Origin of the sequence: Ciceribacter sp. L1K22 (assembly GCF_017599385.1) — a bacterium.
Taxonomy (GTDB): domain Bacteria; phylum Pseudomonadota; class Alphaproteobacteria; order Rhizobiales; family Rhizobiaceae; genus Allorhizobium.
In genome coordinates, this window is record NZ_JAGFPK010000001.1 from 1,081,101 (window position 1) to 1,190,199 (window position 109,099).

The window sequence follows — 109,099 nt, forward strand, 5'->3', positions numbered from 1 at the left end:
GGCAGGATATCGTAACCTTCGGCGAAGCCGACGAGTTCGATCGGTATGCCGACGCGATCCTGATCGGCCGACTCGCGGAGCGCGAAGACCGCGCTTTTGCCGGCCCGAAGAATCTTCATCAACTCCTCGTCGATCTCCACTTCGACGTAGCAGCCTTCGGAGAAGCACCGGGTGAAATAGGCGCGGCCGATATTGTTGCCGTCGACATAGAGCTCCATTCCGTCCTTCAGCAGCACGCCGAGAGGCGCCAGGATGCGCAGGATCCGTGCCTTGCGGTCGGCCGTCTTCAGCACCACGACCGATAGGCCGACCTCCGGACGATCCTCGGCGATGACGTTCTGCATCAGCGCGCACTGCTCCACGGTCGAGCCGGCGGGAGTATCGCAGATCACGGACCATGCACCATGGTTCGAGCGAATCGTCCCCGGCTGTGCTTGCTGGGCCGCGGCCGGCGCCAGGCCAAACGACGCGGCCAGGGCAATCGCGAGGCCGCGCCGTGCCAATCCGGTCAAAAACATGGGAACCTCTGGAAAACGAATCATCGGCCGTATTCTTGTCGCCGGGGCGGCGCGTTGAAAAGCCCCGAGCCCCCTTTTCCAGTCGATCACGGCATAATTGGGACGTCGCCGGGATCGAATTTGGTGATTGTGAGTTGCGGGAGAGGCAATTTGACGCACTTGGCTGGGCCGGATTTGACCGATTGCAAGTTTGGCGAAGATGGGCCGCCGGCGGTATATTGCGATTGGAGCCAAACTATGATTTGAAACGACGAACCTAGCATGGAATTCGCGTTTCCATTTGATATGGATCAAACGCACGTGGGGAGTGAATTAAAGTGACGAACAGGGCCCTTGCAGCGTTTACCACGCTGATCTGTCTGTTTTTTGCATCCGGCGCGAATGCCGACCAGCCATACCCGTGGCAGATGGGTCTTCAGCCCGCCGCGACCGCGATCATGGAGCAGATTCGCTGGTTCGAACAGTATACGCTCTGGTTCATCGTACCGATCACGATCTTCGTTCTGGTGCTTTTGATCGTGGTGGTGATGCGCTTCCGCGCTGCGGCCAACCCGGTCCCGTCGAAAACGAGCCACAATACGATGATCGAGATCGTCTGGACCGTTGGCCCGGTTCTCGTTCTTCTGTTTTTCGCGATCCCGTCTTTTAACCTGCTGACCGCGCAGCTGACGATCCCGAGCAATCCGGACATCACGGTCAAGGCGACCGCCACCCAGTGGCTCTGGAGCTATGAGTATGAAGGCGAAAATGCCGTTTCGTTCGACAGCTACCTGCTGAAGGACGAAGACCGCGCCGCGGCAGGCAAGGTTGATGTCGCAACCTATCCTCGGCTGCTGGCCGTCGACAATGAACTGGTTCTGCCGGTCGGCAAGACTGTTCGTCTTCTTGTGACCGCAGCGCCCACCGACGTCATCCATGCGTTCGCCATGCCGTCCTTCGGCGTGAAGATCGACGCGGTTCCGGGTCGTCTGAACGAAACCTGGTTCAAGGCTGAGCGCGAGGGTCTCTTCTACGGCCAGTGTTCGGAGCTTTGCGGCAAGGACCATGCGTTCATGCCGATCGCGATCCGTATCGTGTCCGAAGACCAGTACAACACCTGGCTCCAGGCTGCCGCCGGCAACCTCGGTGAGGCCAACAAGGCCCTGATGGCCGCCGTGGACGGCACCGATGCGTCGGTGCAGGTCGCAGACAACGTTTCGAACTGAGGGAGTGAGGACAATGGCCGGACCTGTTGCCCACGACGAACACGCGCACCATGCGCATGACGATCACCATGATCACAAGCCGGGTTTCTTCACCCGCTGGTTCTTTTCCACGAACCACAAGGATATCGGGACTCTCTACCTGATCTTCGCAATCACCGCCGGCATCATCGGCGCGCTCCTGTCGATCGCGATGCGTGCGGAACTGCAGGAACCGGGTATCCAGATATTCCACGGCCTGGCCGCCATGGTTTATGGCTTTGAGGGTGATGCTGCCATCGATGGCGGCAAGCACATGTACAACGTGTTCACTACGGCGCACGCGCTCGTCATGATCTTCTTCATGGTCATGCCGGCGCTGATCGGCGGTTTCGCCAACTGGATGATCCCGATCATGATCGGCGCGCCTGACATGGCTTTCCCGCGCCTGAACAACATCTCGTTCTGGCTCACCGTCCCGGCCTTCATCCTGCTGCTTCTGTCGATGTTCGTCGAAGGTCCGGCGGGCGCCTATGGTGTCGGTGGCGGCTGGACGCTTTATCCGCCCCTGGCGACCTCGGGTCAGCCGGGACCGGCGGTCGATCTCGCCATCTTCGCGCTTCACGTCGCGGGTGCCGCATCGATCCTCGGTGCGATCAACTTCATCACCACGATCCTCAACATGCGCGCTCCGGGCATGACCATCCACAAGATGCCGCTGTTCGCATGGGCCGTTCTGGTCACCGCGTTCCTGCTGCTTCTGTCGCTTCCCGTGCTTGCCGGTGGCATCACGATGCTGCTCACCGACCGTAACTTCGGCACGGCATTCTTCTCGCCTGAAGGCGGTGGTGACCCGATCCTGTTCCAGCACCTGTTCTGGTTCTTCGGTCACCCGGAAGTGTACATCCTGATCCTGCCCGGCTTCGGCATCGTCAGCCACATCATCGCGACCTTCTCGAAGAAGCCGGTGTTCGGCTACCTCGGCATGGCCTACGCCATGGTCGCGATCGGCGCCGTCGGCTTCGTCGTGTGGGCGCACCATATGTACACCGTCGGCCTGTCGCTCGCCGCGCAGCGCTACTTCCTCTTCGCGACGATGGTGATCGCGGTGCCGACCGGCATCAAGATCTTCTCGTGGATCGCGACGATGTGGGGCGGCTCGCTGACCTTCCGCACGCCGATGGTCTGGGCGATCGGCTTCATCTTCCTGTTTACCGTCGGTGGTGTCACGGGCGTTCAGCTCGCCAACGCCGGTCTCGACCGCTCGCTGCACGACACCTACTACGTTGTGGCCCACTTCCACTACGTTCTGTCGCTGGGCGCCGTCTTCGCCATCTTCGCTGGCTGGTACTACTGGTTCCCGAAGATGACCGGCTATATGTACAACGAGTTCCTCGGCAAGCTGCACTTCTGGGTCATGTTCATCGGCGTGAACATGGTCTTCTTCCCGCAGCACTTCCTGGGTCTCGCTGGCATGCCGCGCCGCTACATCGACTATCCGGATGCCTTCGCCGGCTGGAACTACGTGTCCTCGATCGGCTCCTATATCTCGGGCGTCGGCGTGCTGATCTTCCTCGCCTGCGTCTTTGAGGCCTTTGCCAAGAAGCGTGTCGCCGGCGACAATCCGTGGGGCGAAGGTGCGACCACGCTGGAATGGCAGCTGTCATCGCCGCCGCCGTTCCACCAGTGGGAACAGCTTCCCCGGATCAAGTAAGACCGAATAAGCCGCCGCCGCACTCTTTAAGAGATGCGGCGGCGTCCTCCGGAAAAGCGTATTGGAATTCTGAATGACGGTCATCGACGATTGCGAAGTGCTGGGCGGACAGGGCGATCTGCGCCTGTCGGAAGCCGGTGCGCGAGATTTCATCGAGCTTCTCAAGCCGAGGGTCATGTCGCTGGTCGTGTTTACCGCGTTCGCGGGCCTCGTTCTCGCGCCCGGCAGCCTCCATCCGGTTTTGGCGGCGATTGCGATCGTCTGCATCGCGGTTGGCGCAGGTGCGTCCGGCGCGCTCAACATGTGGTACGATGCCGATATCGATGCGGTGATGACCCGTACCGCGCGTCGCCCGATCCCCGCGGGTCGCATCGAGCCGCGTGAGGCGCTCGCATTCGGCTTGATCCTCTCGGGTTTTTCCGTCGCCATCCTCGGTCTGGCGGTCAACTGGATCTCGGCCGGACTGCTCGCCTTCACCATCTTTTTCTACGCCGTCGTCTACTCGATGTGGCTGAAGCGTTCCACGTCGCAGAATATCGTCATCGGCGGTGCGGCAGGCGCTTTCCCGCCAATGATCGGCTGGGCCTGCGTTACGGGCGGCGTGTCGATCGACAGCATCGTCCTGTTCCTCATCATCTTCTTCTGGACACCCGCGCATTTCTGGGCGCTCGCCCTGTTCAAGATGCGCGACTATGGCGCCGTCGGCGTTCCTATGCTGCCAAACGTCGCCGGTGAGGCTGCGACGAAGACGCAGATATTCATATACGCCGTCTTGACGGCCGCCCTCGCGGTGGTTCCTTCCTTTACCGGGCTTTCGAGCATCGGCTATGGTATTTTTGCTGCGGCGCTTGGTGTCGGTCTCGTGCTCTGTTCCATCGCCGTCTGGCGGATGCCGGACGGCGACGAGAAGATGATCCCGGCAAAGAAGCTGTTCGGCTTCTCGATCCTCTATCTCTTCGCAATCTTCTCCGGCCTTCTGGTCGATCACTACGTCGTGTCGCTCATCGCGATGCTCGGAGGTGCATGATGGAAACCGTTGAACTCAATGAACGTCAGAAGAAGTCCCGTCGCGGGCGCAACATCGCGCTCGGCATCGTGCTTGGGGCTCTGGTCGTAGCGTTCTATCTCATCACGCTGGTCAAGATCGGCAACATGGGACAGTGAGGCGAAAAATGACCGATGCTCCCGCGAATACAGCAAAGCAAAAACGCAGCAACACCACGGTGATGCTGTGCTGCGTGGCGTTTGTTGGCGGCATGGTCGGCATGAGCTATGCAGCGGTTCCGCTTTACCGGCTGTTCTGTCAGGTGACGGGCTATAATGGCACGACGCAGCGGGTCGAGCAGGCATCGGGCGTGATCCTCGACAAGACCATCAAGGTCACCTTTGATGCGAATGTATCCAACGGCCTGAACTGGGAGTTCAAGCCGGTCCAGCGGTCGATCGAGCCGCGGATCGGCGAGACGGTGGAAGTGATGTACACAGCCACCAACAAATCCAGCGAACCGGTGACGGGGCAGGCGATCTTCAACGTCACGCCGATGGAAGCCGCCGCCTACTTCAACAAGATTCAGTGCTTCTGTTTCACCGAGACGACGTTGCAGCCGGGTGAGACGATGGAGATGCCGGTCCTGTTCTTCGTGGATCCCGATATCGCATCGACTCCGGAAACCAGGAGCATAGGGACGATAACGCTGTCCTATACATTCTATCCGCATGAAACGGAGAAGCCGGTAGCTGCCTTGCCGGTGGACCAGGCCGGTGATACCGGAAAACTTTAAATGAGATGGGGCCCGGCTTGCCGGGTCTGGAGAGAGACACTTCGGGGATTGCTGACATGGCCGACGCGCATCAGAAAAATCACGACTACCACATTATCGACCCGAGCCCGTGGCCGCTGCTTGGCTCGCTTGGCGCCTTCCTTCTGACCTTCGGTGGCGTCGGCTACATGCGCTACCTTCATGGCGGGACATTCAAGCTGTTCGGCCTGGAAATGGCCAACCCGTGGGTGTTCTTCATCGGCCTTGCGCTGGTGCTCTACACCATGATCGGCTGGTGGACGGATACGGTGAAGGAAGCCCATGAAGGCGCCCATACCCGTGTCGTGTCGCTGCACCTGCGCTACGGCATGATCATGTTCATCGCGTCGGAAGTGATGTTCTTCGCGGCCTGGTTCTGGGCCTTCTTCGATGCGAGCATCTATGCCAACGAAGCCATCCAGGCGAGCCGCGTCGAGTTTACCGGCGGTCAGTGGCCGCCCGTCGGCATCGAGGTTCTCGATCCCTGGCATCTGCCCCTCTACAACACGGTCATCCTGCTTCTGTCCGGCACGACCGTGACCTGGGCGCACCATGCGCTGCTGCATAACGACCGCAAGGGCCTCGTCTATGGCCTCGTTCTGACGGTGCTCCTTGGTGTCCTGTTCTCGTTCGTTCAGATCTACGAGTACATGCACGCCCCGTTCGATTTCAAAAACTCGATCTACGGCGCCACCTTCTTCATGGCCACGGGCTTCCACGGCTTCCACGTGTTCGTCGGTACCGTCTGCCTTCTGGTTTGCCTCTTCCGGGCACTTGCCGGCCACTTTACGCCGACGCAGCACTTCGGTTTCGAAGCGTCGGCCTGGTACTGGCACTTCGTCGACGTGGTCTGGCTGTTCCTCTTCTTCTCCATTTACATCTGGGGTGGCTGGGGTGCTCCGCTCGCCCACTGAGGCACGGATAACGAAACAGAAAAGCGGCGCCTTCGGGCGCCGTTTCCATTTCCGTCGCTCTGACGGGATCGGAACATGGTGTCGCATTTGCGGTTTGGCCGGCGGAGCGTATAACCGTTACGGCAAACGCCAAGCGCTCCTCGGGGAGCCGGATACGGATAGAAGATATGCATGACGACAACGCACATTTCGCACCGGTAGACCCGGTCCGCGCCGGGCTCTCGGCGAGCTGCCCCCGCTGCGGCAACGGCAAGCTGTTCGACGGTCTCACGAAGTTGAAGCCGCGTTGCGCCAATTGCGGCCTCGACTATTCCTTCATCGATTCCGGCGACGGCCCGGCGATCTTCGTCATTCTGCTCGCTGACCTGCTTGTCGTCGGTCTGGCGGTCTGGACGGAACTTACTTTCCAGCCGCCGGTGTGGGTGCATTTCGTCGCGTTCGGACCGCTGGCGATCATCGTTTCGCTCTGGCTTCTACGGACCATCAAGGCATTGCTGGTGGCGATGCAGTACAAACACAACGCGAGCCAGGGAACGATCGATCGTGGATGATGCTGCCGAAGGGCAGGCGAGCCGGCGCCCGCGTTTGCGCCTCTGGCTGGCCGTTATCCTGCTCCCGCTCGCGATGGCGATCCTACTGTCGCTCGGCACGTGGCAGGTGCAGCGCCTGCACTGGAAGGAGAGGCTGGTTGCCGATATCGAGGCGCGGCGAACCGCGCCGCCGGTCGATGTCACCGAGGTAGAGCGTCTTGTCGCTGCGGGCGAGGATATCGATTACAGGGCGATGCGGGCATCCGGCCTTTTCCTGCATGATCGGGAGCGGCATTTTCTCGCCACATACAATGGCCAAGCCGGCTATTACGTCTATACGCCGCTGCAACTTGCTGATGGCCGCTACCTGTTCGTCAATCGCGGTTTCGTGCCGTATGACAACAAGCCTCCCGAAACCCGCGAGGCTGGCCTGGTTGGGGGTGAGCAAAGGATTGCCGGGCTGGCACGCAGCCGCCTCGCGGAAAAACCTGGTTTCCTTGTTCCTGATAACGACCCGGCAAAGAACATCTTCTACTGGAAGGATCTGGTGCAGATGGCCGTATCGGTCGGCCTCTCCAAGGAGAGCGTCCTGCCGTTTTTCCTGGATGCCGACGATACGCCGGTTCCGGGCGGCCTGCCGATCGGGGGCGTGACGCAGATCGACCTGCCCAACAATCATCTCCAATACGCGATCACCTGGTACGGGCTTGCCTTCGCGCTGGCACTCGTGGCTACGGTCTCTTTCCTTCGGCGCCGAAAACAAGACGTTTGATTTGAGAATAATGGGGGAATTTCATGGATATCGTTGCAGCCGTTCTGGTCGCACTTATAGCGCTTGAGCACGTCTACATTCTCGTTCTCGAGATGTTTCTCTGGACCAAGCCGGCCGGCTTGAAAGCGTTCGGCATGAAGCCGCTCCAGGCCGAGGCGACACGCACGCTTGCAGCCAACCAGGGTCTCTATAACGGCTTCCTCGCCGCGGGGCTCTTTTGGTCGCTCCTTCATCCGTCTCCGGATTTCGCATTTCAGCTCAAGCTGTTTTTTCTTGGATGTGTCGTGGTTGCGGGCCTATATGGAAGCGCGACGGCATCGAGGAAGATCCTCTACATCCAGGCTCTCCCAGCGTTTGTCGCCCTTCTTTCCGTGCTGCTGGCAGGCCTTTGATGAATGTGAACGTGACACGACCGAAACTGACGATCCGTCTCTGCGGCCCTCGCGGGTTTTGCGCCGGCGTCGACCGCGCAATCCAGATCGTCGTTCTCGCGCTCAAGGGATATGGGGCGCCTGTCTATGTCCGTCACGAAATCGTCCACAATCGCTATGTCGTCGAGGGGCTGGAGGCCAAGGGTGCGATCTTCGTCGAGGAACTCGACGAGATTCCCGAGGAGCATCGCAGCCAGCCGGTCGTGTTTTCCGCCCACGGCGTGCCGAAATCGGTGCCGGAAGATGCCAAGGCGCGGAATCTGTTTTATCTCGACGCCACCTGTCCGTTGGTCTCCAAGGTCCACAAGCAGGCCATGCGCCACCAGCGTCTTGGCCGCCATGTCGTCCTGATCGGCCATGCCGGGCATCCGGAGGTGATCGGCACCATGGGGCAGTTGCCGGAAGGTACCGTCTCGCTCGTCGAGACCGTTGAGGATGCGGATGTCTATGAGCCCGTCGATCCCGACAATCTCGGCTTTGTTACGCAAACGACGCTCTCCGTCGATGACACGGCAGGTGTCATAGCAAGGCTGCAGGAGCGGTTTCCGAACCTGCAGGCGCCGTCCGCCGACAGCATTTGCTACGCCACCACCAACCGCCAGGAGGCGGTGAAGCAGGCGGCGCCCGGCTGCGATCTGTTCCTGATCGTCGGTGCGCCCAACTCCTCCAACTCGAAGCGCCTCGTCGAGGTCGCCTTGCGGGCCGGCGCGAAGCAGTCGCTTCTCGTCCAGCGCGCCGCCGAGATAGATTGGGATGCGATTGGCACGGTTGCCACGCTCGGCCTTTCCGCCGGCGCCTCTGCGCCCGAGGTGATTGTCAACGAGATCATCGAAGCCTTCAAGGCGCGCTATGATTCCACAATCGAACTGGCCGAGTTCTCGATCGAGAACGAGCACTTCCTCGTGAACCGCGAACTGCGCGATCTGGAACTGACTCACGAAGACATGGCCTGGGTGAACGGGTGAGGTCTCGGGGGAGTGGTATCACAGATGCCTATCCGGATGCATTTTTACGTGCAGAACCCTGAGCACGAATATGTCTGATCGGCGCTTCCGATAATAGATGACATGGCTTTTGTGGCGGTGACGGCGGTAGATCGTTCCGGAACGATCATGATTAAACGGCGTTCCCATGTCCGGATTGGCCGCCAGCAGATCTAATGCGCGGCTGAATTCCATCATGTACTCATCCGTCTGATGATCGCCGAATGAGGCAAGGCTATGTTCTACGATTGAGGCGATATCCCTTTCGGCTGATACTGAAAATAAGTACCTAGCCGCCATGGTGTCCGGCTTTGACTTTCGCCACAATATCGTTCAATGAGAGTGAGCTCTCTCCGCTTTCCTCTCCTTCTTCCAGCGCATTCAAGAGCGATTCGTACTTTGCTTCTTCCTGCTCCAGCAATCGAAGACCGGCGCGCACCGCCTCGCTGGCGGATCCGTATCGGCCGCTGGCTGTCAGCTTCGAAATGAAGCTTGTAAAATGATCACCGAGATTGATGCTGGTAGTATTGCTCATGGCAGGTCAAACTCCAATCTCACCTCAGACTACTAGATTCTAGTAATTGTTCAATCGGTTTGGGTTCCGGCCCGTCCTGCCTTCATTTCTGTGACCCATGTCGCTCAGGGGCTGGCACGCGAGACGCCTCCGTTATATGCCTTCACCCCGACATCTGAACGTCTTGGACTTATATCGTGGCAGTTTACACCGACATCACCGAAACCGATCTCAAGGCCTTTCTGGCGGAGTATGATACTGGCGATCTCTTGTCCTACAAGGGCATCGCCGAAGGCGTCGAGAACTCGAATTTCCTGCTGCACACGACCAAGGGACCACTCATCCTGACGCTTTACGAAAAGCGTGTCGAAAAGAACGATCTTCCCTTCTTCCTCGGTCTGATGCACCATCTCGCCGATCGCGGCCTGAACTGCCCGCTGCCCTTGCCGCGCCATGACGGGCAGTTGCTGGGCGAGCTCTCCGGCCGTCCGGCGGCGCTGATCTCTTTCCTCGAAGGCATGTGGCTCAGAAAGCCGGAGGCAAGGCACTGCCGCGAGGTCGGCATTGCGCTGGCCAAAATGCATGTCGCCGGCGAGGGCTTCCCTCTGACACGTCCAAACGCCCTCTCGCTTGACGGCTGGAAAAGCTTGTGGGCTAAATCGAGGGATCGGGCCGACGAGGTTGAGCAGGGTCTGGAAGAAGAGATCGGCGCAGAGATCGCCTTCCTGGCAGCGAAATGGCCGCAGGATCTGCCGGCGGGGGTGATCCATGCCGATCTGTTCCCGGACAACGTCTTCTTCCTGGGCGACGATCTGTCTGGTCTCATCGACTTCTATTTCGCCTGCAACGACTTCCTCGTCTATGACCTGTCGATCTGCATCAATGCCTGGTGCTTCGAAAAGGATGGCGCCTACAACATCACCAAAGGCAAGGCGATGATCGAGGGTTACCAATCGGTCCGACCTTTGTCTGAGGCGGAAATCACGGCCCTTCCCACCCTGTCGCGCGGATCGGCGCTTCGGTTCTTCCTCACGCGCCTCTACGACTGGCTGACGACGCCGGCGGGTGCATTGGTCGTCAAGAAGGACCCGCTCGAGTATCTGCGGAAACTCCGCTTCCACCGCCAGATTGCCTCGAGCGCAGAGTACGGACTGACACAATGAAGCACGTGGATATCTTCACCGATGGAGCATGCTCGGGCAATCCCGGCCCTGGCGGCTGGGGTGCGGTGCTGCGTTATGGCGAGGTCGAAAAGGAACTCTCCGGCGGCGAGGCGCAGACCACCAACAACCGCATGGAGCTGCTCGCCACCATCACGGCGCTGAACGCCTTGAAGGACGCCTGCGAGGTCGATCTTTATACAGACAGCAAGTATGTAATGGACGGCATCTCCAAGTGGATCTTTGGCTGGAAGAAGAACGGCTGGAAAACCGCCGACAAGAAGCCGGTCAAGAACGGCGAACTATGGCAGGCTTTGGACGCCGCCAATCAGCGCCACAAGGTCAAGTGGCACTGGGTCAAGGGCCACGCCGGCCATCCGGAAAACGAGCGCGCCGACGAGCTTGCCCGCAAGGGCATGGAACCGTTCAAGAAACCCAATCTCGGCCGGGCTCTGCTCCAGGGCAAGTAGTGCTTGTCGTCATGCCGCCCATTTGGCGCCTTGCCATCCTGATCTTTCTCCCTATCCTGCCGCCAACAACAAGGCGAGGGAGACATCCATGATTCAGCATTGCGTATTCCTGCGGTTCAAAGCCGCCGTGTCCGACGCCGAGAAACAGTCGTTATACGATGGCATCGCGGCCTTGCGGGACGATATCCCCGGCATTGTCGACTTCCGCTACGGCACCAACGTCTCGCCCGAGGGATTGAGCAGCGGCTACGACGATGGGTTCATCGTGACATTTGAGGACGCAAAGGTCCGCGACTATTATCTGACGCATCCGAAACATCAGGCTGTCGGCGATCGCATCGTCAGCGCCACGGATGGCGGACTGTCGGGTATTCTGGTCTTCGACATGGAATTATAAAAAAGGCGGCGGATTTTCCGCCGCCGCAACTTTTTTGTCTCTGGCTTCTACTTCGCGAGCTGCTCAAGCATCGCGGCAGCGGCGGAAACGGTCGCCTGACCAGGGCTGTCCTCGATCGACAGCGACGTCACGACGCCATCGTCGACCAGCATGGAATAACGCTTGGAGCGGACGCCGAGCCCACCCGCGGACAGATCGATATCCAGGCCGATGGCCTTCGTGAACGTTCCGTTTCCGTCGGCGAGGAAATGGATCTTGCCCATACCGCCCGAGTGCTGAGACCACGCGCCCATGACATGAACGTCGTTGACGGACACGACCGCGATGTCGTCCACGCCGCGCGCCAGGATCGCGTCGCGGTTTTCGAGATAGCCAGGCAGGTGGTTGAGAGAGCAGGTCGGCGTGAAGGCGCCGGGTACGGCGAAGAGCACGACGCGCTTGCCCTTGAAGAGCTGTTCGGTCGTGACATCGACCGTACCGTCCGCTGTCTTCTCCTTGAATGTGGCTTCCGGCAGCCGATCGCCGATTGCAATGGTCATATGTGTCTCCCCAGGAATGAATGGCGCGGTGTTTGCGCCTGCCGGCGAATATAGAAAGGCCTCACTCGAAGGCAAGCGGGCTTTCCATCGAGCGGTCGCCGGCTACGGCAAGCACTCGCCATATCTTCCCTTCGGGATCGCCGTGCTCGGGGAGAGTTGTGATGGGAACGAAGAGCACCGCCGTGCCGTCGCTTCGGTCCTCGACCCGCGAGTCCATGGCGACGATGCCGGCACCGCCGGTCACATACAGCACCGGCGCTTGCTCTGAATTCGGCAGTGTCATTGCTATCAGAAGGCCGCTTCCGTCATCGGCGCGCCGCACGGCGTCGATGCCGAACTCATCCGAGGGAGCCTCCGGAAGCGTCTGGCGTGCCTGTGCGACCTCGATCGCGTCCATCGCTTCGGCGGCAACAGGCAGTTCGATCTGAAACTCCGCCTGAAACGGAATGCAGATATTCTGGCAGATACCGACAAACGCCTGTGCGGTCACCAGTTGACCGGCGGCGGCCTTGGGCGCTTCCAGCTGCAAGGGCAGGGATACGGCATGATCGTAACCCAGATCACGGACCGGCCCATTGTCGATACGCTTGGGAGCCGGAAAGCGCATCTCGGTCACCCGCACCCCGCTTTGCTCATCGAACGTGAGCTCCGGCGGTATCCCGCTGTCGCCCGGCTCCCGCCAATATGTCATCCAGCCGGGCTTCGGCTCGATCTGCAACATGCCGTCATAGCGCCCCGGCTCGTCGGTGGCGGTGATCACCAGCCGCATTCGCCCGCCTTCATTCTTGGCCCAGTCGCTGCTGGCAGCGATCGTAGCCGACGGCGCGACGATCAGTCCGATAAAGAGCGCCGCGATCAGCATGAAGGAATTTTGGAACGTGTTCATGGGCAAAGCATTTAGAGGAAGGGACCCCGCGCGGCCAATCACGGATTGTCGAATTGTTTCATTTTCGGTTGATTGATCCACGCGGATGCCTCATCCTCTTTTGAACGGCGGCTACGATGGATTTCTCGATCAACGAACAGCGCAAACAGGCTGGAGGTACGATGGCATTCTCCACGTTTAAGAGGGATCGCGAACGGGGCCTTCTGGATGGCCAGTTTTTGATCGCCATGCCTGGGATGACAGACAGCAATTTCGCCCGTGCGGTCGTTTATGTCTGCGCTCACTCTCCCGCCGGTGCCATGGGCTTTATCATCAATCACCCGCAATCGGTGACTTTTCCCGACGTTGTGTCGCATCTCAATCTTCTGCCGCGTGAAGACTTGATCATGCTTCCGAACGAAGCGCGCAGCTTTCCGGTGCAAACCGGCGGTCCGGTGGAATCCGGGCGCGGTTTCGTGCTGCATTCGGACGACTATCTGAGCGAATCCTCCATCCCCGTGTCTGACGATATTTCCCTGACGGCAACGCTCGACATCGTGCGTGCGATCTCCGACGGGCGCGGCCCGAACCGGGCGGTCATGCTGCTCGGCTATGCCGGCTGGGGTCCGGGGCAACTGGAGTTCGAGATTGCCAACAACGGCTGGCTCACATGCGCCGCAACCGAGGATTTGATCTTCGACCGGAGCCTCGATGGAAAATACGAACGCGCCCTTGCTCTTCTCGGCGTTCATCCCGCGATGCTGTCGACGGAGGCCGGCCACGCCTGAGAGGGGCCGAGCCGACCTCAGGCACGCTTCATGAGCGGGAAGCGTTCCTTCAGCAAACGAAGAATGGAGTCGGCGCCGACGGGCGCGCCGAACAGATAGCTCTGGCCGTAGGCACAGCCCATCTTCATCAACTCCTCGCCATCTTCCTCGCTCTCGATACCCTCCGCGATGACATCCATCTCCATGCCGGATGCCATGGCAATGATCGAGCGCAGCAAAACCGCCCGCTTGGGGCTGGGGTCGTTGACGAGCGCCTTGTCGAGCTTGATCGTGTCGAAGGAGAAACGCGTCAGATAGGAGAGGGATGAGAAGCCGGTGCCGAAATCATCCAGCGCAAGACTGATACCGGTGCTTTTCAGTTTGTCGAGAACGAGCCGCGCCTGCTCTGGATTTTCCATCACAACCGACTCGGTGAGCTCCAGCCTGATCCGCTTTGGGTCGCACTGGGTCTTTGCCAGCATCGCCCTCACATCATTGTAGAGGTCCGTGCTGATGAGCTGCGCGCTCGACAGGTTGACGGAGACGAAGATCGGCGCATCCCCTACCGCCTTCTCCCACTCCGAAAGGTCGGCGGTCGCTCGCTCCAGGGCAAACATTCCGAGCGGTTCGATAAGGTCCGACATCTCCGCGATCGGCACGAATTCCGTTGGAGGAATACTGCCGCGGCGAGGATGGTCCCAGCGCATCAGTGCCTCGAAACCGGCGATCTCGCCGTCGGAAAGCCTGACGATCGGCTGGTAGGCCATCGACAGCTCCCGACGCTCGATGGCACGACGCAGGTCGGTCTCGATCTGGAGACGGTCGGTGCCGGCGGTGCGGAAGGCCGGGCGGAAGGGCTCGACGCGGTTGCCCCCGGCGCGCTTAGCGCGGTACATGGCAAGTTCCGCGTCGTTCAACAGGCTCGACGCGCTCTCCTGTTGGTCGACCCAGGACACGAGGCCGATCGACGCCGTCAGCACGATCTCCCGATTGCCGAAATTGATCGGCACCATGATGGCCTTCGAGATCGCATCGGCGAAATCGGCCACCTTTGCGGGATCCCGCTCGGAAAGAAGGATCAGGCCGAATTGATCGCCAGTCAGCCGGGCGAGCGTGTCCTGTGGCTTCAGAAGACGCCGCAGGCGGCGCGTCAGCGCGATCAGGATGTTATCACCGGCGGCGATGCCAAGGCTGTCGTTCACCTGTTTATAGCGGTCGATATCGATCGCCATCACCGTCGGGCGCACCACATCGCCGCCGGGCGCCAGCGCCAGAGCTGATTGCAAGCGGTCGAGAAACACCTCGCGGTTCGGCAAGCCGGTGAGGTTGTCATGGATCGCGTCCGCCAGAAGACGGTCGATGGAATTCTTCTGCTCGGTCGTGTCGATGATCGTCCCGACGCAGCGGATCACTTCGCCGTTGGAGCCGATCACGGGCCGGGCGCGGATTTTCAGCCAGTGGAAGTGACCGTCCTCCGCGCGAATTCGGAATTCATGGCTCAGTCGTCCCTTGCGATGCTCGAGCAAGACATCGAGCGTGGCGCGAAACCGATCGCGATCGTCGGGGTGGAGCCTCGGCAGCCAATTGCGGGCCGGTCCGTGCATCGAGCCGGGAGCAAGACCGAGCGCGACCGAGACGTCCGGACTGGTTACAACGCGATCACGCGCGACGTCCCAGTCCCAGACGGTATCGCCTGACCCCGTAAGCGCCAGCGATTGCCGTTCCAGGTCCGAAAACAGCCCCTGCTGATAGGCGCCGCCCGCGAACGCGTGTTGCATCACCGTGAAGCCGATCAGCAGGACGATCAGGACAAGGCCGCCACCCAGCGCCGGCTGGATGATGTCGTTGTCGAGCTGGCCGGTCACGGCCAGCCAGCTGCCGAACAGCCAGACGAGGATCAGGGCCCATGTCGGAACCAGAAGGATGGCGCGGTCGTACCGGTTGAAGCCGAGATAGACGATCAGGATGATGCCGGCCGTTGCGGTGAGCGCGAATGAGAGACGCGCGATGCCGGAGGCGATCGACGGATCGTATATGGCCACGCCGAAGAGCAGACCGAGGCCGAGCACCCAGGCGAAGGTCGCGTAGCCCAGGTTCACGTGCCAGCGATTGAGGTTCAGATAGGTGAACAGGAAAATGACGAGGCTGGACGCCAGCGCCACTTCGGCGCCCGCTCGCCATATCCTCTGATCCGAGGCGGTGATCGTGATCAGTTTCTCGATGAAGCCGAAGTCGACGCAGATATAGGCGAGCACCGCCCACGCAAGCGCCGCCGCCGCCGGCAGCATCGATGTCCCCTTGACCACGAACAGGATCGTCAGGAACACCGCCAGAAGACCGGCGATGCCGAGCACGATGCCGCGATAGAGCGTGAAGGCGTTGACGGTGTCCTTGTAGACGTCCGGTTCCCAGAGATAGATCTGAGGCAGGTTGGGCGTGGCAAGCTCCGCCACGAAGGTGATCACTGAACCCGGGTTCAGCGTGATCCGGAAAACGTCGGCGTCGGGGCTCGACACACGGTCGAGCGCAAAGCCTTCGGACGGCGTGATGGCGATAATGCGCTGCGACCCGAGGTCCGGCCAGAACATCCGCGAGCCCGCGAGCCTGAAATGCGGTGCGACGATGACGCGCTCCAGCTGTTCTTCCGACACATTGGCGAGCGCAAAGACCGCCCAGTCGCCCTGATGCGTCGGCGAACTCGCGCGCACCTCGATGCGGCGTCTTATGCCGTCTGCGCCGGCGGCCGTGGACACCTGAAAAGCCTCGTCCTCATTGGTGTAGATTTCGGTGGTCGCGGTCAGGTCGAGCGCCGTGTCGTCGCGGGCGATCTTCACCGGTTCGGCGGCATGGGTCGTCGCTGGAACAAGGCCGCACAGCGCCGCCATGACGACGAGGAGCATCTGGACCAGTCGCCGGAGCGGCGCCGAAGGCGGTATGAATTGGACTGTCATCAGGTCTGCTTGTTCCCGTTCCCCTCGGCGTCCGCGAGCATGGCGTAGAGCGCGTGATCGCGCCACTGTCCGTTGATCTTCAGGTATTGCCGCAACAGGCCTTCCCGTTGGAAACCGGCACGTTCGAGCAGACGAATGCTCTTGTCGTTGTCCGGAATACAGGCTGCTTCGATCCGGTGCAACTCAAGCCCCTTGAAGATGTAGGGAATAGCGATCCGAAGTGCGGCAAACATATGACCTTGGCCGGAATGTCGTTCGCCCATCCAGTATCCGATCATGCAGGCCTGGGCCGCACCGCGCCGGATCAGTCCGATCGTCAATCCACCTAACAGTTCTTCGTTCGGCATGGCGAATATCAGCAGGGGCACAGCCAGCCCGGAATGAAACTCCTGCTCGCTGCGGATAACGCGGGTCCGGAAACTGCGGCGCGTCAGTTCGTCGGCTCGCCATGTCGGTTCCCATGGCTGAAGAAAGCGACGGCTGCCACTGCGAAGGCTGTGCCATTGGTCGAAATCGCCGATGCGGGGCAGCCGCAAAAGATACTTTCCGTCAGTCAGTTCCGGCGTATCCGGCTGGCGGGACAGAAACCGAAAGACCGAACGTGCCATACAAAACCCCACGCGCCCGGCATTCACGCCGGACGGCAAACCCCATCTGCCCCCGAGGCTGCCCTTAGCCGGCCGCCTTGATCTTCTTGCTGCCGCCGCCGGAGCCGAGAGCCCCCAATATCTCGTCCATCGGCGCAAGCTGTTCGAGCGGTCCAATGGCCGAAAGGGTAGGGACCGTATCGAAGAACAGGCGGCCTGAAAGATCCGTCAGCCGTTCGACAGTGATCCCTTCGAGCCGCTCCATCATCTCCTGGTTGGAGATCGGGCGCCCATAGAGCATCATCTGTCGCGCGATTTGCCCCGCACGCGCCGCCGGGCTTTCCTGGCCCATAAGCAACTGCGCACGAATCTGCGCCCGCGATCGATCGATCTCCTGCTGGTCAATGGATTCCGAGGCCTTGCGCAGTTCCTCGATGATCACAGGCATCAGTTCCGGCAGGTTTTCCCCTCCGGTGGCGGCATGGATGCCGAATACGCCCGTGTCTGAAAAACCCCAGTGGAAGGCATAGACCGAATAGCAAAGGCCACGCGTCTCGCGCACTTCCTGGAAGAGGCGCGACGACATTCCGCCACCGAGGATGTTGGCGAGGATCTGGGAGCAATAGAAATCGCGCATGTGATAGGCGCGACCTTCGAAACCGAGCAGCAGTTGCGCATCCATGAGATCGCGCGTTTCGCGGACCTCCCCACCCGTGTAGCGGGCCGGCGCGACGGTCGGAGCGACCTCCGGTTTCGTCTGCAAAGTGGCGTAACGTTCCTCGACTTGCCGAACGAACTTGTCGTGGTCGACGGCGCCCGCCGCCACGACGAACATCCTGTCTGTCGTATAATTGCGGGCGAGGTAGGCTCGGATCTGGTCGCTCGTAAAGCCGTTCACGGTTTCTGGCGTGCCGAGAATGGCGCGGCCGACCGTCTGGCCTGAAAAAGCGGTCTCGGAGAAACGGTCGAAGACCACGTCGTCCGGCGTGTCGTTCGCAGCGCCGATCTCCTGCAGAATGACGTGCTTCTCGCGCATCAACTCGTCTTCATCAAAGACGGAGTCCGTCAGGATGTCGGCGAGGATGTCGACGGCCAGCGGCACGTCGTCCTTAAGGACGCGCGCATAGTAAGCCGTCGTCTCCGTCGACGTGGCGGCATTGAGCTCGCCGCCGACATTCTCGATCTGCTCGGCAATCTCGCGAGCGGTACGGCTCTTGGTGCCCTTGAAGGCCATATGCTCGAGGAGGTGAGCGATGCCATGCTCCGCCTCCGTCTCGTCGCGGGCGCCGGATTTGATCCACGTTCCCAATGCCACGCTTTCGAGGTGCGGCATGGTTTCCGTTACGACCGTCAACCCGGACGGCAGCCGGGTGCACTCAACCTTCATGTTCCGTCTTTCTGCGTCTCTCACGATCGGACGCGGGCATGTTCACCGACAAAGGTTTCGACGGCTTTAAGCTCCGCATCCAGGACTGTGAAACGCTCCTCCCTGTCCATAAGATCCCCGAGCCACGTCGGAAGCGCCGGATCGATCCCGCTTGCGGTCTTAACCGCCTTGGGGAATTTGGCCGGGTGCGCCGTGGCCAGGATGACCATCGGAGTATTGGGCTTTTCGTGCTTCTTGGCAACATGCACGCCGCACGCCGTGTGCGGGTCGAGCAGATAACCGGTCTCCGACAGCGTCTCGCGGATGGTCTCGGCGACCTGCTTTTCCGTGGCGCGTCCCGCCCGGAAATCCTTCTTGATCGCCTTCAGGGCATGATCCTTGATCTCAAAACCACCGGACTGCTTGAGGCTCTCCATCGCCGCCCGGACCGCCGCTGGCTCGCGGTCATACGCCTCGAACAACAGGCGTTCGAAGTTGGAAGATATCTGGATGTCCATCGACGGTGAGGTGGTTGCCTTGACCCCCTTCATCTCGTAGCGCCCGGTCTTGAGCGTACGCGCCAGAATGTCGTTGTCGTTGGTCGCGATCACGAGCTTGTCGATCGGCAGGCCCATCTGCTTGGCGACGTAGCCTGCGAAGATATCGCCGAAGTTACCCGTCGGCACGGTGAAGGACACCTTCCGATCCGGGCTTCCAAGCGAGATGGCGGCGGTGAAGTAGTAGACCACCTGCGCCATGATGCGGGCCCAGTTGATCGAGTTTACGCCGGAAATCTTCATCGAGTCGCGGAACGCCACGTCGTTGAACATGGCCTTCACCAGGTTCTGGCAGTCATCGAAATTACCCTTCAGCGCAAGCGCATGCACGTTCTCCGCCTTGGAGGTCGTCATCTGCCGCTGCTGGACCGGCGATACCTTCTCGTGCGGAAAGAGAATGAAGACATCGGTGCGTTCCCGGCCCGCGAAGGCGTCAATCGCCGCGCCGCCCGTATCGCCGGAGGTCGCTCCGACGATGGTCGCCCGTTCGCCGCGCTCGGCAAGCACATGGTCCATCAGTCGCGCCAGCAACTGCATCGCCACATCCTTGAACGCGAGCGTCGTGCCGTGGAAAAGCTCCAGCACGAAAGTGTTCGCGCCGGTCTGGACCAGCGGCGCGATGGCCGGATGCCGGAAGGTGGCATAGGCCTCGTCGATCATCCGCCGGAAATCCGCTTTCTCGATCTCGCCGTCGGTGAAGGGGTAGAGAACCTCGAAGGCGATGTCTTGGTAGCTTTTCCCACGAAGCGCCCGGATGTCCTTCTTCTTCAGGTGTGGCCACTGCTTTGGAAGATAAAGGCCGCCGTCGCGCGCAAGCCCGGCGAGCAAGGCGTCGCAGAAACCGAGGCTCGGGGCTTCACCCCGGGTGGAGATGTATTCCATGGCGGTTATCCTTGGTCTTTGAGGGCGGTCTCGTTCGGTAGGGCCAAGCTTAACGTCGCAGTGCGCCGCCCGGTTGCCTTTTTGCGTCTGTGGCGACCGTCTGCCTTCGTTTCGGGCAAAGTCACCCGTCGCTTGTCGAGGGACGGGTTGCTGCGCTTGTGGCTGCGGTGTGCTGAAAATTCTGCCAAAACGCGGGGAACCCAATCGATTTTTGAATGCGCCGCTGATATAGACCATCGACAATGGTCATGAAAAGGCCTCTGTCGACGCGGATGTGAAGTATGCGCGGCAGTGTGGCGGAATGCGGAAGGTTGAGTAGTCGTGTTGGTCAAAGTGACGCGTGGACTGTTTGTCGTTTCCCTCGTGGCGGGCCTTTCCGCCTGCAACACGAGCAATCCAACAAGTGGCCTCGACGTTGCGGGAACTCAACAGCAACCCGCCGCAGCTCCTGTCGTACAGGGCGTGTGCCCCTCGATCGCGCTGCGTGATGGTACAGCCTCGTTCCGCACCTATGCCAAGGGCGGCAAGGATGATCCGTCGAAGGTCGTCTACCAGGCGTCACTCGCCGAAACCACGCGAGCCTGCACGCGCAATGACGCTGGCCAGCTCAGCATCAAGGTCATGGTGCAGGGCCGCCTCGTCGCGGGGCCGCAGGGCAAGGCCGGATCGCTGTCGATGCCGATCCGCGTCGCGGTCGTCGATAGCGGCAATGTTCTCTATTCCGAACTGACCAAGTTCGAGGCCTCGCTAACCGATCCGGCGACACCCGCCCAATTCGTCTTCACCAAGGACGTCACCGGTATATCCGGTGAGGTCAGTGGTCTCACGCAGGTCTTCGTCGGCTTCGACGAAGGCCCCTACAATACCAAGTAAGCAGTCGCCCGGCCGGTAACGGCCGGGTTCAGTTGAAATGAACGCGGTGCGGGGGCCTGCGTGAAAATTGCAATCATCCGGAATCCGGCTGCCGGCGGACGCGGCGGTCGGACCCTATTCACATCTTTCGTTCAAGCTTTTCGGACTCTTTATTCCGACGTCGACGTCTTTGAGACGGCAGTTGACGCAGGTCCGGCGCTGTTGGCTCGGCGGCTCGCCGACAAGGGCACGGACCTCGTGATAGCCGCTGGCGGCGACGGAACGGTCAACGGGGTCATCGAGGGGGTGCTGACGTCGTCGCGTCCCCAAACCCAGATTTCGGTTATGCCGCTCGGCAGCGGGTGTGACTATATCCGCAATTTCAAGACGGTTGACGGACCGCTCGCCCTGGCATCCGCGATCGCCGCGGCGCCTGTGCGGAAGGTCGATGCAGGGCGTCTGGTTCTCGACGACGGAACGGTCCGGCATTTCGCGAACGTCGCAAGCGCCGGCGTGTCCGCGATGGTCGCGCACTCCGTCAACGGCCCGGCAACACGTCGCTTCATGCCAAAAGCACTGAGATTCCCCTTCCATTCGGTGCGGGAGATCCTGCGATACCGTCCGCAATCTTTCCGGGTGACCGTGGATGGCGAGGCGATCCACGACGGGCCTGTCACTGCGGCAGCCATCGCCAACGGTGGCTGGTTTGGAGGCGGCATGCATCTGATGCCTGCAGCCGATCTGTCAGATGGCTGGCTCGACGTCGCGATACTGCGCGCCGGCTCACGTCTTGATGTGCTGGAGATTTTGAAGCGGCTCTATTCAGGAACGCACATCGATCATCCGCTGGTCCAGACTGCCCGCGGCAGGAGCATCCACATCAAGGCAATCGAAGGGAACCCGTTGCCGGTGGAGATCGACGGCGAGACGCAGACGTTCCGATCGATGCGAGCAGAGCTTTTGCCAGGTGCGCTGAATATCAGGCTCTAGCGGTCAGAGCGCACCTTCCCACTGGCCGAGTGCGGCGATCACCGCCGGCAGGTCCACCATGCGGGAGATGACGGTGTCGGCCCCTGCGTCAGTCAGGCGATCGGCATGGGAAGGGTAAGTGTGCGAGGCGCCGGTAAAGCCGATCACACGCATGCCTGCGGCCCGCGCGGCGTGCACGCCATGCACGGAGTCCTCAACCACGATGCACTTCTCCGGCTTGACGCCGAACTGGGCGGCACCGTGCAGGAAGATGTCGGGTTTCGGCTTGACGCGATCGGCGCCGAGGTCCTTGGCGGAATAGATATGCGGCGCGAACGCGTTATAGAGACCAACCTTGTTTAGCATCATCTCCAGCCGATGCGCGCTGGAATTCGAGCAGATGCAGCGCGGCCCCGGAATGCGCGAGAGCGCATAGACGACGCCCTCGATGATCTTCACGTCGCGAGCAAGCCGCTGGTCGAGAATGGTTTCCGACTTGTCGATCAGCGAGGCCGAGAGCGGGATGTCGATCTCGCGCTCGATGGTGAGCAGGATGTTCTTCCAGGTCATGCCGGCGAAGCGCTCGCCCATCTCTTCGACCGAAATCGGATAGCCGGCATCCGTCAGGAGTTTCGATTCCACCTTCGCCGCGATGATCTCGGAATCGACGAGCACGCCGTCGCAATCGAAGAGTGTCAGTTCGAAACCGCTCATGGGGGAGTGTCCTGTCGGAAGTCGCTGGAAAGGCCGCTCCACTACACCAAGGTGACGTAGAGGACAACCCGAAGGCCCGGTTGGCTGCTATTCCGGCAGCGGAAAGCTCAGGATAAACCGCCGCTCACCCTCGGGCGTGAACTCGATAATCCTGCTTTCCGGCAGGCGCCGCGCCTGTCCGGTTTCGATGAGATGGTCAAGCAGCGCCTTTCCGACTGTACCCGCGAGATGGACGCGACGCTCGCTCCAGTCCAGGCAGGCGCGGCAAAGGGGCCGTCGGGATGCTTTTAATGCGCCGACGTCGATGCCGAATGCGGCAAGGCGGCGTTCTCCGGTGTCCGTCAGGATGGGGTGATCCTCATCGCCTGCCACGGCGCCATCCGCTCTCAGACTGTCGAGCATCCGCACACCGTAGTCTCCGGCCAGGTGATCGTAGCAGATCCTGGCTTTTCTCAGCGCCGGTTCACGCGGGCCGGTGCGATGGCGCAAATGGCCTCGACTCGCCGCGAAGCCGATCAGGCTCTCGATCATCGCGCCCACCGTCTCGTCCGCGTAGGAAAAATAGCGATGCCGACCCTGGCTGCGCTGTCGGATCAGGCCGCCGGCCTCGAGCTTGGAGAGATGCGAACTCGCCGTCTGCGCTGTGATCCCGGCCGCCGTGGCGAGTTCCGTCGCCGTCAGCGCACGACCGCTCATCAGCGCCAGCAGCATGTTGGCGCGGGCGGGGTCGCCGATCAGCGAGGCGATGCGGGCTATGTCTGGTCCTTCTGCCATGCGTGAAGCCTAGTCGAAGAGGGCGTACGAAACAACGAAAGCATGCCATCGATGCTTCGATCCCGGTCGAAGCATTTGGGTCGATCCGCATGGCACAAACCGGCTCGCACAGACCCGACGAGGAGATATCCCATGATGACCTGTATTATCCGCTACGAAATCGATCCGTTCGCAAAGGACAAGTTCGCTAACTATGCCCGCAACTGGGGCGAGGCCATTCCGCGTTGCGGCGCCGATCTCGTCGGCTATTTCGGCCCGCACGAAGGCTCGGCCACGACCGCCTACGGCATCTATCATATCGAGAGCCTCACGGCCTACGAAGCCTATCGCGCGCGCCTCGCCGCCGATCCGCTGGGCCGCGCCAATTATGAATATGCCCGCCGCGAGAAGTTTATCATCCGCGAAGACCGGTTGTTTCTCAAATGCGTCTCCCAGCCGCACGCGGCGCTGGTGAAACCATGATCGCCGTCATCTTCGAGGTCGTTCCCGCCGACGGCATGCGAACATCCTATCTCGCCCGCGCGCAGATGCTCCGGCCTCTGTTGCAGGATGTCGACGGCTTCCTGTCGATCGAGCGTTTCGAGAGCCTTTCCGAGCCGGGAAAGATCCTCTCGCTGTCCTTCTGGCGGGACGAGGCGGCCGTAACGGCCTGGCGCAGGACGGAAGAGCACCGGCAGGCTCAGGAGTCGGGTCGCAGCGGCATCTTCGCCGATTACCGGCTCCGGGTCGCGCATGTCATGCGCGACTACGGCCTGGGTCCGCGCGATCAGGCGCCGAAAGACAGCCGCGAGCTTCATGGCTGATCAAGCAGTCGTGGACAGGCGCCGCCACGACCGCTCCGGATCGTTGCCCATTCTCGACAAGCGCCGCACTGGCCTCTAAGCATGGGCCATGCCAAGGGAACAGGACGATACCATCGCTGGCCGCATCAGCCGCGCACTCGCGGAGCGGATCATCCATGGCGAACTGGTCCCCGGCTCCCGCCTCGCGCAGGACCACGTCGCCGAGGAGTTCGGCGCGAGCCATGTGCCGGTCCGCGAGGCCTTTCGCCGCCTGGAAGCGCAGGGTCTCGTTGTCAGCCTGCCGCGTCGCGGCGTGCGCGTCGCCTCCTTCGACCTGAAACAGGTTCGCGAGGTCGCCGAAATGCGAGCCGCCCTCGAGGTCCTGGCGCTGCGCCATGCCGCCCCGCACCTGACGACCGGCGTTCTCGATGAGGCTGAGGCCGCCGCGACCGACGCCGACAACGCCCGCGATGTGCGGACCTGGGAGGAGGCGAACCGCCGCTTCCACCGCCTGATCGTGTCCACCTGCGGCATGCCGCGGCTGCTGGCGGTGATCGATGACCTCCATGCCGTCAGCGCCCGCTTCCTGTTCGTCGCCTGGCGTCAGGGCTGGGAGGCACGGACCGACAAGGACCACCGCGCCATTCTTGTCGCTCTGCGGCAGGGCAGGGTAGGGGATGCCTGTGCACTGCTCGAAAAGCACGTCCAGTGGATCGGACGGGCGCCGATGCCAGCGTCGGGACGCGCTGATGAAACCGGCTTTGCCATCGTCGGTTAAAAATTATCTATAAAAAATTCGCGCCTAAAACAGCTGGAAATCCGGCGATTCCAGATGATATTCCCATCTTGTTATGCCGTTGAAGGCGCGCGGCGGCCTTCCTTGTCGCCGGCTGCGCTTGCTCGCTCCTAGAATCATAGATAAAAATGATTCCGCTTCTAAGATTATCTATAAAATGGAGTTCGGCATGAGTTTCTCTTCCATCCGCCAGCATCGTTATGATCCGCTCGGGCTTTCGAACCGCTCACTGGCGGCCAAGACCGCGCTCGTTCTGTTCGGCACAGGCGTTCTCGCGCTCGCCTCGCAAATCTCTGTCCCGATGGTGCCGGTTCCCGTCACCATGCAGACTTTCGCCATCACCGTGATCGGCGTGCTCTATGGCTGGCGCCTGGGGGCGCTTACTGTTCTGGCCTGGTTGGGCGAGGCCATGCTTGGCCTGCCGGTGCTCGCCAATGGCAGCGGCGGTCTTGCGCCCTTCGCTGGCCCGACTGCCGGCTACCTCGCGGCGTTTCCGCTCGTTGCCGCGCTCACCGGCTGGCTCGCAGAAAAGGGGTGGGCGGCCGAGCGAGTGTTCCTGAGCTTCTCCGCCCATCTTGTGGCCAACGTCTTGTGCCTCGTCATCGGCGGCGCATGGCTCGCGTCGCTGATCGGTTTTGAAAAGGCGCTGATGCTCGGCGTCGCGCCGTTCCTGATCGGCGCCGTCCTGAAGTCCGCGCTCGCCGCTGCCCTGCTGATGGCGCTTGCTCGCCGGATTTCGACCCGTTGACCGTCAGGCTGAGGGCTCACCACCTGCTCTGCATGCTGACCTATGTCGGCAAGGGCTACTCGCCGCGTTTCGTGGAAAACTACGAGACAATCGCGCAGAGGCTCTCGGCGGGTGAGGAGATCGAGATCGTCGAGGGGCCGGACGATATCTGCCGGCCCCTTCTTGTCGATGCCGAGCCGCATTGCCTCGGAGAAAGCGTTGTCGCGCGTGACCTCGAGGCTGCGCGCACGATCTCCATGACACTCCGAATATCGGTTGCGACCGGCAGTCATATCCGGCTCGACGCTGATCTCCTGTCACGTCTGCAGAACGGATTTTCAGGCAATACCCTTCGCTCCGCCTGTCGCCACTGCGAATGGTCGGCACTGTGCGACGTCGTTGCGGCAAGCGACTTCGCGCTCGCAAAAATCCAGCCGGCCGGCGGGTGAGGGACTCCGTTTTCAGAAAAAAATCGTGACGATGTCGAAAAACGCGGATGACCGGCGTCCTTGGAGTATCGAAACTCCACTGTGAAAGGAAATGCCCGTGGTTTTCACCGTTACTCCCCTCTATGCCCTGCCGGTGGCAGCGATCTATTTGATCCTGTGGGTTAGGGTCTCCGCAATGCGCTCCGCTACACACGTGTCGTTTGGCGATGGTGGCAATATCGATCTGTTGCGACGCATCCGCCAGCACGGCAATTGCGCCGAATGGACGACGTTCGTCCTGATCCTGATGATACTCGCCGAGGGCATCGGATCGTCCTCCCTCTGGTTGCATATTTGCGGTACTTTGCTCTTGATCGGGCGGGCGGCCCATCCCTTCGGCATGCTGGCCGACAACGCCGGCGATCCGCTTCGGTATGTCGGCAACGGCACGAACATGCTGGCCGCGATCATCGCGATGGTGTGTATTGGTGCGGCAGTTCCCGCGATGCTCAACGGCTGACGAGAGAGGGTCGTATGATGAAGTACATGCTTCTGCTTTACGCCGCACCCGGTACGGATCCGGTTCCCGGCACGCCCGAATGCGATGACATGATGGCCGAGTTCTTCAGCCTTGATGAGAGGATGAAGGATCGTGCGACGGTGCTTGCCGGCGAAGGCCTTCTGCCGGCCACCACCGCCACGACGCTCAGGACACGCGATGGCAAGGTCGAGATGCTGGACGGACCATTTGCCGAGACCCGCGAGCATCTGGGAGGGTTTTACCTGATCGAGGCTGCGACGCTCGATGATGCCCTTGCCTTTGCCGCCGCTGTGCCGGTGGCGCGCTACGGTTCGGTCGAGGTCCGGCCAGTCGAGATATTTTCGTAGGGGAAGACAATGCAATACATGCTGTTGATCTACAACGACCCGGCCCGGCAGCCTTCCTATGGTACCGCGGCTTTTCAGGACATGATGGCGGGTTACTTTGCCACCAATGAGCGAATGAAAGCCGATGGTGTTCTGCGCGGCGGCGATGGTCTTCAGGGTGTGGAAACAGCCACATCCCTTCGCATCGCATCCGGGCGCGTGGAAACCATGGACGGCCCGTTTGCCGAGACCCGTGAGCATCTGGGCGGTTATTATCTGATCGAGGTGCCTGACCTCGACGCGGCCCTGACCTATGCGGCTCTCATCCCTTCGGCCCACTTCGGAACCATCGAGATACGACCGGTGATGAATTACAATCCGGCAGGGCCGCTATGAACGAAGCCGCCCCCGGTTCCACATCGCGTGCGGTTGCGGTATCGAGGGAACTCGACCGCGTCATGCGGGCGGACCGGGGGCGGCTGGTCGCCATATTGGCAAAAGGCCTGAAGGATTTGTCTCTCGCCGAAGACGCCCTTCAGGAGGCGGCACTGTCCGCGATGAAGCATTGGGGTCGCTCCGGCTTGCCGACGTCTCCGCAGGGTTGGCTTTTGCAGGCGGCCCGTCGAAAGGCCATCGATCGATTGCGTGGCGCGACGCGGGATGCGCGCAAGGCTGAGGCGCTGGCGCAGCTCTCGGCAGACGAGGCCGCACCCGAACCGCAAACCATTCCCGACGAGCGTCTTCGCCTGATCTTCGCGTGCTGCCATCCGGCGCTGGAGATGAAATCGCGCGTGGCGCTGACCCTGCGGACGGTCTGCGGCCTGACGACGGCTGAGATCGCCCGGGCGTTTCTGGACGCGGAACCGACGATGGGACAGCGCATCAGCCGAGCGAAGGCGAAGATCGCGGCGGCAGGAATTCCGTTCGAGATTCCGGATGCGGATGACTGGTCCGCGCGCCTCGATGCCGTGCTGACGAGCATCTACCTGATCTTTACCACCGGCTATACCGCCCCGGTGGCGGAGCGTCATGACCTTTGTGGCGAGGCGGAATATCTGATGCGGCTTGTCGACGGGCTGCGACCGGAGGACCCCGAAATAGAGGGTGCATTGGCAATGATGTTGCTGACAGCCGCCCGGCGCCCCGCGCGGACTGGTGCGGATGGTGCAACCTTGCCTCCGGCGGAACAGGACAGGAAGCTTTGGGATGCCGGCAAGATCGCCGAAGGCCGCGCAATCCTTGTCTCGGCGATGGAGAAACGTCGCCCTGGACCATTCCAGATCAAGGCGGCGATTGCCGATTGCCAGATGGCAGACGAGGGACCGGACTGGCCTCAGATCGCGGCTCTCTATGCCGCACTGTGGCGCTTCGAGCCGACGCCCATCGTCTCGTTGAACGCGGCAGTGGCGCTCGCCGAGGCAGGAGCACCGGCGCGCGCCCTGGAGATCGTCGAGGGCCTGGAGACGGATCTGGCGCACTACCAGCCGTGGCATGCGGCACGGGCGGCGTTGCTCGTCATGGCGGGTCGTGGAAACGAGGCGGCCGCTGCGTACCGGCAGGCGATCGATATGTCCGAGAACCAAGCCGAAGCATTGTTCCTGCAGGCAAGGCTTGCGAAACTGGAGGTGGCGGGCCATCTTTCGACAGGTCAGGGCGAGGCGTGACTGACAGATCGCGCGATGGCCAGGAAACGAGGAGGTGACCATGATAACGCTCGACAGGCTGCGCGAGATCGTGCTGTCCTTTCCGGACACCGAGGAGACGACCTCCTGGGATGCCGTTTCCTTCAAGGTCAACAAGAAGGCGATCCTGTTCTGGAATCCGACCCATGACTGCCCGGTCTTCAAGGTGCCGTACGAGGAGCGCGATCACCTGATCGAGATGGACCCGGAAACCTTCTTCACCACCGACCACCACCGCCCCCATCCTATGGTGCTCGCCCGGCCTCAGCAGGTCGACGAGGAATGGGTCCGTGTGACCGTGGAGCGGACGTGGAGAGCACAGGTGAAGAAGGCGACGCTCAAGGCTTGGGATGGTACGCGAAACGAGCGTGCCGGCGCTGGCGTTAAATAACCAGCTAGGTTGCGATTGGCGTCCTGGCGTTGATGGAGGATGCGAATGATTTCGACGCGGTCGGATGAACTGCGGAAATAGATCATGTGCGATCCAACCGCGTGTTTCAGATATCCGGTCCTAATGTCCGCCGGTCGGCCCCGGATGGTTCCAAAGCATAAACGCTCGCACCCATCGCGGATGTCGTCGATGTAGCGATCAGCGCGGTCAACGCCCCACGCGGCCGCGCTATAGTCCCAGATTTCGTTCAAATCCGCCTCGGCCGCCGGTGAAAGCGCCAGCGCCTTCATTTGCTTTGGAACTCGGCCCGTTTGCGTGCCTTGAAGGCATCAAAATCGAAGGGTTGTGGTTCTCCCGATTGCTCGCCTTCGACAAGCGCATCCTGTAGTGCCTTTACCTTAGCCTCGTGCTCTTGGAGCAGCCGCAGGCCAGCTCGCACCACATCTGTTGCGGACTCGTAGTGTCCGCCTTCCACCTGTTCGTTGACGAAGCTTGTGGAGTGATCGTCAAGCGTGACTGACGTGTTGCGTGTCATTGGCAAATCCAGCTTTCAACAATAGCCGAATTTAGTGCGCGTGACCGTCTCGGGCAACCGCCGTTTTATAGAGGCGCCTCAAGATGTCCGGGGCGTAACGCGTTTCGGCTCACGCACTTTTCCGCACACCCTTCAGCCTTTGGTAACCAACTTCGGTAACCATAAGGCCATTGAAGTACTGCGTCAGCGTAAAGTGAGTATCAGATGGCATCCGTGTTTCCGCTCGCCGATCTTCGCCGTTCCAGCGATCCGTTTTCCTTTGTCGACACAATCATCAAGGGCGACTGCGTCGCCGCGCTCGAAGCTCTGCCGGACAAATCCGTGGATGCCATCTTCGCTGACCCCCCGTACAATCTGCAGCTTGGCGGTGCGCTGCATCGTCCCGACCAGTCGGTCGTCGATGCCTGCGACGACGAATGGGACCAGTTCGCCTCGTTCGAAGCCTATGACGCCTTCACCCGCGCCTGGTTGCTCGCTTGCCGTCGCGTATTGAAGCCGACCGGCACGATCTGGGTGATCGGTTCCTATCACAACATCTTCCGCGTCGGCGCGACCTTGCAGGATCTCAATTTCTGGATCCTCAACGACATCGTCTGGCGCAAGACAAACCCGATGCCGAACTTCAAGGGCCGCCGCTTCCAGAACGCCCACGAGACGATGATCTGGGCTTCGCCCGATCCGAAGGCCAAGGGCTACACCTTCAACTACGATGCGATGAAGGCGGCCAACGACGACGTGCAGATGCGCTCCGACTGGCTGTTCCCGATCTGCTCGGGTGGCGAGCGGCTGAAGGGTGAGGACGGCAAGAAGGTTCATCCGACCCAGAAGCCGGAAGCGCTGCTTGCCCGCGTCATCATGGCTTCCACCAAGCCGGGCGATATCGTGCTTGACCCGTTCTTCGGTTCCGGCACCACGGGGGCCGTCGCCAAGCGTCTCGGCCGCCATTTCGTCGGCATCGAGCGCGAACAGGATTACATCGATGCGGCGTCTGCCCGTATCGCCGCCGTCGAGCCGCTGGGCAAGGCGGAACTCACCGTACTGACCGGCAAGAAGGCCGAGCCTCGCGTCGCCTTCAACACCCTGGTCGAAAGCGGTCTCGTCAAGCCCGGACAGGTGCTGACCGATGCGAAACGGCGTCATTCCGCCATCATTCGCGCCGACGGTACGCTCGCGGCCGGCGGAGAGGCCGGATCCATTCATCGTCTTGGAGCAAAGGTCCAGGGCCTTGATGCGTGCAACGGGTGGACCTTCTGGCATTTCGAGGATGGGCAGTCCCTGCGTCCCATCGACGATCTGCGGTCGATCATCCGCAATGGGCTGGCGAAGCTGGACTAACGGTCCACCCGGTTTCGCCAGCTCCATTCATCCTCCGGACGGTTTAGTGCCTTCAGTCCCGCCCGGAGAACATGGGCGCCCGGATCTTCATCGATCCGGGCGTCATCTTTTTGTCTTGTCACGTTCTGTCCGTTCCAGCCTGAGGCAAGTTCTTCTCCCTAAGAGGCTTGCGGGGGCAAAAACAACGGGACACGAAGCGGCCGATGAGCGTCAAGCTCCAACAGGCAAAGCGCCATTTCAGCGACGGACAGATGCAGCTCGCGCTCGCCGCGGGTCTCGAAGCCTTCGTCGCCGATCGCAAGAGCGCGGATGCGATGTTGCTTCTCGCGGCTGTGCAGGAGCGGCTCGGCGACCGTGCCGCCGCGGCCACCTTCTACGCTGGCGCAGTCGATTTCACCGAACGCCATCGCCGCGAGGCGGCCTTTCGCGCGGCAACGCATTTTCTTGCCGTTGATGATCCCGTGAGCGCCCGCGCAGCGCTTCTTAAGCTCGAGCGTTTTCTACCCGACGACCGCGAACTCAACCACTCGCTTTGCTCGCTCTATCGCGAGGCAGGCGACTATGCCCAGGCCTTGCCCTATGCACGAAGACTGGCGCGGACGGCCACATCCACCGGCAATTTCCTGAATGCCGGCATCGTCCTCTCCGGGCTCGATCTGTTCGAGGAAGCGCTCGGCCCACTGAGCGCCGCCTACGAGCAGGACCCGGACAGCCGGCTTGCGCTATCGGAACTCTTCTGGTGCGCCGCCAATCTTGGCATGCTCGATATCGTCCAGGAGTTACAGGAGAAGCTGGAGGCGGGTTATGCGGCCGAAGGCGAGGCGATCGACATCCGAGAGAACGCGTTCCGCGCCGTCGTCTGGTCCGGCGACGAGGACTACATTTTGCGTTCCTCGCGGCTAACCGCAAGTCATCTCCTGCCGCCTGTGACCGAAGAACGGCCGGCACCAAGGCTAACCCGCGAGAAGATCCGTATCGGATATGTTTCCGCCGATTTCTGCGACCATGCGACAATGGCACTGTTCGGCGGCGTCCTCGAACACCACGATCGGGGCAGGTTCGAAGTCTACGGCATCTGCCACACGCTGGCGCGCTTCCGCAGCGGGCCGATGCGCCAGCGTTTTCTGGATGCCGTCGATCGCTATGTCGACATCCTGGAGATCGACGACGAGGCCGCCGCGGCCCAAATCCGCGCGCTCGACCTCGACATTCTCGTCGATCTCAAGGGCTATACCCACGGCAACCGTCTTGGCATTTTCTGCCGTCGCCCGGCCCCGGTTCAGATCACCTATCTCGGCTTTCCCGGCCCGGTCTCCGGTGCCGGCATTGACTATGCAATTACCGACGCCATCGTGACGCCGCCCTCCAGCGATCCCTTCTACGATGAAAAGCTGCTGCGGATCGCGCCGAGCTACCAGTGCAACGACGCAACCCGGCCCGAAGTGGAGCGGCAAGGCCGCGCCGCCCACGGGCTGCCGGAAACAGGCGTCGTCTTCTGCTCCTTCAATCAGGTCCAGAAAATCCGCCCGGCGATGTTCGCGGCCTGGATGGACATCCTGAAGGCGGTCGAAGGCTCGGTGCTCTGGCTTGCCGATCTGCCGGAAACCGTACGCGAAAACCTGCGCCGCGCCGCCGTCGCTCATGGCGTGGATGGCGAGCGACTGATCTTTGCTCCCCGTCTTTCCATCCCCGATCATCTGGCGCGGCTGTGCGAGGCCGATATCGCCCTCGACACGACGCCCTATAACGGCCATACCACCACCTCCGACGCGCTGTGGTGCGGCGTCCCGGTGGTGACGGTCAGGGGAACGGCCTTTGCCGGCCGCGTCTCGGAAAGCCTTCTCGGCGCCGTCGGATTGCCCGATCTCGTCGCCAACGATATTCCAGAATTCGTCCGCCTGGCGGTCGAACTGGCGCAGGATGGGTCCCGCCAGACCCGCCTGCGCCAGCATCTCATCTCGGCGCGCAAGACAGCGCCGCTCTTCGATACGCTTGGGTTCACCCGCCGGCTGGAAGAGAAATACGAGGAGGTCTGCGGCTGACGCGGCGGACCACTTAACTCATCAGACGGTGACGCCGTAGCTTTCCAGATCAGCCTTCAGCTTCTCCGCCCCGGCGAAATGCACCGCCTGCCAGCCGGCTTTCTTCGCGCCTTCGACATTGGGCATCGAGTCGTCGATGAAGATCGTCCGCGCCGGCTCAAGACCGAAACTCTTCACGTGCGTTTCGTAGATCGCCACATCCGGCTTGATGAGGCCACCTTCGCCCGAAACCGTCACGCCGCGCGGCACCGTCAGGAACGGATACATCTCCTGTGCTTCCTTGAACGTGTCGGCGGCGAAGTTGGTCAGCATGGTGACATCGCGTCCGGCCTCGATCAGCGACAGCATGATCGCCACGCTACCCTCGTAGGCGTGCGGCACCATTTCCCGCCAGGTCTGCCGGAAGGCTCGGATGTGGTCGGCGCGGTCGGCATACTGGGCGATCAGCAGCGCTTCCGCGTCGGCCCATGTGCGGCCGCGGTCCTGCTCGATGTTCCAGTCGTGGGTGCAGACATTCTCGAAGAACCACTGGCGCTCGGCGGCATCCGGGATGATCCGGGAAAAGGGCAGGTTGGGATCGTAGTGGATCAGCACCTTGCCGATGTCGAAGACGATGTGGTCGATCTGCGCGGTCATGAATTATCCTCTGTTCTTTCGAAAGGCGTCGGGAATAGCCTGTTCGATTACCTTTTTCATGACGGTCGGCAGCGCCTGCGCATCAAGATTTGCGACGGGCTCCCACCATCCGTTATCGGCCGGCGCCTCGACACCGGTCGCATGGAAGACGGAAAGCTTGAGTTCGAAATGGGTGAAGACGTGGGTAACGACACCTTTCGGCTGCCAGTTGGAATCGAACGGCGCGTGGTCCTCCGTATCGCCGCCATCGAGACGCGCCGTCCACCCAGTCGTCGGCACTTCCGTCATCCCGCCGAGAAGGCCGGTCTCGATCCGTCGTCGCAACAGCACGCGGTTGTTGCTATCGACCGCAACGAAGGCGGCGCCGATCCTGACCGGCTTTTCCTTCTTGGCCGCCTTCACCGGGAAACGCTCCGGATCGTCGGTTGCGAATGCCAGACAGTCGTCGCGGAAGGGACAGAGGACGCAGCTCGGCCGCTTCGGTGTGCAGATGGTTGCGCCGAGGTCCATCATCGCCTGCGCGAAGTCGCCCGGCCGTTCGCTGGGAGTCATTGCCGTGACCCTGGCCTTCATCTCCGGCTTCGATCCGGGCAGCGGCGCGTCGATGGCATAAAGGCGGGAGATCACGCGCTCGACATTGCCGTCCATCACCGCCGCCGGGCGATCGAACGCGATGGCCGCTATGGCGGCGGATGTGTAATCGCCGATGCCGGGTAGGGCGCGCAGGCCGTCTTCGGTATCGGGAAATATGCCTCCGTGATCCGTCGCGACCGCTTCGGCGCATTTCTTGAGGTTGCGCGCCCGCGCGTAGTAACCGAGCCCTGCCCAGGCCGCCATCACGTCCTCGACCGGTGCCGCCGCGAGATCGTTGACGGTCGGCCACAATGCCAGGAACTTCGCGAAATAGGCCTTCACCGCCTGCACCGTGGTCTGCTGCAGCATCACCTCCGACAGCCAGACGTGGTACGGATCGGCCTTGATGCCGCGCCGCGCCATGGGAGGGCTGACCCGCCAGGGCAGGTCGCGATGGTGGCGATCGTACCAGGACAGAAGCGTCGCGGCGCGCCGGTTTTCGGGGGGAAGCTGGTTCATTCTGTTTCGCTGGCCGGAAATGCCGTATAAGTGGACAAATCACTCCGCCGGATCAAGGCGGCCCTGCGGTATTGAAGCGTTGTCCCCATGAACCAGCCGAAACGAGGCATCCGGCAGATCTCCGAGATCGCCAACGGCATCATCGACCCGGTGCTGGCGCGTCGTGCCGGCATCAACACCGCTCTCCTTGGTTCGTGGGACGAGATCGCCGGCGAGAGCTTCGCAGACTGCACACGGCCAGAAAAGATTTCCTGGCCACGCCGAGGTTCCGAGGACGGGGAAGGTGGTTATCGCCCGGGCGTCCTGACTGTGGCCTGCGAGGGCGCCAGGGCACTGTTTCTGACCCACTCGCAGGGAGAGCTGATCGCCAGGATCAACGGCTTCTTCGGTTATCCGGCGATCGCGCAGATCCGCATCGTCCAGAAACCGGTTCTGCCTGTCACACGGGCCAAACGGGTGAAGCCTCTCGACGGCGTCAAGGCGAAGCGGCTCGAGGGCATGCTTGACGGCATCGAGAACGAAAACCTCCGCAACGCCATTCGTCGCCTGGGGACTGGCGTTCTCGGCAAGAAACGCTGAACTCTTTCAGAGCTGGGGAATGTCGAGAATGCGCCGGCGCTCGCGGACATGCTCGTCGAGATGCGCTTCCAGCCGCTTGCGCAGCATGGTCTCGTCCTCGTCGAGTGCATAGGCGAGTGCATAGTTGCTGTAGGCGTTGAAGCTCACGCGCTCGACGAAATTCTGGTCGTCCGTCTTCACCTTGACCGAGAGGTAGGCGTTGCAGACGGCGCTTTCGGCTTTTTCGATCTGGGCCCGGTCATCAAGGCTGTAACGCGTGATGTATTCGCCGTTGCTGAGCGTTTCGCTGCAACCCTGGTTGAGTTCGACGCGGGAGCCGTCGCGCTTGAAGTACCAGATGTGGCTGATTTCCTCGCCCGGCTGCGGTGGGGTGGGTGCCACGGCATAGGAGGTGCTGCCCCACTTCCTGTTGATGCCGGCCATCAGGTCCGTGGCGCGCGGGCGTGCCAGTTTGTCAGGATACTCGAGCGTCCGCTCGATCTTGTAGAGGATGCGCGACCGGTTGTTCGGCGCGGAGCCGTAGAGCACATAGGTTTCGGTGTAGTCGCCCTTCTTGCGCGTCATGACGATCTTGCTGGCGAAGCTCTCGGTCTGGACGGAATAGGTCTTGTCGTAGTCGCTGTTGGACAGCACGAGCCGGTCTATGGTGCGCTCGACCTTCCAGCCCTCGCGCTCCTGCGTCATCAGGGCTTCTTCGCCTGACGCAAGGCGGGCGATGCCGAACTGGCCGAGGACAAGCGGATTGCTGTTTGCGCCCTGCGCAAAGGAAACGGGCGCCGGCTGGAGGCAGAGAAGGGACGACAGGAGCAGCAGTCTGGTGAGCTTCATCGAAACGGCTCTACGGGTCGGTCACGGTTCACAAGTTTGAACGAAAGGTAAGCGATAATGGTAAGCAAAGGGTTAGTGGTGCGCGCCTGTATCCATGCCGCCGCTCACGTAAAAGGCGGCATACGTCACAATTCTTTGATGCTTCCGCCCTCACCATGCCTTGTTTGAAGGCGATTGGCGCTGTAACGAATGGCAAAATTTCAACGTCCCAGTGCACGGATGTCACCATGACAAAGATCGACCTCACCCCGACCCGCCGCATTCTCCTCTCCGGTATCGCCCTTGGCGCTCTGTCGATGGCGCTCACCGCCTGCAGCGATGAAAAGTCCGAACCGGCAGCCCAGGCACCGGCGGAAACCTCGACACCCGCAACGACGACGGCGCAGGCTGAGACGCCTGCGGAGACGACAACCGCGCCGGCAGCCAATGTCGAGTTGCCCAAGGCGGACCGCGATGTCGACATGGCGGAAGTGATGAAGCCGGGCCCGCTGCCGGAACTCGCTTACGGCGATCCGAATGCGCCGGTGAAGGTGGTCGAATACATGTCGATGACCTGCCCGCACTGCGCGCATTTCCATGCGACGACCCTGGACCCGATCAAGCAGAAATACGTCGACAGCGGCAAGGTCTACTTTGTCGTTCGCGAATTCCCGTTCGATCCGGCGGCCACGGCAGCCTTCATGCTCGCCCGCTGCGCGCCGGAAGGTCAGCAACTGCCGTTCATCTCCATGTTCCTGAAGCAGCAGCGTGCCTGGGCGGCTCCGTCCGACGGAGACGTGCGCGGCGCGATGCTCCAGAACGCCAAACTGGCCGGTTTTACACAGGAGAGCTTCGAAGCGTGCTTGACGAACCAGCAGCTAGCCGCTGATGTGTCGGCAGTGCGTGACCGCGGCGCCAAGGAATTCGGTGTCCAGTCGACCCCGACCTTCCTGATCAACGGCAAGGCGTATTCTGGAGACATGTCGGTTGACACCATGTCGGCCCTTATCGACAGCTTCCTTTGATCGACGCGTCTTTGTGACGACGGGCGACGGGGAAACCCGTGCGCCCGTTTTTTCTTTGGTGATGACCGGGAGGGTGAGCCCATGAAGTTCACCAAGCTCCGCCTTCTCGGCTTCAAGACCTTCGTCGAGCCGTCCGAGTTCATCATCGAACGGGGCCTTACCGGCGTCGTGGGGCCGAACGGTTGCGGCAAGTCCAATCTCGTCGAGGCCCTGCGTTGGGTCATGGGCGAGAATTCCTACAAGAACATGCGCGCCTCCGGCATGGATGACGTCATTTTCTCCGGGTCTGGCAATCGTCCTGCGCGGAACTCCGCCGAGGTCGGTCTCTATCTCGACAATTCCGACCGCACCGCGCCCGCCGCCTTCAACGATCAGGACGAAATCCAGGTCACCCGCCGCATCGAGCGCGAGCAGGGGTCCGTGTATCGGATTAACGGCAAGGAAGCCCGCGCCAAGGACGTACAACTGCTGTTCGCCGATGCCTCCACCGGCGCCCGCTCGCCCTCGATGGTGGGGCAGGGGCGTATCGGCGAACTGATCCAGGCAAAACCGCAGGCAAGGCGCCAGTTGTTGGAAGAGGCGGCTGGCATTTCGGGCCTGCATTCCCGTCGCCACGAGGCCGAATTGCGCTTGCGCGCTGCCGAAACCAACCTCGAGCGGCTTGAAGACATCACCGTCCAGCTCGAAACCCAGATCGAGAGCCTCAAGCGCCAGGCCCGCCAGGCGAACCGCTTCAAGGCGCTGTCCGCCGATATTCGCGCCCGCGACGCCATGCTGCTCTACATTCGCTGGGTCCAGGCCAAAGAGGCGGAGGCCGAGGCCGACAGCGCCCTGAACCAGGCCACCTCTCTGGTGGCCGAGAAGGCACAGATCCAGATGGAAGCGGCGAAGGCGCAGGGGATCGCCAGCCTCAAGATGCCGGAATTGCGCGAAGCGGAAGCCGCCGCTGCCGCCGCCCTGCAGAGACTTCAGATCGCCCGTACGCAGCTCGACGAGGAAGCATCGCGCCTGTTGCGGCGGCGTGAGGAACTGACACGTCGCCTGGCCCAACTGGGTGAGGACATCCGCCGCGAGGAGCGACTGGTTGCCGACAACGCCGAAGTTCTGGAGCGCCTTTCGTCTGAAGAAGCCGAGTTGCAGGAGTTCCTGGCGGACTCCGACCGGCAGGCCGAGGAAACCCGGACTGCGTTCGAAGCCGCCGCCGCGGATCTCGCTGACGCGGAGCGGGTGTTCGCCGCATTGACGGCCGAGCGAGCCGAGGCCGCCGCCGGCCGCAACCAGCTTGAAAAGGCGATCCGCGACCTTGCCGAGCGCCGCCAGCGTCTGGACCGGCAGGCTGGCGAGGCGAAGGGGGAGATCGAGACGATCGCCGCCCGTATTGCGGAGCTTCCCGATCCGGGCGAAAAGCAGGAACTCGTCGAAGCCGCCGAAGCCCTGATCGAGGAATGCGAGACACGCGTGGCTGAAGCCGACGAGGCCGTTGCCAAGGCTCGTCGCGAGGAAGCGGAGGCCAGGCAGCCGGTGGAAGCCGCCCGCGGGCGCCTCAACGCGCTCGAAACGGAAGCCCGCACCATTGCGAAGATGCTCTCCAGTTCCGCCGCGGCTGGCGATTTTCCGCCGGTGGCCGATGAGCTGGACGTCGATCGTGGTTTCGAGACCGCCCTTGGTGCCGCGCTGGGCGACGATCTTGAATCTCCCACCGATCCGCGCGCCCCGGCGCATTGGCTTGGCAACGGGGAGGGTGCTTCCGACCCCCCCTTGCCCGAGGGTGCCGTGCCGCTGATCGGTCATGTCCGCGCTCCAGCCGCACTCTATAGAAGCCTCCGCCAGATCGGCGTCGTCGCCGAGAGCGAGGCGCGTCACCTGATGCACCGCCTGGCGCCTGGCCAGCGGCTGGTCACCCGCGAGGGGGCGGTCTATCGCTGGGACGGTCATATCAGGGGATCCGAAGCACCGAGCGCCGCCGCGCTGCGGCTGGCCCAGAAGAACCGGCTGGCTGAACTCGAAGAGGAAACGGAAGAAGCTCGAGAAATGCTGGCCGAAGCCATGGAGCGTCAGGGCGCCGCCCACGAGGCGATCGGGCTTGCCGAGGAATGGCTGACCGAGGCCCGCGAGCGCCAGCGGCTCGGCGTGCGCCAGCTTGCCGAGGCGCGCGAGGCTCTTGCCGCCGCCGAGCGGGCGTCCGGCGATCTGATCCGCCGCCGAGACGTCGTGGAGGAAGCGTTGAGCAGCCTGACCGCCCAGATCGAGGAAGTGGTCGAGCAGGAGGAGGAAGCCCGCATCGCCATGGAGGACGTGCCTGACCTCGCCGATATCGACGTCCGCCTGCGTGACCAGCAGACTGCTGTGGCGACCGGGCGTGCCGTGCTGGCCGAGGCACGCGCCGTCCACGAAGGCCTGAACCGCGAGAACGACCAGCGGCGCCGCCGTATCCTGACGATAGGCCAGGAGCGTGCTACCTGGCAGGAACGGGCCGCAAGCGCCGAGCAGCATATCGCCACGCTTCGTGATCGCGAGGAAGAAGCCCGAGAGGAAATGACCTCGCTCGATCTTGCTCCGGAAGAGTTCGACGACAAGCGCCGGGCGCTGCTGGATGAACTGCAGAAGGCCGAGAGCAATCGCAAGGCGGCCGCCGATCGCCTGGTCGAGGCCGAAACCCTGCAGCGCGCCGCCGACCAGAAGGCTGCGACAGCGCTGTCGGAACTGGCCGAAAGCCGTGAGCGTCGCGGTCGCGCCGAAGAGCGGCTGGTCTCCGCCCGCGAACGGCGTAAGGAAACCGAGCAACGTATTGGCGAAGCACTGAACGTCCAGCCGGCCGGCGCATTTCAATTGACGGGTCTTAAGGACCCGTCGGATATCCCGGACCTGCGGGAGGTTGAGCGTGAACTCGACCGGCTGAAGATGGAGCGCGAGCGGCTCGGTGCCGTCAACCTCCGCGCCGACGAGGAACAGAAGGAACTTTCCGAACGTCTGGCCGCGCTGATCAAGGAGCGTGACGACATCATCGACGCGATCCGCAAGCTGCGCGGAGCGATCCAGAGCCTGAACCGCGAGGGTCGCGAACGGCTGCTCGCCGCCTTCGACGTCGTCAATGTCCAGTTCCAGCGCCTTTTCACCCACCTCTTCAACGGCGGCACAGCGGAACTCCAATTGATCGAGAGCGAGGACCCGCTCGAGGCTGGACTCGAAATCCTAGCCCGACCGCCAGGCAAGAAGCCGCAGACCATGACGCTGCTGTCGGGCGGTGAGCAGGCGCTGACGGCGATGGCCCTGATCTTTGCTGTGTTCCTCACTAACCCCGCCCCGATCTGCGTGCTGGATGAGGTTGACGCGCCGCTCGATGACCACAATGTCGAGCGCTTCTGCAACCTGATGGACGAGATGGCGATGTCGACCGACACGCGCTTCCTGATCATCACTCACAACCCGATCACCATGGCACGCATGAACCGCCTGTTCGGTGTCACGATGGCGGAGCAGGGCGTTTCACAACTCGTGTCGGTCGACCTTCAGACCGCGGAGGCCATGCGGGAGCGGGAAGCGGTATAGGTCTCGCACCCGAACGAGGGTCAGGCGGCGATCATCAGGCGGTCGCGGCCGCCGCGTTTTGCAGCATAAAGCGCCTTGTCCACCCTGGCATACAGGGACTCCAGGGTGTCGTCGGGGAGGACAACGGCCAGTCCCGCCGAAGATGTATAGCCAAAGCCGAGATCACCGTTGAGAGGGCGCCGCCCCCGCACCGAGCCGAGAATGCGGTCGACGATATTCTGTGCCTGTTCGGGAGAGGTATCCGGCAGCACCAGCATGAACTCCTCGCCGCCGATGCGCCCGAAACCGTCCCGAAGGCGAATTCCGGCCTGCACGGTTCGGGCGAAGTCGATGAGTACCTCGTCTCCCGCCAGGTGTCCGAAGCGGTCGTTCACGCCTTTGAAAAAGTCGATGTCGAAGAGCGCAACGCATCCGCTGCGTGCCGGGCCGCCATGTCGCCCGTTGAGCAGATCTTCCAGCATGGACATCATGTATCGGCGGTTCGCCACGCCTGTCAGGTCGTCGGTCTGGGACGCGCGACGGGCGAAATCCCGGTGCTGCCGGAGTTCCCGTTCGTCGGTCCTCAGTTCGGTGATGTCGACGGCGATGGCAAGCATCCAGCCATCCGGCTGCACGGTTTCCGTCATCAGGAACCATCGTCCATCGAGAAGGTCGACCTCGAACGACCGTTGCGTCTGCTTGCCTCGTCGTGCGATCGCTGACGCAAGCCAGGCCTCGAAATCGTCCGTCCGGATGACGGCGCCGCGGATCAGGTGGTGATTTCGCCGCATGATATCGGCCCACAGCGGCGTTTCGCCCACCGCGACACAGTAGGCTTGCCGGTAGGCCGAATTTGAGTATGCCAGCCGGTCTTCCGGATCGAACACGGCGATCAATGCCGGACTGTTCTCCTGCAATTCCGTTAGCTGTGGAAAAATCGGGGTCATACGTGTCCGGTCTTAAGCCGACGACCTTCGGTTATCGGGTGCTTATATTCGAAAAGTTTGAAATGTTTGTAAGCATGACGATTAAACTTTGAACCAGTCGGCGACGTTTGCTGTCGCTGCCGCTTGGGGTAAGGTTGCGGCCATGAAACGCGCATCGCTCATCCTTGCGGCGCTTCTGTGCGCCACTCCGCAAACCGTCTTGTCAGGCGAATCCGGACGTTTCCTTCCCCGCGTCGTGGCCGAATCCGAGACGCATCGGGAGAGCCTGTCCGCGCTCGTGAAAGGGCGGCGGGATATTCCCATCTGGGTGCGATCCATGATCTCGCGCGATACCTATGTCGCATTGGCTTCAGAAGCCATCGAAGTGGATGGCAAACCCATGGAATTGTTCAGGGCATGTGAGCCGAGAAATTGCCCCGTAAGCGAAATCCGGGTGCTGTTCTCGCCCGATGGAAAGCGGGCGGTGATGATGAGCAGGGATGTCGACAGGGGCGTCACGCTGCTTGGCGACCCGTCGCCAGCCGAGCGTGTGCGTCTCGAGGAATGATGGCGCAACGCGGATTTCTGTCGCTCTCCCAACCAAATTAACCGCTCCGCCGCATTTATGATGCAATGCAGCATTTTCTTTGTTTCCCCACGTTTTCAATCTGTCACAATTCCTGTAAGGGCAGAACTGGCCGTTGTGGGTGGAGAAGAGGACAATGACCAAATGGGTCTACACGTTCGGGAACGGCGCGGCTGAGGGGCGCGCCGCCGATCGCGACCGTCTGGGAGGAAAGGGTGCCAATCTGGCGGAGATGGCGGCCCTCGGCTTGCCCGTGCCTCCGGGGTTCACGATCATAGCCGACGCCTGTTCGCACTTCTATGCGAACGGCCGCACGCTCTCCGACGACATTAAGACCGAAGTCCTCGAAGCGCTGAAGACCGTCGAGGCCGTCACCGGCCGTGGTTTCGGGGAGACCGGCAACCCGCTTCTGGTGTCCATTCGCTCCGGCGCGCGCGCCTCGATGCCGGGTATGATGGATACCGTCCTGAATCTCGGCCTGAACGACGTCACCGTCGCGGCGCTTGCCCATCAGGCGGGCGATGCGCGCTTTGCTTGGGACAGCTATCGCCGCTTCATCCAGATGTATGGCGATGTCGTCATGGGGCTGGATCACGAGGTCTTCGAGGACATCCTGGACCATGAGAAGGCGCGGCTCGGTCACGATCTCGACACTGAACTCTCCGCCATCGAATGGCAGCACATCACCGACCTCTACAAGCAGACCATCAAGGAAGAGCTCGGCGAAACCTTTCCGCAGGACCCCTTCGTCCAGCTCTGGGGTGCCATCGGCGCCGTCTTCTCGAGCTGGATGAACCCGCGCGCCACCACCTATCGCATGCTGCACAATATTCCCGGCGATTGGGGTACCGCCGTGACCGTCCAGGCCATGGTGTTCGGCAATCTCGGCTCCACGTCAGCTACAGGCGTTGCCTTCACGCGCAATCCGTCGACCGGGGAAAACGCGCTCTACGGCGAGTTCCTGATTAATGCGCAGGGCGAGGATGTCGTGGCGGGTATCCGCACGCCGCAGTCGATCACGGAGGAGGGGCGTCTTGCCGCCCTCTCGGACCGGCCTTCGCTGGAGAAGGTCATGCCGGAGGCTTTCGGCGAGTTCAGGGCGATCTGCACACGTCTGGAAGCCCATTACCGCGACATGCAGGATCTGGAGTTTACCATCGAGCGGGGCAAGCTCTGGATGCTCCAGGCGCGCTCAGGCAAGCGCACCACCAAGGCCGCGATGAAGATCGCCGTCGACATGGTCGGGGAGGGGTTGATCAGCGAGCAGGAAGCAGTCTCCCGCATAGACCCCGCCTCGCTCGACCAGCTTCTGCACCCGACGATCGACCCCCGCTTCGAGCGCAAGGTGATCGGCTCCGGCCTGCCTGCGTCCCCCGGGGCGGCGACGGGCGAGATCGTGTTCACGTCGGAAGAGGCTGTCATCGCCGAGGAGGAAGGCCGCAAGGTCATTCTCGTTCGTGTCGAGACCAGCCCCGAAGACATCCACGGCATGCATGCTGCCGAGGGCATCCTGACGACACGCGGCGGCATGACAAGCCACGCGGCGGTTGTCGCCCGCGGCATGGGCATCCCCTGCGTCGTCGGCGCCGGCAACATGCGTGTCGATACCCGCAACGAACTGCTGCTGGGCGTTGGCGTCACGTTCCGCAAGGGCGATGTGATCACTATCGACGGTTCGTCCGGACAGGTTCTGAAGGGTCATGTCCCGATGCTGCAGCCGGAACTGTCGGGCGATTTCGCGAAGCTCATGGAGTGGGCCGACAGCAGCAGGCGCATGACCGTGCGCACCAATGCGGATACTCCCGTGGACGCGCGCGCCGCCCGCTCGTTCGGGGCCGAGGGCATCGGCCTTTGCCGCACCGAACACATGTTCTTCGAGGGTGACCGCATTCACGTCATGCGCGAGATGATCCTCGCCGAGGACGAGGCGGGCCGCCGCGCCGCGCTCGACAAGCTGCTGCCGATGCAGCGCTCGGATTTCACCGAACTCTTCGTCATCATGCATGGCCTGCCCGTGACGATCCGTCTGCTCGACCCGCCCTTGCACGAGTTCCTGCCAAAGAGCGAGGAGGAGGTTGCCGAGGTGGCCGCCGCGATGGACATGGAGCCCGCCTTCATGCGCGAGCGGATCGACGCCCTGCATGAGTTCAATCCCATGCTCGGACACCGCGGTTGCCGCCTGGCGATCTCCTATCCGGAAATCGCCGAAATGCAGGCCCGTGCCATTTTCGAGGCCGCGGTGGCCGCAGCCCGCGAAACGGGTGCCGCCGTGGTGCCTGAGATCATGGTGCCTCTCGTCGGCCTTCGTTCGGAACTGGATTACGTCAAGGGCGTGATCGATCGCGTCGCCCGCGCCGTGATGGACGAGGCGAAGATGGAAATCTCCTACCTCGTCGGCACGATGATTGAACTGCCCCGTGCCGCCTTGCGCGCCCATGTGATCGCGGAAGCCGCCGAATTCTTCTCTTTCGGCACCAACGACCTGACGCAGACCACCTTCGGCATGTCGCGCGACGATGCCTCCGCCTTCATCCCGACCTACCAGAAGAAGGGCATCATCGAGCACGACCCCTTCATCTCGCTCGACTTCGACGGCGTCGGAGAACTGATCCGCATCGCCGCCGAGCGCGGCCGCAAGACGCGTCCCGACATGAAGCTCGGCATCTGCGGCGAGCACGGCGGCGACCCGGCGTCCATCCACTTTTGCGAGGATGTCGGACTGGACTACGTCTCCTGCTCCCCGTTCCGCGTGCCGATCGCGAGGCTTGCCGCAGCACACGCGGCGATCAAGGCGAAGGGATAGTATCCTTACGCATTCCGCTGTTTCCGGAATGTGCAGAAAAATTTCTCCCCTCATGTCACATTGACCATCCTCCGCTCGTCATGATCTCGTAACCAACAGAAGGAACGATCTCATGACTGCAAGACTTGATCCCTTTGCCGCCGCTCCCGCCCTGATGAAAAAGTGGATGGCGGTCTCCATCGATGTGGCAGGAAGCCTGGAGCCGAGCCTCGTCGAGCTGGTGAAAATCCGCTCCTCCCAGATCAATGCCTGTGCCAATTGTCTCAACATGCACACGGCGGAAGCCCGTGCCAAGGGCGAGACGGAGCAGCGCATCTACCTCCTGTCAGCCTGGCGCGAGGCGCCCTGCTATACCGATCGCGAACGTGCGGCACTCGCCTGGACGGAAGCGCTGTCCACGCTGTCCGAGGGGCATCCTGAGCCGGCGGTCCAAGAGGTCCTGCAGGCTGCCTTTACCGAGGAAGAACAGGTGAAGCTGACGCTGATGATCAATGTCATCAATGGCTGGAACAGGCTTGCCGTCGGCTTCGGCCTGTGGATCGAGACGCCGGCGACCCAGGCGGCCGGAGTTGCCGCCTGATGTTGCCCGCCGACCATACGGATGCGGCGGCGAGCTTCGATCCCCTGAGGCGCAAGATGATGCGGCTCGCCTATCGCATGCTGGGTTCGGTCTCGGATGCGGAAGACATGCTGCAGGAGGCCTTCATCCGCTGGATGAAGGCCGATCGCACAGAAATTCGCGAACCCGAAGCCTTTCTCCGCCGCGTCGTCACGCGACTTTGTCTCGACCAGCTGAAATCGGCACGGCACAAGCGCGAAACCTATGTCGGCCCCTGGCTGCCCGAACCGGTGGTGGAGGACGAAGACGAACCTGAAGACGTCAGCTTGCCGCTGATGCTCGCTCTCGAACGATTGTCGCCGCTGGAGCGGGCCGCCCTCCTGCTGCACGATGTTTTCGGCCTGCCTTTCGAGGAGATCGCAGCGACTTTGGAGCGCGATGTTGCCGCCTGTCGCCAGCTAGCGGCGCGAGCGCGTCGAAACGTTCGGGAAGCTCGGACCCGCTACGCGGTCGACCGCCAGCGGGGGCTCGAAATAGCGCAAGCCTTCTTCAAGGCCTCGCGCAGCGGCGATATGACGGCGCTGTCGGCCATGCTCGCCGCCGATGTCGGCCTGCATTCGGACGGAGGCGGCAAGCGCCCTGCGGCGATCGCACCGATCCTTGGCCATGCGGCGGTGATGAAGGTTCATACCTACCTCTCGGACAAGATCTGGCGGACGGGATCCGAACTGTTGCGGGTCGGTCTCGTCAACGGCCTGCCGGGCTTCGTCACCCGGGAGCCGGACGGCGAGTTGCAGACAACGGCTTTGCAGATCGAGGACGGCGCCATCACCGCGATCTATGTGATGCGCAATCCGGACAAACTCCGCCACCTGCATTGAACGAGTGGCTCAGCCGGGGATCGCCGGGATGTCCCGCATGAGATCGGGTTCGTCATGCAGGAAGGTGAGCTGGAGTGTTACCCGGCGTTCCCGGTCGTCCGAGCTTGCTGGCGCCTCGGGAGGATCGACGGCGATTCCACCGTCTATCAAGGAGCCGATCAAATCCTCTATCGCCGTGCCCGGTAGCGCAAGCCGAACCGTCGTCATTTTGTTGGAATACATGTGCACGTCCTCGATCCAGCCGCCGCACGCATTGATCGCGTCGAACACGAAGCTCGTCGCGTCATTGCGCTCCCGGCGCGTCGCCGCTGTCAGCATCAGGATGGAAGCCATGTGGGGTTGTCTTCTGTCAGGTCGTCTTCGGCGCAGGCTACGCCTCAAGGAAGGCGCCGACAACCGGTTATCGGGCCTTCATTTCGGCCGGTTGCATGCCGTGACAAATGCCGCCGACTGTGGGATAGCGGGGTGAAGTCAAACCGCGCTGGAGGGTGAGTCGATGCCGGTCCTCAGGCCATTCCCTGTCGCTCGCGTGCGGCAAGTTCTGTTCCACGTCGCCACCGTTACGACGATCCTCGTCGCCACCGCCGGGACCGCCGACGCCCATGTCCTGGGCGGCGCCATGGGTGGTTTCGGTTCGGGTTTCGAGCATCCGCTGCTGGGACCTGACCATCTGCTCGCGATGCTTGCCGTCGGCCTTTGGGGCGCCCAGCTTGGTGGCCGTTCCGTCTGGTCGCTGCCCGCCACTTTCCCGCTGATCATGTGTATCGGCGGCATTGTCGGCATGACGGAGCTCTTCCCGATACCATTCATGGAACTCGGTATCGGTCTCTCCGTGCTTGTGCTGGGTCTTGCAATTGCGGCCGCCTGGAAGGCGCCGGAGTTTGTTGCGCTGCTGCTGGTCTCCGTCTTCGCGATCTTCCACGGTTACGCTCACGGCCAGGAACTGCCGGGCGCCGCCGATCCCGCCGCCTACGCGGTCGGCTTCGTCGTCGCGACCGGCCTGATCCATGTCGCCGGTGTCGTCATCGGCATGGTGCTCGGTCGCATCCGCGAGGGCCGGGTGGTTCGCCTGCTGGGCGCGCTCATCGCGCTGTGCGGCGTCTACTTCGCCGTCAGCGCCGTCGTCTGAACCATGGCTGCGCGTGGAACGTCACAGACAGGCGAACATGGCGTCCCTGGCGAAAGCCGGGCGGAGCGGCGTCGGCGGTTGCGTGCGCTCGGATCGGCGGGACCGACATCGTTCGAACCTCCCTCGCGCTTGGATCGGTTCAGGGCCGTAGCGCGGACAGGTGGGTTCCGTTTCTCCGCTGCCTGGCTTGCCTTCGGCTTCCTGCTCGTTCTTCTCTCCCAGACGCTGCCGCACGACTACGGCTTCCTGGAGCTTGGCTGGCTCTTCACGCTCTCGGTCTATGACCTCGTTCTTGCCATGCTGGGCCTGTCGGTGGCGCTCGCCTTCGCCGAGACGGTAGCGGCCGCCGCCGCCATCCCTGTGATGTTCGTCCTCGTCCTTCTACCGATGATGATCTTCTTCGACGAGGTCTTTTTTCTCATCCGTGAGACGGTTCTTGGCTATAATCTCTTTCTCGTCGCACCGCTCGCCGTCATGGTTACCGGCCTTGCCCTCTGGCTGCCCGGCCGATGGAGAGACTTGGCGGCCGTTCTAGCAGCGGCAATCGTCGCCTTTTCGCTGTCGCTCTTTGTCGGACTGGATGATCTCGGCGTGGGGGTTGCCGATTTCGCATCGGGCACGCTGTTCTGCAGCCTCTGGCTGGTCACCGCGCCTGGTCTCGTGTTGCGGCAGTTCCGCGGCGGCTGGCTCACCATCCCGTCCCGCATCATCGGCAGTTGGCTCGTAGTGATCGCCATCGTCGTTGGTGTCTCGCTCTATGTTCCGCCGAAGCGTATTGCCCCGCCACCTCCGCAGCCTCCGGCCGACACCAGCATCCGCCTCGACGATGGAACGGTGATCGACGTTCCCGATCCCACCGACGAGGAGCAGTAGTCATGGACGTCGCCACGCTGCTCCCTGGACGGATCGGATCCTTCGGAAAGACTGACAGCCTCGCACCAGCGCACCGTGTCTTGGTGGTGACTGCATGAAGATCCGCTACGATCGCCCCGTATCCAGGTCCGCTTTCCTTGCCCGCCGGCTCGCCCTTTTCGCGCTGGCAATGATCCTTGTTGCCGGACTGGCGCATCGTTTCGGTCCGCTCTCCACGCCCGATTTCGTGGCACTTGCCCTCGTTGCGGCCGTTCCGGCGGCTGTGTCGGTCCCCCTCGCACTTATCGGTCTCGCGCGTTTGTGGTTCGTCGGCGCCTTGGGCGGCGTTGCCGCGACGCGTGCCCTTCTGTATGCGGCACTGCCGCTCGGCCTCGCGCTGTTTGGCACCTGGCGCTACATGGCGCTGCCGGAAATTTATGACGTAACGACGGATGTCATCGATCCCCCCGCCTTCATCGAAACGGCCGAGTTCGACCAGAAATGGCTTCCGCGTCCGGCGATCCGTCCCGAGGACCGGAGGGAACAGGCCCGCGCCTATCCGGCGCTCGCCTCCCGCAGATATGATGGTGCGCTCGATCGCGTCTACGAGGCCGTGGTTCGCGTGGCGGCGCAAAAAGGGTGGCGGATTGGTCCGACCCGCGGCACCGAATATGCCGTTCCCGAACTGTTGCCGGAGACAGAAGCAGGCGAAACCGAACTCGACGGCGCACCGGATGACGTCGTGCCGGAGGTCGGCCCTGTTCCCAAGCCACGTCCGCAGGAGCCACTCGTCTCTGTTCCCGCCACACCCGAAGGGACCGTCCTCATCCAGGCCGAGACCCGCAGCCTCGTTCTCGGTTTTCCCATGGATACGATGATCCGCCTGCGCGAAGAGGCCGAGACGACGCTCGTCGATCTCCGCGTCGAAAGCCGCTACGGCCCCCATGACCTCGGTTTCGGCGCGGAGACTGCGCAAGACTTCCTGCATGCCCTCGATGCGGAACTGCTTGGCATCGCCGGCGATTGAGGAATGTCAGGCAGGCATGTAGGTGCCGGTGAGCCGGGGCGGCCCCTCGGTGATAACAAGCCCCTTTTCAACCAGATCCTCGATATGGGCCAACACTGAAAGTGCCGCCGCGCCGTGCAGTCTCGGATCTGTGCTGGCGTAGATCACCTTGACCATATCAGGGATCAGCCGGTCTCCCGCCTTGATGCGCTCCAGCACGGCCCGCTCGCGCATGCGCCGGTGGGTCCTCAGCCCCCGCAGGAAGGATTGTGGCTCCCTGACCGGGCCGCCATGGCCCGGCAGGAATACCCGGTCGTCACGCGTAAGCAGCCGCTCGAGTGAGGCCATGTAGTCGCCCATCGCCCCATCCGGAGGAGCCACGATCGAGGTCGCCCATGCCATGACATGGTCGGCGGAAAACAGAATGCCACTGCCGTCGAGAGCGAAAGCGGCATGGTTGGCGGTATGTCCTGGCGTCAGGATCGCCGTCAGCGAAAACCCGTCGGCTTCGATCCTGTCACCATCGCCGACCGTTACGTCGGGCACGAAGTCGGTGTCCGAACTCTCCGCAAACGGATTGGTCTCGCCCTCGTGCAGCGGTCGCGCCGGCCGGTGCGGCCCTTCGGCCACGATCAGGGCGCCAGTCGCCGCCTTCAGGCGGTGCGACAGCGGCGAGTGATCGCGGTGGGTGTGGCTGACGAGGATATGACTGACGGGCCGATCGCCGATCGCTGCCATCAGAGCGGAAAAATGCGCGTCGTCCGCCGGTCCCGGATCGATCACCACGAGGCTATTCCTGCCGACAATGTAGGAATTGGTCCCGTGGAAGGTGAAGGGGCCGGGATTGTTCACGGTGATCCGCAAGACGTCCTCTGCGACAGGCACGGCCTGGCCATGGGCGGGCTGGAACTCCAGCTCGAACCGGGGTTGCTCGTCGCTCATTGGCTCGCTCACTTGTACTCGATCTCGATGAAGCTCATCGGCGCATCGCCGCCATTGATCACGTTGTGCTCGACGCCCGCCTCGCGGCGGTAGACCTCGCCGGCTCTGCTGGTGACACGCCGTTCGCCGCCGGCGTCCTCGATCAGGAAATGGCAGTCGGTCATCGGCACCACGACATAGCCGAGCCCGTGCACATGATGGCCGGTCGCAGCCCCCGGCTCGAAATCCCAGCGCGTCGCCCGAACCACCGCGTCATCGATCAGCAATGTGGGGATGGCGGGTGGACGGGCCGAGTAACCGGGCATGGCAGGCTCCTGCTGCGGGTGCGAAGGAAACGATTGTTATCGCCAAGCCGAAGCCGGCGCAAAGAAAAACAGCCCCGCCTCCGATGGAACGGAGACGGGGCTATCGTGCCGGGACGCAATCAGGCGGCGCGGCGCCGCTCGTGCTTGCCTTCCTCGATTTCCTCGACGATCTTGGAAACAAAGGCATCCAGATCGGCCGGCGACCGCGAGGTGACGATACCCTGGTCGGTCACCACTTCGGAATCCTGCCAGTTGGCACCGGCATTGACGAGGTCGGTGCGGATCGATTCATACGATGTCGCGTCACGACCCTTCAGAGCGCCGGCCTCGACCAGCAGCCAAGGACCGTGGCAGATGGCCGCCACAGGTTTGCCGCTGTCGACGAAATCCTTGACGAGCTTTACCGCGCTCTTTTCCTTGCGCAGCAGGTCCGGATTGATCTGGCCGCCGGGAATGACGAGGGCGTCATAGCTGTCAATGCGGGCATCGGAGACCGTCAGATCGACATCGATGGAATCGCCCCAGTCCTTCTGATCCCAGCTCTTGATCGGACGCTTTTCAAGCGAGGCGATCTCGACCTTGGCCCCTGCGGCCTTCAGCTTGTCATAGGGAACGCGAAGCTCCGAACGCTCGTAGCCGTCGGTGGCGAGAATAAGGACGCGGGCGGAATTGATGGAGGGCATGGTCTTCTCCTTTTTGTTTCGTTTCGGGGGACGACAGGAAAACCCGTGGCGGCATCGGATGTTCCGACACCTGCGACATTTGACCACCATGCGAGCGCTTCGTCCCGGCATCCCATCCGCCGTGAGACAACCCGTGAAAAAAGCGCGACGAAGTGATTGCCGCCATCGCCGAGCTTTGCTAATCAGGCGTCGATTTGCGGCGGGTGACACCGTTCCGCGATCTCTGTTGGGGCGTCGCCAAGCGGTAAGGCACCGGTTTTTGGTACCGGCATTCCCAGGTTCGAATCCTGGCGCCCCAGCCAACGCTTTCCTCCGAATTTCGCTGCTAACGCGGATTGGTCCGAGCGAAGAGACGGCACGGGCGGGCTGGCCCGGTTCTTGCTTCTTTTCGGGCATGAAAATAGCCCAGCTCCAACTTGCTTCAGACCATACCTGGCACCAGGTGTTCACGACGCTTGATCGTGAAGGCCAGGCGCTCAATATCCAAATTCGCCGCATGATCGTGCAGGCGGTCGAGACCGGACTTCTGCCGGTCAATGTGCGTTTGCCCTCTTCGCGCGAGCTTGCGCTTCGGCTCGGCGTCGGCCGCAATACGGTGACGGCGGCCTACCAGCAACTGATCGACGAGGGTGTGCTTGCCTCCCGCGAGCGGGCCGGCATCTTTGTTCGTGCCGTCGCGAAACCATCGGTCGCGGCGACTAAAGCCCGCCCGTCGTCGGACTGGTCGGCGCGCTATGCGATCCGGCCGTCGCGCCTGCCGCAGATCAGCAAGCCACGCGATTGGCGATCCTATCCCTATCCGTTTCTGTCCGGCCAGTACGATCCCGGCCTGTTTCCGACGAACAACTGGCGCGAGGCAGTGCGCGCTACATCCAGCGTCCAGGAAATCCAGGTCTGGGCCGCCGACATGATCGATGACGACGATCCCGACCTGATTGAGCAGTTGCGCATCCAGGTCCTGCCGCGCCGGGGCATATTCGCCCAGCCTGGGGAGGTGATCCTCACGCTCGGTTCCCAGCAGGCGTTGTCGATGCTGGTCCAGCTGTTCGTCGGGCGCGATACGCCGGTGGGGCTGGAGGATCCCGGTTATCCCGACCTGCGGAACATGGTGCGGCTTGCCACCCGCAGGCCGGTGTTTCTGCCTGCCGATCGAGACGGATTGCTGCCGGGCGATGAGTTCGCACGCTGCGAACTCGCCTTCGTCACCGCCGGCCATCAGTGCCCGACCACCGGCGTCATGCCGCTCGAGCGGCGTCTGGCGCTGGTCGAGGCCGCGGCGCGCAACGATGTGCTGCTGGTCGAAGATGATTACGACGCCGATCTCTCGGTCGAGGCCGACAGCGATATCCCGGCGCTGAAGAGCCTGGATACGGCGGACAGGGTCATCTATGTCGGCAGCTTCTCGAAGGTGCTGGCGCCCGGACTTCGTGTTGGCTATGTCGTCGCGCCGAAGCCGGTGGTCGACGAATTGCGGGTCCTGCGGCGACTGATGCTGCGCCATCCCCCGACAAACAACCAGCGTTCACTCGCGACATTCATCGGCCTTGGACACTATCGGCTTCACCTCGCCCGCGCCGGCGCGGCCATCCTGGAACGGGCAAGTCTTATCGCCCGCCTTCTGCCGGAAACGATGCCCTCCTGCCGATTTGAACGGGGCGAGGGGGCGACGAGCTTCTGGATCGAGGGACCACCCGGCTTCGACGCGCGCGCCATGGCCGAGCATGCACGAAAACAGGGCATCCTCGTCGAGGCTGGCGACATCTTCTTCTCGGATCCGACACGCGGCGCCCGGTTTTTCCGTATCGGCTTCAGCTCGATCGCCACGCACCGCATCGAGGCCGGTATCGTCAAACTTGGGTCGGTCGTTGAGGAACACTGCCGCCGAGCGCTGGCTTTCGCCGATCCCGTTTGAGGCCTGGAGGAAGGCGGGGTACCAGATCGCCTTTTCGATGGTGCCAGCACCGGAAAACACGCCGGTTCAAGCGCGCGCGTGATAAAACTCTTCCGCCCGGAATGTCCGGGTTCGGCGGCCGAAAGGCCAAACGGGAGAGGTCTAATGAACATAGCCGCGCAGCCCAACGACATACGCGATGTCATCGAGGCCGACCGTGCCCATGTCTGGCATCATCTCGTCCAGCACAAGCCCTTCGAAACCAACGATCCGCGCATCTTCGTCGAGGGCAGGGGCATGCGGCTCTGGGATGCTACCGGCAAGGAGTATCTTGACGCGCTCTCGGGCGGCGTCTGGACCGTCAACGTCGGATTCGGCCGCGTCAGCATCGCCGATGCGGTGCGTGACCAGCTTGTGAAGCTCAACTATTTCGCCAACTCCGCGGGTTCGATTGCCGGCGCGAAGTTCGCCGAGAAGCTCATCTCGAAGATGCCTGGCCTCACCCGCGTCTACTATTCGAATTCCGGCTCGGAGGCGAACGAGAAGGTCTTCAAGATGGTGCGCCAGATCGCGCATCGTCATCACGGTGGCCGCAAGGTGAAGATCCTCTACCGCGAGCGCGACTATCACGGCACCACGATCGGCACGCTTGCCGCCGCCGGCCAGCCGCAGCGGCGCGAGCAGTATGGCCCCATGCCACCCGGTTTCGTCGAGGTGCCGCATTGCCTGGAATACCGCAGCCAGTACGGCGCCATCGACAATTACGGCGAGCGCGCGGCCGAAGCGATCGAGGAGGTCATCCTGCGCGAAGGGCCGGATACGATCGGTCTGCTCTGCCTTGAGCCGGTCACGGCGGGTGGCGGCGTCATCGTGCCGCCGACCGGCTATTGGCAGAAGGTCCAGGAGATCTGCAAAAAATACGATATCCTGCTGCATATCGACGAGGTCGTCTGTGGCGTCGGCCGCACCGGAAAGTGGTTCGGCTACCAGAACTTCGGCATCGAGCCTGACTTCGTCACCATGGCCAAGGGGGTCGCCTCCGGCTACGCGGCGATCTCCTGCACGGTGACGACCGAGAAGATCTTCGAGATGTTCAAGGACGATGCGGACGATCCCATGTCCTATTTCCGCGATATCTCGACCTTCGGCGGCTGCGTCGCCGGCCCTGCTGCCGCGCTGGAAAACATGCGCATCATCGAGGACGAGGGACTGCTGGACAATACGCTCGCCATGGGCGAGCGCCTGCGCGCCAATCTGCGTGAGCTTATGGAAAAACACGCTGTCATCGGCGACGTTCGCGGCGCCGGCCTATTCTGCGGCGCCGAACTGGTGGCCGATCGTGGCACCAAGGAGCCGGCACCGGAAAAGCTGGTCCAGGCGGTCGTCGCCGATTGCGCCGCCCAGGGCGTCATCATCGGCGCCACCAACCGCTCGCTTCCCGGCTTGAACAATACGCTCTGCCTTGCGCCTGCGCTGATCGCCGGCGAGAACGACATCGATACGATCACGGATGCGATCGGCAAGGCGCTGACCAAGGTCTTCGGCTAAGGCCTGCTTCAGAAACTGGAGATGCGGCACGAGAGGCCGTCGCGGTTTGCCGCGGCGGCCTTTTCCGTTCAGGTCGTTTCGCGATGAATCTGGAACGGCGCCCAGGATTGGCTGACCGGCATGATCTCCAGGCTGTTGATATTCACGTGTGGCGGCAGCGACGCGACCCAGTGGATGGTCTCGGCAATATCCTCAGGCTGCAAGGGGTTGGCTCCGGCATAGAGCCGCTCATAGGCCGCCTTGTCGCCGCCGGTACGGACCAGCGTGAACTCGCTCTCCGAAAGCCCCGGCTCGATCGAGGTGACCCGCACCCCCTTGCCGGAAAGGTCGCTGCGCAGTCCGAGCGAAAACTGGCGGACGAAGGCCTTGGTGCCACTATAGACATTGCCGCCCGGATACGGCCAGTTCGAGGCGATCGAGGCGAGATTGACGACGAGCCCACGACGCGCGATGAGCGTGTCGAGAAGCAGCCGCGTGATGGTGACGAGCCCGGTGATATTGGTGTCGATCATCGTCTTCCAGTGGTCGAGATCGCAATCCTGTGCGGGACCGTTGCCAAGGGCCAGGCCGGCATTGTTCACCAGCACGTCGATATCCCTGAACCCGGCCGGCCGCGAGGCGAGGGCAGAGCGGGTCTCGGTTTCGTCGCGTATATCGAAGCACAGCGCCAGCGCTCGTTCCTGGCCGCCCAGTTCCTCGACCAGGGCATCCAGCCTGTCCTTGCGGCGGCCGGTCAGCACCACGGTCCAGCCCTCGCGCGCGAAGCGTTGCGCCACGGCCTTGCCGAAGCCCGAGGTGGCACCGGTAATCAGAGCGGTTCTGGACATGAAATAATCCTTTCGACGGGCAAGAGGCGTGGCGGTCAGGCCAGCGCGACGACGTAGACGGTCTGTGCGAGGCCGATCAGCGCGATGGCAACGAGGCCGATGGCGGCGACCCGTTCCCAGACATGTGGGGGCAGGCGGTGGGACAGGAAATAGCCGCACGCAAAACCGGCGAGCGTCATCGGACAGTAGATGATGAGCAACCGCAGCAGGTCGGCATCGATGGCGCCCATGGCCGCGCGGCTAGAAAGCGTGAAGATGTCGATCAGGCCGAAGAAAACCGCCAGCACGCCGCGGACGTTTTCACGGCGCGTTCCTCCGGCCAGAAGCCACGCGGCAACGAGCGGTCCGCCGACCGCGAAGGCGGAGAGCAAAAGCCCGGTCGCGAAGCCGATGGCGATGCCTAGCGAGCGATGTGCAAGCCACGCCGGAGGGTTGCGAACGAGCGCCACCGATGCGGCGACCACGATCGTTGCCGACACCAGGATGCGCGCCAGGTCACCTTCGAGATAAGGCACGATCAGGCTGCCGCAGAGCGCTCCCGCGAGGCCGGTCGTGACCAAGAGCCTTGTCACGCTCCAGTCGATAGGGCTTCGGCCCCGGTCGAGGACCGTGAAGCCGGTCAGCAGCAGATCGTTGATCAGGATGAACGGGACCATGCCGACAGGCGAGAAAAAGCCGGCGAAACCGAGCGCCGCGACGAGGGCATAGCCAAAGCCGGTGATGCCGCGAAATGCGGCGGCGACGATCGTGACGGCTCCGATGACGAGCGCATCCATGCGCAGGGTCTCCTGACTGCCGGGAAAGCCGTCCGTTATCGAGCAGCCTTGCATTTGATAGCTGTCGACCGACACACCAGACAGGTCCAGTTTCTTCCGATCATGGGGCCAGCGTGGCTCGATATGCCCCGTCGTGAAAACACCGACGCCTGATCTGTTTCACCCTTTTATTTCAAGGGAGTCTGAACGTTTCAGCCTTGTCGTGGATGCGCACATGAAGATGTTGAGGCTATTTGAAATGCAAATTGCCAAATAAAAAGACATTTTGATGATTAAAAAATATACAATATGAATAGAAATTGTATTTTCTCAAGTCTATTTGGGCGAGCCAGCCGTGATGTCGCAAATATATTATTGTCAGGAATTAGCGCCATGCTAGCCTGAGCACAAGAAATAAGCGGCAGCAGCCGCAAGGGGAATGAATGACGACTGGCAGTTTTCATCCGGTTTCCGGAGTTGATCTCCCGCGCTTTGCCGGCATCGCAACATTCATGCGATTGCCGCACGTTTCGCTGGACGACTCGCGCCTGCCGGAGGTGGAAATCGGCTTGATCGGCGTGCCATGGGATGGCGGCACCACAAACCGCCCAGGTCCCCGCCACGCGCCGCGCCAGCTGCGCGACAGTTCCACCATGATCCGCTTCCAGAACGCTACCACGAAGGTGCGCCCTTACGATCTGGCGCGCTGCGCAGATCTGGGCGATGTCGGCCCCAATCCGGCCGATGTCGCCGATTCCCTCACGCGCATCACGAGCTTTTACGAAAGGGTGAAGGCTGAAGGCATCCTGCCCTTGAGCGCGGGCGGCGACCACCTTTGCACCCTGCCGATCTTGCGGGCACTCGCCAAGGACCGGCCGCTCGGCATGGTGCATTTCGATAGCCACACGGATCTCTTCCATTCGTATTTTGGCGGCTTCAAATACACCCATGGTACCCCGTTCCGCCGCGCCGTCGAGGAAGGCCTGCTCGATCCGAAGCGCGTCTGTATGATCGGCATTCGCGGTTCCGCCTACGATTTCGAGGATCGCGATTTTGCCGATGCGGTCGGCATCCGTGTCATCCCGATCGAGGAATTTCATGCCCGGGGTGTGGACGACGTGATGGCCGAGGCCCGCGCTATCGCGGGCTCCGGCGAGACTTATGTCAGTTACGATATCGATTTCGTGGACCCGACGTTTGCGCCCGGCACCGGCACGCCCGAGATCGGCGGCCCGAACAGTTTTCAGGCGCTGCAGGTGGTTCGCGCTCTCCGTGGTCTGAACATTGTCGGCGCCGACCTCGTGGAGGTGTCTCCGCCAGTCGACCCCGGCGGCGGCACGGCCTTTCTCGGCGCCACCATCCTTTTCGAGCTTCTCTGCGTGCTTGCCGAGTGCAGGGCGCAGAAAACGGGCGGTATCGCCCGCAACGACAACAGCAAGACCGGAAAACCGGCGGCATGACTTCACGCAACCGATAAAACTGGGAGCATACCGATGACCATACTGAACAAGCCGCTGACACGGCGCACGATCCTGAAATCCACCGCGATCGGTGCCGGCGTTCTCGCCGCGCCCGGCATCATCTCTTCGAGCGCGCTGGCATCGTCCGGCGAACTCAACTTCACCGGCTGGGCCGGTTATCCCGGCATGACCGAAAAGGTTTTCCCGGCCTTCGAAAAGGCCACCGGCATCAAGGTGAACTTCACCGAACAGCCGGACCAGGACACGATGTTCGCCCAGGCGAAGATCTCGCTCGAGACCGGCACGTCCGACGTCATCGAGCCGACGCTCGACCGCGTATCCGCCTGGAACGCGAATGGCCTGTTGCAGGGATGGGATACCTCCAAGCTCGCAATGGACAATTATGCGCCCGGCCTCGCCGACGGGTCCGCCGACGAACTGGCGACGATCGACGGTCAGAAGCTGATCGTCCCCTCCGTCTGGGGAACCGAAGCGCTGGTCTACTCCAAGGAAGACTTCCCGACCGAATACGGCAAGGCCAGCCTCGGCGACCTGTTCAATCCGGACAATATGGTCACCGTCCGCGGCCATTCTGCGCTTGCGGCCATGGGCCGTTGGCTCGATGCCCAGGGCAAGCTGCCAAAGCCGTGGATCGATGGCTACAAGGACGAGGCCACCATGGTCGAGCTTTGGGACATCGCCCTTGCCGAGGCGATCAAGGTCAAGAGCAACATCGTCCAGTTCTGGAACGGCGAGAACGATGCCCAGGCGGCATTCCGCACCAACGGCGCCGTGCTCGGCCTTTGCTGGGACTCCACGGGCTTCAACATGGCCAAGGAAGGCTTCGGCTACCTTGCCCCGGCCGAAGGCGCCTTCGCCTGGAACCAGGGCCTCGTGCTGCTGAAGAGCGCCAAGAACGTCGAGCAGGCTCACGAATTCGCAAAGTGGGTATCGACCGCCGAAGGCTCGGCGCTCTGGGCGACCGCGTTCTCGGCCAACCCGGTCGGCAAGGGCGGTATCGACCTCATGGATCCGGCCGTGGCGGAATTCTACAAGTCGAGCTTCCCGGGAGATGCGGTCAGCAAGATGTACTGGTGGCCGAGCCAGGCCGCATGGTTCCTCGCCAAGCGCGGCGAATACGCCGACAAGTACAAGGCTGCCTGAGGACCTGAAGGAGCCGGAGCCGGTCGCGTGTGACGCGGCCGGCTCCCGACCTGCAATGACGGTCCGGTGACGGGCCATGAGGTGATGAGTTCCCGATCATGAGTGCCAGTATCGAACTTCGAAACGTATGCGCGGATTTCGGAAGCTTTCGCGCGGTCGATAATGTCTCGCTGTCGATCGAGCCCGGTGAATTCTTTTCCTTCCTCGGTCCATCAGGCTGCGGCAAGACGACGATCCTGCGCATGGTATCGGGTTTCATCCAGCCGACCGCCGGAACCATCGCCATCGGTGGGCGCGATATGCGCAACCAGCGCCCCAACCAGCGGCCGACAGCCCTGATCTTCCAGAACCTCGCGCTTTTTCCGCTGATGCCGGTCTGGGAAAACATCGCATTCGGGCTTGAGGCGAGGGGCGTTGACAAGAAGACCCGGCGCAAGCGCGCGGAGGAACTTCTTGCACTGGTCGATCTTCCCAATGCCGCGGACAAGGCTGTCAGCCAGTTGTCCGGCGGTCAGAAACAGCGCGTGGCGATCGCCCGAGCGCTCGCCGTCGAGCCCGCCGTGATGCTGCTCGACGAACCGCTCTCCGCTCTGGATCTCAAGCTGCGCCAGCACATGCGCGCGGAACTGAGGGCGATCCAGAAGCGCACCAACGTCACCTTCATCTATATCACCCACGACCAGGGCGAGGCGCTCGCCATGTCGGACCGCGTCGCGGTGATGTCGCACGGCAAGCTGCAGCAGGTGGCTGCTCCCCGCGAGATCTACAACAAGCCCGCAAACGGCTTCGTCGCGGCCTTCGTTGGCGAAAGCAATATTTTCCGAGGTTCGCTGGCCGGCGGCGCGGAGGAGTTCGGCGAGTTCAAGACCGAGTCCGGCGTCTTCAAGGCGCGTCTCGGTCGCGATGTCGACGCCACCGCCAAGCTCTATGTCCGCCCGGAAAACGTCAGGCTGGAGGCGAAGGCCGGTTCACAGAACACGGTCCCGGTCGAAGTCACCGATATCGCCTTTGAAGGCAATTTCATCTCCATCCAGACGATCGACGCCGCCGGCCGCACGATTGTCTCCGAAACCCGTAACGATGGTGCCGGGACGGTTCCCGACCGAGGCGCGAAACTGTTCGCGACCTTCGACCCCGACAAGGCCTTCATCCTCGCCGACGAGGTTGCGGCAAGCGTGGTGGCGGCATGAGGGACCTGATCGATCGATATGGTGCGACGCTCACTACGCTGATGTGCCTGCTGGTGGCGTTCTGGCTTCTCGTCCTGCTCATCCTGCCCAATCTCTACCTCTTTGAGAACTCCTTCCGGCCATATCTCCCGGTGCAGGAAATCGGCGGGCCAAAGGATGTCTACACGCTCAAAAACTATCTGACCTTCTTCCAAAGCCCGATCCACATCTCCGTCTTCTTCTGGACGGTCATCTACTCGTCGATAGTGACCGCCATTTGCTTCGCGATCGCCTATCCGCTGGCATACTACCTCTCCAAGAAGGCAACCCCATCGAGCCTGCCGACGATTTTCCTGCTGCTGACGATTCCGCTCTGGGTCAGCGAGATCATGCGCTCCTTCGCCTGGTTCATCATCCTGTCGCTGAAAGGCCCGCTCAACTACCTTCTGATCAGCATCGATCTCATCGAAAAGCCGATCCGCTGGATGACGGGCTTCCGCAGCGTCATCATCGGCCTCGTGTACACCTATGTGCTGTTCATGCTGTTCCCGATCTACAACGCGATCCAGTCCCTCGATACCAGCCAGATTGAGGCGGCGGACGACCTCGGCGCACCGGCCTGGCGCATTCACTGGCGGGTGATCCTGCCGCATGCCAAGCCCGGGATCGCTTCCGGCGCCGTCATGGTCTTCATGCTGGCCGCGGGATCGATCCTCGTCCCGACTCTGCTTGCCTCGACCAATTCGCGCTGGTTCACCGAGATTATCCAGCAGTGGATGTTCGACTCGCTGGACTGGAACACGGGCGCGGCCTACGCCTTCCTGCTCCTGATCCTGTGCACCGTCTTCGTCACGCTGGTGATGCGGCTTTTCCGCGTCAAGCTGTCCGATATCGCGAAGTGAGGGCGCCATGAACCAGAAATCCGACTGGCTGTTCCGGCTCTATCTCGCCATCTTCCTCGCCTACATGCTGCTGCCACTCGTCGTGATGGGCGGCGCCGCCTTCAACGACAGCCGCTTTCCCTCTGTTTATCCCTGGGCCGGCTTCACCCTGAACTGGTTCGTGGAACTCTGGAACGACACGCGCCTTCTGAACTCGTTCAAGAACACGGTTCTCGTGGCTCTCGCCGTTGTCGCGGTGTCGGTGCCGATCGGCACGGCTGCGGCGATCCTGATCAACAGTCTCGGTGGTGCCGTACGTTCCGCTCTCTACGGGCTGATGGTCGCGCCGATCCTGACGCCCGGCGCCGTCATCGGTATCTCCACCCTTCTTTTCTGGAATTCGCTTTCGGTTCCGCCCGGTCTCCACCTCGCGGTTCTCGGCCAGGTTTCCTATATCGCGGCCTTCGTCATGCTGCTGGTACTGGCGCGGCTGCAGAGCTTCGACCGATCGCTTGAGGAAGCGGCGCTCGATTTGGGCGCCAGCCATGCCATGGTGCTCCGCCGCGTGCTCCTGCCGCATCTCTATCCCGCACTGGGCGCCGGTGCCGTGATCGCCTTCTTCCAGTCTGTCGAAAACTTCAACGTCACGCTTTTCACACGTGGACCGTATGACACGATGACGGTCTACGTGTTCTCGAAGGTCCGCAGCGGCATCACGCCGACCATCAACGCCCTTGCCGTGGTGCTCATCGCCGTCACCCTCGCCGGCGCGCTGGCGATGGAGCTGCGTCGGCGGCATCTCCTGAAAAAGGCTCCAGCGCCCGTCGTGTGATCGGCGTGGGCCGTGCGCTTCGTCAGTCGCAGGTTCCGGGTATCTCCAGGCTATACGTCGTCTTGCCCGGACCATCCGGCAGAACCGGAACGAGATAGACCGTGAGGTCGCATTCCTGCGTCCGAACCAGCCACTCCTGTGCGCCGTCCTTTCTCGCTCCCGTGTTGGAGATCATGCCGATCGGTGCCTGGTGCAGGATGTTTGCCAACTGTGCGCTGCCAAGAATCGTGCCGATCTTTTCGACGCTGTCATAATACCCCGACACGGCGGCCGCCGCCGGGGTCGAGAAAACCAGCGCCACCAGGATTGCAATCAGTCCAGACTTCATTCTGCTCTCTCCCGCTGAAGTGTGAGCAAGATTTCCACCATCCTTTTAACCGCGCAAGACGAATGGCGTCCTGACGCATCGCGATGATGCGCGGCTTGACGCCAAAAAAGAAGGCCGCCCCTTGGAACGGCCTTCCCGACTTGCGTTACCGGCGCTTTAGGCGCCGCCGAGGAATTCCTCGCAATAGGTCTTGCCGTTCTGGCCCGGCTTGTCGACAACGATGCGGATGCTGCGGATCGTGTAGTCCGGGGCGACGGTCAACTGCACGGCGCAGCTCAGATATTCGGTGCGGGCAGAAGAAATCTTCTTGCCCTTCTTTCCGTCCGGCAGCGTTTCGTAAACGGCCGGTACCGCACGGGTCTTGTGACCGCCGCGCCATGCGTAGATCGTCGAGCCGCCGGCCTGGCTGTCGCTGTTCGGCGGGCCGAACTTGGCAAAGAAGGCTCCGGCCGACTGGCCGTTCCAGCGTGCTTCGACATCATTGCGGGCGGCACCGCCCGTGGTCGTGCATCCGGCAAGTGCCAGCATGAGGCTGGCGGTGGCTATTCCGCGAAAATTCATGTCCTTTTGTCCCTTGCGCTCTACGCCTGCGCCAGGCTCCGGTCCATCCGTTCTGCCGCCCCCGCAGGGCAGATCCGGCCGGGCCCCTTCCAGAGCCTGCGCATCTCCGGCTTAGCCTTATTCGGCAGCGGAAGAAATCGGCGTTTGCGGCTGGCCGATGAAATCTTTGCGATGATGCCGTGTTGCCACGCTTGCCGGGGGGAACCATCCAAAGCCGTCGCGAATTCGTCACGAAGGCTCCTCACAAAATGCAAATCTCCGCTTGTGCATCAAAAAAGGCTGGTCTATAGAAGCGCCGCTGGTCACGGAGTGTAGCGCAGTCTGGTAGCGCACCACGTTCGGGACGTGGGGGTCGAGTGTTCGAATCACTCCACTCCGACCAGTCGAAAAGCCCGCAAATGCGGGCTTTTTTCTTGTCTGCGCAATCGCTGATGTGTAGCCTTTCAGCACTGCGGATGGAACTCACGCTCTCTCCATGGGTTTATCACCCGCAAACATCAAAGGAGAGACATCATGAACAGCGTCATCTATCTTGTCGGCCTCGTCGTCGTCGTGATCGCGGTCCTGTCGTTCTTCGGCCTTAGCTGATCGACTGATATTAGTTCCCGCGCCCGCTTGGGCGGGGTTATGCGACACCAATGGAAAAAGCCCGCTCCTGCGGGCTTTCCTCGTTTGTGGTCTGTCGATGTCGGCTCTGAAGCTCTTTACGATCCCTTCTTGCCATCCGCGGGCTTCTGCTTGCGTTTGGCGTTGGGGCTCGGTCCAGTGCGAGCGTCCGGCTCCTGACCGTAGTAGGTCCCACCGAGCTGTCCGCCGCCGCTGGTATTGAGCGCGGCCTTTATGTCCTTGCGGTAGTCTTTTCTGGTCATGTTGATCTCCTTTCACCCAGACTTAACCGCGCAGGCGTTCGTTCGTTCCCCTCGTTTGGATTAAGGCGATGATACTTCGGTGCTGCATCCCCCGGCCCAGCATGGCAGGATGTGCCTGCGAGGAACAATCTCCACGGGCGGGAATTACGGTTGATCGGCAGCACAACGTGCGCAGCCCTCAGCGAGGAGAACCAAAATGCAGTTCAAGCCACAGACTTTTCATGGCGAACCGCCCGTCGTCGAGATCGAAAATCCGACCCAGGAACTGGTGGAGCGCCGTGTTGCCGATCTCTTGGCAGTGTCCGACGGAATAGACGCATCCGATATCGAGGTAACAGAAACAGGAGGCGATATCGTCCTGTCGGGCAGCGTCAGCCGGGAGGGTGAGATAGAACGGGCGGTCGAGATCGTGCGATCCATCCCTGAGGTTGGCAACATCATCTTGCGACTCAGATTGCGCGACCCACTCGCCGGCGCCGGCTGATTAAGCCTTTTTATCCAGGCCGGAACAAAGTGGGGAATTCCCGGTTGGATCGGCGGCAATAGCGCCACGTTTCAGGGAGAGTAAAATGGCTGAAAAGACATTGGAAGATCTGTTTCAGGACACCCTTCGTGACATCTACTACGCCGAGCGCAAGATCGTGAAGACGCTGCCGAAGATGGCGCGTGCCGCTCAGGATCAAAAGCTCAAGGATGCGTTCACCAAGCACAAGGACGAGACCGAAGGCCAGATCGAACGCCTGCAGCAGGTCTTCGACATCATCGGCAAGCGCGCTCGCGCCAAGACATGTGCCGCGATAGAGGGTATTGTCGAGGAAGGCGAGGAGATCATGGAGGAATTCAAGGGCACCGCAGCCCTGGATGCCGGTCTCCTGGCGGTTGCGCAAGCGGTCGAACACTACGAGATCAGCCGCTATGGAACGCTTCGGGCGTGGGCAGTCGAACTCGGCATGAAGGATGCCGCCAAGCTTCTTGAGGAAACCCTCGATGAAGAGTCCAAGACCGACGAGACATTGAGCAAGCTCGCGACGTCCGCCGTCAATCTGGCAGCCCAGAAGAAGGCTGCCTGACACACTCGCAGTTAGTTTGATGAAAGGGGCGCGGCGAGGCCGGGCCCCTTTTTTGTCGAGTGGCCAACAGCGAAAAGAAAAAGGAGCCGGTTGCAGAGCGACCGGCTCCTTCCTCCTGGCCGATGCTCGGCCGCCGCATTAATCCTCAAGATGCCGTTCGTGGGGTGCTCTGAGCGCTCGTAGCCGTCCTGTCAGGTCCTGCCTGCGAATAACCACCTTTCGGCCGTCCTCCGTCTTCGCGGCAAACCGCCTGCCGGCGGACTCCGCCTCGTGAAAGCTGGCATAACGTGCATGCTGCCACCGTCCGTCGACCATACAGACCCAGCCACTGCTATCGGGAAGAATGTCGAAATACACCTCAACCATGGAACTCTCCTCGTCCAACCACCCACAACGCAGCGCCTACGGTTTGGTTCCATGGTGCGTGTTGATTTCAGGCGGCCCGGACTGAGAGAAGGTCGTCCACCACATTGTCGTAGTCGATCGGCTTCGAGCGAATGACCTCGCGCGGTATTCCGGCCTGTTCGATGATGGCCGGCGTCATCGCCGATACGACCCTGAAGGGAATGGCCGCTTCCGTCAGCCTCTTGACGATGCCGGCTACCGTGCCGTCCTGAACATTGAAATCCAGGATCGCTCCTCGAAAGGAGCGGGAGGCCAGAAGCGCCAGAGCTTCGCCACTCCGCGCCGTCATGACCACGTCGCAGCCTGCCGCAGTTACGCTTGCCGCCGCGTCGAGGGCCAACAACACATTGTCTTCAACAACGAGGATGGTATCGCAATGATGCAGGTCATCTGTGATCGTCATCCGCTTGGCTCCTTGATGTATCACTGCTGCCACAACTCCCGGCACGACCGTTTGTTCGCATTTATCTAAAATGCATGAAAACATGCTTTATCGAGAGTTAACGACCTTGCCGCGGAGCTTTCGCTGCAGCGCGGGAACCTATCGCGCCGCGCAGCATTATGGGCGCACCTTCCTCTGCTCGAAAGGCGGCCCCAATGGATACCCTGCGCACCTCCCGCGATGTCAGGCCGGGCGATTCCGCCCGTCTGGGCGCGATCTATGATGGCGATGGCGTCAACTTCGCGCTGTTCTCGGCCCATGCTGAAAGGGTCGAGCTCGTTCTGTTCGACGAGTCCGGGCGTATCGAGACTGACCGTATAGCCCTGCCTGAATATACGGACGAAGTCTGGCATGGCTACGTGCCGGGACTGAAGCCGGGAACGCTCTATGGCTACCGCGTCCATGGGCCGTATGATCCTGCGAATGGCCATCGCTTCAATGCAAACAAGTTGCTGATCGATCCTTACGCGCGTGAACTGGTGGGCGGCATTCGCTGGTCGCCGGAGGTCTTCGGATACAATCTCGACGCGGAAGACAAGGACATGTCCTTCGACGACCGGGACAGCGCTCCGTTCATGCCGAAATGCCGCGTTGTGGATCCGTCTGCCGCCGACTGGGGCAATGATCGCAGACCGATGGTTCCCTGGGCGGACACCATCGTCTACGAAACACACGTCAAGGGCTTTACCATTCTCAACCCCGACGTTCCGGAAGAGCTTCGGGGCACGTTCGAGGGCATGAGCCAGAAGGCGGCGGTCGACTATATCAAGGCTCTCGGCATTACCTCCGTCGAACTGATGCCGATCCACGAATTCCCCGACGACAGCCACCTGCTCGACAGGGGTCTGAAGAACTACTGGGGCTACAACACGCTTGGCTTCTTCGCTCCCGCCGGCCGTTACTACGGTCCGCGCGGGCTTCAGGGGTTCAGGGATCTCGTGCGGGCATTTCACGATGCCGGTATCGAGGTGATACTCGATGTCGTCTACAATCACACCGCGGAGGGTAACGAACTCGGTCCGACGCTGTCATTCAAGGGCATCGACAATTTCTCATATTACCGCACGCTGCCCGACAATCACCGCTACTACATCAACGATACCGGCACGGGGAACACCGTGAACACCTCGCATCCCCGCGTTCTGCAGATGGTCATGGACAGCCTGCGCTACTGGGCTGGCGAAATGCATGTTGACGGATTTCGCTTCGACCTCGGCACCATCCTGGGACGCGAACCGCAAGGCTTTGACCAGCGCGGCGGCTTCTTCGACGCGGTGACGCAGGATCCGTTGCTCTCGCGCGTCAAACTGATTGGCGAACCCTGGGACATCGGGCCGGGCGGCTATCAGGTCGGCGGCTTCCCGCCGGGCTGGGCCGAATGGAACGACAAATATCGCGACAGCACCCGCGAGTACTGGTTGAACGGCGACAACATCGCGCCGGACTTTGCGGCCCGCATTCTCGGGTCGGGCGATATCTACGACCAGCGGGGCCGCCGCCCATGGTCGAGTGTCAACTTCATCACCGCCCATGACGGCTTCACGTTGAACGATCTGGTCTCCTATGACGGCAAGCACAACGAGGCCAACGCAGAAGACAACAACGACGGTCACAACCACAACCGGAGCCACAATTACGGCGCCGAAGGTCCGACCGACGATGAGGGGATCAACGCCGTCAGGGACCGCCAGAAACGGAACTTCCTGGCGACTCTCTTCTTCTCGCATGGCACGCCGATGCTTCTGGCTGGCGACGAGTTCGGCCGCTCGCAGATGGGCAACAACAACAGCTACTGCCAGGACAGCGAGATTTCCTGGCTGCACTGGGAAAATCTCCCGCCAAGCAACGAAGCCCTGCGTGAATTCACGCGCCGTCTCATCGAACTGCGCAAGGCCCAGCCGCTGCTCCGACGCGGCAACTGGCGCGATGGCATGGTCATCGACTGGCACAACGCCGAGGGCGGCGAACAGAGGCCGGAGCACTGGCTCGACGGAAACACGCTCGTTCTGCACTTGAGGCGAGATGACCTCACGGAGGTCGAGGGAGCGTGGAGCGAGGTGCTGATCGCCTTCAATCCGGTGGACGCCGATATCGAGTTCTCCATGCCCGACCATTCCCTATGGCGCCTGGAGTTGACAACGGCAGATCCCGACAGGAGCGGGGAGGACGTCGAGGAAGGCGGCACCTTCGCCATGCCGGCTCGCAGCCTCGCGCTGTTTTCGGGCAGACGATGAGCGATCAGCTGTCGGAGAGCCGGGTCAGCACCTCGAAATCGTAAAGCTGCCCCCCGAGCGACAGCCGCCGCGCCGAGATCTGTACCGGTATCATCTCGCCGGACGCACCACGGATCTCGGCGATTTCGTCCGTGTAGCCACCATGTCTGTCGAGCAGCATGAGACGCCGCGTGCGCGCGTCGCTGCCGACGACCACGCCGGACGAAACCATCTCGCTATTCTGTATTTCGTCCCAGGTCTTGCCGACAAGGTCGAGGTAAGCCTGATTGACCCGCACGTAACGGGAATTCTTCTCGCCGGTGCTGGAAATTGAGAAGGCAACGGGAGAGAGATCGAAAAGTGCCTGGATGACGGGGTCAGACATCACTGGCGCTGCGGCAGGCCCCTTGTCTGGAAAGCCGAGGAGATCATCATCGATCGATGGCGTCATCTCGTAATCGGCGGGCAGAGAAAACTCATCCCGAATGACGGCGACGAGACGCCAGAGGTCCACTTCCAGGAACATCGGCTTGTGTCTGTCGTCAACCGACACCAGCGTCTCCGGAATACGCGAGGCCGCATCCTGAAGACGTTCCCGCTCGCGCATGTCGGTGGCCGATTTCAGAAGATCGGTGAATTTCGCGGCCGCGATCTGGCGGACGATCTGATAGGCGTCTTCCAGCCGGGCGGCGCGCTCCCTTTCGAGCTCGTCCGTTCCAGCCCCGCCCCGCAATATCGGAAGCGTTTCCAGAATAGTGCGGACTTCGGCTTCCTCCGGACAGTCTTCCACCGCCGGCCGGCCCTGCGGGGCGAAGCGGATAAGTGCGAGGATTGCCTCCAGACCGAAGCGACCGGCATCGACCGGCGTCGGCGTGCCATCCTGGCCACCGGCGTGTGCCGTCAGCCGCGTCGGTCCGCCGTTGTCGTCGAAATAGATGCTGATCTCTTGCACATCCTCCGCAAGGTCCAGCCAGGGGTGTTCGCGGCGGAAAGCGGCAAGCGCATTCTCGTCCAGTATCGCGACAGCGTACATGTGTCTCCTCCTCGGCAAGATGACGCCGCTTGCTTGCGCCGTCCGTCCGGGCACTTTGCCGGCCCGGATCGTTATGCCCGTCAGTATCGGCCGACGACCTGTGAATATCGCCCCCAAAGCGGCATGGGTCACTCGACCTTCCCGGCATGGCGCATATATAGAAAAATACTTAAGTGTCGATGGTCTTAAGGCTGCAGTACCAAATTTCGCCCGCGGGGCCGGTATTCGGTGGAGATACCGCTAAACCATAACAAGAGGGCGCCATTGTCACTTTTGATCGGAGTCATTCCAAGGCTAGACTACCAAAAATGTCGCCCCTTGAAAAGAAAATGGCGAAAAGAGACTATGGGTTTTGTTGTATTCTCGACTTTGACCTTTTGTTCCTGCGGGTTGATCGTGTCTGACGAGGTTTATGAGAAATGACGATCTCGAATATGGCCACCGCCCCGGAGGTGCTGCTTGCCTGACAAGCGAAAGAGCTCCCGCGTGACATTGGGCGACGTTGCCAAGGCAGCTGGTGTCAGCCCGATCACTGTATCGCGGGCTCTGCGCAATCCGGATATGGTATCCGCGGAACTGCGCGAGCGCGTGATGAGCTTCGTGGAGCAGATGGGCTATGTCCCGGATATCGCGGCCCAGTCTCTCGCAAGCCGCCGCAGCCAGCTGATCGCGGTTCTGGTGCCGGCGATGACGAACTACGTTTTCTCGGAGGTCATGAATGGCATTGAAGCGCGGGTCCGGCCGACGGATTTCCGTCTTCTCTATGCCAATTCCCATTTCGACCCCTGCGAGGAAGCCCGGCATCTGAAGCTGTTTCTCGGGCAAAGACCGATTGGCGTCATTATCGCCGGTGTCGACGGCCCTCAGGACAACAGCGCACTCCTGTCCCGCATGGGATGCCCGGTGGTCCAGATCCAGGAGATAAGGGAAACGGCGCTCGATATGGCGATCGGCTTCAGTCACTTCGACGCCGCCGCCGCCGCGACGCATCATCTGGTCGAGTGCGGATATCGACGTATTGCCCTGCTCGGCGGCAATCTCGGCGTCCGGGGGGAGCGGCGTCTCCTCGGCTATCGCAGCGAGCTCGAACGGCACGGTATCTTCGATCCCGCCCTCGTTCATGGCTCCGCGGTTTTCGAAGGCGTCGGTGCAGGCGCCGAGCTCTTTCGCGACCTTCTCGAACGCGTCCCGGATGTTGATGCGGTTCTCTGTCAGACCGACGATCTCGCGCTTGGCGTGCTTTTCGAGTGCCAGAGACAGGGACGGCGGGTTCCCGACGACATCGGGGTTTGCGGTTTCAATGATCTTGAGTTCGCGCAAGGCTGCGTGCCGCCGCTGACGACTGTGCAGGTGCCCCGTTACGACATGGGTTATCGCGCCGCGGACATGGTCATCGCAGCGCGGTCCGGTGCTCGTCCCGAGTCGCGCGTCGACGTCGGCTTCCAAATCATGGTGCGCGGTTCCACAAAGAAACGCCCGACCTGAGGCCGGGCGCAAGTTGGGGGAGGAGATTATGGCGCCGGGTTCTGCCAAACCCGCGCTGTTTCTGTTGCGGTCAGACAGTCTGGATCAGGCTGCCCTTCCGGGTTTAAAGTGGCTGACCGCGGTCACGCCGTGTCCGCCGAGGTTGAATTGGCTGATCATGCCGCGCAGCTTCTGCGTTTCATTGGCGAGGCTTGAGGCCGCCGCGCTGCTCTCTTCGACCATCGCCGCGTTCTGCTGGGTCGTCTGGTCCATGGTGTTGACGGCGCCGTTGACCTCGTGAAGGCCGGTTGACTGCTCGCGCGAGGCCGTCGAGATCGCGACGACCTGGTCGTTGATCTCGACGATGAACTGGCTGATCTTGCGCAGCGCGCCGCCCGTGTCGCTGACGAGCTTCACCCCGGACGCGACTTCCGTTGCCGAGTTCTGGATCAACTCCTTGATTTCCTTGGCCGCCTTGGCTGATCGTTGCGCAAGTTCGCGAACCTCCTGCGCCACGACTGCGAAGCCGCGTCCTGCCTCGCCGGCGCGGGCAGCTTCCACGCCCGCATTGAGTGCAAGCAGGTTGGTCTGGAAGGCAATTTCGTCGATTACCCCGATGATGTTGGAGATCTTTGACGACGAGTCCTCGATGCGGCTCATGGCGTCCACCGCCTGCGAGACCACTTCGCCGGATTGTTCGGCGTTGGCCTTGGCCGTGCCGGCCATTGCCTGGGCCTCCTGGGCACGTTTGGCGGAGGCGGTGACATTGGCGGTGATCTCGTCAAGCGCCGCCGCAGTCTCCTCCAGACTTGCCGCCTGGCTTTCCGTGCGGCGCGACAGGTCCCCGACGCCCTGGCCGATTTCGCGCGTGCCCTGGCTGATCACGTCGACACTGCTGGAGATTTCACGGAACGTGTCGCAGAGCTGGGACACCGAACGGTTCAGGTCGTGCCGCAGGAATTCGAATTCCGCCGAGAACGGCTCGGAAAGCTGGAATGCGAAATCGCCTGAGCAGAGCCGTTTAAGCGCATCGCCGAGGGATGACACCGTATTCACCCGGGCGGTGACATCGGTGGCGAATTTCACCACCTTTACCACCTTGCCATGCAGGTCGAGGATCGGATTGTAGGACGCCGAGATGATGACTTCTTTGCCGGATTTTGTGACCCGCTTGAATTCGGATGACTGGTAGCGGCCTTCACGGAGCGCCGTCCAGAACGCCTTGTAGTCCTCGGAATTCGCAAAGGTCCGGTCGACAAAGATACTGTGATGCTGGCCGATGAGCTCCGGCAGCGTATAGCCCATCAGCGAGGTGAAGTTGTCGTTGGCGCCCATGATGGTGCCGTCGACACTGAATTCGATGATCGCCTGTGAGCGGCTGATCGCGGCGATCTGCGCGGCGTAGTCGACGTTCAGCAGGCGTGCCTTTGCATCAGCCCATTCGACAACGAAGCCCACGGTTTTGGCCCCCTCCTTGAGAGGCGTCACCAGAAGGTCGAAGACGCGCGTTCCGACGGTGATGGTCGCGCTGTGCCGGCTCTTCAACGCCGCCAGCATGTTGCGCTGATGCGACGGGTTCTTGTGGAACACGTCGATATTGCTGCCGATCAGCGACGCGACGCTGAATTTCGGCAATTCCTTCTTCAGATCCGCTTCGGCCTCCTTGAGCAGCTCGATCACGGCCGGATTCATGTAGGTGATGTTCAGCTTGGCGTCGGCGATCATCACATTGGCCTGCAGCGAGTCGAGGGCGAGGCTCTTTGCGGCGGTCTTGGCATTCACGAGAGAAGCGAGTCCCATTCTGTCCACCTGGCTGGGCGATCACGCGTCGGAAGGCGGTCGCCTGGAGTAAATTAGCGTTACAAGAAATATCGACGGAAAATAAATAAATCGCTAAAATAGAATGTCTTTGTATATCTTTTGCGCGCGCCTTTGGATTTCTCCCGCATGAGGGGAAGCGGAAGATCGAGCATGCGGATGGCGGTGACAACTTAGGCCGTATGCGACCGTCTGGCGGGTGTGGAATGCAGCATGTCCACGCAGATGTCGAGATTCTCGAAGAATCGAACCGCCGGCATGGAGGGCATCTCGGCGAAGGCAGGTCCGCCAAGCCAGATAGCAGTGTTTTCCGGCAGCACGCCGCGCAGGTCGCGAAGCCGCATTTCCACCAGCCGCTTTTTCCCGGCAAGCCCACTGAGGCAGACGACATCCGCGTGGCGCTGCCGCGCGGCGGAGGCGATTTCGCTGACTGGGAGGTCGGGTCCGAGGTAAAGCGCGTCCCATCCCGCAAGACGCGCCATCAGCGCAACAACGAGAGCGCCCACTTCATGCTGTTCGCCCTCGAGCGTGGTGGCAATGAGGCATTGGGCGCCGTCAGGGGCTGGAGGGCACGAATCGAGCATGGTGCCGAGAACGCGTTTCACCGCGGATGTTGCGAGATGCTCGGCCGCCACCGTAACCGCACCGGTCGCCCAGAGCAGCCCGACTTCTTGAAGAAGTGGCATGGCTGTATGGCGAACAAACCCTTCGGCTCCCTCCTTGTCCGCCCGTTGTTGCAGGGCATCCCGGAGTTTCTCGCCATCAAGGGTCTGGATGTGTTCTAGGACCGATACGAGCGAGAGGCGGGCGCGATGGTTCTCCTCGATCCGTATCAGCTCCTCGATGGGCAGATTGATCAGAGTTCCGATCCTGTAGCCCGCATCGCTGCATGCTTTCAGCAACCGCAACTGTTCGGCTTGTTCGCGGGTATAGAAACGTCGTCCCGTCTCGCTTCGACCCGCCGGCGCAAAACCGTATCGCCGCTCCCACGCATGCAGCACAAGTTTCGTAATGCCGCTGATCCGGAGCACATCCGCGAGGGTCAGAAGAGCCTCACCTCTGCCGGCTTGAGCATCCGCCATGCTTGTCCTCTCTCGACTCAATGTCGCGATTTTAGCAATGCGGAATGAAAGGCGGGAGCAAATTTTGCGGATCGGCAAGAAATCGCCCTTGCGAGGCGATTTTCCGTGATTTTCGCCTGAAGGACTAGCCGTCGATATCGTCCAGCAACTGCCGCGCTGTGGTCGTCGTCACACGGCGCGTCTCGACTTCGTCGCGGCGGCTGGCGAGCAGTTCTGTTGCCAGCAGCTGTTCGGCGAGATCGGCCGGCAGCGAGAGAATGACCCGGCCCTCATGGGCATTGAGCCCGCCGAGGTCGGTGCGCTTGGCCGTGATCATGCCGCCGGCGACCGTGTTGTTGGTATCCGGATCGATCAGGATGAAGGCACCCGTACCGCGATTGAGCTCGTAGGGATCAAAGATCGCGGTCTCGTCAAAGGACAGATGCACCTTGCCGATGGCATTCATCTGCAGCATCTCGGCCGCCTGCCACTTGCCGGACTTCAGATCCAGTTGCTGCACCGGCTGCACCTGCACCCGCTGGCGACGCGAACCGGCCTTGAGCCAATAGCGCTTGCCGGGCACGATGCCGTCCGGCTGGAGAGCAACGATCTGGGCATCGAAGGCTAGCCCTGTCTGCGGCTGGGCATCGAGCGAGACGATCATATCGCCGCGTGCCACGTCCACTTGCCGGTCAAGAACCAGCGTGATCGCGTCGCCGGCAACGGCCGCGTTGCGCACCAGGTCGAAGGTGACGATCTGTTTGACGTTCGCCACCTGGCCGGAGGGCAGGATGGCGACGCTGTCGCCGGGCTTCACCGCACCGCCGGCCACCGTGCCCTGGTACCCGCGAAAACTCTCGCCGGGGCGCGAGACGCGCTGCACGGGCAGGCGGAAGCCGGTCGACTGGCCGGAGCGCAGCGTCGCGAGTTCCAGCGTCTCGACCAGCGTCGGACCTTCATACCACGGGATCACCGAGCCGGCGGAATAGACGACGTTTTCGCCCTTCAGCGCCGACATCGGGATTGCCGTCACCTGGCGCACGCCCAGCGTCAGCGCCAGCGCCTTGAACTCGGTGCTGATCTGGTCGAACACGGCCTTGTCGTAGGCGACGAGGTCGAACTTGTTCACCGCCAGAACGAACTGCTTGATACCCATCAGCGAAGCGATGGTGGCGTGGCGACGGGTCTGTTCCAGAAGGCCCGCGCGGGCGTCGACTAGCAGCACGGCGAGATCGGCGGTCGAAGCGCCGGTTGCCATGTTGCGGGTATACTGCTCGTGGCCGGGCGTATCGGCAACGATGAAGGAACGGCGGTCGGTCGCGAAGTAACGGTAGGCGACATCGATGGTTATGCCCTGTTCTCGCTCGGCCTGGAGACCGTCGAGCAGAAGCGCGAAGTCGGGTAGGCCGAGATCGTTCTGCTGGCCACTGTCACGGCGCAGGCTTGCCGCCTGGTCTTCCTTGACGGCCTTGGTATCCCAGAGCAGGCGGCCGATCAGCGTCGACTTTCCGTCATCGACGGAGCCGCAGGTAATGAGACGAAGCGGACGCGAGTCGCGGATAACAGGTGCGCTGTCGGCGTGCGGCGCCTCGAGGATTTCGGCTGCGAGGGCGGTGTTGGCTGGAGCGGTCATCTCAGAAATATCCTTCGCGCTTCTTCTTTTCCATCGATCCGGCCTGGTCGCGGTCGATGGCGCGGCCCTGGCGTTCGGAGACGGTGGCGATTTCGAGTTCGGCGATCACCTCGTCGAGGGTGGTCGCATTGGAGCGGATGCCGCCGGTCAGCGGCCAGCAGCCGAGCGTGCGGAAGCGCAGCATGCCTTCCTGGATCTGTTCACCAGGCAGGGCCTCGAAGCGCGGATCTTCGGCCCACATCAGCATGCCGTCGCGCTCCACATACTTCTGCTTCTTGGCGTAATAGAGCGGCGGCAGCTCGATGTTCTCGGCCTGGATGTAGCGCCAGATATCCACTTCGGTCCAGTTCGACAGCGGGAAGGCGCGCACGCTCTCGCCGCGACGGATCATGCCGTTATAGATGTTCCAGAGCTCCGGACGCTGGTTGCGTGGGTCCCATTTGTGGTCGGGCGTGCGGAAGGAATAGATGCGTTCCTTGGCCCGGCTCGCCTCCTCGTCGCGCCGCGCGCCGCCAAAGGCCGCGTCATACTTGCCGGCGTCGAGCGCCTGGCGCAGCGCCTCCGTCTTCATCACGTCGGTATGATAGGCCGAGCCATGGCTGAACGGGCCGATGCCCTCGGACTTGCCGCGCGGATTGGTGTGCACGATCAAGTCGAGATCGAACTTCTCCGCCGTCGCATCGCGAAACGCGATCATCTCCGGGAACTTCCAGCCGGTGTCGATGTGCAGCAGCGGGAAGGGCACGCGGCCGGGGAAGAAGGCCTTGCGCGCCAGATGCAGCAGCACCGACGAATCCTTGCCGATCGAATAAAGCATGACCGGCTTCTCGAACTCGGCCGCCACTTCGCGGAAGATATAGATGGCTTCGTTCTCGAGCGCCTTCAGATGCGGATCGAGCGGCGGCTTGGTCTGCGCGTCCCGCGAATGCGGATCGAATTCGGATGTGTGTACGTGCATGGTCTTCTTTTTCTTTCCCTGGGCTCTCGCCCTCTATCTTCGGTCGCCTTGCCCCTCATCCCCCTGCCGGGACCTTCTCCCCGCAGGCGGGGAGAAGGGGCAGAACGGTTACCGCGTTGCCCTTCTCCCCGTTCACGGGGAGAAGGTGGCGGTAGCCGGATGAGGGGCAGCTACCTAAGTGAAATCAATTCAAGCCGGCGTCGGTACCAGAGACGTCGCCGCCTCCGGCACGTGCAACCCGCATTCGCGCTTCTCGTCATTCTCCCACCACCAGCGACCCGCGCGTTCCGGCTCGCCCGGCTTGATCGCCCGCGTGCAGGGCTCACAGCCGATCGAGGGGTAGCCGCGCTTGTGCAGCGGATTGGTCGGCACGCTCTCCGCTTCGACGTAGGCGTTGATGTCGTCGATCGACCAGTCGGCCAGCGGGTTCACCTTGATCAGGTCGCGCTCGGCGTCATATTCGGCAAAGGGGGTGGCAGCGCGGTTGCCGGATTGCGAACGGCGCAAGCCCGTGATCCAGAAGCGGGCGCCGGAGAGCGCCTCCGCCAGCGGAACCAGCTTGCGCACATGACAGCAGGCATGGCGGGCCTCGACGCTTTCGTAAAAGCCGTTCAGGCCGTATTTCGCGGCATAGGCGTCGATGTCGTCCTGCTTGGGGTAAAACCGCTTGATGGCGATGCCAAAGCGCTCCTCCGTCTCGGCGATCAGGTCGACGGTTTCCTTGAATAGGCGCCCCGTCTCCAGCGTCGAGACATCGATCGGCAGACCGGCAAGGCCGATCGCGGCCGTGATCACCTGATCCTCTATGCCGAGCGAGGTTGTGAAGACGGCGCGGCCGTCAAGCGCGGCGATGATGCGCAGCCGCTCAGTAAGATCTAGGGTCGCAAGCTGTGCATCGAGCGAGCCAGCGATATCTGCGGGTGTTTCTGTCATCATCCTGTTCCTGGCAATTTCCGTGATTATCGGGGAAGATCATGACAACGAACAGAAAACCGCTTTCGCGCGAGCGCCGTCGTAGAGCAAATATCTCTATCGGCAGGGTGAAATACGGCATTTCCTGCCGGAGGCCGTCATTCGACGGTTTGAACCATATGCCGTTTTGCGCTAAGGGCTGCCGCAGCGTTGGCCGTGTCCGACGCTGCGTCGGTGGGCCGGAATGATCACGCAGAAAGCCAAATACGCATTGAGGGCCCTGACCTTTCTCGCCCGAGCCGAACCAGGCGACCCGATTCAGATTCCGGAGATCGCCGAGCAGCAGAAGATCCCGAAGAAGTTTCTGGAACAGATCATGCTGGATCTCAAGCGGGGCGGTCTGGTCGATAGCCGCCGCGGGAAGCAGGGCGGCTATTTCCTGCATCGACCTGCTGGCGAGATCACCTATGGCGAGGTGCTGCGCCTGATCGACGGCCCGGTGGCGCCGTTGCCCTGCCTGTCCTTGACCGCCTATCGGCGCTGCGAGGATTGTGAGGGCGAGAGCGACTGCGAGATCCGGCGGGTTTTCGCCCGTGTTGCCGATGAAACCCGTGCCGTGCTCCTCACCACCAGCCTCGCCGACGCCGCGAAGACGGAAGCGCCCGAACCGGTCTGAACCCATCTCTGTCGTTCAGTTTAGCTTTCGCCCATTCCGAAGAATCCGGTTTGAGCGCGAATTTATGCTCCCGTGCCTCCGACCGACAAAAAGTCATCCCGCCAAGTCCAGCCTCGGAAGGGTACGCTTTTGCTATTTTTCTGGCCGCGTTGACTAAGACGACTTGTTCGGTAGTCTTTAATCGTTAACGCCACAGAGGAGGCACGAGCATGAAGTGCATTGGGAAAAATCTTGCGGCGTTTTTGGTCGGCATGGGACTGTCGACCGGCCTGGTGGTCCAGGCTTATGGCGCCGAACTGCTGAACGTGTCCTACGATCCGACACGGGAATTGTACGCCGAGTACAACGAGGCCTTCGCCAGGCACTGGCAGGCAGAGACCGGGGAGACGATCACGATCAGCCAGTCGCACGGTGGCTCAGGCCGGCAGGCGAGGGCGGTGATCGAAGGACTGGAAGCAGACGTCGTGACACTTGCTCTGCAGAGCGATATCGACATCATCGCCGAGCGCTCAAAGCTGATCGCGCCGGACTGGCGCACACGCCTTCCGAACAATTCGGCGCCCTACACGTCCACCATCGTGTTTCTTGTCCGAAAGGGCAATCCGAAAGGCATCAAGGACTGGGGTGATCTGGTGAAGGGCGATGTCCAGATCGTGACACCCAACCCCAAGACCTCAGGAGGTGCGCGCTGGAACTACCTCGCGGCCTGGGCCTGGGCCAACAAGGAGTTCGGGGGCGACGAAGCCAAGATCAGGGAATACGTCGCTGAAATCTACCGCCGCGCGCCCGTGCTCGATACCGGCGCCCGGGGTTCGCTGACGACCTTCGCCCAGCGCGAGATCGGCGACGTTCTGATCTCCTGGGAAAACGAGGCCTATCTGGCCGGCAAGGAGTTTGGCGCCGACAATTTCGACATCGTCACGCCGTCCCTTTCGATTCTCGCTGAACCGCCCGTCGCGGTCGTCGACCACAACGTCGACAAGAAGGGCACCCGCAGGGAGGCCGAGGCCTATCTTCAGTATCTCTACTCGGCCGAGGGCCAGACACTGGTGGCGAAGCACTTCTACCGCCCCTCGCGTCCCGATCTCGTGCCCGACGCATCAAAGGTCGATCTGCCGACGCTCGATCTCGTCACCATCGACGATCCGCTTTTCGGAGGATGGGCGAAGGCGCAGCCCACCCACTTCGGCGATGGCGGTGTGTTCGACCAGATCTACCGGCCCTGACGGGCGGTTCCTCCCAGGGCAGTACGGCGGCACCGCAAGGAGCCGCCGTACTGCTGTGAACCTCGTTGATAGCCCGAATGTCTGGGGATGATCTGATCGCTCCATCACCCTGAGCTTCTCAATCGACCGGCTGACGCCAACGCTGCAAGGCCTCTTGTCCCGCCGCGCTCAGGCCGTAGACGCCCCGGTCCAGCCGCTCGAACCAGCCATAGACGTTGGAAAGCAGGATCTTGCCCGCCTCGGGAACCTGCGCCCGGACGTCCCGGACCTTGAGCGGTCCCGCAGCCAGCGCGGAGGCGCAGCCGAGCGCCTGCTGTCGATAGGCTGTCATCAGAGGTTGGCGCGTGCTGCCTCCGACGGCGGGGTCGCCTTTGCGGCGCTGGTGTTCGCGCATCAGCCGTGAGCGGCGTTTCGGATTGGTTCGTGGCATGGGCGTCACCGAGCCGACGATGACGTTGACCTCGCCGATATCGGTAACGCCCAGCATGCCGATCCCGAGCCGGCGGCAGAGATCGCGATAGCGCTTGTCGGTCTCGCGCCCCTTGCCCTTGGCCGAGACGCGCGCCGCGATCCACACTTCGTCAGCGACCGAGGCGCGGTCGACGGCCTGCAGGATGAGCTCGAGATTGAACTTGAGTTTGAGTTCGCAAACGACAACGACCGGCGGATCATCCTCGCTCAGCCCGACAATGTCGCAACCTCCGACTTCGCCTTTGACGGTATACCCCGCCTGTTCGAGGAAGCCTTTGACGGGTAGGTAGAGCGACGTTTCCATGGGCCGTGAGATTCGGTTTTAGATAGAACCGACACCTACAGTGCTTTGTCGGGGCGCGTCACCCGAAAAGCGCCCGTCAGGTTGCAGCCGCGTCCCTTCTCAGACCAGGAAGATGGAGATGATCGGAAACGCCGTCAGGATCGTGATACGAATGAGATCCGCTGAAACGAAGGGCACGATGGCCTTGTAGGTTTCCTTGATCGGCACGTCCCGCGCCATCGCCGAGATGATGAAGAGGTTGAGCCCCACAGGCGGCGTGATCATGCCGATCTCGGCCACCATCAGCACAAGGATGCCGAACCAGATCGCGAAGTGCTCCGGGCTCATCCCGAAATCCATGGCCGTCACGATCGGGAAGAAGATCGGGATCGTCAGCACGATCATGGAGAGCGAATCCATGATGCATCCGAAGACGATGTAGAGCACAAGAATGATGACAAGCACGGTCATCGGATCGAAGCCCTGCGCCGTCACCCATTCCGCGCCCACCTGCGGCAGCCGGGAAAAGGCGAGGAAGGAATTGAACACGGAGGCACCGAGAATGATGAAGAAGATCATGCCCGTCGAGATGGCCGTTTCCTTGAAGCAGGCAAGCAGCGATTTGGGATCGAGCCCGCCGTTGATCCAGGCGATGAAGCCGGTGCCGATCGCACCGATGGCCGCAGCCTGCGTCGGCGTGAACCAGCCGAGGTAAATGCCGCCGACCACGGCCAGGAAGATCGCCGCGACCGGCCACACGGCGAGCAACGCCGGTATGCGGTCCCGCCACGGCAGTCGCGGCGAATGGCCGGCGCTTTCCGGATACAGGCGGACATAGATCGCGATCACGATCAGATAGGAGATCGCCGCGATGATCCCGGGCACGAAGGCGGCGAGAAACAGCTTCGCGATGTTTTGCTCGGCAAGGATCGCGTAGATCACCAGCACCACCGACGGCGGGATCAGGATGCCGAGCGTGCCGCCGGCCGCCAGCGACGCGGTCGCCAGTCCGCCGGCATAGCCCTTGCGCTTCAGTTCCGGCAGGGCGACCTGCGCCATGGTCGCGGCGGTCGCGAGCGAGGAGCCGCAGATCGAGCCGAAACCGGCGCTGGCACCCACCGCCGCCATCGCGACACCGCCCTTGCGATGGCCGAGAACCGCCGCCGCCGCATTGAACAGCGCCTGGCTCATGCCGCCGCGCGCCGCAAACTGGCCCATCAGCAGGAAAAGCGGAATGATCGAGAGCGAATAGTTCGCATTGGTGTTCCAGGCGAGCGCCTTCATCTGCGCGAGGATCGGCGTCCAGCGATCGAGGACCAGGAAGGTGCCGACCATGCCCGTTCCGAGCATTGCGGCCCCGATCGGCACGCGCAGGAAAATAAGCAGAATGAGGACCGGAAACGACCAGAGCCCGATTTCGATATTGCTCATCAATGGGCTCCGACAGACATTTCAATATCCCGCCCCGACCGTATCTCGCGGATGTCGGACAGGATGACGAACAGACCGACGAGGATGTTCGCGATCAGCAACACCAGGGCAATGGCATAGCCCCACCAGACGGGCAACTGGAGGATGGATGTGGTCTCGCCATTGGAAAACTTGTCCATCGTTCCCACCCAGTGTCGCCAGGTGACGATCACAATCAGACCGGTAACGATCACATTGCCGATGAGCTGCGTCCAGTTCATGGCCTTCGGGCCGAGGCTGGAGATCAGCAGGTCGACACCGACATGGCCGCGCCTCAGCTGACAATAGGGAAGGAAGGCAAACACCGCGAGGCCACACAGAGCCTCCACCAGCTCGATCTCTCCGGCCAGAGGACGGATGACGAGCCCTCCGACGATGGAGATGAGCGTGAGTGCGCAGGCTATAACGAGGCAGAACCCGCCGAACGCGACGAGCACGATCGCAAGCCTCCTGACGTAACGCTCCAGTCGCTCGAACGAAGGGGAGGTTTGGGTGTCCATTGCGGGCATCCTCGAAGGTATCCAGAAAACGCGGGCGCCCCGGGAGGGCGCCCGCTATCGGGCGATCTTACTTGCTGTACTGCTGGATGAGCGCGAGAGCGTCGTTGTAGAGCCCGGTTCCGTCCATGCCCTTGCCGTCCATCTCGGCGATCCAGGCCTTGGTCACGGCCTCGCCGGCCGCCTTCCAGCGGGCGGTTTCGGCTTCGTCAAGAGTGATGATCGTATTGCCGGCCTTTTCCGCGATGTCCTTGCCGCGGATATCGCCTTCGTCCATGGCCTTGCCGAACAGACGGGCGAGCTCCTGGCCGGAATTGTCGTCGATCACCTTCTTCAGGTCATCCGGCAGGGCGTCGTAGCTGTCCTTGTTCATCGCGAAGACGAACGTGCCGGTGTAGAGCCCGTTCGGTCCGGAGAACGCCGTATGGTTCGGTGCCAGTTCGGCAATCTTGATCGCCGGCGTCACTTCCCACGGAACCACCGACCCGTCGATGACGCTCTTCGACAGGCTTTCCGGTACCGCCGTAACCGGCATGCCGATCGCCGAAGCGCCCATGGCCTCCAGCATCTGGTTGACGACCTTGGAGGTGCCGCGCAGCTTCAGGCCTTTCATGTCTTCCAGCGACTTCACCGGCTTGGAGGCAATGGTGTGGATGAGGCCCGGACCGTGGGTGTGCACGGCCAGCACGTGATAGTCGGTCAGTTCGTCCTTCAGGTGCTTTTCGTAGTAATCCTGGAAGGCGACCGATGTAGCCTCGGCGGTCGTTACCATGAACGGCAATTCGAAGGCTTCCGATTTCGGGAAGCGGCCCGGCGTGTAGCCGAACAGCGTCCAGGTCAGGTCGACCACGCCGTCCTTGACCTGATCGACGAGGTCAGCCGGCTTTCCGCCAAGCTGCATCGCCGGATAGAGTTCCACCGCAATGCGCCCGCCCGATTCGGCCTGAACCTTTTGCGCCCAGGGCTCCAGCACCTTGGACGGAATGGTAGCCTGCGGCGGCAGCATCTGGTGCAGTTTGAGCGTGACGTCGGCGGCCCACGACGCCCCCGCCGACAGCGTGAAAGCAAGACCGGCAAGGCCGGCAAGAAGCGATTTCGTCAACATATTCTCCTCCAGAACGTCTGTTTATCTCCCGCAGTCGCGCCCTCATCGCCTGGCGACGCCGATTTTCAACGCCGCCAACGATGCGCGCTGCGAACTCCCGTATCGACAGCGACTGCACCATTACATGCTGGCATGGTTTCCCATATTCCACAAATAACGTTCGCACCCCAACGCATAATCATTTTGATATCGATACGGCGATAAAGATTGCAATGTGTAATCGCTTGTAAGCGTCCTTTGTTGCCGTCTCGCGGGCGCGGGTGAATTGTTGCGCTGAAAATTCGTCTCGCGAAGTGAATTTTAGAAAGTCCTTTTAAAACTCGTTTACATGTCGGTGGCACAAGCCTCGTTCCATGCAGCCATTCTAATGCGCGCTCGACAGACGGCTTACGGACCCTCATGACAGACGTGACTGATACCATCTTTGTTGCTCCGGCGAACCCGGTTGCAAAACCCGGCCTGCGCCGTGCGTTCGAACGGCTGCGCTATTCGATCGCCCGTCGACCGACAACGCTGCTGCTGGGAAGCGTCGGACTGCCGGCCGGCCTGGGGCTGCTTTTCGACGAAAGCGTCTTCGGCCTGATATCCGGGCAGATCCTTCCGACGGGCGGTGCCGATGCGGCAGGTGGCGGCATCGGCCTGGCGGCAGCAGCCGGTGTCCTTGCGGCCCGGCGCCTGCGCCGGGGCGATGATCGGTTCGAGAGCTCGCCGTGCGACGCCGACGTCGCCCGCGCAGTCGAAATTCTGGGACGTCAACCCAACGCCGCCGCCGGGCTTGTCCGGCTGGGGGACAAGCGGCTGCTGTTTTCCGACTGCGGAGATGCCTTTATCATGTATGCGCGACGCGGACGCTCCATGGTGGCGCTTTTCGATCCGGTAGGCGCGCGCGAAACCTGGACGGCACTCGTACTCAAGTTCATGCGCGACGCGCGATCCAGAGGTTGTCGACCGGTTTTCTATCAGGTTTCTCCGGAGTTTCTGTCCTGCGCGATCGAGGCCGGTCTGAAGCCCTACAAGCTTGGCGAGCAGGCCGTTGTCGATCTGACCACGTTTTCTCTTGCGGGTGGCGACTGGCTGAAGCTACGCCGTTCGATCAATCGGGCGGAGCGCGATGGTCTCACGTTCGATATGGTGGCGCCTGCCGATGTGCCCGAGATCCTGCCCGAGCTTGCGGCCGTCTCCGATGCCTGGCTTGCCGCTCACAATGCCGGGGAAAAGGGCTTTTCGCTCGGCACCTTCAAGGAGCACTATGTCGCCAGCGAACCGGTCGCCGTGATCCGCCTCGAGGGCCGGATAATCGCGTTTGCAAGCGTGCTCACCACCGCCTCCGGCGGCGATGCCTTCATCGACCTGATGCGCCACATACCGAACACGCATCGCGGCGCCATGGATCTGCTGTTCGTGCGCATCATGGAATATCTGAAGCAGAACGATTTTCGCAGCCTTAACCTGGGCATGGCGCCGCTCGCCGGTCTCTCCGCGCACGATCGTGCTCCCCTGTGGAATCGGATCGGTCGGCAGGTCTTTGAGAACGGCGAACGCTTCTACAATTTTCGCGGCGTGCTGGAATTCAAGTCCAAGTTCGATCCGCGCTGGCAGCCCCGCTATCTGGCCGTGCCGGGCAGGGGCTTTCCTCTGGTGGCCATGCTTGACGTCACGCTGCTCATCGGCGGCGGCCTCAAGGGCGTGCTGCGTCGATGAGGACCAAAAGCGGCATCATCGCGCTGGCACTCGCCATTTTCATCGTGCAGCCGGCGCTGGCCGCGGATAACTTTGACACTCGAAGCCTTCCAGTCGACCGTATCGTCCGCCCCGACACCAATCCTCGGTCGGTGATCATCCTGCTATCGGACGCTGCCGGCTGGTCCGCAACGGAACAGAACGTAGCGCAGGCGTGGTCGGGCGAGGGAGCCATTGTTGTCGGCGTCGATCTGCCGACCTACTACCGCGCCCTTCGTGCGGAGACGCGTGCCTGCCTCTACCTCGTCTCCGACATCGAAAGGCTCGCTCGCCAGCTTCACCGCGCCGAAGGCATGGCCACCTTCACGCCGCCGGTCGTTGCCGGCCTCGGCGAAGGCGGCACGCTGGCGCTGGCGATCGCCGCCCAGACCCCGCCGTCGACCGTAGCCACGACACTCGCTGTCGATCCCGGCGCCGTGGTACCCATCGAAAAGCCGCTTTGTACGCCGGCACCAAAGACCCCGCGCCATGGCGGCATTCGCTACGGATTTACGAAGGGAGCGCTGCCGGGTGCCGTGCGGGTAACCTTCACACAGGCGGCGACGCGGGACGGACGTGACCATCTGGTCGATCTCCAGGCGACGCACTCCGATATTGAGGTCGTCGACAGTCGGGATCAGGCCTCTGCGACACTGGAAGAGGCGGGTCTCAGAGTGCTGAGCGAGGCGTCGCACCACGGCACGCCTCTCGATCTGCCTTTGGTGGAGGTTCCCGCCGTTCCTCGCCACGATGCCTTTGCCATCATCTACTCGGGCGACGGCGGCTGGCGCGACATCGACCAGAAGCTGGGCTTCTTCCTGCAGGAGGATGGTGTCCCGGTCGTTGGCGTCGATGCGCTACGCTATTTCTGGAGCGAAAAGCCGCCGCAGCAGGTCGCAGACGATCTCTCGCGCATCATCGCCACCTATCGTGGCCGCTACGGCGCAAGCCGCGTCGTTCTGATCGGCTACTCCTTCGGCGCCAACATCCTGCCGAAGGCCTACACGCTGCTTCCTGATGCGGACCGGGAAGCCGTTGATCTTCTGTCGCTGCTCGCACCATCGCATCAGGCGGATTTCGAGATTGCCGTTTCCGGATGGCTCGGCGTTGCGGGAGCGGGCAAACATGGAGATCCCGTCGACCATCTGGCAACCGTCGAACCCGCCAAGATCCAGTGCATCTACGGCCTGGCGGAAAAGGAAAGCGCCTGCCCGGCACTAGAGCCCCGGGTGACGGCGGGGGTCCAGCTCGTTTCCCGACCCGGCGGCCACCATTTCGACGGAAACTACCGTAAGCTGGCGGACGAGATAATGGCTCGCATCAGACGCGACTAGTCGGTCTTCGTTCCGGTCCGCGCCTCGGCCCGCTGTGCCCGGATCACGTCCGCGATCCAGGCACGCGACAGGCCGTGATAGAGCGGCTCGGGTGCGACCAGCCGCGAGGTGATGTAGCCGAGCATGGCCGCAGCCATGAGCGCGATCACCCCTTCGTGGCTGTCGGTCATTTCCAGAATGATCACGAAGGCCGTCATCGGTGCCTGCACGACACCGGCGAAATAGCCGGCCATGCCGAGGACGGCCGCCAGTCCGATGCTGACGCCGAGCAGTTCCCCGACCGTGCTGCCGAAGCCCGCACCGATCGAAAGCGAGGGCGCAAAAATGCCGCCCGGAATCCCCGATGCCATCGAGAGGAACGTGACGGCGAACTTTTCGATAAAGTAGGACAGCGACAGTGCTTCGCCGGAAAGCGCGGCGTGCGCCTGTTCGTAGCCGGTGCCGAACGTCGAGCCGCCGGTGGCGACACCGATCACCGCAATGGCAAGACCGCAGCCGGCGGCGAGCAGGACGGAGCGCCGCAGCGGTTCAGGCTGCGCCCAGCGCTTGATCCTTCGCGTGACGCGCAGCGCCATGGCGGAGAAGAGGGCGCCCAGAAGTCCGCCGCCGATGCCGCAGACGACGACCACGAGCCATTCTCGGGGTACCGCCACATTGAGCGATGTCGCGCCGAAATAGGTGTAGCTGCCGACGAGCGCCATCGCCGACATGCCGGAGAGAATGACGGCGGTCAGCACCAGTCCGTTCGCCCGGGTCTGGTAGGAGCGGCTCATCTCCTCGATCGCGAAGACGATGCCGGCAAGCGGCGTATTGAAGGCTGCGGCGATCCCGGCGGCCGAACCTGCGAGGATGAGCCCGCGGGCCTGCGCAATGCCGCCGATGCGAGCCGTGAGCAGCATGATTGCGGCGCCAACCTGAACGGTCGGACCTTCACGCCCGATCGATGCGCCCGAAAGGAGCCCCAGCAGGGTGAGCAGGATCTTGCCCACCGCCAGCCGGATGGACAGCAGCCGCCACCGGTCTTCGGCCTCCTTGAAATGCCGCGCGGCGATTGCCTGCGGTATGCCGGAGCCCTGCGATCCCGGAAAGAGCCGGGCGGCAAGGAACGCGCAAAGCGCAAATCCCAAGGGCGTCATGACGAGGGGAAGCAGGAACGCCCAGGAGCCGCTGGTCCGGACCCCTTCGAACATATGCTGCGACCAGTCTGCGGCCTTGGCGAAGCCGACGGACACGACACCGATCGCGAGCGCCCCCGCCCAGAACACGATACGGGGTTTCCACAAGCGCCACGATCCCCAGACTACGCGGGATCGCCTCAGCAGTTTTGGTTTTGGCCGACCCAAAAAGCCGCTCCTGCAGTTTCAATGCGCAGGCGATGCCGGTGTTCTACCGCCATTCACCCGTATGAGACGTCGTCTCGTCCCTTATGGGTGCCAGCGACCGCCATGACAAGGCGGAATAGCATGACCCGGTACGGCTTTTCCGCAAAACCGTGGTGCCGCGTGAGAAAACGGGGTTAACGGTCGCTCGTCTCCCAGCGCGGGTTGATCCACGGCTCCTGATTGCTGCGCGGCAGCGGCTGCCTGCCGAGAATATGATCCGCGGCCTTTTCGCCCGTCATGATCGAGGGGCCGTTCAGGTTGCCATAGGTCACATGCGGGAAGATCGAACTGTCCGCCACGCGCAGTCCCTCGACGCCGATTACCTTGGTCGTCGGATCGACAACGGCCATAGGGTCGTCGGCACGGCCCATCTTGCAGGTGCCGCAGGGGTGATAGGCGCCTTCCAGGTGTTCCCGCAGATAGGCGTCGATTTCCTCGTCCGACTGGACATTCGGCCCAGGTGCGATCTCCGCTTCGCGATAGGGATCGAAGGCCTTCTGATTGAAGATCTCGCGGGTCACGCGCACTGCATGGCGGAACTTCACCCAGTCCTCCGGGTCGCTCATATAGTTGAAGCGCAGGACAGGCGCGTCCTTCACCTCCGGCGAGCGCAGCGTCACCGAGCCGCGCGACTTCGACATGTTGTAGCCGACATGCGCCTGGAAGCCGTGGCCGCCGACGGCAGACTTGCCGTCATAGGAGATCGCGATCGGCAGGAAGTGATACTGGATGTCGGGCCATTTGACGCCGGCCGCCGAGCGGATGAAGGCCGCCGCCTCAAACTGGTTGGAGGTGCCGAGCCCCTTCTTGAAGAATAGCCATTGCGCGCCGACGATGCCCATCCAGAACCAGTTGTTCTTGGAATGCAGCGTGATCGGCAGCTTCGACTTGAACTGGTGGTAATATTCCAGGTGATCCTGCAGGTTCTGCCCGACGCCCCGACGGTCGGCGACGACGGGGATGCCCATCTCTTGCAGATGCGCGGCCGGACCGATGCCCGAGAGCATCAGGATCTTCGGCGAGTTGAAGGCCGAGGCCGCCACGATCACTTCGCGGTTCGCCTTCACTACTTCGATCTTGCCGCCGATCTCGACCTCGACGCCGACGGCGCGGGTCCCTTCCATAACAACCTTGCGGGCATAGCAGCGGATCAGCGAAACATTCGACCGCTTGAGCGCCGGCTTCAGATAGGCATTCGCCGTCGACCAGCGCCGCCCCTGCCAGCTCGTCTGCTCCATCAGGCCGAAGCCTTCCTGCTGACGGCCGTTATAGTCTTCCGTCACCGGGAAGCCGGCCTGCCGTCCCGCCTCGATAAAGGCGCGATAGAGCGGGTTCCTGATCTCGCCACGGCGAACATGCAGCGGACCATCGGCGCCCCGCCAGCCCTCTTCGCCGCCATGCGAAGTCTCCTGCCGCTTGAAATAGGGCAGCACGTCGGCATAGGCCCAGCCGGTCGCACCCATCTCTTCCCAGCGGTTGAAGTCCTCCGCATGTCCGCGCACATAGACCATGCCGTTGATCGACGACGACCCGCCCATAACCTTGCCGCGCGGCGCGATCATGCGGCGGTTGTTGAGATGCGGCTCGGGCTCCGTCATGTAGCCCCAGTTGTACCGGTCCATGTTCATCGGATAGGCAAGGGCTGCCGGCATCTGCACGAACGGCCCGATATCGGACCCGCCGAACTCCAAGACGATGACCGTGTTCTTGCCGTCCTCCGACAGGCGATAGGCCATGGCCGCACCTGCGGAACCGGAACCGATGATGACGAAATCTGCGTTTTTCATTCGAACTTCCCCGTCCGTCTCCCCCGAGAGACGAGCCTCAATACGGCGCCTCGCACTTGCCCATGCCGACATAAACCGTCTTCAACTCGGAATAATGCTCCAGCGCCGCTGCCGAATTTTCGCGGCCGAAGCCTGACTGCTTTGAGCCGCCAAAGGGGATCTCGACCGGGCAGAGATTGTAGGTGTTGATCCAGAGCGTTCCGGCTTCGAGCTGGTCGACCACGCGGTGCGCGCGGGAGAAATCGGCGGTGAAAACGCCAGCCGAAAGGCCGAATTCGGTGGCGTTCGCCCGCGCGATCACCTCCGCCTCGTCCTCGAAATCGAGCACGCACATCACGGGCCCGAAAATCTCTTCGCGCGCGATGGTCATGTCGTCGGTGACATCGGCGAACACGGTCGGCTGGATGTAGAAGCCTTCGCCCGTGACGCTGTTCGGAATGCCGCCGCCGGTCACCAGCGTCGCGCCCTCGGCCTTGCCCTTGTCGATGTAGGACATGACCTTCTCGCGCTGGGCAAGCGACACCATCGGCCCCATCTGCGTGGCCTCGTCCTGCGGATCGCCGATAACGATCGCCTCGGTGCGGGTCTTGAGGCGCGAGAGGAACGTCTCCTTGATCGCCTTGTGCACGAAGACGCGCGTGCCGTTCGAGCAGACCTGGCCGGTCGAGTAGAAGTTGCCGAGCATGGCGCCCGAGATCGCGCTGTCGATATCGGCATCGTCGAAGACCACGATCGGCGACTTGCCGCCGAGTTCCATGGTGACATGCTTGAGCTGTGAGGCAGCCGCGCCCGCCACCTTGCGCCCCGTCGGCACGGAACCGGTGAGCGAAACCTTGGCGACATCGGGATGCGACACGAGCAGCGGCCCGGTCTCCCGGTCCCCCTGTACGACATTGTAGACGCCCTTCGGCGCGCCTGCCTCGATCAGGATCTCGGCGATCTTCAAGGCGCCGAGCGGCGTCACTTCCGACGGCTTGAACACAATCGCATTGCCGGCGGCAAGCGCAGGAGCCCCCTTCCAGCAGGCGATCTGCTGCGGATAGTTCCAGGCACCAATGCCGACGACCACGCCAAGCGGCACGCGCTTGGTATAGGCCCAGTCGCCCCCGAGCGGGATCTGGCTGCCATTCATCGCGGTCGCGATGATGCCGCCGAAGAATTCGAAGCTGTCCGCGCCAGAGGTGGGGTCGGCGACGATGGTCTCCTGGATCGGCTTGCCGGTGTCGAGCGTCTCGAGTTCCGAGAGTTCGCGGTTTCGCTCGCGCATGATCTCGGCGGCCTTCTTCAAGACACGGCCGCGGGCCGCCGGGCTCCACGAGGCCCATTCCTTCTGCGCGCGCTTGGCAGAGTGGATCGCCTTCTCGACAATCGCGGGCGTCGCGGCATGCAGTCTCGCGATCACTTCACCGGTTGCCGGATAGATGCTCTCGATGACGGTGCCGGCGGTATCCTCGACGTATTCGCCGTCAATGAAATGGGAGGCTTGCGGTTGGGCTTTCATCATTATTCTCCGCGCGGATAGCGTTTGGATTCCTCGAGATTGTCGAGGTTCATGTGGTTGCGCATGTAGCGCTCGGATGCCTTCTGGAGCGGCTGGTGGTCCCATGGGAAATAAGCGCCGTTTCGGAGCGCCTCGTAGACCACCCAGCGCCGCGCCTGGCTTTCGCGCACGGCGGAATCGAACTCCGCCATGTTCCAGCGCGCGTCACGCTTGGCGCGGAAGCCGGAGATGACATCAGCATAGGCGGGATCGCCCGCCAGGTTCGTGAGCTCCTTCGGATCGGCCTCCAGATCGTAGAGCTGCTCGGGATCGAGTTCGCAGTGGACATATTTCCACTTGCCCTCGCGGATGCCGACCAGCGGCGCATAGGAGGCTTCCGCCGCATATTCCATCAGCACCGGTTCGGTGCGGGGGATGCCGTCGATCATGCCCTTGAGACTGATGCCGTCGGTCCAGGGCTTGATCTCCTCGATATCGATGCCGGCCAGATCACAGAGCGTCGGCGTCACGTCGAGGTTGGAGGTCGGTGTCGTATGCAGCCCGGCCGTGACGCCCGGACCTGCTACCATCAGCGGCACGCGGGCCGAGCCCTCGAAGAAGTTCATCTTGAACCACAGGCCCCGCTCGCCCAGCATGTCGCCGTGGTCGGAGCAGAAGAAGATGAGCGTGTCGTCCAGCATCCGGGTCCGCGTCAGCGTATCGACCAGTTCGCCCACCTTGTCGTCGAGATAGCTGATATTGGCGAAATAGGCCTGGCGCGAACGCTTCACGTTCTCGTCCGTGATGTCGAAGCTCGCATAATCGCAGGATTTCAGGATGCGTTCCGAATGCGGGTCCTGCTTCTCCAGCATGCCGACCTCGGGCATAAGGTGCGGGCAGTCGTTATAGAGGTCCCAGTATTTCCGCCGCGCGACATAGGGGTCATGCGGGTGGGTGAAGGAGACCGTGACGCACCACGGGCGGCGCTCCTTGTCGTCATTCTCGCGGGACAGCTGGTAGAGCTTCTGGTTGGCGAGGAAGGCGACCTCGTCGTCGTACTCCATCTGGTTGGTGATCTCGGCGACACCGGCGCCCGTTACCGATCCCATGTTGTGATACCACCAGTCGATCCGCTCGCCCGGCTTGCGATAATCAGGCGTCCAGCCGAAATCGGCCGGGTAGATATCGGTCGTCAGCCGCTCCTCGAAGCCGTGCAGCTGGTCCGGCCCGACGAAATGCATCTTGCCGGAGAGCGCCGTGTAATAGCCGGCCCTGCGAAGGTGATGCGCGAAGGTCGGGATCGACGAGACATATTCGGCGGCATTGTCGTAGACGCGCGTCCGGCTCGGCAGCTGTCCGGCCATGAACGAGGCGCGGGCGGGGGCACAGAGCGGGGAGGACGTATAGTTATTCCGGAACCGTGCAGAGCGGGCGGCCAGCGCCTTCATATGCGGCGCGTGGAGGAACTCCGCCGGACCGTCGGGAAAAAAGGTCCCGTTCAACTGGTCGACCATGATGATCAGAATGTTCGGCTTGCCCACGGCGTCACTGTCCCCGGTTTGAAATATCGTAAAAACAATCAGGTCCGCCTGCAGTCATCGGACGAAGCCCTTGAGCTGCGCTTCCAGATAGTCCTCGACCAGCGATACTGATGCGGTGGAACTGATCGGGGCGGAGCGCAGACTTTGCCGGATATAGAGCCCGTCGATCATCGCGGCCGCGCCCTCTGCAATCCGCGCCGCGTCATCGGGCGGGCAAAGGCGACCAAGTGCCGACAGGAGGTTGGACCGCAACCGCCGCGCATAGACGACAAGCAGCCGCCGCGTCTCTTCCGACCGTTGCGCATCGACGTAGAAGGCGAGCCAGGCCGCCACTGTCTCCGGCGTGAACTGCTCCGCAGCGAAGCTGACCCTGAGCACGGCCGAGAGACGCGCGCGTGGCGTCTCTGCCCCTGCAAGCGCCTCAACGGCGTCGCGCCGCAACTGCCGCAGCAGCTCACGGATCGTCTCGTTCAGCAACTGCTCCTTGGAGCCGAAGTAGTGATGCGCAAGTGCCGCCGACACGCCGGCCTCTTTGGCGATCTCCGACATCGTCACACCGAGCGAGCCGTGCTGGCCGATCGTGCGCAGCGCCGCATCCGTCAGCGCCTTACGGCGCAGGGGCTCCATTCCAACCTTGGGCATCTTCGTTCTCCTGGTCCGCAGTTTATTTTTGATTGACTGACCAATCAACAAAAAACTCCTTGGCCGCGAATGACATTCTTGCCCTGCTGTTGGATGCGGTAAGATGCTGTTTTAGTTATAATTTTACTGACCGTTATGTCACAAAACTTTCATCCGATTGTCATGTGCCGGAAAGGTTTTCTTGACGATTACCAAGGACGATCACCCCATAAAAACAAAGGTATTTGGAGAAGGTCATGATTGCGCAGGCAGCGGTTGAAGCAGGCGTTCTGCGTCGGTTCGCTGACGATCAACTGCTGACACTCGCGAAACTCGTCGTCGAAAACGCCTTTCAGCCGATCGTAGAAGCCGGCACCGGCGCGGTGTTCGGTTACGAATCCCTGATGCGCGGGCAGGACCGGATCGGCTTCGAAAACCCCGTCGATTTCCTGGATCGCGCCGAACAGTGCGGCCAGTTGATGGCGTTGGAACAGATGATCGCCGCCCGCTCGCTGGCCAAGTTCCAGACCGTGCCCGATTATGCGGGCGCCACGCTTTTCCTCAATCTCGACGTCCGCCTCATCCCGCAGGGCCATGCGCTGATGGCGTCGGTTCTCGCCCATCTCCGCAAGGCTGGCATCCCGCCGTCCTCCGTCTGCTTCGAATTGTCCGAGCGCTTCGACAATACCAATCATCCCGAATTCGCCGAACTCGTCCAGTCCATGCGCCGCTCGGGTTTCAAGCTGGCGATCGACGATTTCGGGGTCGGCCATGGCGAGATGAAGCTGCTCTGCGACTATCCCGTCGACTACGTGAAGATCGACCGGCACTTCGTCTGCGATATCGACAAAAGCCCGCGCAAGCGCCACCTGGTCAAGAACATCGTCAATATCGCCCATGTTCTTGGTGTGCGCGTGATCGCGGAAGGCATCGAGACCGAGGCGGAATTTCTCGCCTGCCGCGAGTTCGGCGTCGATCTCGTGCAGGGCTGGTTCATTGCGCGGCCGACGACATTCGTGTCCGAACTGCTGCCCGGCTTTCCCCATCTGCAGGACCTCGGCAAACTCAAGAGCACCACGCAGACGCTCGACGAAATCCTGATCCGCAAGCAGATCGAACACCTGCCGACCGTCTACGAGAACGACAGCATAGACTCCGTCTTCGATCTCTTCCGCCGCAATCCGCGCCAGACCTTCTTTCCGGTTTTGAACGCCAATGGCGAGCCGCGCGGCACGATCAACGAATACCACCTGAAGGAATACATCTATCAGCCCTTCGGCCGTGACCTGCTCAAGAACAAGATCTATGAGCGGACGATCTCGCACTTCGTCACCCGCGCGCCGATCGTCGGCCTCGATGCGGATGCGGAACGACTGACGACGATCTTCGCCAACATGGACGGTTCGGACTGCGTCATCCTTACCGACAACATGCGCTATGCCGGCGTCGTCTCAGCCGCCTCGCTGATCCGCGTCATCAACGACAAGCAGTTGCAGGTCGCGCAGGACCAGAACCCGCTGACGAGCCTTCCAGGCAACCGCGCTGTTCGCGACTTCATGCAGCAGGCAGGCCGCGACGGCGACGAGGTTCGCTATTTCTGCTATTGCGACTTCGACAACTTCAAGCCGTTCAACGATCACTACGGCTTCCACCTCGGCGATCACGCGATATCGCTGTTCGCCGCGCTGATGCGCCGCTACTTCTTCTCGGATGGCGATTTTCTGGGCCATGTCGGCGGCGATGATTTCTTCATCGGCGTGCGCGACTGGACGCGGGATGAGATCACGGAAATCCTCGACCGTTTGATCTCCGATTTCCACGACGACGTGGTGGAGCTTTATTCCGAGGAGGATCGCCGCAATGGCGTCATCCGCGGCCATGATCGCAATGGCAATCTGCGCGAGTTCCCGCTGATGCGCTGCTCGATCGGCGTCCTTGAACTTCCGGGCGGCCTCGTCATCGAGGATATCAACCGCATCAGCGCCATGATCGCTGGCATCAAGACGAAGGCCAAGGAAAGCGACAGCGGCCTGTTTCTCGGTGCCTTCCAGGAACCGGATTGAGGCCTGATCGGTATCTCTGAATGGTCGCCGCGACGATCCACCTCCTTCCCATCGCCATGATCCTGGCCTAGGTAAGGCTCTCCGACCACAGCAGAGGAGCCGGCCATGTCCCTTCCATCGACCATGCGTTTCGTGGATCTGCCGTCATTTGGCGGACCGGAGGTGATGCGCCTCGGCGAAACTGCCGTGCCGACGCCGCGTCCGGGTGAAATTCTCGTCCGTGTCGAAGCCGCCGGTGTGAACCGTCCGGATGTCGCCCAGCGCCAGGGCACCTATCCGCCGCCGAAGGATGCAAGCCCGATCCTCGGCCTGGAGGTCGCCGGCGAGGTGGTCGGCTTTGGCGATGGCGTGGCTGAATTCGAAATCGGCGACCGCGTCTGTGCGCTCGCCAATGGCGGCGGTTACGCCGAATATTGCGCCGTGCCCGCCGGTCAGGCGCTGTTGTTCCCGAAGGGCTACAATGCCGAGAAGGCGGCAGCCCTGCCGGAGACGTTCTTCACCGTCTGGGCCAATCTCTTCCAGATGGCGGGTGTCACAGAAGGCGAGACCGTGCTGATCCACGGCGGCACCTCCGGCATCGGCACGACGGCCATCCAGCTTGCCAAGGCCTTCGGGGCTGAGATTTACGCCACCGCCGGCTCGGACGAAAAGTGCAAGGCCTGCGTCGATCTCGGCGCCAAACGCGGCATCAACTACAGGACCGAGGACTTCGTCGAGGTCATCAAGGCCGAGACCGGCAAACGCGGTGTCGATGTTGTCCTCGACATGGTCGGCGCGCCCTATTTCCAGCGCAACCTCTCGGTCCTTGCCAAGGACGGCTGCCTGTCGATAATCGCCTTCCTCGGCGGCGCCGTCGCCGAACAGGTCGACCTGACACAGATCATGGTGAAGCGCCTCACCGTCACCGGTTCCACCATGCGGCCGCGCACGGCCGACGAGAAGCGCGGCATCCGCGACGAACTCGGCGCCGAGGTTTGGCCGCTGCTGGAGAAGGGGACCGTCGGGCCGGTCATCCACGCGGTGCTCCCCTTCGATCAGGTTGTCGAAGCGCATCGCCTGATGGAAAGCTCAAGCCACATCGGCAAGATGGTGCTGAAGCTCTGACCGCTCAGGCAAGCCCGATCAGCACTCCGCCCGCCGCCGCGACCAGCACGACGATCCACGGCGGCGCCTTCCATGCCATCAGCAGCACGAAACAGGTGAGCGCCAGCGCGAAAGGGTATGACCCGGTGATTGCGCTGGTGAAGACAGGCGAATAGAGCGCCGCGCCGAGAATGCCGACGACAGCCGCATTGGCGCCCCGCATCAGCGCCTGCGCCGAAGCCTGCTTGCGAAACGCGTACCAGAACGGCAGCGTACCGAGCAGCAGCAGGAAGCCGGGAAGGAAAACCGCCACAAGCGCGATCACCGCACCGGCAAGGCCATTCGGCTCTGGTCCTGACACCGCACCGAGATAGGCCGCGAAGGTGAAGAGCGGTCCCGGCACCGCCTGCGCCGCGCCGTAGCCGGCAAGGAAGGCGTCGTGACTGATCCATCCGCTACGCACCACTTCCGCCTCCAGCAGCGGCAGCACCACATGCCCGCCACCGAACACCAGCGCGCCCGAACGATAGAAGGCGTCGAACAGGGAGACGCCTTGAGACCCCGCACTCGCCGCCAGAACCGGCAGCGCGATCAGCAGAATGAAGAACGCCAAGAGAAACAGCGTGCCCGCCGAGCGGCTGACGGGAAAGCCGACATGCCCCGTGATCTCAGCGCTTTGTGCGCGACAGAAGAGCAGGCCCGCAACGGCCCCGAGCGCGATCGCCGCCACCTGTCCGATGGCGCCGGCGGCGAGCATCACCACAAGCACCGCGCCAAGCGCGATCGTCGCCCGCTCCTTGTCGGGGCAGAGGTTCTTCGCCATGCCCCAGACCGCCTGCGCCACGATGGCGACCGCGACGATCTTCAAGCCGGTGAGAATGCCCGAACCGATCGGTCCGCCCATCATCGTTGCCCCGAAGGCAAAGGCGATCAGCAGCAGCGCAGAGGGCAGGGTGAAGGCGATCCATGCGGCGAGCGCGCCGAGCGGTCCCCCGCGCAACAGCCCCAGTGCGAAGCCCACCTGGCTGGAGGCCGGACCGGGAAGGAACTGGCAGAGTGCCACGAGGTCGGCATAGGCCTTCTCGTCGAGCCAGCGCCGCCGCACGACCAGTTCGTCGCGGAAATAGCCGAGATGGGCGATGGGGCCGCCAAAGGACGTCAGTCCGAGTTTGAGGAATGTGACGAAGACTTCGCCCGCGCTGCCGGCGGGTTGCCGTCGGGACTCGGTGGACGGGGTGCTGTCGGTCATTGCGCCTTCTGTTTTTTGGAGTGGCGGCACACTAGACGGAATTGCGTGACAAGGGGAAGAAGGCGCGGTTTTTTCTCGGTACGATCGCAGACAAGACAGACGCCTTGAAATCATCGCGCGTCAGGCCTACTTTGCGTTTATGTTCAACGAAGCGAAAGGAGGTGATCCAATGTCTAATGGGATATCGGTTCTGTCTAAGGACTTTGGAAAGGTGACGGTGGCAGCGAGGCAGCCCTCCGCCTGACATCTCCCTCCTTCGCGTCCCGCCAGGCGCGGGTCCGGACAGCAACCGGATTTCATGGAAGGGCCGCCGAGAGGCGGCCCTTTTTGCATGTGGTGATGTGTTGTCAGAGGCCGATCGTGCCGAGCGCCGGCACCTTGATTCCGGGCCGCTGCACATCGATGCCGGCGACAAGTCCGAGGAGGTGGACTTCAAGCCCGCTGCGCGCCCCGACGGCAAAGCCCGCAAGTCCCTTCACGCTGAAATGAAAATCGCGCCCGTCGGCATCGAAACCAAACAGGCTGCCGTCGGTACGATAGTCGCGCCCGACAGCATGGGCCGGCAACACCGCGCCGAGTTCGGGCACCGACCGCAATACATGCGCTACGAATGTATTCGAGTTCGGACCGGGATAGATGTGATAGCCGCCATTCATGGCGAACGGATAATCGGCGATCGCCTTCTCCACCTTCGGGATCAGCGCCTCCGCTTTGGCGCCGTGCAGTTCGACGACGATTTCCGGAGTGTTGGAATACCAGAAGGCATCCGCCGGACGATGGTTGCGGCGGATTGGGCTTCCCCAGCCGACCTTGTCGTAGCGCTGGTAGTCTCCGTCAGCCGTCTTGGTGACGATCCACGCATGGCTGGCGACGGCGCCTTTCAGTCCGCCTGTCTTCGCCGACATCACATAGATTGCCGCCTTGTTGTCCTCGTGTGCTGCGGGAAGCATGCCGGACGAACTCCAGCGTGCCGAACTCCAGTTGGCCGGCCTCTCGGCCGTCATCCAGAGCCCTGCCGAAACCAGTGTCGGCAGCAGGAAGACGACGAAAAAAACCAGCATGAAACGCTTCAGAAACCTCATGGTACCTCTTCGTGACCGTAGGTCTCTTATCGGGAACGGCAAAACGGCGGAAATGCGGTGGTTTCGACCACGAAGTCGTGATCGACGCGTTCTTGCGCCAAAGCGCGCCATGGACCCCGACCCCAATGCCCGATTGGCAATCTCGCCGCAAACGTCTATCAGGCAAAGAACATCCATTCCCCGCGCCCGAGGCCTTTCCATGTCCAGTCCCGTCACCGTCGAAGTCACCCGTGGCAATCGCGTCGAAAGCCGCCATCGCGGGCTGGCTGTCGTGATCGACGCCGGTGGCAAGGTGATGTTTTCAGCCGGTGAGGTAGACGCGCCGGTGTTCCCGCGTTCGGCGTGCAAGGCCATGCAGGCCCTGCCGCTGGTCGAAAGCGGTGCGGCGGATGCCTATGGCTTCGGCAATCGCGAACTGGCGCTCGCCTGTTCGTCCCATTCCGGCGAGGATGCGCACGCGGAACTCGCGGCTTCGATGCTGGCAAAAGCCGGTCGTGACGTCGCTACCCTCGAATGCGGCGCCCACTGGTCGTTTGATCAGGCGACGCTCATCCATCAGGCCCGCACGATGGAAAAGCCTACGGCGCTGCATAACAACTGCTCCGGCAAGCATTCCGGCTTTATCTGCGCCTGCAGCCATATCGGTTACGATCCGAAGGGTTATGTTGGCTACGACCATCCGCTGCAGGCCGATATCCGCGGCGTGATGGAAGCGCTGACCGGCGCTGTGCTCGATGCCGATAGCTGCGGCGTCGATGGCTGCTCGATCCCCACCTATGCCGTGCCATTGTCGGCGCTTGCCGATGGCTTTGGCAGAATGCTGACGGGCAGGGGGCTGGCGCCGGTCCGCGCAGCCGCCTCGCGACGCCTGATCGAAGCCTGCATGGCCGAACCATTTTACGTCGCCGGAACCAAGCGGTTCTGCACCCGCCTCATGGAAATCGCTCCTGCCAAGATCTTCGCCAAGACCGGCGCCGAGGGCGTGTTCTGCGCACTCCTGCCGGACCAAGGCCTGTCGCTCGCCGTGAAGTGTGAGGATGGCACCACCCGCGCGGCGGAAAGCATGATCGCTGCGCTTCTGGCGCGCTATTTCGAGCCGGGCAGCGAAGAGCGGGAACAACTGCTCGCCATGGCCAGCCACACCATGCGCAACTGGAACGGCATCGCCGTCGGCGACGTCCGCGTGACGGACGTCCTGTTTAACTGAGCTCAAGGACTGGATATCAGCCACTGATAAGCCGCACACCCGTCTCTTTGAGGCCGTCCAGCCGTTCGACGGGTGTTGCCGCATCGATAAGTACGCCCGTGACTGTCTCGACCGGGGCAATGAGGCAGGGGGAGACCGCGCCGATCTTGTCATCGGTCACAGGCACGAAGGTTTCCCGGCTCCGCTCCATGATCCGCCGCTTGATCGCCGCCTCCTCGTAGTCCCCCGTCGTCAGTCCGTGCACGGCGTGGATCGCGGTCACGCCTAGGAAGAAGATATCCGGCCGCAGCCGGTCGATCGTCGACGCCGCCTCCACGCCCACGCTCACCATGGAGTGCCGGTACAGCCGTCCGCCGATCAGGATCACCTCGACCTTGTCGTGGTGTTCGAACTCGGCGGCGATCGTCGGCGAGTGTGTCGCGACCGTGATCGCCATGTCGCGAGGAATGCGGCGGGCGATTTCCGCCGTCGTCGTTCCGCCATCAAGGAAGATCGTCTGGCCCGGCTTGATGAGACTGAGGGCCAGGGCGCCCAGCTTTGCCTTTTCGGACGAGGCAACCGACCTTCTGCTGGAGAACTCCGGCAGCTCCGGCGTGATCGGCAGCGCTCCTCCGTGAACCCGCCGCAGAAGCCCGGCCGCCGCCATGTCGCGCATGTCGCGGCGGATCGTATCCTCCGACAGTCCCAGTTCCCGCGCCAGATCCCCGGCGATCGCCCGGCCATCGCGTTTCAGGACATCGAGAATGTGTTGTCGTCTTTGTGTGGTCAGCATCGGATTTCACGAAATTGCACGATAATTTACGATATTGCATGATTTGACTCGATAAGCGAGAAGAATCGTGCAACACCGTGCGCTGCCCGCATGAGGCGGATGACAAAAGGAGATTATCGATGCTGATCCTGATCGCCGGACCCTATCGTTCCGGCACCAATGACGATCCGGCGCTGATGGCTGAGAACCTGAAGCGGCTGGAAGAGCCGTCCTATGCCCTTTTCAAGGCTGGACACGTGCCGATGATCGGGGAGTGGGTGGCGCTGCCGGTCTGGCATGCCGCCGGAGGGTCGCACGTGGGTGACGATCTCTATGAGGAGATCTTCCATCCGGTCGCGGGGCGGCTGCTGCAACTGTGTGAGGGTGTCCTGCGTCTGCCCGGCGCCTCGAAGGGAGCGGACAACGACGTCAGGATCGCCACCGAGCGCGGCATCCCTGTCTGGTATCGCCTGGAGGACGTGCCGGGCTGCGGCTGAGCCCACTCAGACCGCAAAGATTTGCGCGTCGTCGGCGAAGGCCTTGAATTCCAGCGCATTGCCGGAGGGGTCGAACAGAAACATCGTCCGCTGTTCGCCGCTTTCGCCTTCGAACCGCAGCTTCGGCCGCATGCCCCATCGGGTGTCCGGATCGGCCTCCAGCCGTTTTGCCAGCGCCAAGAAATCCTCCATCGGCAGGATCACGCCGAAATGCGGAATGGGCACGGCATCGCCCGCCACCGAGCCGGTGAGCGGTTCTCCGGCGGGCTTTCCCGTCAGATGCGCCGACATCTGGTGCCCGAAGAGGTCGAAGTCGATCCATTTGCCCGGGCTTTCCCTGCCGATCCGACATCCAAGCACCTCGCCATAAAACCGACGCGTGGCTTCGATATCGGTAATGGGGAAGGCAAGGTGAAAGGGACGCATGGCAATCTCCCGGTGCTGGTTGGTCCTGAACGTCCAAGACTATCTAAAATGGACGGGTTGGGAAGCCGTCTGGCGCTGTCTAACGAGAGAAGCGGCCGGTATTGATGGTTGACAACTCTAGGTGCAGTGCACAAACTTCCCTGGATTATAGTGATCCGGCAAGCTTCGGTCAGAGAGGCAAAAGTGAGCACAGTAATTCTGACTTCCCGTGAAATAGCGGCCGTCAGCTATGACGATGCGGCGGCACGACTGCAGGTGGAACTGCGCAAGGGCGGCCTCTACGAGGTCATTGATGTGCCGGAACCGGTGTTTCACAAGCTGTGCACGTCGCCGTCACCGGGCACCTATTTCCACCTCCACATCCGCAAGGGCGGATACAATATCCGCCGTCTGCGCTAGGGCGTTCCTGTCCGGGGTACTGCCGCCGATCATTCCACCTCGGCCAGCCGCTTCCCCCACATCGCCTTGAAGCCGGGACGGGCGTGACAGCGCGCCAGCCAGTCCCGGACATGGGGATGCTTCTCGAACAGCGGCGTGTGCGCCGATGCATAGCGGACCACCTCGGCCAGATTGATGTCGGCGACGGTGAAGCGTTCGCCCACGATGTATTCCGCTCCGGCAAAATGACAGTCGAGCACGGCGAATGGACGGTCGAGGAGGCGGGCAACCGCCAGGGCCTCCGCTTTGCCGGCCTCGGTTTCAAGGCGTCCTTCCGCCGCCGCGAGGGAAATCTTGAGCGCGTTCGCCTCGATCGACGTCGCGCCGAAAAACGACCAGTGTGTCATGAGCGCGTCTTCGCTCAGATCCGCAGGCGCGAGTGACCCGCCATGCTTCTTCGCGAGATAGAGGTTGATTGCCATGGACTCGAACAGCACGAGGTTCCCATCGACCATCGTGGGGATCGTCCCCATCGGATTGATCGCCAGGAAATCCGGCGAACGCGTGTTGAGACGTGCATCCCGCGCGAGCGGATCGGCAAGCTTGTAGGCCTGGATCACTGGTACATGCTTGAAATCGATTCCCAGCTCTTCGATCAGCCAAAGGGGTCGCGTCGCGCGCGACCGATAGACGCCATGGATTTCCAGCATGAAAACTTCCCTCCGCTTCGTTGCGGTCGAAGCTAGCGGCAAGCACGAGGTTTTTGAAGCGACCCCGGCGTGATGCGATGCTGATTTCTTGTCATGGGCCGGATTGACAGTACGCTGCCTCAGCTCTATCCAAAATGCGTGGGTCAGCAGTTCACCCAGGCGTCACCGCCCCGCAAGGGGAGCTAAACCTGCCGCATGATATCTCGACAGACACTTTTCCCGTGCCCGGTCGACAAGACGGTGACCACCGACGCATTCCAATTCGGGCACGATATCGAGGAAAAGACGATGTCGCGTAGCATCATGACGTATCATGCGCCGGACATATCGGCGCTCGCCCGCAGCCTGAAGCGGGAACTGGACGAACGGACGGAAAAACCCGGCCACGTCGAACTTCTGAACATCCTGTCCCGGGCGGCCGGCTTCCGCAACTTCCAGCACCTTCGTGCCGCGCAAGCCGCCGGTGAACGTCTGGCAATGCCGTCGCCGCCGGCCGCGCCGGTGGATCACGTGCGCGTGGAGGCGGCGCTTCGCTGTTTCGACGGGCAGGGCAGGCTATCCCGCTGGCCAGCCAAGACGTCGCTCCAGCAGCTCTGCCTGTGGGCACTCTGGGCGCGCATCCCGGCCGAGCGGGAATTCGATGAGAAGGCGATCAGCGGATTGCTGAGAGACCTGCACCTGTTCGGCGATCACGCGCTCCTGCGGCGCGAGATGGTCAACCAGCGACTGCTCTTCCGGACGCAGGACTGCAAGGTCTACCGGCGCATCGAGCAGCGGCCACCCGCCGAAGCCATCGCGCTCCTGAAGAGCCTCGGCGGCGCGCGGGCGAGAGAGTGAGAGTTGCAGCGACTGCCGGCTTTTAGCTGGCGGCCGCCAGCAGCGCGGCATTGTCGGCCTGTTGCTTCATCAACGCGCGGGCGGCGACCCTTTCAAGCGGGCGCGAGAAGAGGAAACCCTGCCCACGCTGGCAGCCGAGGTCAGTGAGGAGTTGAACCTGTTCGGGCGTTTCCACGCCTTCCGCGATCACCCGGATTCCAAGGCCGTCGGCGATATCGATGAGACCCTTGATGATGACGCCTCCGGCCCGTTCGCTGGCCATTCTCTGGACGAAGCACTTGTCGATCTTGATGAGGTCGATGGGCACCGTCAGAAGATGCGTGAGCGAGGCGAAGCCCGTGCCGAAATCGTCGAGTGCGACGAAGACGCCAGCTGCCCGCAACCGGCTGATTTCTCTCGCAACCGTCTCGTCTCGTTGATCGAGATAGACGGACTCCGTGACCTCTATGGCCACCCGGTCGAGCGGAACGCCATGCCCGCCGAAAACGGCTTCGAGACGCTGGCACAATCCGCCTCGATAAAGATCCATGCCGGAGACGTTGATGCCGATCCGGCCGAAGTAGAGGCCGTCGTCACGCCAGCTGCGCATGTCCGCGGCCACCGTTTCAAGCATTCGTTGGGTCAGGTCGTAGGCGGCCTGGCCGTCGCGCGTCGCCTCGTGGAAATAACCCGCGGCGACAATCTCGCCGCTTCTCGTCCGCATCCGGCACAGCGCCTCGAAACCCCGGAGGTTGCCGGTCGAAAGCTCGACCACCGGCTGGTAGAAGGCGTCGATACGTCCGTCCTGCAGGGACTCGGTCAGGTCCTGTATGGACCGGTAACGCCGTGCGATTGCGGAACCGAGCCCTGACACGAACTCCACAAAGCCGCCGCGGCGACGCTCTTTCGCATGGTAGAGAGCGTAATCCGCGTTCTGGTGAACCTGGTGTGACGGCTTTCCTTCGGCCGCCATGTCGCCACCGACGGTGACGGAAGGATTTATAAGCTGCCCGGCGCAGAGCGTCGGCGCCTTCATGATGACGGTAAGCCTCTCGGCGATCTCTACCAGTTCCTCACGGCCGTCACATTCCACGAGCACGGCGAACTCGTCGCCCCCCAGCCGGAAGCTCTGGCAGTTCTTGCCGAGGCCCGAGAGCCGTTCGGCAACCGATCGGATGAGATCGTCGCCCGCAAGGTGCCCGAACCGGTCATTGACGAGCTTCAGATTGTCGACATCGGCGAGCAGAAGCCCCCAGCTCCGGCTGCCTGCGTCGAGACAGGCGACCTTGTCGTTGAAGGCCTTCCGGTTGGGAAGCTTCGTGAGCGCATCGGTTTGCGCCAGCTTCTGACGTTCGATGACCCGCTGGTCCCGTTCGATGGCGATGGCGCAGAGATGCACGCACGCCTGGACGACCTGTTTTTCCCGGCGTGTCGGATTGCGCTCGGTTCGATAGTAGAAAGCGAAGGTTCCCATGACCTTGTCGGACAGGATGATGGGGGTTGACCAGCACGCGAGAAACCCCGCCGAAAGTGCCAAGTGCTTATAGTCCTGCCAGAACGGATGTGTCGCGATGCTGGAGACCGCGACGGGGCGGCCTGTATAGGCCGCAGTGCCGCATGATCCAATGCCAGCACCGATTGCGACACCATCTATTGCCTTCGAATAGAACCCTGGAAGTGACGGGCCGGAAAGATGACTGAGGCGACTTTCCGCGTCCAGCAGCAGGACCGAACAAATGGTATCGGGAAGTATCCGCTCCACGGCGTTGCAAAGATAGTCGACCGTCTCCCTCAGGCCGTCGCCGCGGGCAATCATCTCAAGGATGGTGTTTTGCAGTCTCTGCATCGTGCGCTCGTTCCCCTCGACGACAGAAGACCACAGCAGCGTTAAATAGCCCTTACGAATTTTCTAAAAATGTAAATTAGCTATGACTTTGTTCACGTGGCGCGATTTCCGCTGATCGTCAGATGCGGGGGTACGTCGCCGCCGGCCATCAGGTCGCCGGTCGTCTTCTCGTTCCAGCGATAGCCGACGATCGCGCCGTCTTTCGTCCCGTTGAAGATATTGCCGGTGATGACAGCCGCGCCGCTCTCCTCCACTACGGTTACATAGATGCCGATTGGCGACTGGCGCACGACGTTTCCGGAGACCACGACGTCGCGCAGATACGGCCCCCAGCCGAGCATCATGCCGTAGCGCGGCGCGTTCTCGATCACGTTGCCCGAAACGACCGTGTCGGCTTCCACCGAAATGCCGAAGCCGAAGCCGGCGCCGTCGTGTTCATAGGGACCGGTGAGGGAGAGGTTGCGGACAAGGTTGCCGGTGACGGTGGCGAGCCGCCCGCCTTCGTTGAAGTTGACGATCAGGATGCCGTTCGCCGCCGTATCGATCAGGTTGTCGGCGACAACGGCGCCTTCGAAGGAGAATTCGACGTAGAGCGCTGTCTCGCCGCTCTTCAGGCACTGGTTGCCGCGGATCTGCACGTTGGAGGCCGAATTCGCCCGGATCGCGGAAAAGGCGCAGTCGGAGACATGGTTGTCCGAGACGATCACATTGTCGGCGCGAAAGAGATTGATGCCGTTGCCGTATTCTCCCGTGCCTCCGTCGCGCGCACCGATCCGGTAGACACGATTGCCGGTGACGACCGAACCATCGTCGCCCTTGGTCCAGCGATGCACGAGAATGCCACCGTTCCCGCAGTCATGCACGCGGTTGTCGCGGACCGACAGCCTGACGCACTCGACCGCGTAGAGCCCGATGTCTGCGGCGCCGCTCACCGTCGACCGTTCGATCCGACCGCCGCAGCGCTCCAGGTGAAACCCCGTCTTGCGACTGCCGGCGATCTCGCAATTGTCGATCAGGGCTTCGCCCACATTGGCGAGGTGAACCAGCCCGCTCACGTGGTCGCCAAGCCAGCCGTTCGAACCGTCGATGGCAATGTTGCTGATCTCGATCCGGTCGGCGCCGTCGGCGCGCAGCAGGTGTCCGTCGCCGGTATAGATGAGGCGCGACGCACCGGGTACGCCGGTGAGGCGGGTTCCGTCGGGAAGGTCGATATTGGAAACCGTGTAGTCGCCGGGTGGCAGAAACACCGGGGTCCTTGCCGCTGCCGCGTCATTGAGAACCGTCTGCAGCCGTCGGCTCTGGTTGTCGGGTGCATTGGGCACGACGCCGGCCGCCGCCGCATCGATCGATCCGCGCATCTCGATCTCGGTGAAGGCGAGCGCCTGGGAAAGCGCGGGTCGATGCGCGAACCCCGCGAGCGCGGCGCCTCCCGTCAGCAGCAATCGGCGTCTTTCGATCATATCTACCCTGGCACAATCAAACCGGATGGCGCGACAGAATGGCACGCGGGAGTTAAGGAAACGGTTTGCTCCAGATCAATGCGGCAGCGTGCAAGCAGGCGCTAATCTATCCTCGATCGATTGATGGAGGTCACGATGTTTCGTCTTGCTGCGGTTCTCTACATTCTCGTCGCCACGGCGCTGGCAGGCGCGTCGGTGACTACGGTTCTCTCCTTGCGGATGATGGAGCCGTGGCAGATCGCGGGAGCGTTTGCGGCCGGCTGTGTGATCGCTCTTCCGATCGCCTGGGTTCTGGCGCGCAAGATCTCCGCCACGATGAAGTCTTCCGTCGCCTGAGATGAGGGGGATCAGGCGGCTGACGCGGGTGTCGCGCCCGACGTTCAGGAGGCGGATGGACTGTCCGCGGCATGAGCGCACCCGCACCGATCGGCCGGCCTTCGTTGGATCGCGAAGGCCGGCCGATTGTTCTTGACGATCATCCGTCCGTACCGCTGTCGCCGGCCAGCCTCGTATGCGCGTGCATCCGGTCGACGAACTTTTCGAACAGGATCGCAAAGCGCTCCACGTCCTCCTTCGGCCAATCGGCTAGAATGGCGTGGATGAGGTTCGCCTTGATGTTCTGAAGCGCCTCGATCATCTGCCATCCCTTGGGCGTCAGTTCCACAACGGCACGTCGCGCGTCGACCTGCGATACCGCACGCCGCAACACATTCTGCTTCACAAGTTCCGCCACCAGCCGGCTGCCGCGCGAGGGATCGATGCGCATCGCTTCGGCAATGGCCCCGACCGTCGCCTCGCCATCGTCGGCGCAGCGCCGCACGGCTTCGATCACATCGAGATGGGTAAGATCCAGATCCGGCGCTACCGACTGGATCGCCATGCGTCCGATGATACGCCTGCCGATCATCAGCCGCATCTTCGACATGCTGGTCCCGATGGACGCTATGTCTTCCGGTTCGTCGTCCGGCACGGCCCAGAGCGAACTGGCCGATATCTCTTTCGTCATGGCGCCCCCTCGCAGTCATCGCACGCAAATATGTGCTGTTGACATTTATATGCCAAAAGCACATAAAAAGCCAACTCAGAATTTTGGATGCTCCCATGGACAAGATGTCGCCGATCAAAACGCCGCCCGCGGCGGACCTTCCGCCGCTGGTCGAAAACCCGCGACTGCGTCTTGTCGTCTTCCTGTTTTTGATGACCGCCATGTTCATGGCCACCCTCGACAACCAGATCGTCGCGACCGCCCTGCCGACCATTGTCGGCGAGTTCGGCCAGCTGGAACGTTTCGGCTGGGTCGGCTCGGCCTACCTGCTGGCGTCGAGCGCGGTGATGCCGATTTATGGCAAGCTCGGCGACCTCTTCGGTCGCAAGCCGGTGATCATGGCGGCCGTGCTCATCTTCACCCTCGGGTCGCTGGTCTGCGGTCTTGCCGTCTCCATGGACACGCTGATCGCCGCCCGCGTGCTGCAGGCGCTCGGCGGCGGCGGCATCATGGTGTCGATCTTCTCGATCAATGCCGATCTCTTCGCACCGCGCGAGCGGGCCCGCTACCAGAGCTATTCGAGCCTCGTCCTGATGGCGTCGGGCGCCGTCGGACCCGTGCTCGGCGGAACCTTGAGTGATCTGTTCGGCTGGCGTTCGATCTTCCTCGTCAACCTGCCGATCGGTATCCTTGTCCTCGCCGGACTGGCGGTGATGCTGCCCTACCGGCGTCCGCAAAGGCGACCGAAGATCGACTATGCCGGCGCCGCGCTGCTCGCCGCCACCATTTCCTCGGTGGTGGTCTGGGCCGACAGCGCGCAATTGTTCGGATCGCTCGTGGCGCCGGAAAGCCTCGCCATTGTCGCTGCCGGCGTCCTGTGCCTCACCGGCTTCATCTTGGTCGAGCGCCGTGTCGACGAACCGGTGGTTCCGCTGTCGCTGTTTTCCAACCCGACGTTCAGCCTGCTGCTGATCATTTCGCTGTGCAGTGGTGCCGTTGGCATCGGCTCGGTCAACTATGTCGCGCTCTTCCTCCAGACCACCACGGGTCTTTCTCCGTCCATGGCCGGTCTGCTCTTCATCGCCACCACCGGCGGCATCGCGCTCGGGTCGCTCTCTGCCGGTCGGATGATCTCTATCACCGGCCGCTACAAGATATTCTCGATCGCCAGCATGACGACCGGTATCGTCGCCATGGGAATTTTCTCGCTCGTCGGCGTCGGAACGCCGGTGCCGATGATCGCGGCGATCATGCTGCTTCACGGAGTCGGCATCGGCATTGGCCAGCAGGTGCCCGTGATCGGCGTTCAGAACACTGCAGGGGCAGGGGATGTCGGCGCCGCGACCGGAGCGGTGACGCTCACCAGGATGGGTGGAGCATCGATCGGAATCTCCATCTATGGCGCCGTGGTCGCCTCCGGTGTCGCAAGGCTCGGCGCGGCAATCCCGGGCGTCGGACCGATCGACGAACTCACTCCCAAGGCGCTGTCGGCACTGCCGCCGGACCTGCAGGTTCAGGTGGTGGAGACTTACGCGGGCGCTTTCCATTCCATGTTCCTGGCAGCGGCGGTCATCTGCCTCGTCGGCCTTAGCGCGGCACTGTTCCTCAAGAACGTTCGGCTGCCGATGGCCAAGGCCGCGCAGTCTCACTGATCGCATCCGACGACAGCTTCACGCCAGCCGCGGCATGCATGATGCGGAAGACTTTGGAGAGCCTTTTGAAGCGGTTGGTCATGGATTTCGATTTTCAGCGTGTTCGCAAGGGTATTGCTCTGTTCGCCAGCCTGGTCTGTGCCTCGGCTTTGTCGGGCTGCATTCTGGTCCAGGATACCAGTCGCATGAACATCGAGGTGTTCCAGGACGAGGTGGCGCCGGTATGGTACGAGCCTGCTCGCGTCCAGCCGGCACCGGTGCAGCCTGTTCCGCAGCGCCGCGAGCTCTATCAGACACAGTTCCATCAGACTTACGGGTTGCCCGTTTCCAACCCGATGCATCGCATCATGTACGGCGAGTTGCGCGATGATGACCGCACGCTTCCCGCGCTGCCGCTGACCCGGATCGATTCGGGCCTGCTGCGGCAGGAGGTTGCCTATCAGACCGCCGAGAAGCCCGGCACGATCGTCGTCGACACCAGGGCGCGCTACCTCTATCTCGTACAGCCCGATGGTAAGGCCATGCGCTATGGCGTCGGGCTTGGCCGTGACGGCTTTGCCTGGAGCGGCCGCGGAATCATCCAGTGGAAGCAGAAATGGCCCCGCTGGACCCCGAGCGGCGAGATGGTCGAGCGCCAGCCGAATTTGCGACCCTTCGGCGCGGAGCAGGGTGGCCTCGAGGCTGGACTGAACAACCCGCTCGGAGCCCGCGCGCTTTACATCTTCCAGGATGGAAAGGACACGCTGTACCGAGTGCATGGCACGCCGGACTGGCAGTCGGTCGGCAAGTCGACGTCGTCGGGTTGCGTGCGCATGTTCAATCAGGACGTCATCGACCTCTACGACCGGGTCGGCGACAAGGCGCCCATCGTCGTTATC

At 62.2% G+C, this 109,099-nt stretch carries 113 protein-coding genes, 2 tRNA genes and 1 pseudogene (2 of these 116 only partly in view); 64 read left to right on the forward strand and 52 right to left on the reverse strand.

Going from position 1 to position 109,099, the window contains the following annotated elements; all coding sequences use genetic code 11:
* Positions 1 to 518, reverse strand: partial view of an invasion associated locus B family protein gene (locus J5J09_RS05255; protein ID WP_208548632.1) — the 5' portion only. The gene continues 4 nt to the left of window position 1, outside the view; only the first 518 of its 522 coding nucleotides appear in the window; its start codon is at positions 516 to 518; its stop codon lies off the left edge, out of view.
* Between the two features lie 317 nt (positions 519 to 835).
* On the opposite strand from J5J09_RS05255, the gene coxB reads away from it, so the two are divergent.
* The 10 genes from coxB (at position 836) to ispH (ending at position 8,824) form a co-directional block, all read left to right on the forward strand.
* A complete protein-coding gene (coxB, locus tag J5J09_RS05260; RefSeq protein WP_208548633.1) occupies positions 836 to 1,723 on the forward strand; it encodes a cytochrome c oxidase subunit II in 888 nt (295 codons plus the stop codon).
* 13 nt (positions 1,724 to 1,736) lie between these two features.
* Positions 1,737 to 3,413 carry a cytochrome c oxidase subunit I gene (ctaD, locus tag J5J09_RS05265; RefSeq protein ID WP_208548634.1) on the forward strand — a complete coding sequence of 559 codons (1,677 nt, stop codon included), beginning with the start codon at positions 1,737 to 1,739 and terminating at the stop codon, positions 3,411 to 3,413.
* 73 nt (positions 3,414 to 3,486) lie between these two features.
* The gene (locus J5J09_RS05270) at positions 3,487 to 4,440 is read left to right on the forward strand and encodes a heme o synthase (RefSeq protein ID WP_208548635.1); all 954 of its coding nucleotides are present in this window, start codon (positions 3,487 to 3,489) and stop codon (positions 4,438 to 4,440) included.
* Positions 4,440 to 4,577 carry a hypothetical protein gene (locus J5J09_RS05275; RefSeq protein ID WP_208548636.1) on the forward strand — a complete coding sequence of 46 codons (138 nt, stop codon included), beginning with the start codon at positions 4,440 to 4,442 and terminating at the stop codon, positions 4,575 to 4,577. The genes J5J09_RS05270 and J5J09_RS05275 overlap by 1 nt, the downstream gene beginning before the upstream one ends.
* A gap of 8 nt (positions 4,578 to 4,585) precedes the next feature.
* On the forward strand, positions 4,586 to 5,194 hold the full coding sequence (locus tag J5J09_RS05280; RefSeq protein ID WP_208548637.1) for a cytochrome c oxidase assembly protein: 609 nt from the start codon (positions 4,586 to 4,588) through the stop codon (positions 5,192 to 5,194).
* 56 nt (positions 5,195 to 5,250) lie between these two features.
* On the forward strand, positions 5,251 to 6,126 hold the full coding sequence (locus tag J5J09_RS05285; RefSeq protein WP_208548638.1) for a cytochrome c oxidase subunit 3: 876 nt from the start codon (positions 5,251 to 5,253) through the stop codon (positions 6,124 to 6,126).
* A 167-nt stretch (positions 6,127 to 6,293) separates the two neighbouring features.
* Positions 6,294 to 6,677 (forward strand): DUF983 domain-containing protein, encoded by a 384-nt coding sequence (locus tag J5J09_RS05290; RefSeq protein ID WP_208548639.1) that lies wholly within the window; start codon positions 6,294 to 6,296, stop codon positions 6,675 to 6,677.
* Positions 6,678 to 6,750: 73 nt separating this feature from the next.
* The gene (locus J5J09_RS05295; protein WP_208553115.1) at positions 6,751 to 7,428 is read left to right on the forward strand and encodes an SURF1 family protein; all 678 of its coding nucleotides are present in this window, start codon (positions 6,751 to 6,753) and stop codon (positions 7,426 to 7,428) included.
* Positions 7,429 to 7,451: 23 nt separating this feature from the next.
* Positions 7,452 to 7,820 carry a DUF1304 domain-containing protein gene (locus J5J09_RS05300; protein ID WP_208548640.1) on the forward strand — a complete coding sequence of 123 codons (369 nt, stop codon included), beginning with the start codon at positions 7,452 to 7,454 and terminating at the stop codon, positions 7,818 to 7,820.
* On the forward strand, positions 7,820 to 8,824 hold the full coding sequence (gene ispH, locus J5J09_RS05305) for a 4-hydroxy-3-methylbut-2-enyl diphosphate reductase (protein WP_208548641.1): 1,005 nt from the start codon (positions 7,820 to 7,822) through the stop codon (positions 8,822 to 8,824). The genes J5J09_RS05300 and ispH overlap by 1 nt, the downstream gene beginning before the upstream one ends.
* An 18-nt stretch (positions 8,825 to 8,842) precedes the next feature.
* On the opposite strand, the gene J5J09_RS05310 is transcribed toward ispH, so the two are convergent.
* Positions 8,843 to 9,142 carry a type II toxin-antitoxin system RelE/ParE family toxin gene (locus J5J09_RS05310; protein ID WP_208548642.1) on the reverse strand — a complete coding sequence of 100 codons (300 nt, stop codon included), beginning with the start codon at positions 9,140 to 9,142 and terminating at the stop codon, positions 8,843 to 8,845.
* A complete protein-coding gene (locus tag J5J09_RS05315; RefSeq protein ID WP_208548643.1) occupies positions 9,132 to 9,377 on the reverse strand; it encodes a type II toxin-antitoxin system ParD family antitoxin in 246 nt (81 codons plus the stop codon). Before J5J09_RS05315 ends, J5J09_RS05310 begins: the two co-directional genes overlap by 11 nt.
* 176 nt (positions 9,378 to 9,553) lie before the next feature.
* On the opposite strand from J5J09_RS05315, the gene J5J09_RS05320 reads away from it, so the two are divergent.
* From J5J09_RS05320 to J5J09_RS05330, 3 genes are all read left to right on the forward strand, one after another.
* Positions 9,554 to 10,519 (forward strand): homoserine kinase, encoded by a 966-nt coding sequence (locus J5J09_RS05320; protein ID WP_208548644.1) that lies wholly within the window; start codon positions 9,554 to 9,556, stop codon positions 10,517 to 10,519.
* The gene (gene rnhA, locus J5J09_RS05325) at positions 10,516 to 10,986 is read left to right on the forward strand and encodes a ribonuclease HI (protein WP_208548645.1); all 471 of its coding nucleotides are present in this window, start codon (positions 10,516 to 10,518) and stop codon (positions 10,984 to 10,986) included. Before J5J09_RS05320 ends, rnhA begins: the two co-directional genes overlap by 4 nt.
* Positions 10,987 to 11,074: 88 nt before the next feature.
* Positions 11,075 to 11,383, forward strand: a complete 309-nt coding sequence (locus J5J09_RS05330; protein WP_208548646.1) for a Dabb family protein — start codon at positions 11,075 to 11,077, stop codon at positions 11,381 to 11,383.
* A 47-nt stretch (positions 11,384 to 11,430) separates the two neighbouring features.
* Here the strand turns inward: J5J09_RS05330 and J5J09_RS05335 are convergent, their stop codons facing one another.
* The 3 genes from J5J09_RS05335 to J5J09_RS22765 all read right to left on the reverse strand — a co-directional run bounded on the left by J5J09_RS05335 (position 11,431) and on the right by J5J09_RS22765 (position 13,164).
* Positions 11,431 to 11,922, reverse strand: a complete 492-nt coding sequence (locus tag J5J09_RS05335; RefSeq protein WP_208548647.1) for a peroxiredoxin — start codon at positions 11,920 to 11,922, stop codon at positions 11,431 to 11,433.
* Positions 11,923 to 11,983: 61 nt separating this feature from the next.
* Complete coding sequence (locus J5J09_RS05340; RefSeq protein WP_208548648.1) at positions 11,984 to 12,808, reverse strand: protein-disulfide reductase DsbD domain-containing protein; 825 nt, start codon at positions 12,806 to 12,808, stop codon at positions 11,984 to 11,986.
* A gap of 38 nt (positions 12,809 to 12,846) precedes the next feature.
* A complete protein-coding gene (locus tag J5J09_RS22765; protein WP_246746012.1) occupies positions 12,847 to 13,164 on the reverse strand; it encodes a hypothetical protein in 318 nt (105 codons plus the stop codon).
* Here J5J09_RS22765 and J5J09_RS05345 point away from each other — a divergent pair.
* The gene (locus J5J09_RS05345) at positions 13,045 to 13,575 is read left to right on the forward strand and encodes a YqgE/AlgH family protein (RefSeq protein WP_246745915.1); all 531 of its coding nucleotides are present in this window, start codon (positions 13,045 to 13,047) and stop codon (positions 13,573 to 13,575) included. The two genes, J5J09_RS22765 and J5J09_RS05345, sit on opposite strands and share 120 nt — an antisense overlap.
* Before the next feature lie 17 nt (positions 13,576 to 13,592).
* On the opposite strand, the gene J5J09_RS05350 is transcribed toward J5J09_RS05345, so the two are convergent.
* The 4 genes from J5J09_RS05350 to thrC form a co-directional block, all read right to left on the reverse strand.
* On the reverse strand, positions 13,593 to 16,454 hold the full coding sequence (locus J5J09_RS05350) for an EAL domain-containing protein (RefSeq protein WP_246745916.1): 2,862 nt from the start codon (positions 16,452 to 16,454) through the stop codon (positions 13,593 to 13,595).
* 50 nt (positions 16,455 to 16,504) lie between these two features.
* Positions 16,505 to 17,113 (reverse strand): GNAT family protein, encoded by a 609-nt coding sequence (locus J5J09_RS05355; protein ID WP_208548650.1) that lies wholly within the window; start codon positions 17,111 to 17,113, stop codon positions 16,505 to 16,507.
* 64 nt (positions 17,114 to 17,177) lie between these two features.
* Positions 17,178 to 18,479 carry a pitrilysin family protein gene (locus J5J09_RS05360; protein ID WP_208548651.1) on the reverse strand — a complete coding sequence of 434 codons (1,302 nt, stop codon included), beginning with the start codon at positions 18,477 to 18,479 and terminating at the stop codon, positions 17,178 to 17,180.
* Positions 18,480 to 18,499: 20 nt separating this feature from the next.
* Complete coding sequence (gene thrC / locus J5J09_RS05365) at positions 18,500 to 19,897, reverse strand: threonine synthase (RefSeq protein WP_208548652.1); 1,398 nt, start codon at positions 19,895 to 19,897, stop codon at positions 18,500 to 18,502.
* Positions 19,898 to 20,218: 321 nt separating this feature from the next.
* Here thrC and J5J09_RS05370 point away from each other — a divergent pair, with 321 nt between their 5' ends.
* Together J5J09_RS05370 and J5J09_RS22990 are read left to right on the forward strand one after the other, a co-directional pair.
* Positions 20,219 to 20,770, forward strand: coding sequence for a hypothetical protein (locus J5J09_RS05370; RefSeq protein WP_208548653.1), 552 nt, complete (start codon positions 20,219 to 20,221; stop codon positions 20,768 to 20,770).
* A gap of 60 nt (positions 20,771 to 20,830) precedes the next feature.
* Positions 20,831 to 21,739, forward strand: coding sequence for a diacylglycerol kinase family protein (locus tag J5J09_RS22990; RefSeq protein ID WP_208548654.1), 909 nt, complete (start codon positions 20,831 to 20,833; stop codon positions 21,737 to 21,739).
* Between the two features lie 3 nt (positions 21,740 to 21,742).
* On the opposite strand, the gene J5J09_RS05380 is transcribed toward J5J09_RS22990, so the two are convergent.
* Together J5J09_RS05380 and J5J09_RS05385 are read right to left on the reverse strand one after the other, a co-directional pair.
* Positions 21,743 to 22,432, reverse strand: a complete 690-nt coding sequence (locus J5J09_RS05380; RefSeq protein WP_208548655.1) for an HAD family hydrolase — start codon at positions 22,430 to 22,432, stop codon at positions 21,743 to 21,745.
* Between the two features lie 87 nt (positions 22,433 to 22,519).
* Positions 22,520 to 23,206 (reverse strand): winged helix-turn-helix domain-containing protein, encoded by a 687-nt coding sequence (locus J5J09_RS05385; protein WP_208548656.1) that lies wholly within the window; start codon positions 23,204 to 23,206, stop codon positions 22,520 to 22,522.
* Positions 23,207 to 23,338: 132 nt separating this feature from the next.
* On the opposite strand from J5J09_RS05385, the gene J5J09_RS05390 reads away from it, so the two are divergent.
* The 10 genes from J5J09_RS05390 to J5J09_RS22780 all read left to right on the forward strand — a co-directional run bounded on the left by J5J09_RS05390 (position 23,339) and on the right by J5J09_RS22780 (position 28,879).
* Positions 23,339 to 23,668 (forward strand): NIPSNAP family protein, encoded by a 330-nt coding sequence (locus tag J5J09_RS05390; protein ID WP_208548657.1) that lies wholly within the window; start codon positions 23,339 to 23,341, stop codon positions 23,666 to 23,668.
* Positions 23,665 to 24,009 carry an antibiotic biosynthesis monooxygenase gene (locus tag J5J09_RS05395; protein WP_208548658.1) on the forward strand — a complete coding sequence of 115 codons (345 nt, stop codon included), beginning with the start codon at positions 23,665 to 23,667 and terminating at the stop codon, positions 24,007 to 24,009. The genes J5J09_RS05390 and J5J09_RS05395 overlap by 4 nt, the downstream gene beginning before the upstream one ends.
* Before the next feature lie 88 nt (positions 24,010 to 24,097).
* Positions 24,098 to 24,766 (forward strand): GntR family transcriptional regulator, encoded by a 669-nt coding sequence (locus J5J09_RS05400; protein ID WP_208548659.1) that lies wholly within the window; start codon positions 24,098 to 24,100, stop codon positions 24,764 to 24,766.
* Positions 24,767 to 24,953: 187 nt separating this feature from the next.
* Positions 24,954 to 25,532, forward strand: coding sequence for a biotin transporter BioY (locus tag J5J09_RS05405; protein ID WP_208548660.1), 579 nt, complete (start codon positions 24,954 to 24,956; stop codon positions 25,530 to 25,532).
* Positions 25,529 to 25,960: a DUF1284 domain-containing protein gene (locus tag J5J09_RS05410; protein WP_208548661.1), complete on the forward strand. Its 432-nt coding sequence runs from the start codon at positions 25,529 to 25,531 to the stop codon at positions 25,958 to 25,960. Before J5J09_RS05405 ends, J5J09_RS05410 begins: the two co-directional genes overlap by 4 nt.
* A 97-nt stretch (positions 25,961 to 26,057) precedes the next feature.
* Entirely contained in the window at positions 26,058 to 26,459 is a 402-nt protein-coding gene (locus tag J5J09_RS05415; RefSeq protein ID WP_208548662.1) for an MAPEG family protein, read from the forward strand.
* 17 nt (positions 26,460 to 26,476) lie between these two features.
* Entirely contained in the window at positions 26,477 to 26,827 is a 351-nt protein-coding gene (locus tag J5J09_RS05420) for a YciI family protein (protein WP_208553119.1), read from the forward strand.
* Positions 26,828 to 26,836: 9 nt separating this feature from the next.
* Complete coding sequence (locus J5J09_RS05425; RefSeq protein WP_208548663.1) at positions 26,837 to 27,202, forward strand: YciI family protein; 366 nt, start codon at positions 26,837 to 26,839, stop codon at positions 27,200 to 27,202.
* Complete coding sequence (locus J5J09_RS05430; RefSeq protein WP_208548664.1) at positions 27,199 to 28,470, forward strand: DUF6596 domain-containing protein; 1,272 nt, start codon at positions 27,199 to 27,201, stop codon at positions 28,468 to 28,470. Before J5J09_RS05425 ends, J5J09_RS05430 begins: the two co-directional genes overlap by 4 nt.
* Before the next feature lie 40 nt (positions 28,471 to 28,510).
* Entirely contained in the window at positions 28,511 to 28,879 is a 369-nt protein-coding gene (locus J5J09_RS22780; RefSeq protein ID WP_246745788.1) for an MmcQ/YjbR family DNA-binding protein, read from the forward strand.
* Positions 28,880 to 28,911: 32 nt separating this feature from the next.
* On the opposite strand, the pseudogene J5J09_RS22785 reads toward J5J09_RS22780, so the two are convergent.
* Together J5J09_RS22785 and J5J09_RS05440 are read right to left on the reverse strand one after the other, a co-directional pair.
* Positions 28,912 to 29,169 (reverse strand): annotated as a pseudogene (locus tag J5J09_RS22785) (type II toxin-antitoxin system RelE/ParE family toxin); the annotation flags it as partial.
* Positions 29,166 to 29,414, reverse strand: coding sequence for a type II toxin-antitoxin system ParD family antitoxin (locus J5J09_RS05440; protein WP_208548666.1), 249 nt, complete (start codon positions 29,412 to 29,414; stop codon positions 29,166 to 29,168). The gene J5J09_RS05440 and the pseudogene J5J09_RS22785, both read right to left, overlap by 4 nt.
* A 204-nt stretch (positions 29,415 to 29,618) precedes the next feature.
* Between J5J09_RS05440 and J5J09_RS05445 the strand changes: the two genes are divergently transcribed.
* Entirely contained in the window at positions 29,619 to 30,749 is a 1,131-nt protein-coding gene (locus J5J09_RS05445) for a site-specific DNA-methyltransferase (protein ID WP_208548667.1), read from the forward strand.
* A 203-nt stretch (positions 30,750 to 30,952) separates the two neighbouring features.
* Positions 30,953 to 32,791 carry a glycosyltransferase family 41 protein gene (locus J5J09_RS05450; protein ID WP_208548668.1) on the forward strand — a complete coding sequence of 613 codons (1,839 nt, stop codon included), beginning with the start codon at positions 30,953 to 30,955 and terminating at the stop codon, positions 32,789 to 32,791.
* Positions 32,792 to 32,812: 21 nt separating this feature from the next.
* On the opposite strand, the gene J5J09_RS05455 is transcribed toward J5J09_RS05450, so the two are convergent.
* Both J5J09_RS05455 and mutY read right to left on the reverse strand, forming a co-directional pair.
* A complete protein-coding gene (locus tag J5J09_RS05455) occupies positions 32,813 to 33,427 on the reverse strand; it encodes an HAD family phosphatase (RefSeq protein ID WP_208548669.1) in 615 nt (204 codons plus the stop codon).
* 3 nt (positions 33,428 to 33,430) lie between these two features.
* Positions 33,431 to 34,519, reverse strand: coding sequence for an A/G-specific adenine glycosylase (gene mutY, locus J5J09_RS05460; protein WP_208548670.1), 1,089 nt, complete (start codon positions 34,517 to 34,519; stop codon positions 33,431 to 33,433).
* A gap of 87 nt (positions 34,520 to 34,606) precedes the next feature.
* Between mutY and J5J09_RS05465 the strand changes: the two genes are divergently transcribed.
* Complete coding sequence (locus J5J09_RS05465) at positions 34,607 to 35,098, forward strand: DUF721 domain-containing protein (protein ID WP_208548671.1); 492 nt, start codon at positions 34,607 to 34,609, stop codon at positions 35,096 to 35,098.
* A gap of 6 nt (positions 35,099 to 35,104) precedes the next feature.
* Here the strand turns inward: J5J09_RS05465 and J5J09_RS05470 are convergent, their stop codons facing one another.
* Entirely contained in the window at positions 35,105 to 35,926 is an 822-nt protein-coding gene (locus J5J09_RS05470; protein WP_208548672.1) for a hypothetical protein, read from the reverse strand.
* A gap of 227 nt (positions 35,927 to 36,153) precedes the next feature.
* Here J5J09_RS05470 and J5J09_RS05475 point away from each other — a divergent pair, with 227 nt between their 5' ends.
* A complete protein-coding gene (locus tag J5J09_RS05475; RefSeq protein ID WP_208548673.1) occupies positions 36,154 to 36,930 on the forward strand; it encodes a DsbA family protein in 777 nt (258 codons plus the stop codon).
* A gap of 81 nt (positions 36,931 to 37,011) precedes the next feature.
* On the forward strand, positions 37,012 to 40,479 hold the full coding sequence (locus tag J5J09_RS05480) for a chromosome segregation SMC family protein (protein ID WP_208548674.1): 3,468 nt from the start codon (positions 37,012 to 37,014) through the stop codon (positions 40,477 to 40,479).
* 20 nt (positions 40,480 to 40,499) lie between these two features.
* On the opposite strand, the gene J5J09_RS05485 is transcribed toward J5J09_RS05480, so the two are convergent.
* A complete protein-coding gene (locus J5J09_RS05485) occupies positions 40,500 to 41,405 on the reverse strand; it encodes a sensor domain-containing diguanylate cyclase (protein WP_208548675.1) in 906 nt (301 codons plus the stop codon).
* A 142-nt stretch (positions 41,406 to 41,547) separates the two neighbouring features.
* Here J5J09_RS05485 and J5J09_RS05490 point away from each other — a divergent pair, with 142 nt between their 5' ends.
* The 4 genes from J5J09_RS05490 (at position 41,548) to J5J09_RS05505 (ending at position 46,213) form a co-directional block, all read left to right on the forward strand.
* Entirely contained in the window at positions 41,548 to 41,952 is a 405-nt protein-coding gene (locus J5J09_RS05490) for an Ivy family c-type lysozyme inhibitor (RefSeq protein WP_208548676.1), read from the forward strand.
* Between the two features lie 154 nt (positions 41,953 to 42,106).
* A complete protein-coding gene (gene ppdK, locus J5J09_RS05495) occupies positions 42,107 to 44,773 on the forward strand; it encodes a pyruvate, phosphate dikinase (RefSeq protein ID WP_208548677.1) in 2,667 nt (888 codons plus the stop codon).
* A gap of 112 nt (positions 44,774 to 44,885) precedes the next feature.
* Positions 44,886 to 45,353 (forward strand): carboxymuconolactone decarboxylase family protein, encoded by a 468-nt coding sequence (locus tag J5J09_RS05500; protein WP_208548678.1) that lies wholly within the window; start codon positions 44,886 to 44,888, stop codon positions 45,351 to 45,353.
* Positions 45,353 to 46,213: a sigma-70 family RNA polymerase sigma factor gene (locus J5J09_RS05505; protein WP_208548679.1), complete on the forward strand. Its 861-nt coding sequence runs from the start codon at positions 45,353 to 45,355 to the stop codon at positions 46,211 to 46,213. Before J5J09_RS05500 ends, J5J09_RS05505 begins: the two co-directional genes overlap by 1 nt.
* A 9-nt stretch (positions 46,214 to 46,222) precedes the next feature.
* On the opposite strand, the gene J5J09_RS05510 is transcribed toward J5J09_RS05505, so the two are convergent.
* Complete coding sequence (locus J5J09_RS05510) at positions 46,223 to 46,546, reverse strand: hypothetical protein (RefSeq protein WP_208548680.1); 324 nt, start codon at positions 46,544 to 46,546, stop codon at positions 46,223 to 46,225.
* Between the two features lie 163 nt (positions 46,547 to 46,709).
* Here J5J09_RS05510 and J5J09_RS05515 point away from each other — a divergent pair, with 163 nt between their 5' ends.
* From J5J09_RS05515 to J5J09_RS05525, 3 genes are all read left to right on the forward strand, one after another.
* Complete coding sequence (locus tag J5J09_RS05515) at positions 46,710 to 47,342, forward strand: HupE/UreJ family protein (protein WP_208548681.1); 633 nt, start codon at positions 46,710 to 46,712, stop codon at positions 47,340 to 47,342.
* A gap of 3 nt (positions 47,343 to 47,345) precedes the next feature.
* Positions 47,346 to 48,215, forward strand: coding sequence for a hypothetical protein (locus J5J09_RS05520; RefSeq protein WP_208548682.1), 870 nt, complete (start codon positions 47,346 to 47,348; stop codon positions 48,213 to 48,215).
* 94 nt (positions 48,216 to 48,309) lie between these two features.
* Positions 48,310 to 49,221 (forward strand): DUF1499 domain-containing protein, encoded by a 912-nt coding sequence (locus J5J09_RS05525; RefSeq protein WP_208548683.1) that lies wholly within the window; start codon positions 48,310 to 48,312, stop codon positions 49,219 to 49,221.
* 6 nt (positions 49,222 to 49,227) lie between these two features.
* Here J5J09_RS05525 and J5J09_RS05530 read toward each other — a convergent pair whose 3' ends face one another.
* From J5J09_RS05530 to J5J09_RS05540, 3 genes are all read right to left on the reverse strand, one after another.
* The gene (locus J5J09_RS05530; RefSeq protein WP_208548684.1) at positions 49,228 to 50,142 is read right to left on the reverse strand and encodes an MBL fold metallo-hydrolase; all 915 of its coding nucleotides are present in this window, start codon (positions 50,140 to 50,142) and stop codon (positions 49,228 to 49,230) included.
* A gap of 8 nt (positions 50,143 to 50,150) precedes the next feature.
* Positions 50,151 to 50,447 (reverse strand): cupin domain-containing protein, encoded by a 297-nt coding sequence (locus tag J5J09_RS05535; RefSeq protein ID WP_208548685.1) that lies wholly within the window; start codon positions 50,445 to 50,447, stop codon positions 50,151 to 50,153.
* 119 nt (positions 50,448 to 50,566) lie between these two features.
* Positions 50,567 to 51,130: a type 1 glutamine amidotransferase domain-containing protein gene (locus J5J09_RS05540; RefSeq protein WP_208548686.1), complete on the reverse strand. Its 564-nt coding sequence runs from the start codon at positions 51,128 to 51,130 to the stop codon at positions 50,567 to 50,569.
* Positions 51,131 to 51,357: 227 nt separating this feature from the next.
* On the opposite strand from J5J09_RS05540, the gene J5J09_RS05545 reads away from it, so the two are divergent.
* The 3 genes from J5J09_RS05545 to J5J09_RS05555 all read left to right on the forward strand — a co-directional run bounded on the left by J5J09_RS05545 (position 51,358) and on the right by J5J09_RS05555 (position 54,569).
* Positions 51,358 to 51,432: transfer RNA gene (locus tag J5J09_RS05545), tRNA-Gln, on the forward strand.
* Positions 51,433 to 51,524: 92 nt separating this feature from the next.
* Positions 51,525 to 53,042 carry a PLP-dependent aminotransferase family protein gene (locus tag J5J09_RS05550; RefSeq protein WP_208548687.1) on the forward strand — a complete coding sequence of 506 codons (1,518 nt, stop codon included), beginning with the start codon at positions 51,525 to 51,527 and terminating at the stop codon, positions 53,040 to 53,042.
* A 144-nt stretch (positions 53,043 to 53,186) separates the two neighbouring features.
* Positions 53,187 to 54,569 (forward strand): aminotransferase class III-fold pyridoxal phosphate-dependent enzyme, encoded by a 1,383-nt coding sequence (locus tag J5J09_RS05555; protein WP_208548688.1) that lies wholly within the window; start codon positions 53,187 to 53,189, stop codon positions 54,567 to 54,569.
* 68 nt (positions 54,570 to 54,637) lie between these two features.
* On the opposite strand, the gene J5J09_RS05560 is transcribed toward J5J09_RS05555, so the two are convergent.
* Positions 54,638 to 55,396 carry an SDR family NAD(P)-dependent oxidoreductase gene (locus J5J09_RS05560; protein WP_208548689.1) on the reverse strand — a complete coding sequence of 253 codons (759 nt, stop codon included), beginning with the start codon at positions 55,394 to 55,396 and terminating at the stop codon, positions 54,638 to 54,640.
* A gap of 35 nt (positions 55,397 to 55,431) precedes the next feature.
* The gene (locus J5J09_RS05565) at positions 55,432 to 56,172 is read right to left on the reverse strand and encodes a sulfite exporter TauE/SafE family protein (protein WP_208548690.1); all 741 of its coding nucleotides are present in this window, start codon (positions 56,170 to 56,172) and stop codon (positions 55,432 to 55,434) included.
* A gap of 422 nt (positions 56,173 to 56,594) precedes the next feature.
* On the opposite strand from J5J09_RS05565, the gene J5J09_RS05570 reads away from it, so the two are divergent.
* The 5 genes from J5J09_RS05570 (at position 56,595) to J5J09_RS05590 (ending at position 61,657) form a co-directional block, all read left to right on the forward strand.
* The gene (locus tag J5J09_RS05570; RefSeq protein ID WP_208548691.1) at positions 56,595 to 57,611 is read left to right on the forward strand and encodes an agmatinase; all 1,017 of its coding nucleotides are present in this window, start codon (positions 56,595 to 56,597) and stop codon (positions 57,609 to 57,611) included.
* 33 nt (positions 57,612 to 57,644) lie between these two features.
* Entirely contained in the window at positions 57,645 to 58,775 is a 1,131-nt protein-coding gene (locus tag J5J09_RS05575; protein WP_208548692.1) for an extracellular solute-binding protein, read from the forward strand.
* Positions 58,776 to 58,873: 98 nt separating this feature from the next.
* On the forward strand, positions 58,874 to 59,965 hold the full coding sequence (locus tag J5J09_RS05580; RefSeq protein ID WP_208548693.1) for an ABC transporter ATP-binding protein: 1,092 nt from the start codon (positions 58,874 to 58,876) through the stop codon (positions 59,963 to 59,965).
* Positions 59,962 to 60,846 (forward strand): ABC transporter permease, encoded by an 885-nt coding sequence (locus J5J09_RS05585; RefSeq protein WP_208548694.1) that lies wholly within the window; start codon positions 59,962 to 59,964, stop codon positions 60,844 to 60,846. Before J5J09_RS05580 ends, J5J09_RS05585 begins: the two co-directional genes overlap by 4 nt.
* Before the next feature lie 7 nt (positions 60,847 to 60,853).
* The gene (locus J5J09_RS05590) at positions 60,854 to 61,657 is read left to right on the forward strand and encodes an ABC transporter permease (RefSeq protein ID WP_208548695.1); all 804 of its coding nucleotides are present in this window, start codon (positions 60,854 to 60,856) and stop codon (positions 61,655 to 61,657) included.
* A gap of 22 nt (positions 61,658 to 61,679) precedes the next feature.
* Here the strand turns inward: J5J09_RS05590 and J5J09_RS05595 are convergent, their stop codons facing one another.
* Together J5J09_RS05595 and J5J09_RS05600 are read right to left on the reverse strand one after the other, a co-directional pair.
* Positions 61,680 to 61,985 carry a hypothetical protein gene (locus J5J09_RS05595; protein ID WP_208548696.1) on the reverse strand — a complete coding sequence of 102 codons (306 nt, stop codon included), beginning with the start codon at positions 61,983 to 61,985 and terminating at the stop codon, positions 61,680 to 61,682.
* Between the two features lie 156 nt (positions 61,986 to 62,141).
* Complete coding sequence (locus J5J09_RS05600; protein ID WP_208548697.1) at positions 62,142 to 62,546, reverse strand: hypothetical protein; 405 nt, start codon at positions 62,544 to 62,546, stop codon at positions 62,142 to 62,144.
* Between the two features lie 305 nt (positions 62,547 to 62,851).
* Here J5J09_RS05600 and J5J09_RS05605 point away from each other — a divergent pair.
* Positions 62,852 to 62,928: transfer RNA gene (locus J5J09_RS05605), tRNA-Pro, on the forward strand.
* Positions 62,929 to 63,250: 322 nt separating this feature from the next.
* Here J5J09_RS05605 and J5J09_RS05610 read toward each other — a convergent pair.
* Positions 63,251 to 63,415, reverse strand: coding sequence for a hypothetical protein (locus tag J5J09_RS05610; RefSeq protein WP_208548698.1), 165 nt, complete (start codon positions 63,413 to 63,415; stop codon positions 63,251 to 63,253).
* Positions 63,416 to 63,611: 196 nt separating this feature from the next.
* Here J5J09_RS05610 and J5J09_RS05615 point away from each other — a divergent pair, with 196 nt between their 5' ends.
* Complete coding sequence (locus J5J09_RS05615; protein ID WP_208548699.1) at positions 63,612 to 63,899, forward strand: BON domain-containing protein; 288 nt, start codon at positions 63,612 to 63,614, stop codon at positions 63,897 to 63,899.
* Positions 63,900 to 63,984: 85 nt separating this feature from the next.
* A complete protein-coding gene (locus J5J09_RS05620) occupies positions 63,985 to 64,485 on the forward strand; it encodes a ferritin-like domain-containing protein (RefSeq protein ID WP_208548700.1) in 501 nt (166 codons plus the stop codon).
* Positions 64,486 to 64,623: 138 nt separating this feature from the next.
* On the opposite strand, the gene J5J09_RS05625 is transcribed toward J5J09_RS05620, so the two are convergent.
* Positions 64,624 to 64,851 carry a hypothetical protein gene (locus J5J09_RS05625; protein ID WP_208548701.1) on the reverse strand — a complete coding sequence of 76 codons (228 nt, stop codon included), beginning with the start codon at positions 64,849 to 64,851 and terminating at the stop codon, positions 64,624 to 64,626.
* A gap of 67 nt (positions 64,852 to 64,918) precedes the next feature.
* Positions 64,919 to 65,293 (reverse strand): response regulator, encoded by a 375-nt coding sequence (locus tag J5J09_RS05630; RefSeq protein WP_208548702.1) that lies wholly within the window; start codon positions 65,291 to 65,293, stop codon positions 64,919 to 64,921.
* A gap of 194 nt (positions 65,294 to 65,487) precedes the next feature.
* On the opposite strand from J5J09_RS05630, the gene glgX reads away from it, so the two are divergent.
* Positions 65,488 to 67,566: a glycogen debranching protein GlgX gene (glgX, locus tag J5J09_RS05635; RefSeq protein ID WP_208548703.1), complete on the forward strand. Its 2,079-nt coding sequence runs from the start codon at positions 65,488 to 65,490 to the stop codon at positions 67,564 to 67,566.
* A 4-nt stretch (positions 67,567 to 67,570) separates the two neighbouring features.
* Here the strand turns inward: glgX and J5J09_RS05640 are convergent, their stop codons facing one another.
* Positions 67,571 to 68,578, reverse strand: a complete 1,008-nt coding sequence (locus J5J09_RS05640) for a diguanylate cyclase (protein WP_208548704.1) — start codon at positions 68,576 to 68,578, stop codon at positions 67,571 to 67,573.
* A 459-nt stretch (positions 68,579 to 69,037) separates the two neighbouring features.
* Between J5J09_RS05640 and J5J09_RS05645 the strand changes: the two genes are divergently transcribed.
* Complete coding sequence (locus tag J5J09_RS05645; protein WP_246745789.1) at positions 69,038 to 70,063, forward strand: LacI family DNA-binding transcriptional regulator; 1,026 nt, start codon at positions 69,038 to 69,040, stop codon at positions 70,061 to 70,063.
* A gap of 84 nt (positions 70,064 to 70,147) precedes the next feature.
* Here J5J09_RS05645 and J5J09_RS05650 read toward each other — a convergent pair whose 3' ends face one another.
* The 5 genes from J5J09_RS05650 to J5J09_RS05670 form a co-directional block, all read right to left on the reverse strand.
* The gene (locus J5J09_RS05650; RefSeq protein ID WP_208548705.1) at positions 70,148 to 71,842 is read right to left on the reverse strand and encodes a methyl-accepting chemotaxis protein; all 1,695 of its coding nucleotides are present in this window, start codon (positions 71,840 to 71,842) and stop codon (positions 70,148 to 70,150) included.
* Positions 71,843 to 72,033: 191 nt separating this feature from the next.
* Complete coding sequence (locus J5J09_RS05655) at positions 72,034 to 72,942, reverse strand: cobalamin-dependent protein (RefSeq protein WP_208548706.1); 909 nt, start codon at positions 72,940 to 72,942, stop codon at positions 72,034 to 72,036.
* 124 nt (positions 72,943 to 73,066) lie between these two features.
* Entirely contained in the window at positions 73,067 to 74,554 is a 1,488-nt protein-coding gene (gene cysN, locus J5J09_RS05660; protein WP_208548707.1) for a sulfate adenylyltransferase subunit CysN, read from the reverse strand.
* Between the two features lies 1 nt (position 74,555).
* Positions 74,556 to 75,512, reverse strand: a complete 957-nt coding sequence (cysD, locus tag J5J09_RS05665; RefSeq protein WP_208548708.1) for a sulfate adenylyltransferase subunit CysD — start codon at positions 75,510 to 75,512, stop codon at positions 74,556 to 74,558.
* A 189-nt stretch (positions 75,513 to 75,701) separates the two neighbouring features.
* Positions 75,702 to 76,448, reverse strand: coding sequence for a phosphoadenylyl-sulfate reductase (locus tag J5J09_RS05670; RefSeq protein ID WP_208548709.1), 747 nt, complete (start codon positions 76,446 to 76,448; stop codon positions 75,702 to 75,704).
* Between the two features lie 220 nt (positions 76,449 to 76,668).
* Between J5J09_RS05670 and J5J09_RS05675 the strand changes: the two genes are divergently transcribed.
* A complete protein-coding gene (locus tag J5J09_RS05675) occupies positions 76,669 to 77,100 on the forward strand; it encodes an Rrf2 family transcriptional regulator (RefSeq protein ID WP_208548710.1) in 432 nt (143 codons plus the stop codon).
* A 209-nt stretch (positions 77,101 to 77,309) separates the two neighbouring features.
* Positions 77,310 to 78,326, forward strand: a complete 1,017-nt coding sequence (locus J5J09_RS05680; protein ID WP_208548711.1) for a sulfate ABC transporter substrate-binding protein — start codon at positions 77,310 to 77,312, stop codon at positions 78,324 to 78,326.
* A 118-nt stretch (positions 78,327 to 78,444) separates the two neighbouring features.
* On the opposite strand, the gene J5J09_RS05685 is transcribed toward J5J09_RS05680, so the two are convergent.
* The 4 genes from J5J09_RS05685 to J5J09_RS05700 form a co-directional block, all read right to left on the reverse strand.
* Complete coding sequence (locus J5J09_RS05685; protein ID WP_208548712.1) at positions 78,445 to 79,101, reverse strand: DUF2161 domain-containing phosphodiesterase; 657 nt, start codon at positions 79,099 to 79,101, stop codon at positions 78,445 to 78,447.
* Between the two features lie 99 nt (positions 79,102 to 79,200).
* Complete coding sequence (locus tag J5J09_RS05690) at positions 79,201 to 80,511, reverse strand: TRAP transporter large permease (RefSeq protein ID WP_208548713.1); 1,311 nt, start codon at positions 80,509 to 80,511, stop codon at positions 79,201 to 79,203.
* Positions 80,511 to 81,050, reverse strand: a complete 540-nt coding sequence (locus J5J09_RS05695) for a TRAP transporter small permease (RefSeq protein WP_208548714.1) — start codon at positions 81,048 to 81,050, stop codon at positions 80,511 to 80,513. Before J5J09_RS05695 ends, J5J09_RS05690 begins: the two co-directional genes overlap by 1 nt.
* Positions 81,051 to 81,117: 67 nt before the next feature.
* The gene (locus J5J09_RS05700; RefSeq protein WP_208548715.1) at positions 81,118 to 82,152 is read right to left on the reverse strand and encodes a TRAP transporter substrate-binding protein; all 1,035 of its coding nucleotides are present in this window, start codon (positions 82,150 to 82,152) and stop codon (positions 81,118 to 81,120) included.
* A gap of 399 nt (positions 82,153 to 82,551) precedes the next feature.
* On the opposite strand from J5J09_RS05700, the gene J5J09_RS05705 reads away from it, so the two are divergent.
* Positions 82,552 to 83,853 (forward strand): phosphatidylglycerol lysyltransferase domain-containing protein, encoded by a 1,302-nt coding sequence (locus J5J09_RS05705; protein ID WP_208548716.1) that lies wholly within the window; start codon positions 82,552 to 82,554, stop codon positions 83,851 to 83,853.
* Positions 83,850 to 85,205, forward strand: coding sequence for an AcvB/VirJ family lysyl-phosphatidylglycerol hydrolase (locus J5J09_RS05710; RefSeq protein WP_208548717.1), 1,356 nt, complete (start codon positions 83,850 to 83,852; stop codon positions 85,203 to 85,205). The genes J5J09_RS05705 and J5J09_RS05710 overlap by 4 nt, the downstream gene beginning before the upstream one ends.
* Here the strand turns inward: J5J09_RS05710 and J5J09_RS05715 are convergent.
* The 5 genes from J5J09_RS05715 to betI all read right to left on the reverse strand — a co-directional run bounded on the left by J5J09_RS05715 (position 85,202) and on the right by betI (position 92,037).
* A complete protein-coding gene (locus J5J09_RS05715) occupies positions 85,202 to 86,488 on the reverse strand; it encodes a chloride channel protein (RefSeq protein WP_246745790.1) in 1,287 nt (428 codons plus the stop codon). The genes J5J09_RS05710 and J5J09_RS05715 overlap by 4 nt on opposite strands.
* A 233-nt stretch (positions 86,489 to 86,721) precedes the next feature.
* Positions 86,722 to 88,374: a choline dehydrogenase gene (betA, locus tag J5J09_RS05720; RefSeq protein WP_208548718.1), complete on the reverse strand. Its 1,653-nt coding sequence runs from the start codon at positions 88,372 to 88,374 to the stop codon at positions 86,722 to 86,724.
* A 37-nt stretch (positions 88,375 to 88,411) separates the two neighbouring features.
* Positions 88,412 to 89,875 (reverse strand): betaine-aldehyde dehydrogenase, encoded by a 1,464-nt coding sequence (gene betB / locus J5J09_RS05725; RefSeq protein WP_208548719.1) that lies wholly within the window; start codon positions 89,873 to 89,875, stop codon positions 88,412 to 88,414.
* A gap of 2 nt (positions 89,876 to 89,877) precedes the next feature.
* A complete protein-coding gene (betC, locus tag J5J09_RS05730) occupies positions 89,878 to 91,395 on the reverse strand; it encodes a choline-sulfatase (protein WP_208548720.1) in 1,518 nt (505 codons plus the stop codon).
* A gap of 54 nt (positions 91,396 to 91,449) precedes the next feature.
* On the reverse strand, positions 91,450 to 92,037 hold the full coding sequence (betI, locus tag J5J09_RS05735) for a transcriptional regulator BetI (RefSeq protein ID WP_208548721.1): 588 nt from the start codon (positions 92,035 to 92,037) through the stop codon (positions 91,450 to 91,452).
* 236 nt (positions 92,038 to 92,273) lie between these two features.
* On the opposite strand from betI, the gene J5J09_RS05740 reads away from it, so the two are divergent.
* Positions 92,274 to 94,079 (forward strand): GGDEF domain-containing protein, encoded by a 1,806-nt coding sequence (locus J5J09_RS05740; RefSeq protein ID WP_208548722.1) that lies wholly within the window; start codon positions 92,274 to 92,276, stop codon positions 94,077 to 94,079.
* Between the two features lie 105 nt (positions 94,080 to 94,184).
* Positions 94,185 to 95,183 carry an NAD(P)H-quinone oxidoreductase gene (locus J5J09_RS05745; RefSeq protein ID WP_208548723.1) on the forward strand — a complete coding sequence of 333 codons (999 nt, stop codon included), beginning with the start codon at positions 94,185 to 94,187 and terminating at the stop codon, positions 95,181 to 95,183.
* Between the two features lie 4 nt (positions 95,184 to 95,187).
* Here the strand turns inward: J5J09_RS05745 and chrA are convergent, their stop codons facing one another.
* The gene (gene chrA / locus J5J09_RS05750) at positions 95,188 to 96,411 is read right to left on the reverse strand and encodes a chromate efflux transporter (RefSeq protein WP_208548724.1); all 1,224 of its coding nucleotides are present in this window, start codon (positions 96,409 to 96,411) and stop codon (positions 95,188 to 95,190) included.
* A gap of 347 nt (positions 96,412 to 96,758) precedes the next feature.
* The gene (locus J5J09_RS05755; protein ID WP_208548725.1) at positions 96,759 to 97,493 is read right to left on the reverse strand and encodes a DUF3750 domain-containing protein; all 735 of its coding nucleotides are present in this window, start codon (positions 97,491 to 97,493) and stop codon (positions 96,759 to 96,761) included.
* A gap of 199 nt (positions 97,494 to 97,692) precedes the next feature.
* On the opposite strand from J5J09_RS05755, the gene J5J09_RS05760 reads away from it, so the two are divergent.
* Positions 97,693 to 98,700: an asparaginase gene (locus J5J09_RS05760; RefSeq protein ID WP_208548726.1), complete on the forward strand. Its 1,008-nt coding sequence runs from the start codon at positions 97,693 to 97,695 to the stop codon at positions 98,698 to 98,700.
* Positions 98,701 to 98,716: 16 nt separating this feature from the next.
* On the opposite strand, the gene J5J09_RS05765 is transcribed toward J5J09_RS05760, so the two are convergent.
* The gene (locus J5J09_RS05765) at positions 98,717 to 99,472 is read right to left on the reverse strand and encodes a DeoR/GlpR family DNA-binding transcription regulator (RefSeq protein WP_208548727.1); all 756 of its coding nucleotides are present in this window, start codon (positions 99,470 to 99,472) and stop codon (positions 98,717 to 98,719) included.
* Between the two features lie 119 nt (positions 99,473 to 99,591).
* On the opposite strand from J5J09_RS05765, the gene J5J09_RS05770 reads away from it, so the two are divergent.
* Positions 99,592 to 99,948, forward strand: coding sequence for a DUF4406 domain-containing protein (locus J5J09_RS05770; RefSeq protein WP_208548728.1), 357 nt, complete (start codon positions 99,592 to 99,594; stop codon positions 99,946 to 99,948).
* A 6-nt stretch (positions 99,949 to 99,954) separates the two neighbouring features.
* Here J5J09_RS05770 and J5J09_RS05775 read toward each other — a convergent pair whose 3' ends face one another.
* On the reverse strand, positions 99,955 to 100,374 hold the full coding sequence (locus tag J5J09_RS05775) for a VOC family protein (protein ID WP_208548729.1): 420 nt from the start codon (positions 100,372 to 100,374) through the stop codon (positions 99,955 to 99,957).
* Positions 100,375 to 100,557: 183 nt separating this feature from the next.
* Between J5J09_RS05775 and J5J09_RS05780 the strand changes: the two genes are divergently transcribed.
* Positions 100,558 to 100,773 carry a KTSC domain-containing protein gene (locus tag J5J09_RS05780; protein ID WP_208548730.1) on the forward strand — a complete coding sequence of 72 codons (216 nt, stop codon included), beginning with the start codon at positions 100,558 to 100,560 and terminating at the stop codon, positions 100,771 to 100,773.
* A gap of 29 nt (positions 100,774 to 100,802) precedes the next feature.
* On the opposite strand, the gene J5J09_RS05785 is transcribed toward J5J09_RS05780, so the two are convergent.
* Positions 100,803 to 101,462 (reverse strand): glutathione S-transferase family protein, encoded by a 660-nt coding sequence (locus tag J5J09_RS05785; protein ID WP_208548731.1) that lies wholly within the window; start codon positions 101,460 to 101,462, stop codon positions 100,803 to 100,805.
* Positions 101,463 to 101,750: 288 nt separating this feature from the next.
* On the opposite strand from J5J09_RS05785, the gene J5J09_RS05790 reads away from it, so the two are divergent.
* Positions 101,751 to 102,299: a DUF2087 domain-containing protein gene (locus J5J09_RS05790; protein ID WP_208548732.1), complete on the forward strand. Its 549-nt coding sequence runs from the start codon at positions 101,751 to 101,753 to the stop codon at positions 102,297 to 102,299.
* Between the two features lie 22 nt (positions 102,300 to 102,321).
* Here J5J09_RS05790 and J5J09_RS05795 read toward each other — a convergent pair whose 3' ends face one another.
* Both J5J09_RS05795 and J5J09_RS05800 read right to left on the reverse strand, forming a co-directional pair.
* Positions 102,322 to 104,124, reverse strand: coding sequence for an EAL domain-containing protein (locus J5J09_RS05795; protein WP_208548733.1), 1,803 nt, complete (start codon positions 104,122 to 104,124; stop codon positions 102,322 to 102,324).
* 92 nt (positions 104,125 to 104,216) lie between these two features.
* On the reverse strand, positions 104,217 to 105,584 hold the full coding sequence (locus tag J5J09_RS05800) for a TIGR03808 family TAT-translocated repetitive protein (protein ID WP_208548734.1): 1,368 nt from the start codon (positions 105,582 to 105,584) through the stop codon (positions 104,217 to 104,219).
* 135 nt (positions 105,585 to 105,719) lie between these two features.
* On the opposite strand from J5J09_RS05800, the gene J5J09_RS05805 reads away from it, so the two are divergent.
* Complete coding sequence (locus J5J09_RS05805; protein WP_208548735.1) at positions 105,720 to 105,920, forward strand: hypothetical protein; 201 nt, start codon at positions 105,720 to 105,722, stop codon at positions 105,918 to 105,920.
* Between the two features lie 139 nt (positions 105,921 to 106,059).
* Here J5J09_RS05805 and J5J09_RS05810 read toward each other — a convergent pair whose 3' ends face one another.
* Positions 106,060 to 106,590 carry a MarR family winged helix-turn-helix transcriptional regulator gene (locus J5J09_RS05810; protein WP_208548736.1) on the reverse strand — a complete coding sequence of 177 codons (531 nt, stop codon included), beginning with the start codon at positions 106,588 to 106,590 and terminating at the stop codon, positions 106,060 to 106,062.
* Positions 106,591 to 106,694: 104 nt separating this feature from the next.
* Here J5J09_RS05810 and J5J09_RS05815 point away from each other — a divergent pair, with 104 nt between their 5' ends.
* Together J5J09_RS05815 and J5J09_RS05820 are read left to right on the forward strand one after the other, a co-directional pair.
* Complete coding sequence (locus J5J09_RS05815; RefSeq protein ID WP_208553127.1) at positions 106,695 to 108,221, forward strand: MDR family MFS transporter; 1,527 nt, start codon at positions 106,695 to 106,697, stop codon at positions 108,219 to 108,221.
* An 80-nt stretch (positions 108,222 to 108,301) separates the two neighbouring features.
* On the forward strand, positions 108,302 to 109,099 hold the 5' portion of the coding sequence (locus tag J5J09_RS05820) for a L,D-transpeptidase (RefSeq protein ID WP_208548737.1). The gene runs 3 nt beyond the window's last position; 798 of the gene's 801 nt are visible here — the first part of the coding sequence; it begins with the start codon at positions 108,302 to 108,304; the stop codon falls past the right edge of the window.

Bases quoted from the DNA above. Each gene is read 5' to 3' on its own strand.
- ctaD (WP_208548634.1), top strand. From the start codon at position 1,737: ATGGCCGGACCTGTTGCCCACGACGAACACGCGCACCATGCGCATGAC.
- J5J09_RS05270 (WP_208548635.1), top strand. From the start codon at position 3,487: ATGACGGTCATCGACGATTGCGAAGTGCTGGGCGGACAGGGCGATCTG.
- J5J09_RS05275 (WP_208548636.1), top strand. From the start codon at position 4,440: ATGGAAACCGTTGAACTCAATGAACGTCAGAAGAAGTCCCGTCGCGGG.
- J5J09_RS05280 (WP_208548637.1), top strand. From the start codon at position 4,586: ATGACCGATGCTCCCGCGAATACAGCAAAGCAAAAACGCAGCAACACC.
- J5J09_RS05285 (WP_208548638.1), top strand. From the start codon at position 5,251: ATGGCCGACGCGCATCAGAAAAATCACGACTACCACATTATCGACCCG.
- J5J09_RS05290 (WP_208548639.1), top strand. From the start codon at position 6,294: ATGCATGACGACAACGCACATTTCGCACCGGTAGACCCGGTCCGCGCC.
- J5J09_RS05295 (WP_208553115.1), top strand. From the start codon at position 6,751: ATGGCGATCCTACTGTCGCTCGGCACGTGGCAGGTGCAGCGCCTGCAC.
- J5J09_RS05300 (WP_208548640.1), top strand. From the start codon at position 7,452: ATGGATATCGTTGCAGCCGTTCTGGTCGCACTTATAGCGCTTGAGCAC.
- ispH (WP_208548641.1), top strand. From the start codon at position 7,820: ATGAATGTGAACGTGACACGACCGAAACTGACGATCCGTCTCTGCGGC.
- J5J09_RS05310 (WP_208548642.1), bottom strand. From the start codon at position 9,142: ATGGCGGCTAGGTACTTATTTTCAGTATCAGCCGAAAGGGATATCGCC.
- J5J09_RS05315 (WP_208548643.1), bottom strand. From the start codon at position 9,377: ATGAGCAATACTACCAGCATCAATCTCGGTGATCATTTTACAAGCTTC.
- rnhA (WP_208548645.1), top strand. From the start codon at position 10,516: ATGAAGCACGTGGATATCTTCACCGATGGAGCATGCTCGGGCAATCCC.
- J5J09_RS05330 (WP_208548646.1), top strand. From the start codon at position 11,075: ATGATTCAGCATTGCGTATTCCTGCGGTTCAAAGCCGCCGTGTCCGAC.
- J5J09_RS05335 (WP_208548647.1), bottom strand. From the start codon at position 11,922: ATGACCATTGCAATCGGCGATCGGCTGCCGGAAGCCACATTCAAGGAG.
- J5J09_RS05340 (WP_208548648.1), bottom strand. From the start codon at position 12,808: ATGAACACGTTCCAAAATTCCTTCATGCTGATCGCGGCGCTCTTTATC.
- J5J09_RS05345 (WP_246745915.1), top strand. From the start codon at position 13,045: ATGACAGACAGCAATTTCGCCCGTGCGGTCGTTTATGTCTGCGCTCAC.
- J5J09_RS22765 (WP_246746012.1), bottom strand. From the start codon at position 13,164: ATGCGACACAACGTCGGGAAAAGTCACCGATTGCGGGTGATTGATGAT.
- J5J09_RS05350 (WP_246745916.1), bottom strand. From the start codon at position 16,454: ATGCTCCTCGTCGTCATGGCGGCGCTGTGCGGCCTTGTTCCAGCGACG.
- J5J09_RS05355 (WP_208548650.1), bottom strand. From the start codon at position 17,113: ATGGCACGTTCGGTCTTTCGGTTTCTGTCCCGCCAGCCGGATACGCCG.
- J5J09_RS05360 (WP_208548651.1), bottom strand. From the start codon at position 18,479: ATGAAGGTTGAGTGCACCCGGCTGCCGTCCGGGTTGACGGTCGTAACG.
- thrC (WP_208548652.1), bottom strand. From the start codon at position 19,897: ATGGAATACATCTCCACCCGGGGTGAAGCCCCGAGCCTCGGTTTCTGC.
- J5J09_RS05380 (WP_208548655.1), bottom strand. From the start codon at position 22,432: ATGAGCGGTTTCGAACTGACACTCTTCGATTGCGACGGCGTGCTCGTC.
- J5J09_RS05385 (WP_208548656.1), bottom strand. From the start codon at position 23,206: ATGGCAGAAGGACCAGACATAGCCCGCATCGCCTCGCTGATCGGCGAC.
- J5J09_RS05390 (WP_208548657.1), top strand. From the start codon at position 23,339: ATGATGACCTGTATTATCCGCTACGAAATCGATCCGTTCGCAAAGGAC.
- J5J09_RS05395 (WP_208548658.1), top strand. From the start codon at position 23,665: ATGATCGCCGTCATCTTCGAGGTCGTTCCCGCCGACGGCATGCGAACA.
- J5J09_RS05400 (WP_208548659.1), top strand. From the start codon at position 24,098: ATGCCAAGGGAACAGGACGATACCATCGCTGGCCGCATCAGCCGCGCA.
- J5J09_RS05405 (WP_208548660.1), top strand. From the start codon at position 24,954: ATGAGTTTCTCTTCCATCCGCCAGCATCGTTATGATCCGCTCGGGCTT.
- J5J09_RS05420 (WP_208553119.1), top strand. From the start codon at position 26,477: ATGAAGTACATGCTTCTGCTTTACGCCGCACCCGGTACGGATCCGGTT.
- J5J09_RS05425 (WP_208548663.1), top strand. From the start codon at position 26,837: ATGCAATACATGCTGTTGATCTACAACGACCCGGCCCGGCAGCCTTCC.
- J5J09_RS05430 (WP_208548664.1), top strand. From the start codon at position 27,199: ATGAACGAAGCCGCCCCCGGTTCCACATCGCGTGCGGTTGCGGTATCG.
- J5J09_RS22780 (WP_246745788.1), top strand. From the start codon at position 28,511: ATGATAACGCTCGACAGGCTGCGCGAGATCGTGCTGTCCTTTCCGGAC.
- J5J09_RS05440 (WP_208548666.1), bottom strand. From the start codon at position 29,414: ATGACACGCAACACGTCAGTCACGCTTGACGATCACTCCACAAGCTTC.
- J5J09_RS05445 (WP_208548667.1), top strand. From the start codon at position 29,619: ATGGCATCCGTGTTTCCGCTCGCCGATCTTCGCCGTTCCAGCGATCCG.
- J5J09_RS05450 (WP_208548668.1), top strand. From the start codon at position 30,953: ATGAGCGTCAAGCTCCAACAGGCAAAGCGCCATTTCAGCGACGGACAG.
- J5J09_RS05455 (WP_208548669.1), bottom strand. From the start codon at position 33,427: ATGACCGCGCAGATCGACCACATCGTCTTCGACATCGGCAAGGTGCTG.
- mutY (WP_208548670.1), bottom strand. From the start codon at position 34,519: ATGAACCAGCTTCCCCCCGAAAACCGGCGCGCCGCGACGCTTCTGTCC.
- J5J09_RS05465 (WP_208548671.1), top strand. From the start codon at position 34,607: ATGAACCAGCCGAAACGAGGCATCCGGCAGATCTCCGAGATCGCCAAC.
- J5J09_RS05470 (WP_208548672.1), bottom strand. From the start codon at position 35,926: ATGAAGCTCACCAGACTGCTGCTCCTGTCGTCCCTTCTCTGCCTCCAG.
- J5J09_RS05475 (WP_208548673.1), top strand. From the start codon at position 36,154: ATGACAAAGATCGACCTCACCCCGACCCGCCGCATTCTCCTCTCCGGT.
- J5J09_RS05480 (WP_208548674.1), top strand. From the start codon at position 37,012: ATGAAGTTCACCAAGCTCCGCCTTCTCGGCTTCAAGACCTTCGTCGAG.
- J5J09_RS05485 (WP_208548675.1), bottom strand. From the start codon at position 41,405: ATGACCCCGATTTTTCCACAGCTAACGGAATTGCAGGAGAACAGTCCG.
- J5J09_RS05490 (WP_208548676.1), top strand. From the start codon at position 41,548: ATGAAACGCGCATCGCTCATCCTTGCGGCGCTTCTGTGCGCCACTCCG.
- ppdK (WP_208548677.1), top strand. From the start codon at position 42,107: ATGACCAAATGGGTCTACACGTTCGGGAACGGCGCGGCTGAGGGGCGC.
- J5J09_RS05500 (WP_208548678.1), top strand. From the start codon at position 44,886: ATGACTGCAAGACTTGATCCCTTTGCCGCCGCTCCCGCCCTGATGAAA.
- J5J09_RS05505 (WP_208548679.1), top strand. From the start codon at position 45,353: ATGTTGCCCGCCGACCATACGGATGCGGCGGCGAGCTTCGATCCCCTG.
- J5J09_RS05510 (WP_208548680.1), bottom strand. From the start codon at position 46,546: ATGGCTTCCATCCTGATGCTGACAGCGGCGACGCGCCGGGAGCGCAAT.
- J5J09_RS05515 (WP_208548681.1), top strand. From the start codon at position 46,710: ATGCCGGTCCTCAGGCCATTCCCTGTCGCTCGCGTGCGGCAAGTTCTG.
- J5J09_RS05520 (WP_208548682.1), top strand. From the start codon at position 47,346: ATGGCTGCGCGTGGAACGTCACAGACAGGCGAACATGGCGTCCCTGGC.
- J5J09_RS05525 (WP_208548683.1), top strand. From the start codon at position 48,310: ATGAAGATCCGCTACGATCGCCCCGTATCCAGGTCCGCTTTCCTTGCC.
- J5J09_RS05530 (WP_208548684.1), bottom strand. From the start codon at position 50,142: ATGAGCGACGAGCAACCCCGGTTCGAGCTGGAGTTCCAGCCCGCCCAT.
- J5J09_RS05535 (WP_208548685.1), bottom strand. From the start codon at position 50,447: ATGCCCGGTTACTCGGCCCGTCCACCCGCCATCCCCACATTGCTGATC.
- J5J09_RS05540 (WP_208548686.1), bottom strand. From the start codon at position 51,130: ATGCCCTCCATCAATTCCGCCCGCGTCCTTATTCTCGCCACCGACGGC.
- J5J09_RS05550 (WP_208548687.1), top strand. From the start codon at position 51,525: ATGAAAATAGCCCAGCTCCAACTTGCTTCAGACCATACCTGGCACCAG.
- J5J09_RS05555 (WP_208548688.1), top strand. From the start codon at position 53,187: ATGAACATAGCCGCGCAGCCCAACGACATACGCGATGTCATCGAGGCC.
- J5J09_RS05560 (WP_208548689.1), bottom strand. From the start codon at position 55,396: ATGTCCAGAACCGCTCTGATTACCGGTGCCACCTCGGGCTTCGGCAAG.
- J5J09_RS05565 (WP_208548690.1), bottom strand. From the start codon at position 56,172: ATGGATGCGCTCGTCATCGGAGCCGTCACGATCGTCGCCGCCGCATTT.
- J5J09_RS05570 (WP_208548691.1), top strand. From the start codon at position 56,595: ATGACGACTGGCAGTTTTCATCCGGTTTCCGGAGTTGATCTCCCGCGC.
- J5J09_RS05575 (WP_208548692.1), top strand. From the start codon at position 57,645: ATGACCATACTGAACAAGCCGCTGACACGGCGCACGATCCTGAAATCC.
- J5J09_RS05580 (WP_208548693.1), top strand. From the start codon at position 58,874: ATGAGTGCCAGTATCGAACTTCGAAACGTATGCGCGGATTTCGGAAGC.
- J5J09_RS05585 (WP_208548694.1), top strand. From the start codon at position 59,962: ATGAGGGACCTGATCGATCGATATGGTGCGACGCTCACTACGCTGATG.
- J5J09_RS05590 (WP_208548695.1), top strand. From the start codon at position 60,854: ATGAACCAGAAATCCGACTGGCTGTTCCGGCTCTATCTCGCCATCTTC.
- J5J09_RS05595 (WP_208548696.1), bottom strand. From the start codon at position 61,985: ATGAAGTCTGGACTGATTGCAATCCTGGTGGCGCTGGTTTTCTCGACC.
- J5J09_RS05600 (WP_208548697.1), bottom strand. From the start codon at position 62,546: ATGAATTTTCGCGGAATAGCCACCGCCAGCCTCATGCTGGCACTTGCC.
- J5J09_RS05610 (WP_208548698.1), bottom strand. From the start codon at position 63,415: ATGACCAGAAAAGACTACCGCAAGGACATAAAGGCCGCGCTCAATACC.
- J5J09_RS05615 (WP_208548699.1), top strand. From the start codon at position 63,612: ATGCAGTTCAAGCCACAGACTTTTCATGGCGAACCGCCCGTCGTCGAG.
- J5J09_RS05620 (WP_208548700.1), top strand. From the start codon at position 63,985: ATGGCTGAAAAGACATTGGAAGATCTGTTTCAGGACACCCTTCGTGAC.
- J5J09_RS05625 (WP_208548701.1), bottom strand. From the start codon at position 64,851: ATGGTTGAGGTGTATTTCGACATTCTTCCCGATAGCAGTGGCTGGGTC.
- J5J09_RS05630 (WP_208548702.1), bottom strand. From the start codon at position 65,293: ATGACGATCACAGATGACCTGCATCATTGCGATACCATCCTCGTTGTT.
- glgX (WP_208548703.1), top strand. From the start codon at position 65,488: ATGGATACCCTGCGCACCTCCCGCGATGTCAGGCCGGGCGATTCCGCC.
- J5J09_RS05640 (WP_208548704.1), bottom strand. From the start codon at position 68,578: ATGTACGCTGTCGCGATACTGGACGAGAATGCGCTTGCCGCTTTCCGC.
- J5J09_RS05650 (WP_208548705.1), bottom strand. From the start codon at position 71,842: ATGGGACTCGCTTCTCTCGTGAATGCCAAGACCGCCGCAAAGAGCCTC.
- J5J09_RS05655 (WP_208548706.1), bottom strand. From the start codon at position 72,942: ATGGCGGATGCTCAAGCCGGCAGAGGTGAGGCTCTTCTGACCCTCGCG.
- cysN (WP_208548707.1), bottom strand. From the start codon at position 74,554: ATGACCGCTCCAGCCAACACCGCCCTCGCAGCCGAAATCCTCGAGGCG.
- cysD (WP_208548708.1), bottom strand. From the start codon at position 75,512: ATGCACGTACACACATCCGAATTCGATCCGCATTCGCGGGACGCGCAG.
- J5J09_RS05670 (WP_208548709.1), bottom strand. From the start codon at position 76,448: ATGATGACAGAAACACCCGCAGATATCGCTGGCTCGCTCGATGCACAG.
- J5J09_RS05675 (WP_208548710.1), top strand. From the start codon at position 76,669: ATGATCACGCAGAAAGCCAAATACGCATTGAGGGCCCTGACCTTTCTC.
- J5J09_RS05680 (WP_208548711.1), top strand. From the start codon at position 77,310: ATGAAGTGCATTGGGAAAAATCTTGCGGCGTTTTTGGTCGGCATGGGA.
- J5J09_RS05685 (WP_208548712.1), bottom strand. From the start codon at position 79,101: ATGGAAACGTCGCTCTACCTACCCGTCAAAGGCTTCCTCGAACAGGCG.
- J5J09_RS05690 (WP_208548713.1), bottom strand. From the start codon at position 80,511: ATGAGCAATATCGAAATCGGGCTCTGGTCGTTTCCGGTCCTCATTCTG.
- J5J09_RS05695 (WP_208548714.1), bottom strand. From the start codon at position 81,050: ATGGACACCCAAACCTCCCCTTCGTTCGAGCGACTGGAGCGTTACGTC.
- J5J09_RS05700 (WP_208548715.1), bottom strand. From the start codon at position 82,152: ATGTTGACGAAATCGCTTCTTGCCGGCCTTGCCGGTCTTGCTTTCACG.
- J5J09_RS05705 (WP_208548716.1), top strand. From the start codon at position 82,552: ATGACAGACGTGACTGATACCATCTTTGTTGCTCCGGCGAACCCGGTT.
- J5J09_RS05710 (WP_208548717.1), top strand. From the start codon at position 83,850: ATGAGGACCAAAAGCGGCATCATCGCGCTGGCACTCGCCATTTTCATC.
- betA (WP_208548718.1), bottom strand. From the start codon at position 88,374: ATGAAAAACGCAGATTTCGTCATCATCGGTTCCGGTTCCGCAGGTGCG.
- betB (WP_208548719.1), bottom strand. From the start codon at position 89,875: ATGAAAGCCCAACCGCAAGCCTCCCATTTCATTGACGGCGAATACGTC.
- betI (WP_208548721.1), bottom strand. From the start codon at position 92,037: ATGCCCAAGGTTGGAATGGAGCCCCTGCGCCGTAAGGCGCTGACGGAT.
- J5J09_RS05740 (WP_208548722.1), top strand. From the start codon at position 92,274: ATGATTGCGCAGGCAGCGGTTGAAGCAGGCGTTCTGCGTCGGTTCGCT.
- J5J09_RS05745 (WP_208548723.1), top strand. From the start codon at position 94,185: ATGTCCCTTCCATCGACCATGCGTTTCGTGGATCTGCCGTCATTTGGC.
- chrA (WP_208548724.1), bottom strand. From the start codon at position 96,411: ATGACCGACAGCACCCCGTCCACCGAGTCCCGACGGCAACCCGCCGGC.
- J5J09_RS05755 (WP_208548725.1), bottom strand. From the start codon at position 97,493: ATGAGGTTTCTGAAGCGTTTCATGCTGGTTTTTTTCGTCGTCTTCCTG.
- J5J09_RS05760 (WP_208548726.1), top strand. From the start codon at position 97,693: ATGTCCAGTCCCGTCACCGTCGAAGTCACCCGTGGCAATCGCGTCGAA.
- J5J09_RS05765 (WP_208548727.1), bottom strand. From the start codon at position 99,472: ATGCTGACCACACAAAGACGACAACACATTCTCGATGTCCTGAAACGC.
- J5J09_RS05770 (WP_208548728.1), top strand. From the start codon at position 99,592: ATGCTGATCCTGATCGCCGGACCCTATCGTTCCGGCACCAATGACGAT.
- J5J09_RS05775 (WP_208548729.1), bottom strand. From the start codon at position 100,374: ATGCGTCCCTTTCACCTTGCCTTCCCCATTACCGATATCGAAGCCACG.
- J5J09_RS05785 (WP_208548731.1), bottom strand. From the start codon at position 101,462: ATGCTGGAAATCCATGGCGTCTATCGGTCGCGCGCGACGCGACCCCTT.
- J5J09_RS05790 (WP_208548732.1), top strand. From the start codon at position 101,751: ATGTCGCGTAGCATCATGACGTATCATGCGCCGGACATATCGGCGCTC.
- J5J09_RS05795 (WP_208548733.1), bottom strand. From the start codon at position 104,124: ATGCAGAGACTGCAAAACACCATCCTTGAGATGATTGCCCGCGGCGAC.
- J5J09_RS05800 (WP_208548734.1), bottom strand. From the start codon at position 105,584: ATGATCGAAAGACGCCGATTGCTGCTGACGGGAGGCGCCGCGCTCGCG.
- J5J09_RS05805 (WP_208548735.1), top strand. From the start codon at position 105,720: ATGTTTCGTCTTGCTGCGGTTCTCTACATTCTCGTCGCCACGGCGCTG.
- J5J09_RS05810 (WP_208548736.1), bottom strand. From the start codon at position 106,590: ATGACGAAAGAGATATCGGCCAGTTCGCTCTGGGCCGTGCCGGACGAC.
- J5J09_RS05815 (WP_208553127.1), top strand. From the start codon at position 106,695: ATGTCGCCGATCAAAACGCCGCCCGCGGCGGACCTTCCGCCGCTGGTC.